The organism is Paenibacillus sp. cl130, assembly GCF_900116035.1.
Taxonomy (GTDB): domain Bacteria; phylum Bacillota; class Bacilli; order Paenibacillales; family Paenibacillaceae; genus Paenibacillus; species Paenibacillus polymyxa_B.
Genome location: NZ_FOYG01000002.1, coordinates 507,486 through 622,828 on the forward strand (window position 1 = coordinate 507,486; position 115,343 = coordinate 622,828).

The following is a 115,343-nucleotide window of genomic DNA, read 5'->3' on the forward strand; positions in this document are numbered from 1 at the left end:
TCGGTGACACAGTCCTTCCCTGCTTTTAGATTTTCCCAATATTCGTTCATGTCCCTGGACCAGGGATACTTTCCAGCCATCCCAATGATCGCTATTGGTTCACGCATTTCCGCAGGAGCAGACCCGGCCAAGCTTCGGACAGGCTTCGCTGCCGCCTTTGTCTCAGCCGGCACGGCCTCTTCCTCGGCGTACAGCGGTGCCGCAAGTATTTCCTCTACAGGCTGCATGTCATGGCTCATCCCGGCCCACTGCATACACTCCTGTGGGTATTCCGCCACAAAATATTCCGTCAAAGCACGCAAGGTTTGGTACTCATAAAACAGCGTCTGGGACAGTTCTCCAAAGAAGCCCGCCAGCTTGGCATTGAGCTGGGTAATCATGATCGAGTCGATTCCATAGGTTTCCAGCGGTTCATTGGTTTCAATGCTGCTGACGCTCAGCCGAGTCACCTCTCCAAACAGCACCTTGAGACAATGCAAGATTTTGTCGTAGAGCAAGCCTGCATCCAGCATAGGTACGCTTGCCTGGTTAGGTACAGCTGCCTGGATGGCACGGACACCGGCCTGTGAGAAGGCTTTCGTCAGGTAGGTCTCGATCTTCTCGGGTTCCCCTTCCATGACCATCACCTGCTCCTTGCCGGAGGCCAAGCTTTGGTACAACGCCCTCATTCCCGACCAGGTCTGCATGGCTGTAATACCCATGTTTTGCGTCATGATCTGTTCCGAATCCGCATCGATCCGCATTCCGCCCTCTTTCCACAGCGGCCAGCGGATAGATAACGTCTGTCCCCGCCGTTGCTTGGCCCCTACCAGTGCGTTCCGGTATTCGGCGTATGCATCCATAAAGGCATTAGCGGTCGCATAATCAGCCTGTCCCGGATTGCCCAGGCTACCCGATATGGAAGAAAAGAGCACAAAGAAGTCCAGGTTCTGGCCACTGCTTGCCTCATCCAGATGGACCAGTCCGCTCACCTTCGGTCCCAGCACTTCTATAAATTCTTCCCTTGTTTTCTTGATGATGAAGTTATCTTGAATCACCCCTGCACAGTGGATGATCCCATGGACACGCCCATATTCCTGCTCGATGCTGTTCAGTAAATCGATAACCGTCTTCCTATCGGTGATATCGCCTTGCCTGTACACCACGCTGGCCCCTGAAGCCTCCAGCTCCTGCAGCCTCGTCTGCTTGTCTTGGTCCAGCGACGACCGCCCCGTCAAAATGAAGGTCGCTGCTCGCGTCTGCCGGGAAATCTCTTCTGCAATCAGTAGCCCCAGACTGCCGGAGCCGCCAGTGATCAGATAGACCCCACCATCTCTCCATAGAAGCTCCTCTTTTTGCCCAGATGTTTCGAGCCTGCTCCAAAAAGCGGTTTTCCGTTGACCTTCCTCATAGCGAATCCAGCCATCCATCGGGCTTCGACTGTTGTCCTCCAGCTTCGCCAGGATACCTTCCGCCTGTTCTCCCTGATCCACTTCGATCAGCTGCCCGATGAATTTCGGGTTTTCCAGACGGGCTGTCTTCAACAGTCCCGAAAGTCCCGAAAAGAGCCGTCCTTCCCCGGCGTTCCGCACCACAATTTGGACCAATACTCTTCCCTTCGGCTTGTCTTTGAGCATACTTTGGATGCTCTCAAAGGCCTGAACAGCATAGGCCTGGAACCGCTCATCGACCCGACCTTTTCCGGATTGAAAGGCAAGCACCTGCGCAGCTCCATTCAAGCTCGCTTCGAGTCGCTCGTGCAAAGCTTCTTCCGGCTCACAAAGCAAGACCATTCGCCAATCATAGTCAGGGGCTTCGGCTTCCAGTGGTACGTCCTGCTCCTTCCAGGCAGGCTCAAATAGCAGTGTACGGCTAATCGCAGGCGCATCCACTGTTTCGGTTCTTACTGCTCCGGCCTCAACCTCAGGAGCCCAACAGCGCTCCTGAGCAAAAGGATACGTAGGTAGACTTATTCTTTTCGGTATGACATTGGAATATAGCAATCGCCAATCTAAATAGAAGCCTTTGGTCCACAACTCTGCCAGCTTGTTCATTTCACGATTTGCAATCCATTTGCTCATTAATTCCTTGAAAACTTCTTCCTGTTCAAATAATTGCACTGAATCTTTTGACTGATTGTTTTCTCCCCTCCAGCAATTCTCGATAGATTCTTGTTCATTCGTGAACGATTGGAGCTTTTGTACCAGCTCGCTCGTATTCTTTACGATAAAAGCTACCCGGTTTTTCATTGCCATTCGTCCTGTCTGAAGCGTAAAGGATACATCCGACAAATTAATGTCTTCAGAAGCTATCAAAAAATCTGAAAGCTCTTGTGCATACACTTTAAGACGATGATGATTCCTTGCAGATAATGGAATCAGATATACAGCTTCTTTGTTCACAGAACTATCTTTAAATCGTTCTGATTCAGCATTGACTACAAATTGTTCGAAAATCGCATGAGCGTTAGTTCCGCCTATTCCAAAGGAGCTTAACGCCGCCCGATGAGGAGCCGACGCCTTCTCCCATTTTTGGAGACTATCAACAACATAAAAGGGTGAATCAGGAAAATTGATATCAGAATTCGGTTTTTCGTAATTAAGTGAAGGAGGAATCTCATTATGGTATAAGCTTAAAGCAACTTTAATGCACCCCGCCAAACCTGCTGCAGTATCCAGATGCCCGATATTGGTTTTGACCGATCCAATACCGCAAAATTGTTTTTTGGTTGTATACTGCCTGTACGTTTCATTTAAGGCGGCAAATTCAACAGGATCGCCCAATTTGGTTCCAGTTCCATGCGTCTCGATATAACTGATGGATTCGGGATGAATTCGGGTTGATTCTATCGTCTTCTGAATAACCTCAGCCTGACCTTTGACACTTGGGGCATAAAACCCTAATTTGTCGGTTCCATCGTTGTTCACACCTACTCCCCGTAAAAGCGCATAAATATGGTCACCGTCTCTAATGGCATCTGGGGCTTTCTTCAGTAGAACAACCCCAACCCCTTCTCCGCCAATCATTCCATCTGCCGACTCGTCAAAGGCTTTAATATGTCCGTCACTGGAAAAATTCAAGCCGGGTTGATGCACATAGCCTAAACTGGTGAAAGGAAAGATCGTGGATGCTCCGACTAAAGCGTATTTGGCTTCACCGGATAACAGGCTTTGCGAAGCCAGACGCAATCCGACTAATGAGGAAGAGCAGTTCGAGTGCACAAACAGACTCGGACCTTTAAATCCCAATTTATGAGAGATCATGGTAGGAATTGTCCCACCCTGTGCTAAAATCCAGGTTACATATTCATCCGCGTTCTTCAGGACATTAGGTGATTGCGACGCCAAATTTGGAATAAATGCTTGATAGAAACTGCTGCTTGCCGACATATACACACTGGTTTCAGGAATTTCTTTGCTAATATAGCCAGCATCCTCAACGGCTTTCCATGAATGCTGCAACAGCAATTTCATTTGAGGATCCATAAACTCTGCATTTTTCTGTGATAAGCTGAAAAACTCAGGGTCGAAATACTCTTTTCCTTCAATCGTGCATCGTCCGGGAACATAGCCTCGATTCCCGACGATTTCTTTTTCCAGCCCTAATCCAACCAATTCTTCCTCGGAAAAGAAGCGGACACTCTCCACCCCTGCCCTCAAATTGCTCCAAAACTCGGCATGGTTTTTGGCCCCTGGAAAATGACATGAAATCCCTATAATTGCGAGACTATCCTCAAAGTAATCTGGGTAGGGTGGCTTGAGGTCATCTTCGCCTGAAACCATTTTCGGTAAGGCTGTATTTTCAGCTGTATCTGTTTGTTCCGGTGTATGTGATTGTTCCGTTTGAGAATCAACATTCTCGCTTCTTGTTTCTGTAATGTAGGCACTGAGTTCCTTAACTGTCGGATACTTGAACAATGCTGTCACCGAAATATCGCATTCCAACAATTCCTTGACCCTTCCGATCATCTCTGCTGCTGAAAAAGAATTCCCGCCTACGTCAAAGAAAGCATCATCTGTACTTAGATCATCAACATTCAGAAGTTTTTTCCACACCGCTAGAACCTGATGTTCAACATCTGATTGTGGTAAATGGATCTTTCTTGTTGTTGCTAACTCGATCCTGCGATTCATTAATTCTTTTCGATCTATTTTCCCATTAGGGGTCAAAGGCAGCTTATCTAGCTCTATAAAAAATGCTGGTATCATATAAAAAGGCAAGAAAGTTTTTAAATAGTTTCGCACTTCCTTCGGATCAAGAGGAGGCTTACCGGACTCGGAATTGTTCAGCAAACAGTAGGCAATAAGCTGCTTATTTCCCTCCTGTTCCTTGGCAATCACGACACAATCATCGATTCCTGGATATGTTCTGACCTGACCTTCAACTTCACTCAGCTCGATCCGAAACCCGCGAATTTTCACTTGATAATCCATCCGTCCCACATACTCAATAGAGCCGTCCGAAAGCCACCTGCATAAATCTCCAGTTCTGTAGAGCTTGGTTTCCGGATTGAATGGGTTGTCTATGAACTTTTCAGCCGTAAGCTCTGGCTGGTTCCAATAGCCTCTGGCCAATCCGCTGCCCGAAATAAAAAGCTCTCCCGGAAGACCGACAGGCACAGGTCTAAGATGTTTGTCCAAAATGTAAATCTGGGTGTTTGCGATAGGCTTACCGATCGAAATAGGCTTATCTGCGTCGATCTTTTGAATTGTAGACCAAATTGTGGTTTCAGTCGGACCGAACATATTCCATGCGTCACAGCTGTTATGAACAAAATAAGATTTCAACGTTTCCGAAAGGGCTTCCCCTCCGCAGAGAACTTTCATGTTCTCTTCGTTCTTCCAGCCGGCTTGAAAGAGCAGAGTCCAAGTCACAGGAGTAGCTTGCATGATTGTCGGTTTTATTCTTTGAATTTCCCGCTTAAGTCTTTCGGCATCCTTTATGTTTTTGGAGCTGCAAATATAGCATTGAGCCCCCTTAATCAAAGGCAGATATAATTCCAGTCCCGCTATATCAAAGCAATACGTTGTCACCGCAAGTAGTTTGTCCTGCTCTGTTAAACCGGGCTGCTCTCCCATGGAAATAAGAAAGTTGGTCAACGCTTTATGTGAAATCATGACCCCCTTGGGTTTCCCTGTACTTCCAGAGGTATATATCACATATGCCAAATGGTGAGGTTGCACTTCCCGTTTGATTGTCTTTCTACCCTTCACATCACTTTTCAGATGATCCCAGTCTTTATCAAGGACAATACAGCTAACGTTGTTCCCTTCCAAGCGTGATACTTTCTCCAACAACCCCGATTGCGTAATAACCAGTGAAACATTGGAATCCTGAAGCATATACTCCAATCGGTCCTCCGGATATTCCGGATCGAGCGGTACGTAGGCTCCACCGGCCATCAGGATTCCTAACAGCCCAATCACCATATCTAAAGAACGTTCCATGCAAATCCCCACAAGAGTATCAGGAGTTACCCCATGTTTCTGCAAATATAAGGCCAGTAAAGTGCTCTTTTCTTTTAGTTCCCCATAGGTAAGCGATTCCTTTTCATATACAACTGCAATAGCTTCAGGTGTTTTTCTTGCCTGTTTTGCGAATAATTCAGGGAAGCACTTATCAGGATAACTTGTTCCGGTAGCATTCCAGTCATTAAGGATGATGTCCTTTTCCTCTGGTAAGAGTAAGGAATGCTCCTCCAAGGGCCAAGCGGGATTCTCCATAAGTGCTTCCGCTAATTCTATATAACGCTCTGCCATCTGTATGATGGTTGAATGATCGAACAAATTGGAGCGATATTTAATATTTAATATCATTTCCTCTTCCTGCTCTTGCAGTTCCAATACCAACTCGTATTCGCCTTCCTGGTGAATTTCTTCAACCAATTCGACGAAAAAGATATCTTTATATGGCTTGCAAAGCTGCTGAAAGCTTGAAGTTGGAAGGAAGTTTTGATAAGAAAAGGCTGCTTGGAAAACAGGTGAGCTCGTCTGCTTCCGCGGCACATTCAATTCTCGGACCAGAGCCGGAAAAGGATACGAGGCATGATCCATTCCATCGACTACTGTCAGCTGCAATTTTTTCATGAAATCCAGGAATGTCTCTGTTTCCGATATCTGACTCCGGATTGGAAGCATATTGACAAAATAGCCGATTAAATTATCAAAACGCTGCTCCGGGCGCACCATAACTGGCATTCCAACAATGATATCTTCCTGTCCCGAATACTGGTTAAGCAATACCGTATACATACCTAACAAGACTGTAGACAAGCTCGTATATTGCGCTTGGGCAAAAGACTTTACCCGTTTGACCCATTTAAGCGGAAGCGGCTTGGAATATGTTTGTGCTTCCATGCTTTGAGCCGGAAAAACAGAGCGGTCATATGGCAGCTCCAGGGTCGGTAAAGCACCTGACAGCTGTTGTGTCCAGTAGGAACGATACTTCTCCCCTTCTGCACTCGCTAACATCGTTTGCTCCCATTTAACAAAATCGCCGTAGCTCGCTGCGGGTGGAAACACTGTCGATGTCTTTCCCTGTACCACGTTTTTATAGGCATCTAAAAAGCTTTGTGTAAACATGCCGAAAGAACTTCCATCAAAAATAATATGGTGGATGAGAACCAGTATGAAATGTTCCTGTTCAGATCTGGACATAACATAAATACGCATCAAAGGATCCTGTTCCAGCACGAATGGTTGCTTCGCTTTATCCCTAATAAATGGAATAATCTCATCTGCTTCCAAGGCTGAAATATCCTCCACTTGCACATGAAGCGACTGCGTGGGCTGCAGCTTTTGATAAGGTATCCCATTTTCCTCTTCAATCACACTTTTTAAAATAGGATACTGTTCTAAAACGATGTGAAAAGCCCGTTTAATGCTCTCAATCTCAATCTTCGTATTAAACCGGAGGCATATTGGTATATTGTAAGCATTCATCTCAGGGGACATTTTATGTAATAGCCACAACCCTTTCTGAACTTCAGAAAGCGGATTCCTTCGGAAACTGAGCGAATTTTTCTCAGTATTGACCTGTACAGTGGATTTATCTTCTTCCACCTTTTGGGCTAAATATGCCGATAATAGTTGAATCGTCGGGTTCTCTAAAATTTCTCTTGCTTTGACCTTGATCGGATAGGACTTCTCAAGGCCGCGTATAAGCTTCATGACAAGAATAGAATCGATGCCATAACCATGAAGATTTGTATTCAAATTCATTTCCTCGTGCTTGAGATTCAGTTCCCAACACAAAAATTGCACTATATACTCCTGAATCTTCGATTGAACCAATGAAACGGCATTTATGGTACTGTCATGGTTTTCTGCGGCGGTTTCTTCCATATTCGAATGTGATAGTGAGAACGCACTCCGATATTGATAAAGTGCTTGAAGCTCTTGTTTGATATAAGCATTGCGGCAGATCTTTCTTTGGATTTTCCCACTTCCCGTTTTGGGTATACTTCCCTTAAGCAGCAAATAGATATCGTAAATTTCAAGTTGATGCGTATTGGATACGGCATTCAGTATGTTTTCGACCAGACGTTTATATTCCTGCTCATGAAGGGGCGCTTCAATTTCCTGTACGACGATTACTTTTTCCTGACCATTGATTTCAGAGGAAAATACAGCGATGGGCAAGGTCAACTCTGGCATATTTTTTTGGATGGTCCATTCAATATCGACGGGATGATGGTTTTTGCCGCGAATAATGATGACTTCCTTCTCTCTACCGATGACATAGATATGATTATCCGCAATAAAGCCAAGGTCCCCGGAACGAAAAAAGCCGCCTTCTTTTGTATCTGAAAGGGCTACCTCAAAAGTGCTATTCGTTTCTTCCTTCCTGTTTAAATATCCCTCTGCCATCCGTGCGGATTTAATCCAAATCTCGCCGACTTCCTCCGGTAAGCATTGTGTATGCCTTTCAGGATGAACAATTCGTATTTGCGTCGGATCTTCAATCTCCCCACAGCTCACTACGGACTTCGATTTATTCTTTTCATCCGTGTATTGGACTCTTCGTTGCTCCAAGCTAGGGATATCCAAGTTAAGGAATCTCATCGACTGACCTGGTTTTATACTGGCGACAGGGCACAGCTCCGATAAGCCAAGGAGGGGACAAAATATATCCTCTTGTAGCCCTAATTCCCGGAATTTATGGATGAAGTTCTCGTAAGTTTCCTTCCGGATGGGCTCACCTGCACATATAATCGCTTGGAGATGGCGAAGTGAATATTGCTTAATTGAAGCTATGTCCAGTGTGGAGCAGCAATAATCGAACGCAAAATTTGGCGCTGCCGTATGGGTAGCCTGATACTTGTCAATCATATGAATCCAATTTTCCGGATTTTTAGCGAAGCTTTCTGGCGGGAGAATAATGCTCGACGCCCCGTTTAAAAGTGGGACTAAAATATTGTTATGCAGTCCAAAAGCATGAAATTGCGGCGTCCAGGAAACGACACGACTATTCCGGTCAATTCTCCATTGCTCGGCCTTGGCCTGATTCATCACACAGCTGTGACTGAGGATTACGCCTTTTGGCAAGGATGTCGAGCCCGATGTATACATCAAAAGAGCAGTATCCTGCGGCGCTGGCATTCTCATCTCTATCTCAACGTCAACGGTGTCTTCTTGAAAGATTTCATCAATATTCAGGATACGGATTGAATTAAACTCCCTCCGTGTTTGGAGAAATGCTTTGAAGTCCGTATTGGTTATGATACATACGGCTTGGGAATCCCTATAGATAGGCATCATCTTCTCAAAGATTTTTTCATCCGGCTCCGAATCTGTAATAGGTGTAGGTATGGCCACGATATTTGCATAAAAACATGCCAGCATGCTGCTGATATATTCCAGACCCTGAGGAAATACAAGAAGTGCCCGTTCCTGCTCAGCCAGTTCTTTCAATAGGATATTGCCCAAAGCCTGTATTTGATGTAGAAGCGTATTTCCGGAAAGAATTTGAGGACTCTGGCCTTCTTTCTCAAACGTAAATAACTCTTTTTCAGGAAATTTCCGGCAAGTTTCAATAAAAGAAGCGATCGGAATATCAAGGTTCCATGTTTGGTCATGTTTTCGCATCATTCTCCACCAACTCCTCAAAACACAAAGTTTATATAACATGAGCTAAAGGCTTATCACCCTGTCCATTTTGAGCTATTATTCACGTTTGAAGCATTGCCAGGAGTTGCCTGCTAAAATATATCAAAGAAAAAACGAGTGATGAGGAAGGCTATATGCCTCTTTCACACTCGTTGCTGGTTCGCATGAACAACCGCAAAGGCGTTCAACGAATCTCTATTTAGTTATTTTCCAAACAAGTTGATAATTCGTTCTTTAACCTCCGCTTGATGAAAGGTCTTCTCATGCATGATAAGCTCTTGTTCTACGATTTTGGGAAGCTGTTCCCGGAGTGGAGCAACCAAATGATCCTTTAGCGTGATTAAAGAAAATCTGGGTTTCTCGGCTAGCTGCCGGGCAAGATCCATTGCATAGCCCATCACTTCTTTGCGGGGCAGGGTCGGAAATGGAACTCCCCGTTTTTCCAGTTCAACACCTCGATAATTGCCCCCATTTAACAATAACTCTTCTCCCAAGCTGAACCCTAGTTTTTTAGGAATAATATACGTGGCACCCATTCCCGGTGTGAATCCGTATCTCATAAAATTAGTCGTGTACACACTTTCCCTGCTTAGGACTACAAAGTCAGAAAATAGCCCCATTACAAAGCCTCCGCCCACCGCATGTCCCTGCATAGCAGCTATCACTGGAACTTTACAGCCCAATGCAAGTGAGTATATATTTTCATCGGTAAACTTCGAGATTCCTTCATGTAAAGCCAACAGTCCCTCTTGCGTCCCACCCGTGGCAAAGTAATTATCGTATCCTGTTAGAATTACGACTTTGCAGGTTGAATCTTCTTGGATCGTCTTGAACGCTTGTCTTAGTCCATGGGTCATTTCAAGCGTAAATGTATTTTTATGAACTCTATCTTGCATTTTCACTTGAATAATACCTCGTTCGATTTCAAGTAATTCAACCACGGATTGTGACATTATGATCTTCTTCCCTCCTACATCCCCATCTTGTGGCGTAGACCATCAGTCCATCCACGGAAATTGCCCCGTTTCAACGTATCGGAAAATGCCCTTAAGATTTTGAGCGTCTGAAAACACCTCTTGATTGGACGCCAACGCTAGTGGTTTACACTGACGCAAATCGTTGAGTTCATCCATAAAGCGCTTGTAGCGTAAAATCCCATGCTTGCTCAATCGTCTGAGGCGTAATAAATGCTTGCGTAGCACCATCTCACTCTGAGCATCGTACGCATCAACCAACCCCCATACATGGGCCTGTTGAACCGAAACGAGCTGCGTCATTAGTGTTAAATAATGCGCTTTTTGGAATCCAATCCTGCGGACTAAAAATGGTAGAACGCAAGCAGGGAAAAGTCCGAATAGCAATTCTGACAAGCTGAACTGTGCCGTCTCGTCGGCTATCACAATATCGCTGGCAGCAATAAATCCGACGCCACCAGCGTTTGCTTTTCCTCGCACATGAGAAATCGTGATATAGGGCCCAGTTGCTAATTTTAACCACAGATCATACATAGGCTCTGGACTCATTGCATGTTCTTGTCCACTTTCCACTTTTTCACGCATTCCCTCAAAATCCGCGCCAAAACAGAACACCTCCGGCAAACCTTCCAAAACTACGATCGTAACTGACTCCTCACACAGTGCAAGTACATGCAAGCACTCCTCGATGAGGGTATTATTAATCGTATTATTTGCCTCCGGTCGGTAAAAGCGAATATAACAAATCGATTCTTGAAACCGAACCTGAATCGTTTGATAACTCATGATTCCCACCTGTATTTACGGTGGAATTCATAGATTTCTTCCAAATACAACCGCTGTCTCCCTTTCCCGGAAGCTATCACCCCCGGAATCAATTGAAAATCCAGCTTGGCGTTGCGGGTTCCAAACCGTACAGCGCCACTGCCTTTTAGCAGGGATTCATATTCATCCATAGTTAACTGATAGCGATCATTCAAATTACGCTCAATTTCAAAACGCCGCAGATGTTCCTGGCTTTGCGGCATAACAACCCCGCTATAAAATTCAGAGCAGCAGCCTGACCCGTAGGAAAAACAGCCGATTCGCTTTGGAGCATCGAATGTACCCTGATCAATCGTACCTGCCAAGGAGAGGTACAAAGTCGCCCCCATAATATTACCGACTCGTTGGCAATACGCCAATCCGGGCTTAACACGTTGTAAATAATCTGCCTCAATCTCATTTGGTTTGGATTTAGTCAACCTTCGCATCATCGTGCGATGCGCTCCTTTTACCATTCCGCCAAAAGGAGTATGAAAGGCAAGATACTGAAAGGTATCTTTATAATCCACTCCTTGCACCCGTTTTTGGTATTCCAAAAACGCTTGCTCGCAACAGTCCAGATAGGACATTAAAGACAAATCTGCATCCCCAGCCTCGCTATCTGGAATCGGCCGGCAAGTATCCATCACCTCATAGCCGTAATATCCATTAGCGCCTGCATCGATTTGAAAAACATGAGGATTTTCACTAATGAGCATTGCCACGGCCCCTGCGCCTCCACTTGGCTCAGCATAAGACCAATCCTCACTCAAGACATCCCCGCCTTCAGCAGCAATAAATCGTGAAATATCACTGGCAATTACAAGCGCTTTTGCTCCTGGCGAGACCTGAGAAAGAATAAAATTCACCGCCATTTGGAGTCCAGCAGTACCGGAATAGCAGGCTTGCTTGAGCTCGAATAATCTGCAATTCCGATTCAACCCCAAATAGTGGTGAATATATGTACTGATTGATTTCCCAAAATCAATACCTGATTCCGTACAGGTGATAAGCATTTCGATTCGGTTTTTTTCCGCTTCTGAAAGAGCGTCCACCAGCGGTTTTGCCGCATTTACTCCAAAGGTAACTGGATCTTCGTAAGGTAGGGCAACCGCCTTTTCTTTCATTAATAAATTTTCGAACCTTGCAGGATCCAATTGCCTGTGTTGGGCTAATTGCATAACATCCAGATAGGCAGAGCCACCAAAAACGTTCATTGCCTCAATTCCCACGACAACCATAATCGTCCCCCTCTCTCAAATACGCGACTCACATTTTTGCATACAAATGGCAGTATTGATTCCACCAAACCCCATGCTCAGATTCATAGTATTGTGAATAATTGCTGGTACGGACTCATTCTTCACCCAATTGCAGTCCAATTGGATAGGCTCCTCCAAATTACGGGTAGGGTGAAGTCTCGACTCCGACATTTGTAAAAGAGTAGCAATAATTTCAACAGTTCCTGCCGCGCTCAAGCCGTGACCGATAATGGATTTAGTTGCATTGATATAGGCATGTGACAATTTACAATCCTGTAATGCCTTTATTTCTATCTCGTCTCCAACGACCGAGCCTGTCCCATGGGGATTAATATAATCAATCTCTTCCGGTAGCAGCTTTGCTTTCTCCAAAGCTCTTCTAATCACTCGGGCTTCGCCTTCGTAGGAGGGATTGGGATTCCGGTTTCGATCCATTCCCATATCCCATCCTGCAAGTTTGGCATAAGGTTTCTCCCGAAGCCTCACGGCAGAATCGGCCCGTTCTATGACTACAACCCCGCAAGATTCCCCATAGATGAACCCGTCCCGCGACTGATCAAATGGTCGACACGCCATTGCAGGTTCATCGGCATATCGGTCGCTTCCCATCGCTCCCAAGGATCGCAATGCCTGGCATTCCATATACGAAATATCCATCAATGCCCCCATTGCAATGCAAACATCAACACGATCTGCTTGAATGGCCTCAATTGCTTGAATGATTGCGACTTGTCCACTCGCGGATGCACCACCGACGGTATAAGCTAACCCCTGAATACCGAACTGTTCGGTACATAGTCCGCACAAATCAGTATCCATAAAGGAAACCCCATAGGTCGGCGGTACAAAGCACATTTTGTCCCGATAGGCCTCATAAGTCTGAAATAGCTCCCGTTGCTGAAAATTGGAGCCTCCAACCACCAGTCCAATACGGCTAGGATCAACGTTATCCAATTGAGCATCATCCCAGGCTTCTTGAAGGGTTACCATGGCCACCTGCCCCGAAAATGATGCTGTACGTAACATTCGTTTGGATAATGCATTCGGATAAGACAAGGGTGGCAGCTCCGCACCTATAATTGAAGCTTCGCCTCTTCTGCCAGGGCGTTGCATGACGCCAAATGCATGCTGCCCTTTGAACAACGCTGAGGCAAAAGCAGCCTTCCCCTGCCCAATCGCCGAAGTCACGCCAATCCCCGTAACGACTAACTCAGGTTTTTCATAATTTTTCATAATTTCGCATAAAGTGCATCTGTCAATTCCCCTATATTTTTCACGCCAGACAATTCGACGCGCGGAATATTAAGAGATAATGTTTCCATCGTCTTGTTTACAATTTCAGCCCGATCTACTGAATCTGCACCCAAATCCACCAATCGATCTCCATACTCGAACGTGTGATCTTGTAATTCGGGAAGCACTTCACGAATACAACGTTTAACGATATCGAATACTTCTTCCTTATGCATGGGTATCCTCCTAAAAAATAAATGATTTAAAACTCAACAAACCTGGTGTTCAGTAAACATGATCTACAAACGGATTTCGATGAAAACTTGCATTGAATTTTTCATAAAGCCGAGAAGTATTCATACTCCATTCCGTCTTCCTCGGTGCTACAATCGTGCAGATATAGTCACCTAACTGGTAAGACTGGGCAGCATATTGTGGAAAATGTGAAAATGTACTTTGGAAGCATCCATCCACAAACCTGGTCTCATTCATTTCAAGTACATGCAGCGATGTTGTAAAACCTGTTCGCAATATTTTCGACAGGGCCTCCTTCACTGTCCAAAAAACCGTCAATAAAGCTGAGTACTCCCCTACTCCCCGCACGACAGAGATTCTTCCTTTTTCTTCCGCCGTCAGTTGGCTTTCAATTGTCTTATTTCGCTTAGAATCAATCCTCTCAATATCAATGCCCATGGGATGTGCTTCGGGAAAAACAACAGCCGCTCCGATATAGTCGCAGTGGGCAATGCTCACCTGATAGCTGTGGACACCATTGATTCGAAGCATGGGCTGGCCGAAGACACCTGACTCCACACTTACGTTGCGCAGGTCTGGCTCGCTTAACAGCACCGAAACTGCTTGTTTGGCACTTAGCCTGCCAAGCACAAAGTTGGATTTCCGCCGATGGAATACCAAACTCTCGAAGTAACTACACTCATCCGAATGAAAGACTTCTCGATCAAGGGGAGCGTCTGCGTTATAATCTGCATGGACAAAACTGACGGCCGCCTTCATCACGGCATCTTCCCGCTTCAACATTAGTTGTTCTGCATACGAGGCTACGCATATCCCCCCTAGTAAACTACTAACTTAGCAGTCCAAATCAAAAAAGGCCTTCAAATCCCTTAAGGGTTCTGAAAGCTTCCTCATGGAGTATGAACTCGTCACGAGTTCTCCACTTTAAACCTTACTTATAATTTCCAAAGCTACTCTCACTAACCTGATATCACCCATAAATTCTAACTGAATGACCGCTTGTCGTTTATGTCTATCTATTTTCTTAACTATACTCCCCCTTCCTTTAAGTGGGCCATCTAGGATACATATATTGTCTCCTTCAATAATTCCAGTTGATGATTCTATACAATAGCTATCATTGCATAGACTTTCTAACATTTGTTTCTCCGAATCTCTCATTGAAGCTTCAAACTTCGAGTATCTCAATAAACGAATGATATCACTAGAAGTGCAAATCATTGAATTTGTACTGGTTACGAACTGCAAGTCAGGTAAATTCGACTCAATAAATACATAGCTTGGGAACAAAGGAGCCCATTCTTTCTTTACTATTCCTGCTACTTTAAAGAGTCTTTCTTGGAGTGGTATAAAGGGTTTGTAGACTTCAGAATCCAACCACTCATTAATAAGCTGCTTGACCTGTTCTTCCCTACCCGTTCGCACAAAAAACACGTACCAGCTCACTTAACTCATCTCCTATAAAAACGTACTGCCAAATCATCTCCTATAATGTCTACTACTACCCATATACATAGCTTCGCCCTTTCACTTATCCTACTTGATAAGCTACAATCTCTCACGATATATCCCTCTTTGATGGTTAACGTGACCCGCCAGCGATTAACCACAGAAAAGTTCCTTTATTTTTCATATAATCATATAATTGGAATAATGTTTTTCCATTATAATCCTCTACTCAAACCCTGTCAATTCACAGTTGATTGGAAACGGCCAAGTTCATGATTGGATTCGCAAACCTTTCTGAAAATGCTAAATTTGAAGTCATTATTATCTTTCGAATACAGCTTCAACGTTTCTGGCGGCTTATAAAAGAACTGATCCGAGTGTTTTACTCTAGTTAACTTGAGCATCTGGGGCACAGACAAATGATAGATCGTTATGTATTATTTTTTATATTCAAGATTTTCTCTCACCATTAGAACTGGGCCACAATACAGACTCATTTGAAATCGAACAGGCCCTTTTGGTTCGGACGCATTCTAAATTTAATAAAAGATTCCTTACTCGTAAATTGAAAATAAATATTTTCATCCATGAGGTGATTGAGTGTAAAACCAGGCGCTTTACCAAATGAATGAGCAGGATAAATTTGAATAAAGTCATCAATTTCTCGCTTTATTTTTTGAACACTATTATATAATTCTATTGGATTTCCTCCATTTGGGTCACAAAAGCCACAACCTTCAATGAATATTGTATCCCCAGTAAATAAGCGATCTGATAAAAGATAGCATACACTTCCCGCGGTATGTCCGGGAGTCAAAAGGCTTTTGATTTCTGTTTCACCGACCTGGATTGAATCCTTGTCTTTAATTGAATGTAAATTTCTACATCTAAAATGATAAAAATCGATTTCGTTTGTTGACATGAATACCTGCGGGTTATATTTTTCCAGGAGTGGATTTACCAAATTAATATGATCCCAATGTGAGTGAGTTAATAGTATCGCTTTGAGATCGCCATTCAAATGTTGAAGATAGGACTCTACCTTTAATAAATCCCATGATGGGTCAACAATAGCTATGTCTCTTGTTTTCTCATCCATTACAAAATATACATAATTGATGAAATTCATAAAACAGACTCTTAACTGTTCCATATGAAAAGTCAGATTCATATCAGCTTCACCGAACCACCTTCCCAATGGTTAATTAAAAACAATAACATTCTGATTTAAGGTTTTGGGCCCCTTCATTTTTTAGAAATACTTACTATTTAATTATAAAGGCCTAATTTCATTGTCCTATGATTATAACAATTGATGCAATAGAAAGGCTCCAACTCTCTGTTACAAGATCGCTTAATTTTTCCAAAACAAAAAACGCCTCTCCGTATGTTAACGGTGAGACGTTTTTTTGTTGATCCTACATACCTGTTACGGAGTATTCCGCAGGTACACAGAACCTCGCGTTATTTACGTTCATTTAACTTTGATGTGTCCGTTATAAATCAAAAATGCCGAGGACCGGGATCGAACCGGTACGGTAGTCACCTACCGCAGGATTTTAAGTCCTGTGCGTCTGCCAATTCCGCCACCCCGGCATAAATTTAGGAACGCTAATCTTCACACTTACTTGTCTTACAAGTATCTGAGAAACACGCATCTGATTAAGAAGTGTTCTCATTATGTAAATGTCGTTCAATTGGGCACCAACATATAATACGATAATTTTATCGAATTGTAAAGTGTTTTTTAAAAAAATAATAAAATTCTCTTTTTGTATAACTTGTGCACATTTGAATTACACTAATAAACGTCTTTCCAAACTACCAGAAGGGGTGTTACGAATGCGTGAAGGTATGATTCCAGCTGTTCTTGGAACGGTAGTATCGGCTTCAGGCGCTGTGTTGCTGAGCAGTAAGTACAAACTTGCAGCTACAGGCATTCTCGGTTTCGGACTGGCTCATGTTGTTCTGGGAGCGATTGATCTGATTGAGCATCGCTAGTTGTTTGGGAAGTACCGGGCGGGATTTACTCCCTCCCGGTTTTATTTTTATCAACGTTTAGTCTGGAGCACAAGCGTTTATGTAAAGTATAGAAGCTGAATATGCCTAATAAAAGGAGCTGTGATGTGCTATGAGAGATAATAACTCTGAAAAGAATCGTACTGACGATCAAATCGAACATAAACAATCCCTGGACAAGCGCGAGCCAGGATTTAATCGCATTCCTGACACCGATGCAGATACACCTGCTGCTACTGATATGATTGATGAAGCCATAGGTCGCGGGATAGACAAGTTACGTAACGATTTCACAAAATAAAGCATGGGTAATAAGACACAGGTTTGTGAGCAGTCCTTAATTCATTTGTTTTGATATGTACAGTGATTTCGTAAAATCACTTAAAGATCAGCATGATCCAGCCAATGATTGATATCCACAGCACGATGCTGATTAAGAGTCCACACATGATACCAAAAGAGAAATTACCTTCACTCTTCGGTACAGCACTACCAAATTTCAATCTAAGCTTCATTTGATTCCAGTTCATAGAACCCCCTCCTTAAGTTCTATTTCGGAATATGAAGCTTATTTTTGTAGACCTATAGTCATGTTTTCAAAAATAAAATAGGGTTTTTCGTCCTATCATCCTGATCGCGGAAATAGGATTACAGCTATACCGACCAAACAAATCAATCCACCAATGAAATCGTACAAGTCGGGTGTCTTTTTATCAATCCACCAGCCCCATGCAATGGAAAGAACAATAAAGACACCTCCGTATGCTGCATATACACGCCCAAAGGAGGAAAAAACCTGAAAGGTAGCAATGATTCCATACACAGCCAAGATTACTCCGCCGCAAAGTCCGACATACCATGTCTTTCCTTCACGCAGCCACTGCCAAATCAAATATCCTCCTCCAATTTCAGCGATGCCAGCCAATATAAAAAGTAAAGCTGCCTTTAACACCATTTCACATCCCTAATTCTTCAAATTCTTTTCGATTTTTTTGGATATCTCATTAGAGCACTCGACCTAAAAGGATAATCAATGCAATCACGCCAACCAGAATCAGCAGGTTGCTGACCTGACGCCATAAGCTAGGCACTCCCTCGGAGAGAAGCTTCCGCTGATTGGCATCAAAGTTCGCTTTGGCTCCTTCAGCATCTGCTGACCTAGAGAATGGTCTGTTTTCTTCATTCATAAGAGCACCTCCTTTTCAATCCACTTTAATCATACCAAACTTTTCCGTCGATTTCGCGTTGCTCTTATGCATATACTTCACATATATTTCTGATTGCATCTTCATATATGTGAAGTGTACATCCATATGTCAATATTTCGCTGAATATAAAGTATGATGTCGAATCAAGGTAGAGTGGGTATTTAGACGTCTTTCATTGCAGGACGGTAGTTATGGTATAATTTAGTCAACTTGTTCAAGATCGTAACCAGCGCTCATTTGTTTACTCAACTTATAATTAAATTGACATCTAAGAATCCACATCCCGGTTACAACCTGCATATTCTGTTTGTAAACCCAGGAGGAGGATACCGATGTCCCCAATCTTTATAGCAAGTTTAATGATGATGGGCATATTTTTATTTCAGGCAGCCATCGTTCTCGGCATCATACATTGGATTTCAAAACGAACCCAACGTCCAGCACAAACCAAAATGTATCTTGCAATGGGTTTGCTCGTTGTAATTTTAGGTTTCCTTGTGTGGGATAACTGGATACACTTACAGGAATTCAATGGATGGGCCACGATTAGTCTGCTGGTGATTATTATTAGCGCCTATATACAGCTTAGAAAGCAAAAAGAAAAATACTAATCCCATTACCATGCATCAAAGGAGGAGCGCCATGAAATCTCACTCAACACGCTTTTGGTTACAGAGGGTGCTACTGCTAATGCTTGTTTTACTCTTCAGCGGCTCTCAGCAATCATTCATTGTTGCCGATGCCGCCCCGCCAATTAATGTTCAGGCCTCTGCCAAAGCCAAGCAATTACTTGCCTACCTATCTAATGTACCGGATGATATGCTAATTTCCGGGCAGCATGATTACTTAGAGGCACCGGATGAACAAAATAACAAGCTACAACAAATCAGCGGACAATACGCAGGACTTCACGGCTATGAGTTTGGAGGATTGGCTAACCAGTCCCGTACAGCCCTACGAGAGCAACGTCAGCATGTTGTGAATAGTGCTATCCAATGGAGTCAGGACGGCGGAATCGTAGCTGTTACCTTCCATCAGGCGCTTCCTGGCAAACCTAAAACGTGGAAAAACGTACAAGCAAAAATTACTCAAGCTGAATTTAATCGTTACATCACGCCGGGTACCCCGCAATATAAACAACTGATCGCTGATCTGGATGAGGTGGCTTTGTCCCTTAAGACCTTACGAGACGCGGATGTACCTGTTTTATGGAGGCCCTATCATGAAATGAACGGCAACTGGTTTTGGTGGGGAAACAAGCAAAATTATGCTAAGTTGTGGAATCTAATGTATGATCGGTTCACTCATGTCCATCATCTGGATAACCTGTTGTGGGTGTGGAGTCCCAATGCTCCAAACGCATATAGCACTCCCTATAATTTGTCCTTCCCAGGTATTAACCGAGTAGATATTCTTGCAGCTGATATCTATAACAATGATTACAAACCCTCCTACTACACCGAATTGCTAAAGCTTGCGCAGGGCAAGCCTATGGGAATCGGAGAAAGTGATATTCTGCCAAGTGCGAAGGTGCTGCAAAATCAGCCAGCCTGGGCCTATGCCATGACATGGGGAAAGGAGCTGTCTGCAACCAATTCACAAGCAGCAATCAGACATTTTATGAACCAAAATAATATCATCACACGAGACCTTCTTCATGAGTCCCTACGCTGAAAGAAAAAAGCTTCCACTTCGCTCTAGGAGCAAAGTGGAAGCTTTTTTATACCAAATCCAAATAAAGCACTCTAACTATTTCTAATAACCTCTTCTAGATCAATATCGGCATACGCCTCTTCACCAAGATGTACGGATACAATGGTGTAGATCCGCTTGGACAGTCTAGACATCAGCCGATCACCCGGTGCTACAGAATATTCTTCCCGATAATCTCCAATTTTGTGAAAACCGCTGGACATATGGATGTACAAGTTGCCCCTACGTGTTTTACCATGCACCAACATCAAATCTCCTCCTGCTGTGTAACCAACCTAATTTCCCTGTTACATGTATATCGGTCAGAACAAGATAGGATATAAGTCCCTGGTACCCTCTTTCGTTTCACATGTTAGTGCACGTAAACGAAACGGGTCTGCCAGTGATGTGACAGACCCGTTTTTGTAAACCCATTTTCGTGATTTAGGAAGAACTATTCTTGATAGGATTCTGCTATTGCATTCGCTGCAATGATTGCATTGTACACGTCAGCAGGACTAACCGGGAACGGCATGTTGACCATTGTATCATTCGATGCACAAGCAGCTTCAGCCACTTGGCGCCATTCAGCCTCAACAAATTCCTCTACACCCAAGTCACGAAGCGTCAATGGAAGGCCTACATCCTTAACCAGTTTAATCACGGTTTCCAGTTCTTCTTTCGGTGCATTTTCCAGCACTAGCTGGGTTAACAAACCGAATGTAACTTTCTCACCATGCTGTGCTTTATGAAGCGAAGGAACAGCCGTCATGCCGTTATGAATGGCGTGTGCTGCTGCCAACCCACCTGATTCTGCACCAACACCGCTCAAATAAATGGTAGCTTCAATCGTATCCTCCACCGCACGAGTATATACTTTCCGATCCACAGCACGTTTGGCCTTCACAGCATTTTCCAGCAACGTATCATAACAAAGACGAGCAAGTCCCAATCCTGTAGTGGAAGGCTTGTTCAGAACCAGGTTATCCCCGTTAGCCTGATAGCAAGCACGAGCTTCAAAATAAGTGGCCAGTGCATCACCGATTCCAGCTGCAAAGAAACGTGCAGGCGCTGCTGCCAGAATGCCTGTATCCGCCAGTACAACGTCTGGATTAGTAGGCAGGAACAGATATTCATCAAAAGAGCCATCTTTTTTGTATATAACCGCAAGCGCGGTACAAGGAGCATCTGTAGAAGCAATCGTTGGGAAAATAACAACAGGCAGCTTTTCATAATAAGCGGTTGCCTTGGCGGTATCCAACGTTTTTCCCCCGCCAATCCCTATGATAATGTTCGAACCATGTTTACGCACCAATTCACGGTTACGATCAATCTCTTCTTTTGTACATTCATATTGGAATTTCTCGAAGACCACCTGGTTACCAGCTGCTTCAATTGAAGCACCTGCCTCCTTTTGAGCCCTTTCAAGTATGAACTCATCACAAATGACAAAGGCTTTATCGCCATAATCCTTAATATAGTCATTTAACGACGAGAGTAGATTTTGTCCAGAAATAAATTTCTTGGGTGAAGTAACGGACCTTACAACGTTTGCCATGTAAATTCCTCCTCAGCTTTGACTCATACTCAAATTAATAATGATTTGGGCATGTGACCCTTTAACTATAAACCTCTTTTCACGTTATTAAAAGGCTTATTATGGAATATTTTATGAACAAATTGTGTATCTATTATACTTGAACAGTCGAGCGCCATTCAGAATACAGGATACCCATCATGATACGATCATAACTGTTACCATCACGAAGAACAGCAGAACGAACTCTACCCTCAAGCTGGAACCCCGCCTTCTCATAAGTTCGGATCGCTTGTGTATTGTACTCAATCACATCCAAGCCGACCCGATTTAAATTGAGCTCATAAAACGCATAACGAAGAATGAGACCTACAGCTTCTGCCCCAAAGCCCTTGCCACGGTAGTCCGTATTACCTATACCTATTGCCAGCTGCCCGCTGCGATTATTCCACTCAATTCCGTGGATAGCAACAAATCCGATCAAGACATCATCTGCCAATGTTCTTAATCGAAAATAGACCTCGTTAGAGCTGGGAGATCCTTCTGACTCCATCTGTTTCAACGTGTAAGGGAGCGCCAAATCCGTATCTACATTTCGCAGATACTTCGCATCCTCACCCCATTTGAACATCACTTCGGCATCTTCTTCCCTGACTGCGGCCAATTTTATTCGTTCTCCATAAAATAAATTTTCGATCTTAATGCCCCTTCAGCTCCTATTATGAATTGTGTGCCATGTTTTCTGTCATAATTGTCATGCTATCCGATGTCCGCAATATAAGCTCTCCCTTATGTACTCAATGTTTAAATTTTACAAAATAATCAAACATAACACAACCAAATCATTACAGTTGTCATTGTGTGATACACAAAAAGACCTTGCAGCTGCAAGGTCTTCATATTCCTAGTATTTAAATAACATAGCAACCAGTTGATATCCAGCTCCAATCGTCCAGAACAGTACATAATCACCGCGCCGGATACGACCCGATTCAATACCTTCATATAGAGCAATGAACGGGCTACTGGTACCTGTGTAACCATATCGATCACCCACATAAATCATTTGGGCATCCTCTAGCTCCAAGTGATCCTGAATCTTCAATACATTTGCTAACGAGAACTGAGACAGACAATAAGCCCGTACATCCCGAGGCGTCAGCCCATTCTTTTTTAAAATGCGTTCAAGCAGATCAAATGTAGGAGGCAAGGCCATATTGGCGTCGAACGGAAGCCACTGAATATATTTTCCGGGGGCGTTCCTTTGGAGTGTCGCCGCTAACCCCTGAGCCGGGTACAAAATTTTATCTATATTGACTGGGTCCGTAAAATACATAGAATCTATAAATCCGGTGTCTTCTTCTGTACGCTCCAAAATAGCCGCACATGCAGCATCTCCATAGTTCGCATAAGTAATCTCATCCTCCGGACCGGAAATGAGTGAATTATAATCCGAACCGATAATAAGCGCTGTCCGCACGTCAGGATTAGATAACATCGACCGACTGACTTGATCGACAGCGACTGTCATCCCTGCACAATTCGCGTTGGAATCCATCACGGCCACATCATGTCTGGCCCCAATCGCCTGGTGAACAAACAATGCATTCATCGGAAACAGTGACTCAGGAACTTGAGTGGAGAACACGATCATATCCACGTCACGGCCTGTCATACCAGCCTGTTCCAGAGCTTTTTGCGCAGCCGCAATTCCCATTGTTAGACCGTTTTCGTTCGGATCATCAATGATATAACGCTGTTTTCTACCCATATGCTCCATGAAGCGTCGAATATCTTTGCCCTGCTCGTCAAAATGGCGAACATAGTATTCGTTATCCAACGAATGGGACGGATGATACACACCCAGTGCTTTTATTTTGATATGGCTCATCAGGCTTCCCCCTTACACATACATCAGCGCATTATTGTACAACAATATCTACGTTGTTTAATCCTGCTTCGCGTGCTACTCGACCAAGCTGCATTTTAATAATGGTTTGTTGAAGGCTGATGCCAAAGATTACTTTGGTAAATCCAGTTTCTTTATAACGTACAAATGAGCCCTTCAATTTTTCCACTTCTCCCGGACCCAAAAGTGCCATCTGGGTACAATCTACCTTGAGTGTAAAGCTGGACGCCTGAATGGATGAGGTTTTGGCTACATAATCTTTTACAAAGCTATCATACTCCTCCTGGCTAAAAACTCCATTCACCGCCATATGTACCGTTTTCATGGCTTGATCTACTTCGATAGTGTAAGGATGTTGACTCATTTTAGAAGGACTCCTTTAATTTCATTTTTTTGTCTATTAAGAGTATCGGAATAATAGGTAGAATTTTTAATATTAAATCAGATAATTCACCACTAAAATATTACAAATTTGTGAATATAAAAAACCGTCACTGCTCCTAGAAGAAGCAACTGACGGCTAGAAATTTGCGTATTCTCATATGAAATTAATTCGTAAACGTATGGCGACCGAGTGAGATGACAGCCGGGCGACTTTTACTCCATTTGGCTGTAGCAATGGCCGGGTTGTAATAAAACAAGGACCCATTGGTCGGATCAGCACCATTAAGTGCCTGTCTGGCTGCACGGTACGCAGTCTTGTTGGGTTTCAGGCGGTATTGACCATCCTGTACAGCGGTGAATTGACCAGGCTGCAAAATAACGTCCGGGATCGAGCTTGGAAACTCACCGGACTGAACACGGTTTAATACGACAGCGCCGACAGCCACTTGACCTTCAAACGATTCCCCGCGAGCCTCAGAATAAATGATACGAGCCAGTTGATCCAGCGCGGTTACGCGCACCTCTCCGAAGGATTCCAGCTTGGCTTGTGTAGCCGCTCCGGCTACTCCATCAGGTGTCAGACCGTTATCCCGTTGAAAACGAGCCACCGCTTTACTGGTCAGAGAACCATAGTACCCAGTAAACCCAGCCTTGAAATAACCGAGCGAATGAAGCTGCTGTTGAAGCTCCAGCACCCGTTCGCTTTGAACCCCTTTCTTCAAAGCTGACGTTTGTGCTTGTGCTTGTCCTGGTGCGACTGACAATACAGTACCTAACATACATGCGCAGGACAGGATTAAAATAGATAACTTTTTCATATTCCAGACAACCTCCTCTTTCATGTTCTGTCCGGTGCAACCATTCCGGCCTGTACAACTCAGGGACGTTTATCCGATGATGTTTCTTATGACATAACTTATGCCTAGCTGCAGAAATGACGCGTGGCTACATACGGAATGGGACAATCATGCTTTCACACGTCCGTTGCAGTATACCATAAGCCGCATTTACGTATCATCCGGCTCTGGTCCTAAGACTACCCAAGCAAATAAAACGCCATCCCTAAAGGGATGACGTGTATTAAGAACAATGGATCATGTTCTGACCACACTTGAATACGTGACTTTTTTCGCTATTTTTCGCTTCAACTTGCCCGGGACCGGAGCCTGATTTCTACTAATTCAAATCACATATCCGCGCACACATACATGGGCGTATGCATAGGGTAGCGTACGATCATCAAATTTCGAATAATAGAAAGGCAGGAAACGACGCGTGGATTCATATATGGATTACACCTCCCCTACTGTACAATTTACCTATGATTTAAGAGACAATGTTTTGTTTCAGAAGGATGCTCAAAACTCGATCAACGAGCTGTCGATCCAGCAGCTGAATACATTGGCGAATGTATCGCTGCTGGATATTCGCCTTAGCACAGCTAATGTTGTGGAGCCTCACTATCACCAAAATGCCACAGAACTGGTATACTGCATCTCTGGAGCAGTAACCGTGTCACTGATTAACCCCTTCACCCTCGAGTTACGACATTTTCCGATCACACCTGGCCAAGTGGCTAACGTTCCTCAGGGATGGTGGCATTATCTGGTCGCCACGATGGACAACACTCATTTGTTGACCATTTTTAATGCTCCGACCCCTGAATTCATACTGGGCTCCGACATTTTGCGGCTAACGCCAAGTAACATTCTGGCTCATACTTACTGCCTGAATGAGAATAAGATTCAGGAAGCACTCGCCCCAATTAAAAAGCCTGTCATCATCGGTCCTCCCAATGACTGCAAGCAGCAGCCCCCCCGAAAACCTGGGATACATGTAAGGCTTGCCGATACTTCACCCCACCCTCAGGTCGCCCCCCAAAGAGGTTACGCCCATACCAATGGATATCCTGGCTTCTCTTTTAATCCCTATCAAGAATAGGCTAACTCTAGTCAGGCCTTAAGTTCGAGGGAATACCTTTTCCCTGTATGTTCGCCGTTACCATAAGACCGTCCCTCTCATAAAATGCCAATGTATAAGAGGGGGTGATGGAATGGACGCTTATTACAACTGTTTGAACTGCATGAATAAAAAAGTGCGTATTCTCACCGTTGACGGAAAACAGTACGAAGGAACCATTATGGATGTGGATCGTAATAATGTGTACTTAAAAACAGAACGGAACGGACGTGTACAAACGTCTGCCTTTTATCCTGGCTACGGGTATGGGAATCAAATCTTAACTTTGAGCTTGTTCACCCTGCTGGCGATTGCGTTAATTTAATCTCTGTTCCATTGTCCGTTCCTGTCTATAGATGCCAATGTACCTCAAATGACAGCTGCCCAGCCCGGCACAGTTTGTGTAGGGCCTGTACGCTGTTATTTGAGGTGTTTTATCATACGTTCCATCCTCTAAAACACTTAACCCCCCATCGGTTATATACCGATGGGGGGTTAAGCTACTCATTTCAATTTAAACCCATAAAGACTTAGTAATGATAACGAGCAAAATGAACAGTACCAGGATAGCTCCTGTCGATGTCCATACTCCTGGGTAGCCCCCTACTGAACCGCCACCACAACCTCTTTCACATTCACTCATGGTCATTGCCTCCTTCAATTCAAGGTACAACATAGCTTATGTATTGAGCTTTCCTATGGACCGGGCTTTTCGGCAATGTTATGAATGTTTTCGCTGATGGGCATTAGCCTACACCTTTCCTAGGCAGGAGCATAGGATAACACAACTAATCTTGAAGGAGTGAAGCAATTGAATTCAAATCAAATGCTCAATTACAACGTTAATCAACCTTTTCCTCACCATCCTACCTCTCACCACGTCGTGGTGCACCCTGTAGATCCATACGTCGTAGAAACATTAAAATCGGTGATCGGCAAGTACGTTGTACTTGAGACAACACGTGGCAGAATTGATGGATGCGTAGTCGATTGTAAGCCCGACCACGTCATTTTAGATGTATACGGAAAAAAATTCTTTGTTAGAATCAGCGAAATCGTATGGATCATGCCCAACTAAACAAATCAGACATTAAAAATCCTCGCAGATCCCGTTCCGGATTCGCGAGGATTGATCATGATATGATTTTGCTAATCGAGCTCTCCTGCCAGTGAAGCCCGGAGTTCATCTATCGTTCCGTTGTATTCATCCAAATCGACTTGGCCTTGAATACCCGGAACACTGCCTGTGCTACTGTACTGCCAAGCCCACCAGTTATTCCAAGCTGGAACCGCGGTCGGCTTTTGCGTAGTGCTGTATCGGGCTACCCACAGTTTATACATAGAAAATGTAGGATCAAACTTGGAAGCAAAAACATTGCCCGTGTATACGATTGGCTGACGCCCGGTAAGCCTCTCCATTTCATCCAAAAAGGCATGAGCCACTTCACTAATTTGTGCAGGAGTAAGACCTTTGGGGTTATTTTCATAGTCCATCACAGGGGGCAGATCTAGCCTGCCTCCTGCTGAATCTATAGCCCTTGCAAAATTAGCTGCTTCCTGACGAGCTCCATCCGCGGTAGTAGCATTCAAAAAGTGGTAAGCGCCAACCAAGATGTTAGCATCTCTGGCACCCTGTACATTTATCAAAAATTGATTATCTTGATATTTTGTGCCCTCTGTAGCTTTAATAAAAGCAAATGTCTTACCTGCCGCTGCCACTTGCTGCCAATCAATATTGCCATTATAGTGTGAGACGTCAATTCCTTGCGCGTGTCCATCAGAAGAAATCGCAGGTACAACAGGTATGGTAGGTATAACGTCCTCGGTAGTTGATGGCTCCTCCGTTTCCTGATCCAACGCTATAACAACCTTACCATCATCCGCATTGAGTACATGAAAGGGTGTGCTGTGATTAAGGTCAACCACAATACGTACCGATGCGGGGGTTGTACTAAACATGGAGTATCTTACTTGGGAAACATCTGGATCTTCAGTGACTGGAAAACTTCCTTGTCCACTACTGTCAAATGATTGCGATGCTAGAAATTCCTCAGAAAACGTTGAACTAGGTATGTCTACAACAATACGGTCTGCATGAGTCAACGTAGTTACTTTGGGGGTTGCTTTTCCATTAACAGCTATAGTCAATTGGTGATTAGCGAAGCTAATTTGGTTTATAGCTGTACGCGCACTCTCTTTAGGATTACTTACAGCTGGAGTAGCAGAATGATCATGAGTGGACTCGCTATTGTCGCTTGAAGTAGGCGGAGTCGTCAGGAACACAGTTTTAAGCTCGTTGTTCCAGGCCACATCAATCCCTGTCTGTTCAGACACAAAGCGAAGCGGAACATAAGTCGTCCCCTCTCTAAGCAAAGGCGCTACAGCCAATCCAATTTGATGATCATTGACAGAGGCTATGGGATTGTTGACCTGAAGACTGAGGTTAAGATTTTGCTTATGTATAGTTATGGTCCCTGTCTTGGACTCCCAATTCACGCTATAACCCAATTCCTCTACAATGAGACGGAGTGGAACCAGTACATTCCCCTTTACTTCTTGAATCTGAACACCTTTGCCAACACTTATATCTTTACCATCCAACTGAAGATGTGAACTCGAAGATGCAGCATGACTTTCTCTTGGAAATGCTAGTAGAAACAGAAACAAAAAAGCAAATAAACAAATTTTCTTCATTATGTACCCTACCATTCTCTAAATTTTCGCTTATGAAATTCTTGCACTCTATGATTCTCAGGACCTCCATTTTGATAGACGCGAATCATATGTAAAAAGTTACGATTGATTCAGTATATATTTCAGTCTTATCATACAAAAGTACTAAAAAACTCTGCCAGCTATACAGCAAGCAGAGCTTTTTCCAGTTTTATTAATCTAGTTTACTAGCAATCTTATCACAAACGAATACTTCATGTTCACACTGTTAAAAATGTTAACCCTATAAGAATGATCGAAGTAACAGACAGTACCAGTAAGGGAAGCATTGCTTTCTCCCGCAAAGCCTTAAAGCTCACATTCAGCCCCATGCCTACCATAGCCATCGTTAACATAAAGGTGGTAACTTGAGAAATTCCGTTCGTCAGACTAGATGGAACTACAATATATTTTCCAAAAACATAGCTGCCCACAATACTTGTAGCCATAAAGCCGATGAGGAACCAGGGGAACTCCACTTTAGCGTCTGTACGAATTTTTCCAGTTCGTTTCATCCAAACCATTAAAACAAAGCTGAGCGGTATGAGTAAGAAAACACGCCCCAGTTTGGCTAATAAGCCCATTGCAAGTGCATCCTGTCCGGCAGGCGCTGCAGCTAAGGCCACATGTGCAATTTCATGTAAACTGATACCCGACCAGATTCCATATTGCATATCCGTCAAAGGAAGCCAGGGCCGAAGCACAGTAAACAAAATGGCAAATACCGTTCCAACCAAGGCAATGAGTCCTACCCCTATGGCTGTATCCTCATCTTTGGATTTTAACAAGGGAGAAACCGCTGCAATCGCTGCTGCACCGCAAACTCCTGTTCCAATACCAAGAAGAAGCGAAAGCGAAGCATCTGCCTTGAAACGTTTTGCCAACCAAACCGTAAAAAAGATGGAAAATACAACAGTGCCCACATCACGCAAAAGTAAACCAAGTCCATGATGAATGACAACATCCATGTTCAACTTCAGCCCAAATAACACAATAGCTCCACGTAGTATTTTCTTTGCTGAAAACTCAACTCCCAAGCGCACAGCTTCAGGGTATCCCCACAACTGTCGGTACAGAATAGCGAGAAACATGGCACAAGCCAATGGACCTACATAATGAAAGTCTGGCAATTCGTTCAGGCCATAGCCTGCCAAAGCAAATAACATCGTGAGGACAATGCCAAATATACGCTGGAATAATCGACCTCTGTTCGAAAATAATTTGGTGTGTTGTGTATGACTGTTCATGGTGAACCCCTCCAATTCTACATGCATCCAGCTTAATATGTTTTTTGTCATAAGAAAAATAAATCATTATAATAATGATAATAAGTAAATAGATATGATGAATTTGGAGGAATGGGCCTTGGACCAATCTTTAATCGTATTTGTTATGGTCGCGGAGAAACAAAATTTCACACGAGCTGCCGAGGTGTTACACATGACCCAACCTGCGGTAAGTCAATATATTCAAACGCTGGAACGTAGCGTAGGAACCCGCCTCCTGGAGCGTAGCAATAAGTATGTACGCTTAACCAAAGCAGGTGAAATTGTGTATCATCATGCTCAGGAGATTATCCGTCTCCATACACGGATGCAGTATTTGGTGGACGAGCTGATGCATACAGCAAAAGGAAACCTGTCGATCGGCGCAAGCTACACGTATGGCGAATATGTGCTGCCGCATGTGATCGCGCAAATGAGGGTCCGGTATCCACTCATTCAGCCCTCCATTACCATCGGCAACACCCAGGAAATTGAAAAACTCATGATCCATAATCAACTGGATGTAGGCATTATCGAAGGAGAATTTCAGCATGACCATTTACACATCGAATCATTTGCTGATGATAGAATGTATATCGTCGTTCCGCAAAATCACCGTTTGGCTGGTAAATCTCAAGTGGATGTAAGTGAGCTGCAAGAGGACATCTGGATTCTGCGGGAAGAAGGTTCTGGAACCCGGGAAGCGGCTGAAAAAATGTTTGCACGGTTTCAGTTCTCCCCTTCTCATATGATGAATTTTGGCAGTACACAGATCATCAAAGAGTCTGTAGAAGCAGGCTTGGGGATTTCTTTGCTGTCCCAATGGGTCATTCAGAAGGAACTTGCTCTGGGAACATTAAAAGTACTGGATATTCGTAATCTTCCGGTTATTCGAAAATTCTCCTTCCTAACTCCTTCTTCGACATTTGAAACGAAAGCAAGCACCGCTTTTTTGGAGATTTTGCGAAGTTATAATGTGAAAAGGTAAAGTGCAGAAACAACGAAAAAAGCACCCATTAAGGTGCTTTCAACATAATCATTATCATGTTTTTTTATGAGGAAAGATGATCCTTACCATGATAGAAGAAATGAGAAAAATCAGCGTAGCTTCCTTGGAATTGTTGCATATCATGAGCAGCAATACCTACAAAATTTCCTGTAAAACCCCCGGATAAAAAGCTGATATCCTGCATTTCAAAAAGCCGCTTCCAAGCAGGTTTGTCTCCGACTCCATAATAAAATTGCCCGTGGGATGCATGGACTTCCACAGCTAAATGTATAGGAAGATCGTCCTGAAGCGTAATTGCTTGAGGAACTAAGGTAAATGTATTGGCTTCACATCGCATCATGCGCAGTACCTTCCCTTGCCCCTCCTCATAGCTAATATAGGCATACAAATAATCTTCTTCATTAAGGTACAGTAGTAGCCCCGCCATTTGTAAATAGCTTGTCGGCTTATACTCCAATGCTGTTTCTACCCGGAAATGATGATCCGTTTGCCGAATGGCAAGCACGTGATGCTGGAACAGACTTTGAATGGATTCTCCAGCCAGAATGCGAAGGTAGCCTGGGCGCTGGCTTAATGAACACCAGCTATCGTCCGCCAGGATACGCAATGTGTTCCACGTTTTATCTAATGTGGGTCCCTCGAAAAAATCCTCAAAAACATAACTCTGCTGCTCTTGCTTAACCGAGAACATCCCTTGAGGTGCGGGTACCTCCAATTGAGGTGTATGGCCCCCAGCAGTTAATCGGAGCCAGCCTTCATCATTCCAGTACACTTGCTGCAAGGCTGTTTCCCGTCCTAAAATGGCATATTTCCCCTCTACTGGACGTGTGCATAAATGAGCCATGTACCATTCGCCGTCTGGTGTTTGTACAAGACTGCCATGTCCTGCGCATTGTAACGGGAAATCAAGTTGATCACGTGACGTAAGCATTGGGTTGTGCGGGTCTACTTCATATGGCCCGGATATCTGCTTCGAGCGTGCTACGGTAACGGCATGCCCCGTACCCGTTCCGCCTTCCGCTGTAACAAGATAATAATATCCGTTTTGCTTGTAGATGTGAGGCGCTTCTGTTTTCTTTAAAGGAGTACAATCAAAGATTTTAACAGGCTCGCCAATGAGCTGTTGTTGCTTGCTGTCATACTCCTGCATGACTATACCGGAAGATTTATTGCTTTCCAACATGCGGTAATCCCACAATGCGTTCAACAGCCATTTACGTCCGTCCTCATCATGAAATAAAGACGGATCAAATCCGCTACTGTTAAGATAAACGGGGTCCGACCACGGTCCTTGGATCGTAGGCGCCGTCATCACAAAATTATGAACATCCTTGAACGGACGTTTGGTGCTTTTCACATCCGTATAGAGCAGATAAAAAAGGTCATCTGCATAGCTAAGCTGCGGTGCCCAAATGCTACAATTTTTAGGATTACCTCTTAAGTCAACCTGATCGGTCAAAATATCTGTGCAATGCTCCCAATTTGCCAAATCTTTGGACTGGTACACCCGCACTCCAGGCAGCCACTCAAACGATGACACCACAATATAGTAAGTATCTTCGACACGTGTAATACACGGATCGGGATTAAAGCCTTTTAATATGGGATTTTGGATCATCATGAGACCTCACTTCTCCTTACTTCCAAAATGTAACTTCAGCAAAAACCTGTTCCTTGCTCCATGCTTCTGTTCCCGCTTCAAAACAATCCGCCCACGGAACACGCTGCTTACGTAACGTAGCAACTTCATCGTGTCCGTTATATTCTTGATAACAGACGGTTTTCTCGTTCGCAACATTGTCCCAATTGTCCCAGCCACGTGGGTCAATATGATCGCCCATTTTACAATCGACAAATACGGTCTTGGCATATTCCCGCCACGGACGCCCCAAAAAAACCGGAGTAATATCAGGCTCTGCAGTTAGGTAGCAATGGTTGAATACATAACCATACGCTTGTCCTTGCGGCGTAGAGGCAGCTGTAACGTAGCTCGTTTGGTTCTTATGATGGCGTAAACTGCGAATTTCGCAATCTTCAAAATACGCGGTAGCCCCACCAAAAATAAAGTCCACCGTACCCTCTATATAACAATGCTGATAGAGCTGCCGATAGTGCCTATGATGCTCCTTCAAATGGATTCCACCAAACTGGAGTCGTTCTTTCGGTGCAGGAGGTAGAGGGCCTGTAAATAAAGTATCCTGGTGCCCTTTAAAGGTACAGTTTCTAAAGACCGTTTCATCACAATGAGCGTATACCGCAACAGCCTGCCCAATGGCTTCTCCCTGTCCTGCCGTGTTGGAAATCGTGAGATTTTCCAAGATCAGATGGCTACCGCCTAAAAATAAAGTAGGTGTCGCAAAGGTCCCTATTTCCTCACCCGCTTCATCCCGCTCCTTGGCATACCGATCCATTCGAATCTCTACCTGCCCGATGCCTATAATATGAAGATATGAACGGTAAATTCGTACTTCTTCCTCATAAGTACCTGATAAAATAGTTAGCGTTTCCATTTCGTTGGAAGCCGACTGCTCCAATACAGCAATCGCCTCCTGAATCGTATGGAAATCACAAAAGGATTCTTTTCCAACTAGCATGGTTACCCCGATCCCTTCATTTGATTTACAGGTGTTCGGCTAAAAATAACTGCCACGCCGTTCGCATTTCCAACGTCTCCATATGTCCACCGCCCGCAATCACAGGCTGCCAATGCTCAGGGTGACCTGCCTCCTGGTAAGCTTCCAGCAGCCCTTTTGCCAAATGCTCGACTCCTTCAATAGGACACATCCGGTCATTTTGACCTGTTATACTCATCCGTGGACGAGGTACGATCCGCTTTTGAATATCCAAGGTGGTAAAATGCTTCAGCAAGCCGGGGACATAGGAGTAGAAGCCATGATGGTCCAATCCCCTTTTGGCGATCAGCGTATGGGCATCTACCTGTCCACAAATATCAACCGTGACCTGTATCCGTTCATCTAACGCAGCCATCCACCATGCCATGAGTCCACCCATCGACATACCGATTGTTCCGATACGAGAAGCATCAATGTCCTCACGCTGGCACATATAATCCACCAAACGACGGTTATCATACAGCATCATGCCCCACAGCACTTGGCCCTGCCAGAGCATTTCCTTTACCAGCTCGCTCTCGGTTTTGCCTCCACGTTCATTAAAGCCCCACATGTCAATGCAGCATACGCAGTACCCCATGTCTGTCAGGGTTGTAGCAAACGAGGGCTGCTGCAAGTAAGAACTGCTATGGATCAGTTCCTTGCGCCCGTTCGTATAATTGCCTCCATGCGAATGGTTAAAAACGACCAATGGGAACGGACCGTTCCCTTGTAAGGGTGTAGCTACATAAGCGGGTACAGACTCGATCCCGTTCAAGTCCAGCAGGAGACACTCCAGTCGATATCCCTCACGCTCTTCTTGATTCAGCAGAGTTGCCGTTACAGAGCGATCTGCCGGAAGGTCTCCCAACAATGCTTTCAACTTATCCACGTTGTACCTCCTTTCATGCCCTCCTAATTCATCATATTTTGTTCAGAAGGTTGTATCGTTACTTGTTCTATCAGCTTTTCGGGCTGAGCTGTATTCTTCGAATGGCAACGATTGATTTCAACGTCTTCCCCATTTTCAATATAAAAGGCAGGACCTTCATGATTCTCAATCGTCACATGTTGAAAACGAATATCCTTCACGTTACCTAGATAAAAACCACGGTTGTTCATATCTTCTATCCCTGTCATCATGGCCGGACGACCGGGAATTGCATTTTTAGCCATAGAAATATCAATATTGGAAAATGTAATTTCAGCAATATATTGTTCTGCAAGTCCGTATAAGAATCCAGCAGCCGCATGAACCTGTCGTGCCGTAATATCGGAAAAATGGATTCGTCTAAAGCACGGGGTTTCATCGGTAATCGGATAGGGATTTTTGTCCCACACATATTTGTCTTTGCCCCGAGGGCCGCAGAAATAATAAAGATTCAGAATAAATGGACAAATTACATCTTCCATCACAATGTTGCTGACGCGAATATCCTCGATGGTTCCGCCACGTCCTCGTCTGGATTTCAGACGTATGCCCCGATCCGTTTGCTTGAACACGCAATTGCTGATCGTAACATTACGAATGTCACCACTCATTTCGCTTCCCAGTACGACTGCGCCATGTCCATGCACCATCGTACAGTTGGTAATCGTAATATTTTCACATGGAATTCGCTCTTGTGTATCTTCAGTTCCTGCTTTGATCGCAATACAATCATCGCCCACATCTATATTGCAGTTGCTAATACGAACATTGGAACAGGATTCAGGATTAATGCCATCCGTATTGGGGGAGTCCGCCGGGTTAAGAATGGACAAATTATCAATCGTAACGTTATAGCAAGCGATGGGGTTTACAGTCCAACTGGGGGAATTTTTTAACATAACATCTTTAATGGTAACCCGCTGACAACGGTCAAAGCTGATTAATTTGGGTCTCGGATACTGTAACTCCTCTGGATGATTGCGGTGCTTTTCCCACCACGGCTGACCATTTCCATCCAGCGTTCCGCTACCTGTAACTGAAATATTCTCAAGGTTCTGCCCATAAATGCATGACGCATGCACTTCCCGCTGAACGCCTTCCCATCTGGATTCTACTACAGGGTAATCAGCCAGTTCAGTACTAAAGGACAGAGTTGCGCCAGGGCTTACATGCAGCTCAATGTTACTTTTCAGAAAGATAGCACCTGTCAGATACGTCCCAGACGGAACAAAAACGGTTCCTCCTCCAGCATTGCTGGCCGCTTCAATCGCAGCCGCAATCGCTCCCGTAGCCAGCGTCGTGCCATCCTGAACTGCTCCATAATCTACAATGTTATACAATTGCATTTCGTTCTCTCCTGTCTTTATATTTTGTGAATGTTAGATCCATTTTGTATTGGAAAAGCATAAGCTGCCCCCGGATTTCAACATCCAAGAAATCATTCAAGGAGTCAGGGGGCAACAGCCATGCTCAACTATTATTTTTTCGTTTTCTTATACGCTTCCTCGTACTCAGCAGTAATCCGTGATCCACCGGAGTTTTTCCAGTTTTCTACGGCTGCTTTAAACCCGGCTTCGTCAAGCTCACCCATAATAAATTTGAAGGAGGCGTCGGTAATGATTTTCTCCAGCTCTGTTCCTTGCTCATTAGCGGTGACTGAATCCAGTGGAACGGTCGGGTCCAGAACAGCAAATTCATTATTTTCTCGGACTAATTCATTAGCCAGTTCCTTCTCTGGATTGGCATCTTTTAAGTTGTAGGTCACTTCACTTGGTCTGGAGCTTGAAAACGGCTGAACATCTGCTTGCCACAAATCTGTATTCGTAATTTTGAAGGCTCCATCTTTTTCGATCTTATAATGAGTGCCTTCTATACCGCCGGTCATATACATATATACATCTTTGTCAATTAAATCATCTACAAATTGCAGCAGTCTCTTCAACTCAGCTTCTGTTTTTACTTCGGATTTCGGAAATGCCAGCAAACCTCCTACCCCGCTTCCCTCAGACCATACGTGGTATTTGCCATCTCCATTCGAAATCTTGTTAACCGGTACCAGCTTCAGCCCCTTTTGTAAGCCTTGGGACAAGGTTCTGAGGTTAGAGATATCGATCATGCCTGTATAAATACCTGCTTTACCTTGTGCAAATTGTTGCTGCTGGTCCGTTTTAGCGGTTACAGCAAAGTCTTTAGAAAGATATCCATTTTTGTATAATTTATTGGAATACTTTAAGGTCTCCAAATATTGAGGAGTATCAAATTCCGGCGTAAATTTTCCGCTTTCATCTACTTTCCAGCCATTAGGTGTGCCAAAGTAGGAACTTAAAGTTTTGAAGCTGCTGTAGCGTAGATCCGATCTGTCAACAAACCCAGTCGTATCATTTTTTCCATTTCCATCCGGATCATCTTCTGTAAACGCTCTCGCAACTTCATACAACTCATCCAGTGTCGTCGGCACCTTCAGTCCCAAGCGATCCAGCCAATCCTGGCGAATGACCAGACCCGCCCGAGCCAGATTCTTCTGGAACGGAACGCCATACAGTACCCCTTCAATGGATGCGGCTTCCCGAACTTCAGGCGGGATTTTCTTCAAATTTTCATAATCATCCAAATACTTTCCTACATCCCAGAATAGCCCTGATTTCAAAGAGCTTCGTACTGAAGAATTTGTCATCATCGTCAGAGTCACCATATCGGCCAATTCGCCGGATGCAAGCGCGGTAGTGATTCTCTCCTCTTTGGAAGCGTCAGGCACCCAATTGAACGTGATTTTAGAATTGGTGTATTCTTCAATTTTGCTTTTGATCGTTTCTGTAGGCGGAGAAGCTGTATGCAATACGTTTAACCAGGTAAATTCCAGTTTGGACTTCGGATCATAGGTTTGGCCGCTTTGATCCTCAGCTCCCTTGTCACCGCAAGCAGCTAAAAAAACACTCATGACCATTAGTACAGCAAGAAGGCCCGATACTCCCTTTTTCGTCGTGATTCCCTTTTTCATCGTGTTTGCTCCTTTTCTGTTTAAATATTTATGCCATATCTTCCTCTTTCACCAGAACCTCTCGCTCTATTTTGCTGAACACCTGATGCGTCATCCACATCACGAGATAACCCATAATACTTGCTCCGGCAAAAGTTAGAATTCCTGGGTACAAGCCTAGAATCAATGCAAAAAGCACGACAATGGCTACAAAAAGAACAAGCGTATATTGTAAATACGAAAATCCAATCACTATCGACATTTTGACCTTCAGTCCGATACCTTTCCAATCATAGTGAGCCAGCAGCGGGAAAATGTAGGCCAAAGAGATGAGATACAAAAAGGCTCCAATAAGCGTCACCACACGAACATACCAGGACGAGACGTTGACTATATCCACGTAGAGCACGTAACCCACAAGGCTGTAAAGCCCGCCAATGATTGCTGCTTCTTTAAAGCTTTCTCTAAAGTAACGTACAAACGTCGAGAAAATGGCGACTTCCTCATTGCCCCGAATCCACTGCCTTAAAATACTAAGCATAGCAACGGTTGCAGGCCCAACGCCTATAAAACCCAAGCCCAGAATCGTCGCAACCGTCCAAAGCAAGTTAAGGTAGACCAGGCGCAGCAGGCGCATGCACCATTTGTTCATGTTTTCTACAAACCGTACCATTTTGCATCCTTCCCGTCGTCATTAGTAAACGCCGTCTTCACCAAATTTCTTGGCCAGTCGATTGGAGCCCATAATCAGGATTAACCCTACTACACCTTTAAAAAGTCCTACCGTCGTACTGAAACTTAATTGTCCATTCTTTAAGCCCGCAGTATAAATGTAGGTGTCAAAGATTTCGGCAACCTCGCGGTTTAATGAGTTCAATAGCAGATACATATGCTCAAAGCCCAAATCCAACGTGCTACCGATCTTCAAAATTAATAATGTAATAATGACTGGGCGGATCGCAGGCAAGGTAACGTGCCATGTCTTTCTCAGGCGTCCAGCTCCGTCCATCTCTGCTGCCTCATACAATTGCGTATCTACCACTGTAATCGCAGATAGATAAATGATGGTAGACCAGCCAAGTTCCTTCCAAATCACTTGCCCGATGTAGACGGTTCGCAGCCATTGAGGAGAAGTTAAGAAGCTGATCTTCTCACCGCCCAGCGCGGCAATCATTTCATTCAGCACCCCACCGTCTACGGTTAGGAATACATAAGAAATCGAAACAATGATAACCCATGACATAAAGTGCGGGATGTAGATAATGGTTTGAATAATGTTTTTAAAAAACATCTTCCTAACCTCGTTCAGCATGAGTGCCAAAATGATGGGCAATGGAAAAAAGATTACAATGTTCAGCGCAAACAAAACCAGTGTATTACGAAGCAGCATAAAAAACGTAGGCTCGGTAAACAAACGAATAAAATGCTTCATTCCTACCCATGGACTGCCCGTGATTCCCTGAAAAGCTTGATAATCCTGAAATGCAATCACCAATCCCCCCATAGGAAAGTACTTAAAAATAATGAAGTACACCAGTCCGGGTAAAACCATTAAATAGAGCAACTTGTGTTTCTGCATTCGTAAAAGGCTTTCTGTCGTTCTTTTGTTCTTTTTCATTTTCATGTTTGGTGCGGGGACACTTGAAACTTTCATTAGTTCGACCTCCTTCAAACGTTCCTGTATACGTTTTCAAGAGTACGCGATTTTCAGCATTCCGCATATAATCATCAAATGATAGCGTTTACAAAATTGAGTATACAGCCTACTTTTCAACCTTTTCACCTTAGCTAATGATTACAACACAACCTAATGATCATCCGCTTTTCTCCATGATTAGAGAACACCTCAAGATTTGATTATATACGGAATTCTTTCCTCTTGATAAGGTTGACATGTAAACGATTACGAGGAGGTCAACCACATTGACGCAACCATTACGAAAACAAAAATTACGAAAAAAAGAATCGCTGGGCAGCCGTATTTTCAACATTGTAAACAGTACACTATTGATTCTCATTGCCCTCACTTGTCTCTTACCTTTTTTGAATATCATCGCCAGCTCTTTTGCCTCAACTGAAGAAGTGATAGCCAAGAAGTTCATTTTATTCCCAGTTACTTTTTCCTTGGATGCCTATCGCTATATTCTGTCGACTCCCACCATTTTTAGAGGTCTCGGGGTTTCGGTTGGAGTAACGGTCGTCGGTACAGTTGTAAGTATGATATTTACTGCTTTTATGGCTTATGGATTATCCCGAAGATATCTACTTGGCCGCAATACGATTAACTTCATTGTAGTGTTCTCTATGTTGTTTAGTGGGGGGATGATTCCGACATTTCTGGTTGTAAAAAGCATGGGGCTTATCAATTCGTATTGGTCCTTGATTCTTCCCGTGGCCATTAATGCGTTTAACCTGATTATCATGCGTAACTTTTTTCAGGCGCTGCCAGATGATTTGGAGGAATCAGCCAAGATGGACGGGTGCAACGATTTTGGTATCTTCTTTAAAATTATGTTGCCGTTAGCCCTGCCTTCTATTGCAACCATCTCTCTATTCTACGCTGTTGCCTACTGGAATACGTATATGCACGCCATTCTCTATATTAATGATTCTGCAAAATGGCCGATTCAAGTCTTGCTACGTCAAATTGTAATCGTTTCCAGTGGTATGCAGGCAGAAGGTACTGCTGTAGATGTCATCCCGCCTGCGCAGACGATTAAGATGGCAGTCATTGTCATTGCGACCGTTCCGATGTTAATCGTGTATCCATTTGTGCAAAAGCACTTTGTCAAAGGAGCTTTATTAGGAGCGGTTAAAGGCTAATTGGCTTGCTTCATCTTTCGGTAAGCTCCCGGTGTAACCTGTTCCTTTTTCCGAAAAGAGCGGATAAAGTTTTGCGAATTATGATATTGCAGTCGCTCAGCGATTTCTTTAATCGTCATATCGGTCTCAACGAGCCATTTCTTGCCCATTTGTAACCGGTAGCCCATTAGATATTCACTAAACGTCGTTCCGTATTCTTTTTTGAAAATGCTGCTTAAATAATTCGGATTGTAATGAAGTCGGTCTCCAATGAGTTCTAATGATAATTCCTGGTCATATTCAGCACGGATAATAGCAGCAATTTTTTCCGAGAGACAGCGGAATTGCTGATTGGTCTTCTCCTTCATGCTTTTTACCATGGGGAAAATAACTTGCTCTATCAGCATACGTTCTATCTCTTCCGGGTTACGGATGTCCAGCAAACGATGATACAAGGCATGATTGTCTTGCGTCAGCAGCACTTCAATCCCTAATAGCTGCTCCAATTGGATGAGGTTATTCACAAACCGTACCAACAGCACTTCAAAGTTCATGGAATGATTGTTTTTTATCATCATTTCCTCCAATAAAGAGTGCACGGTATGGTATACCTGCTCTTCGTCCCCTATTCGGATGGCATCAAACAGTTTTGATTCCAATTCCGTAGGATAATGAAGCAGCACCGGACCTGAAATGACCATGGAAATATCTTCATAAAAAATAATTGATTCTTTGCCTAAATTTAAACGGTGATGCAAAGCTTGCTTGCTCATCTCACAGGCTTCTTTACTTTCTAATAAGTTATCATACGCAGTACTAATGCCGATGCTGATGGATACATTCAAATACTCTTTTACGTTTCGAACCAAAAGGGTCGCATCATCTAGGACTTGCTTTCTCATTTCCTGTTCGCTCTTACCTGTCAGAATTAATATGGTGGCCTGAGTGTTATCGTTCAAAATGATGGGAAGCATTCGCTGCTGCTCTGGAATCGTCTCTTCTACGATTTTATTAATAGCCAGCAGCAAAACATCTTTATCCGAGGGCTCTCGATCTCCCAGATTATCCAGTTGGACTAACAAGGTAATATACATTTGATTCTCGATCGGCGGATAACCCAAGCGTGGCATTTTTCGTGCCAATTCCTCTGCAGAAATACGTTTGCGGAACAGGTTGAGAATCAATTGGGTTTCCAACTGTGGCATTTCGGACTGAATGAGACTTTCCAAGCTTTCCTTCTCGGTTACAATGTTATCGATTGAATTAATAATCCATTCAATTTCATTTTTAGAAGGTTCATTTTTGAAAGCGAAATTAGGATTTTTAGGCAAACTGCGTTTTATTTGCTGAAATGGCTTTGTAAAGTAAATGGCAATGAAGTACGCCACTACCACCATTAAGAGCGTTAATACAAGTCCCATCATGATGATCCCAAATTTGGTCGTTTGAAAGGCATCCGCAATTTCTTTCTTATCTAATACCGTTAAGTAAGTCCAATTGTTGTAAGCAGATTTGGCATAAATGACTTGTCGTGCAGGCTGCTGATCCGTTTTCTCCAAAGTTAACATACCTGTGTTGTTCGGCTTCACTGCAGCTTCTGAAATGTGCTGAAGCTGTTGGGTGGACAATAATTGTTCAGCAGGCTGGGTTTCATACATTAAATCGCCTTGTTTATTCAAAATAAAAACAGCCATATGATCCTCGGTTTGAATCGTATGATTTAACGTTTGCAGCGAAATATCCGACAAAGCAATGGCTTGCTTCTTCTTAGAGAATACAGGCAAGGTATTAACAAAACGAATTCCTTTATCTGTTTTAACCCAGAATAGTCCCTTCTCTTGGTGGTCGATATAGGTACTAATCAGCTTTTCTCGTTCCGTTTTCGTCAAATAGGACAGGCTTCCATTGGAGATTCTCCAATTCTGATTTAGACTGATTAGCGAATATTCCGTTCCCTCTAATCCCATCGTAGCAATATAATTGAGCTGAGTATTCACATTCCGATACGCTATAAAATCTTTTTCTGTAATGGGATTTTTCACAACATCACTAAAGGAACTGGTCGTGCTATACGTATTAAAAGCATATTCAATCGTTTGAATTTTCTGCTCCAGACTATTTCTGATCTGTGCCATGTAGCTTTGCTTGGTATTGGAAACTCTCTCCACAACGGAGCTAATTGTTGTAAAATAGATATAGCTGCCAAAACTGGCCACCAATCCTATTCCCAAAACCAGAATCGTAATAAAAATAGTATAGAACATTCTTCCTTTTTTCATTGCGCTCCCCCTCTGGCTCTTTGCATCACAACAAAATTATAGCGCTTTCATAACAAGGTTTAAATCATTTTTTTCACGTGTGCATTATTTTTTACATCCGTATCATTCCAATTTAAGTCGATTTTGTTTGGTTTGCGGCAGTTAAAAAGAAATTTGGAGGAGTTATTTATGTTACATGTTATTAGTCCTAAAGAACCGATTATAAAAGAAGAATTTCCGTCAGACACTTCCTTTCTCTCCCTCTATCCCGTAGCAGCTCATGAAGCTCGTCCTTTTATATTGGTATTACCTGGCGGTGGATACGAGCATTTGGCCTCACATGAAGGAGAGCCTATAGCTCGGTGGTTGAATGATCTAGGTATTCATGCGGGTGTGCTGGAGTATCAAGTCGGCGATTTCGAGATTATTTCCTTGTTGAAGGATGTAGAACATGCTCTGCAATGGATTCGCCAAACACCGCATGACTGGCTAGTCATCCCTGATCAAGTGGGGCTCATCGGTTTTTCAGCAGGCGGTCACTTGGCCTCCATTGTCTCCACTATAGGGACGGTAAAGCCCGATCTTCTGTTGTTGGGATACCCTGTAATTTCATTTCATGAGCCTTATACACATATCGGAAGCCGTACACATTTTTTAGGGGAACAGCCGACGCTGGAGCAGCTTCAAGCCTTTTCATCCGATCGGCAAGTAACTTCACAGACACCTCCAACTTTGATGTGGACTACAGCCAATGATGGCGCTGTACCGGTAGAAAATAGTCTGTTGTTCGCTTTTTCATTATCCAGAGAACGTATTCCGTTTGAACTGCATGTATTTGAGGAAGGGCGACACGGCTTGGGACTGTCAGAGGACAACCATGAATGCCATCAATGGCTTAATCTGGCGGAAACTTGGCTTCAAAAACATGGATATGCTCAGGCAAGGCAACAGATGACAACTCGACTGTTTATCGCTGGGGACTCCACTGCAGCTCAAAAAGGGGCTACCGAAAAACCGATGACAGGCTGGGCCGAACACTTGCAAAGCTACTTGGCACCGTCTGTTCATGTGGACAATCGTGCCGTCAATGGACGAAGCACCAAATCTTTTTTAGCAGAAGGCCGGTTAGCTGATATTGAAAAAGATATTCAAGCTGGAGATTATCTGTTTATTCAATTTGGACACAACGATGAGAAAAAAGAAGACCCCACTCGCTATACCGATCCTGATGGAGAGTATCGTCAAAACTTAATTCAATACATTCAGTCCGCTCGGGAGCGTGGTGGAATTCCAGTGCTATTGACCTCTGTAAGCCGCCGCCGATTCACCGCAGACGGTGAACCTGATCCGCTGGCTGTAGGAGCCTATCCTGCTGCCATGAGACAAGTAGCCGCGGAAACCAAAACACCCCTGCTCGATATTTTTAAAGCTTCTCAGCAGCTATATCGTTCAATGGGTGAAAAAGAGTCACAGCAGCTATTTATGCATTTGCCTGAAAAAGCGCATCCTAATTACCCCGCTGGTGTAACGGATAATACCCATTTTTCTGACGAAGGAGCAAAGCAGGTCGCCCAGCTTGTAGCGGAAGCAATTCGACAGTGTGCGGAACTGTCTGCATTAAAACAACGTATGGTAGAAAGGAATCTAGACAGCGATGAGAGGCTTGCACACCAACTTGTCAACTGATATCAAGAACTAAATAGATGCAAACACAAAACGGACTTGGAGCTAATCACTCTGACGTCCGTTTTTTATTTCGTGTGATCAAAGACTATACAGCTATGAAGAATAGTTCAAAAGTATGGTAAATAAAAAACTTAAATTGTTATATTTTAATTCTTTTGTATTTTATAGGACTTTAGAATCGTTTTGTTGTATTATTTTGACAACATTTGTCGAATTAAGTGAAATCCATAACTTTACATGGTATATTTTAGGAGCTCAGATCATACATAAGGAGGATTTTTTTATGAAAACTAAGAAAATATTATTATCAACAGCTATGTCTCTGGGACTTATTGGGAGTATTATCGTCCCTAGCGCGTCCGCATCTGTAGGCCCTTCTCCGGTAATTACGCCTGTCGTAGAAGTTAACGGAGTATACTACAGAACGGCTACGTTGCCACGTAATTATTCCTATGCGTTGTCAAATTACCCAGGGGATACTTATAAAGTGGCGAGCGGAAATGTCACCGTCTCCGCTTCCGGGGTGGTAACAACTAGTACTGCAACGACTGCAAGAGTTGAGATTTACGGCGGTAACGGTAAATTGAGAATGGTATACACTGTTAAGGTATCCTAAGATAAAAACGGTAAAAATAGCACTGTCCGTTTATTGGGCGGTGCTATTTTTATGGACGGGCTGATGTCACCCCCTATTCTCATAGCTATTCAATGTCCTGTTCTTTGAACTCTAAAGATCATGTTTAAACCGAATCCAATTAAAACGAGGCCCGTAGCTTTATCAATAACATTTTGTACTCTCGGAGACATTAACCATTTCCTTACATAACTCAACAATAATACGATTGTTGCAAACCAAACAATGGAAACAGCTGCACAAAGTAAAAAATGAAGGCTTGATTGTAGCCAGGCATAATAAATTTCGGTAAAAACGTGAGAAAAAATAGTGAAATTAGTTATTTGTAAATATTTATAGAAAAATAGATCTAGTTCTGATAGACTATTGCTACTATATTTTTATGCTGGAGGATATTGGGTTCATGAAAAATAAAGCTTTTTTCTCTCTTTTGTGTGCTTTTATTATTTTTATAATGGGATTAACAGCATGTGGAGTATCATCAAGTAAAGATCATTCATTATTATCTAAAGAAGAATTTGAACAAATGTACGTCAATGCTGATCAGTTTGAAGACCGCTCTATTGATTTTTATGGACAAATCACTAATGGTCCTAAGGAGGATAGAAATGGGATTTATGTTCAAGTGAATGCTGATCCGAAAAATAATAAAAAAAACACTTTTGTCTACGGCAATAGTTTTTCCAGCTTCTCTAATGCAAAAGAGAATGATTTTATCCACGTAACCGGTACTGTCATTGATAAATATCGCTATAGAACGACCTACGGCACCTACACCTCAGCTCCTGCCATCTCGGCAAATAAAATAGAAAAATCTATGTTTATTGATCCTACATTGAGCACTATAGAAGTAAATAAGTCAATAAAACAAAAGGGCTATATCATAACTCTTCAAAAAGTCGAGTTTGCTGAAGAGGAAACACGGATTTATATGGCAATCGAAAATAAATCTAAAAACACGATAAATTATTATGACTTTTATACTAAATTGGTTCAAGGAAACAAACAATACGAACCAACAACTGATAGTGTAAGTTATACTTATCCTGCGTTACAGTCTGAAATACTACCTGGTATGAAGACAGAAGGAATTCTGACATTCTCAAAAGTTGACTCTTCTACGGACTTAACCTTAATTGCAAAGGGGTCTGCGGAGGATTTTTCCATTGAATATAATCCGTTCAAGTTTAAAATCTCAAAAAAATAGTCTTTTGGGAGCTTCTCCTAGCCTATAGATTGCATCCCCTAGAATAGATATTGATCCCCACTGGGTAGTTTAATATATTCTAAGGGGGCATTCTTCATGGCAATGAAAGATTAAAAAAATTAAATCACATTTAGAAAAAGTGAAGAAAGAGAAGGTTCGCTGCAAATTATAATCGCTCCCTAATAAAGGGGCTATTTCCCTCCATTTTCTCACCCTCTATAAACAACAAAAAAACCCTTGCTACGCAAGGGTTTTTGAGGAAATGGGCCCTGAGGGACTCGAACCCCCGACCAATCGGTTATGAGCCGACCGCTCTAACCAACTGAGCTAAGGGCCCTCAAAAAAATTTGTATATTCACGTTACACATTCATAACAGCAACGTTAATTAATATACAACATTTTCTTGTGTTTCGTCAATAGTCTTTCGAAAATTTTCTTTTATAAAATTATTTTTGTGGACTTACGGAATAAATCGGACACCATAACGACCTTTGCGCGAGCGGTACACCTCCACTGCGCGGGGATCATTGTAGCCATACATCCAGCCGTCGTGCTCCAACCTTTTTGCCAGACATCCTGCCTGAAATTTAGTCGTGTACAGTCTGCCATAGTAAATCCAATACATCCGAGCTCCCTCTTTTCACATGATGGTAGGAGTTAGTGTAACCGGATCGAATTCGATTTACACGGCCCGAGCCATAACAATCTACAATAGTTAGCAACGAGTACGAATCGTTCTAATCATTAGCTCTGTTGTCCCCTATAGCCCATCTTATTTGCCAAAGGAAGCCGGGTCCTGACGCCAAGAACGCAGCAGTTCCATCTCTTCTTCCTGAATAGTTCCTTCACGCAAGGCAACGTTCATCAGGGCTGTATAATTGGACAAGCTTTGCAGCTCCACACCTGCTTCTTCAAAGGCTTGAGTCGCTTTGTCTAGCTGGTAGCTGAAAATAGCTAGTACCGCTAACGGCTGAGCGCCTGCTTGTGCTACGGCCTGTGCTGCTTTAATGGAGCTGCCTCCTGTAGAAATGAGATCCTCGATGACCATAACCTTTTGTCCTGCGCCGATGCGGCCTTCAATTTGGTTCTCTTTCCCATGTCCTTTGGCTTTGTCCCTCACATAGGCCATTGGCAGATTTAGCTTTTGCGCCACCCAGGCCGCATGAGGAATCCCTGCTGTAGCTGTCCCTGCAATGACTTCGGTTTCGGGATATTGCTCACGAATGAGGGCAGCAAATGAGTCTGCGATCAGCTCGCGTACCTCCGGGTAGGACATGGTCAGACGATTGTCACAGTAGATTGGCGATTTAATGCCGGATGTCCATGTAAAAGGCTGTTGCGGGCGCAATGCCACCGCCTGAATACGTAACAGATGGGATGCGATTTGCTCGGGGATACTATTGAATGTGGTCATACTTGTATCATCTCCTCAATAATGTGTTCCGCTGCGGCACGTGGGTCTGCTGCTGCGGTGATAGGACGTCCAACAACAATGTAGCTGCTGCCTTGGGCAATGGCTTGCCCAGGTGTAAGCACACGCGACTGATCGCCTGCAGCACTACCTGCCGGGCGTATGCCAGGAGTTATCGTCTTAAAGTCTGATCCACATACAGCACGAATGGCAGGCACTTCCAAAGGTGAAGCTACCACACCATCCAGTCCCGCCTCACGGGTCAGTTGTGCGTAACGAACTACTGCATCCTGTACCGTACCAGGAATACCTAACTCCTTATTCATGGTCGTCTGATCCGTGCTGGTCAGCTGTGTGACTGCAATAATGAGCGGCATGGAAAGCGAACTGTCTGCGGAAATAGCTGCTTCTGCACCAGCTTTAGCGGCTGACATCATATTAACGCCTCCAGCAGCATGTACGTTGAACATATCCACACCTAGGCGGGTAATGCTCTCTGCCCCTCCCCGCACCGTGTTAGGGATATCATGCATTTTCAAATCCAGAAATACGGAGTATCCTCTGGACTTTAGCTGTTCTACAAAAGCTGGCCCTGCATTATAAAACAGTTGCATACCTACTTTTATATAACAGGGAATCCCCTCTAGCTGCCGAATTAACTGCTCAGCCTGTTGTGCATTGGGATAATCTAATGCAACCATCAGCCGTCCTGCCATCTGCTGAAATGCTCCATTCACCGTTCTACATCCCCTTTTCACGTCAATTCGGGTACATTTGCCCGTGATAAAGGACATCCGTCAGCCGAAGCTGATGAATGTCCTTCCCTGTGCTACTTATTTCCTCACATCTATTCGTAACGCATTAGTTGCTCAGGACCGGCATGGATTCGGATGTGAAATTGATCGTTTCCAGCATTCTTAGCAAAGCGCGTACTGTATCCAGTGAGGTCATGCAGACGATGCCATTCTCAACCGCTTCGCGGCGGATACGGAATCCATCACGCTCTGGCGTTTTGCCTTTGGTCAGCGTATTGAAGACAAAGTTGGCTTCACCCGTACGGATCATATCCAGGATGTTCGGGTTACCTTCGCTCAGCTTGTTGATCGTGTTCACCGGAATATTGGCCTGCTTCATAGCAGCCGCCGTTCCACCTGTTGCAATAATTTTATAGCCCAGTCTGTAAAAGCCCTGCATCAACTCGACAGCTTCTTCTTTGTCCTTATCTGCCACTGTAATGATGATTGCTCCAGTGGATGGAATTTTCATGCCAGCCCCCACAAGTCCTTTGTACAGTGCTTTGGCATACTGAATATCGCGTCCCATGACTTCACCTGTCGATTTCATTTCTGGGCCCAGCGTCGGCTCTACACGGCGCAGTTTGGCAAAGGAGAATACCGGAACCTTAACCGAGACATAATTACTTTCAGGCCAAAGGCCTTCTGAATAACCTGCATCTTTAAGCTTACCGCCCAAAATAGCCTGTGTAGCCAGATTCGCCATCGGGATATTCGTTACTTTACTCAAGAAAGGAACCGTCCGCGAGGAGCGAGGATTAACCTCGATCACGTACACCTGGTCTTGATGAATGACAAACTGGATATTTACCAGACCGATCGTTTTTAATTCTTTGGCGATACTGATTGTAATTTCCACAATTTTTTGTTTCAGCTCGGCAGACAAGTGCTGTGGTGGATACACCGCGATCGAGTCACCTGAGTGAACCCCGGCCCGTTCTACATGCTCCATAATGCCTGGTACCAATACTGTCTCGCCGTCGCAGATGGCGTCGACCTCAACTTCTTTACCCAGCATATAACGGTCGATGAGCACCGGATGCTCTGGATTGATTTTAACCGCTTCTTCCATGTACCGCAGCAATTCCGTATCTGAGTACACGATTTCCATAGCGCGCCCGCCCAGAACGTAGGATGGACGTACCAGGACCGGATAGCCTAGCGCCTGTGCGGTTCCTACTGCTTCATCTACCGATGTGACCGTGTTGCCTTTAGGCTGTGCGATAGCCAGACGAGACAATAGTTGCTCGAACTTTTTCCGGTCTTCCGCTTCATCGATACTTTCCAGACTCGTACCCAAAATATTCACGCCTGCCGCACTCAGCGGAGCTGCGAGATTAATGGCCGTTTGACCACCGAACTGGACGATAACCCCAATCGGTTTTTCCTGCTCGATGACATTCATTACATCTTCGAAGAAGAGCGGTTCAAAGTAGAGGCGATCGGATGTATTAAAGTCCGTAGATACCGTCTCCGGGTTGTTATTGATAATCACTGCTTCGTAGCCTGCTTTTTGAATAGCCCATACCGCATGTACGGTGGAGTAATCAAATTCAATCCCTTGCCCGATCCGAATAGGTCCGGAGCCGAGTACGATAACTTTCTCTTTGTTAGATGGAATAACTTCATTTTCCACCTCGTAAGAGGAGTAGTAGTACGGAGTTGTGGCTTCAAACTCGGCTGCGCACGTATCTACCATTTTGTAGACCGGACGCAGGTTTTGAGCTAGACGGAATTCACGTACCTCACGCTCGGTTGTCATACTGTCGTTTTGGCCCATACTGCGAATCTCGGCGATAGAGCGGTCGGTAAAACCTTTACGTTTGGCCTGATAGAGTGTTTCGTAGGTCAGCTCAGACTCTCCAGCGATGATGGCTTCGAACTTGACGATTCCCTCTACCTTATCGAGGAACCACCAGTCAATTTTCGTCAAATCTTGAATCTCCTGCTGCTGCCAGCCGCGACGGAACGCCTCGGCTACCAAGAACAAACGCTCATCATCTGCTTTAATCAGGCGATCCTTGAGCACGTCATCAGACAGCTGTTCGGCTCCCTTAAGATGCAGACGGTTTACACCGATTTCCAACGACCGTACCGCTTTATGGATGGACTCTTCGAATGTGCGTCCGATGGCCATGACTTCACCCGTTGCTTTCATTTGCGTGCCCAGCTTGCGGTTGGCAGAAATGAATTTGTCAAATGGCCAGCGTGGTATTTTGCTCACGATGTAATCCAGTGTTGGCTCAAAGCAAGCATACGTTTGTCCCGTTACCGGATTCACAATTTCATCCAACGTGTAGCCCAGTGCAATTTTGGCAGCCATTTTAGCAATCGGATATCCAGTTGCCTTGGAAGCCAGTGCCGAGGAGCGGCTTACGCGCGGATTTACTTCAATTACATAGTATTGATAGCTGTGCGGATCAAGCGCAAACTGTACATTGCAGCCGCCTTCGATATTGAGGGCGCGGATAATTTTCAGAGAAGCGGAGCGCAGCATCTGGTATTCGCGATCTGACAGCGTCTGACTCGGAGCTACGACGATACTGTCACCAGTATGCACGCCGACTGGATCAAAGTTCTCCATATTACAAACAACGATGCAGTTATCATTGCCGTCACGCATGACCTCATACTCGACTTCCTTCATACCTGCGATACTTTTTTCCACCAAACATTGTCCGATTGGACTGTATCTCAAGCCAGAGCTGACGGTTTCACGCAGTTCTTCTTCTGTAGAGCAGATACCACCGCCTGTTCCCCCTAGTGTATAAGCCGGGCGAACGATAATTGGATAACCGATTTCGTTAGCAAATTCTAACGATTCCTCTAAGGTTGTTACAATTACACTCTCCGGTACAGGCTGTTCCAACTCGCGCATCAAATCACGGAACAGATCACGATCTTCGGCTTGTTCTATCGAATTCAGTTGAGTTCCCAGCAGCTTGACGTTTTCACGCTCCAGCACTCCGGCGCGAGCCAGTTCCACTGCCATATTCAGACCTGTCTGTCCTCCCAGCGTAGGAAGCAGACCATCTGGACGCTCTTGACGGATAATCTGTGTTACAAAATCAAGTGTGATCGGCTCGATGTATACTTTGTCTGCCATGTTGGTGTCTGTCATGATGGTTGCCGGATTACTGTTGATCAGCACTACCTCGACGCCTTCTTCTTTGAGCGCTTGACAAGCTTGTGTACCAGCGTAATCAAATTCTGCTGCCTGACCAATAACGATCGGACCGGAACCGATCACAAGTATTTTTTTAAGTTCTGTATTTTTCGGCATATTAGCGCTCTCCTCTCACTGCGGCGGCGATAGCAGCCTGACGCGGTTGCTTTGGATGATTTCTTTTGTGCTCACGGATCATGTCCAGAAAACGGTCAAACAGGTACCCATTGTCGTAAGGTCCTGGTGCAGCCTCTGGATGATATTGCACCGAAAACGCGGGATGCTTGGTATGTTTAAGACCTTCAATCGTTTTATCGTTGTTATTAATATGCGTCACTTCAAGCTCAGTTCCTTGGATCGAATCCTCATTTACCGTGTAGCCGTGATTTTGCGATGTGATAAAGCAGCGTCCGCTCTCCAGTTCTTTCACCGGATGGTTACCACCGCGATGTCCGAATTTCAGCTTTTCCGTATCCGCTCCCGAAGCTAAAGCGAACAACTGGTGTCCCAAGCAAATTCCGAAAATCGGATATTCCCCTAACAGTTCAGCTACCGTACGAACGGCATGGGGTACGTCTTTTGGATCTCCAGGGCCGTTAGACAGCTGGATACCGTCCGGGTCCAAGCGGCGAATTTCCTCAGCCGTCGTATCATGTGGAACGACAACCACATCGCAGTCCCGTTTATTCAGTTCGCGCAAAATGCCGCTTTTTGCACCGTAGTCAATCAATACGATCCGCTCTCCGTTGCCAGGACTGCTGTACGGATGAGGTGTGGAAGTCATAGGAACCTGATTACGCAATTCTTCAATGGTGAGGTCAGACATCATTTCTTTCAGTTCTTCCAGCGGCTGGGAACCAGTCGTCAAAATGCCCTTCATCGTGCCGTGATGGCGAATAATCCGGGTAAGCATGCGGGTGTCGATGTCGCTAATGCCAATGATGCCATATTCCTTCAGCAAATCGCCCACGCTGTATTGAGCACGCCAGTTGCTTGGCGCCGGCTCGTAATGTCGAACAGCAAAGCCGTGGACATAAGGCCGTACCGATTCAAAGTCATCCCGAGTAATTCCGTAATTGCCAATCAGCGGGTAAGTCATCGTTACGATTTGTCCGCAGTAAGAGGGATCAGTAAGCACCTCTTGATAGCCTGTAATCCCTGTGTTGAAAACGACCTCGCCTGTTTTATCACCTTCCGCACCAAATGATGTGCCTGTAAACAGCGTGCCATCCTGAAGTAACAATCTTGCCTGCATCCCGTCTCACTCCTCTATATTGTTTCCTGCTATAAGGTTCTATTTTTTTAGTGGTTTCTATTTATTTTGCTTCGTCAGCAGACCATACCAGTTTGCCATCTACCCAAGTTTTCACAGGCCAGCCTTTGAGCTTCCAGCCTGTAAAAGGAGTGTTGCGTCCTTTGCTGGCAAACGTTTGCGGATCAACTGCCTGCTCCTGCTCCAGATCAATCATGGTCAGGTCAGCTGGAGCCCCTTCTTCCAGGCGTCCCGTATCAAGGCGGAAGACACGCGCTGGATCAGCAGTCATACGACGCACTAGAAAGTCCAGCGTCCACTGTCCGGTAGCTACGAATTTTGTGTACAACAGCGGGAAGGCCGTCTCGAATCCAACGATTCCGAATGGCGCCAGCTCCATACCTCTTGCCTTCTCTTCCTCACTGTGCGCTGCATGGTCGGTTACGACGATGTCAATCGTACCGTCTTCCAGTCCCTCGATGCATGCCTGCACATCACGTGGGGAGCGGAGCGGAGGATTCATTTTCCAGTTCGCATCCAGCCCAGGGATGTCCTCATCTGACAATACCAAGTGGTGTGGGCATACCTCAGCCGTTACCTTGATGCCAAAAGATTTCGCGTGGCGGATTAACCGCACTGACTGCTCCGTGCTGACATGGCATACATGATAGTGTGCCCCGGTTGCCTCGGATAGTAAAATGTCTCGTCCGACGTGAATGGCTTCGGATTCGTTCGGAATGCCTTTAAGTCCGTGGCGCTTGGCAAATTCGCCGTCCGTCACTGCCGCTCCTTCAACAAGCGTGTTATCTTCACAGTGTGCAATAACCGGCATATCCAGTGCCTTGGCCCGCGCCATGGCGTCCTTCATCATTTGCGCGCTTTGCACCCCGACACCATCGTCAGTAAAGCCGATTGCACCCGCTGCTTTGAGCGCTTCAAAATCTGTCAGCTCACGCCCCAGTTCGTTTTTCGTAATGGCTGCGTAAGGAAGAACCTTGGCAAGCCCGGCTTCCTGTCCCTTTTTCAATACCAGCTGGACTGTGTCCACATTGTCAGTCACTGGACGTGTGTTTGGCATGCAGGCAATCGTCGTAAATCCGCCTTTCACCGCCGCACGGCTGCCCGTTTCAATCGTTTCTTTATATTCAAAGCCAGGTTCTCTCAGATGCACATGCATGTCGATTAAACCGGGAATGACCAGTTTTCCCTGGGCGTCGATTTTTTCAACTTCGCGCTCCTGCTCAGATGCCCCTTCTTCTATAAGTAGGCTGACTCCAGCATCTGCATTTGCGATAGCCAAAATTTTTCCGTCGGCGATTAGGATGGATTTCAATTCAGCCTCGCCCTGCTCGTTCAATACGCTTGCATTCATTATTAATTGTTTCATCTGAAATATTCCTCCGCTCAGTTTTCTGCAACTTTTTCCTACGATCCAATTGACAGCTTCTACAGCTTCATTGCCCGTTCCATAACCGCCATGCGGATCGGAACTCCGTTTGCCATTTGCGGAAAAATTCGCGATTGTTCGCTTTCCACAACTGCACTATCAATTTCCACATTCCGATTCACTGGAGCTGGATGCATGATAATCGTTCCGGGCTTCAGGTTCGCTGCTCTTTTTTCTGTCAAACCGTACTGCTCTCGATACTCATCCGCTGAGCGCAACATCCCTTCAGCATGCCGTTCCAGCTGTACCCGAAGCATCATGACCACGTCCGCCTGTAGTGCCTCTTGCATCGGAACATAAGGCGCGTACGCCGCAAGATCAGGTGCTTGCATATTATCAGGAGCGCAGAAGCTAACCTTGGCTCCGAATTTTTGCAAGGCCCACAGATTCGAGCGAGCGACACGGCTGTGCAGAATGTCTCCTATGATGGATACTCTCAAGCCTTTAAGCTCACCGAAAGTTTTGCGCATGGTGTACAGGTCCAGCAGAGCCTGCGTTGGATGCTCATTGTTGCCGTCCCCCGCATTAACCAGTGGGACACTGACCTTTTCAGCGAGCTCTTGCAGCACCCCGGCTGGCTTTAACCGGATGACTCCTGCGTCAATGCCCATGGATTCGAGCGTACGTACTGTATCGTAAATGGACTCCCCTTTTTCCACACTGGAAGCCGCAGCGGAAAAGTTCAAAACCTGAGCGCCCAGCCGCTTCTCTGCCATTTCAAAAGAAAAGCGGGTGCGAGTGCTGTTTTCAAAAAACATGTTGGCCGCAAAGCGTGATTGCAGTACTGGAACCAGTTTTTCTGGTTGAGACTCCCAATAATGAGCGCGATCCAGAATGGACTCGATTTCATTTCGGCTAAGTTCCTTTAACCCGAGCAGGCTACGTTCTTTAAGTTGACTGGCTGTTGTGATCATAGCTGTTCCCCCCGGTTCTGAATGATTGTCACTTCGTCCTTACCGTCCGTCTCTTGAAGGGCTACTACGATTTCCTCAGATTTGGAGGTCGGGATGTTCTTGCCGATGTAATCCGGACGAATCGGAAGCTCACGGTGTCCGCGATCCGCTAGCACTGCCAGCTGAATCATTTGCGGTCGTCCGCAGTGCATCAATGCATCCATCGCCGCGCGGATGGTGCGGCCTGTATACAGCACATCGTCAAAGAGAATGACTTTCTTATCATGAACCGATACGTCAGCAGGATTCATCAAAAGCTCTTTTCCATTTCCTTTAGCTTCGGCTACGCTGCTCCGGTCATCCCGGTAGGCTGTAACATCCAGCTCTCCCCATGGAATTGGTGCGCCTTCAATCTCAGCAATTTTTTCAGCCAGACGTTGCGCCAAATGAACTCCGCGTGTTCGAATACCTACTAGCACACAATCGTCAATACCTTTGTTTTTCTCCAAAATTTCATGTGCAATCCGTGTCAATGCCCGACGAATCGCAATTTCATCCATCAGTACATGTGTTTCATGACTCATGCTTCCAGCCTCCTCAGGTGATGTTCCCTTCAGACCTGGTCCCGTGTTCGGATACAAAAAAGACTCCTTGCCCAAGTTTGGCAAGGAGTCTCGTGTGAACAGTCTTCTACTGTTCTCCGATCTCTCGGACACACTGAAGACATACCGCCGCAGCGGATGCACTGATCAGTGATCCATTCACGTTACCTTGCCAGCCTCACGGGACTGATTTAAAGGTGCTATTCAGGATTTCCTTTGTCCTGCTTCTCATAGTGTGAGATGGTTAGCCATCTCTTGGACAAAGTTCATCGCAACTACAAGAAGTATGACAGATTGAAAATCGTGTGTCAACACCCGTTCAACCGGAACCACCGGAAGCACTCTAATAATTATACAACTTCATTGTATAATTATCCATAGTTGTTTTTACCCATACCTTATCCCACAATAAAAAAACCGCCATTTAGGCGGTTTAACTTAATAATTTATTCAGGTTTGTGAATAGGAATGCAAATTGTCATTGTTTTAGCGACTACGCAAGGATGCTAACACATCCTCCATATCAGGAGGGATCGGTCTGTTGAATTCCATGTACTCTCCAGTGGATGGATGCTTAAAACCCAGTACCGCCGCATGCAGCGCCTGACCATCCATACGAACCCCTTTACTACGTCCATACATAGGGTCGCCAACCAATGGGTGTCCAATAAATTTCATGTGAACACGAATTTGGTGTGTGCGTCCTGTTTCCAATTGAAGTTCAAGCAGGGTATAATCCCCCAAACGTTCAATGACGAGAAAATGGGTGACTGCATGCTTGCTGTTACGTTCCGTCACTGTGAACAATTTGCGATCACCCGAATCGCGGCCAATCGGAGCATCTACCGTTCCCTGATCGTGGCTCAAATGACCGTGAACTAAGGCTATATATTTTCGAGTCACACTATGATCCTTAAGCTGTGCTGCAAGTGATGCGTGAGCCTGATCATTTTTAGCCGCCATTAGCAGTCCTGATGTATCCTTATCAATACGGTGAACAATACCAGGACGTAATTCCCCGTTGATGCCGGAAAGATCGTGGCAGTGGTACATCAGTGCGTTAACCAATGTTCCCGAAGAGTGTCCCGGTGCAGGATGCACGACCAGACCACGTTGCTTGTTAATAACAATAACGTCCGAATCCTCGTAAACGACATCCAACGGAATATTTTCCGGTACAATATCTACACTTTCTGGCTCCGGTACCGATAATACAATACGATCTCCTTCAGCCAGCTTGTAGTTCGCCTTGATCGCCGTACCGTTCACCAACACCCGACCATTTCCGATCCACAGCTGTATCTGAGAACGAGACACTTCCTTCATTTCTTCGGCGATATATTTGTCTATACGTGTTTTGGCATCCACGGAATCCGCTGTCCATTCCAGAGATTCACTCTCCAGTTCGTCTTCATAAGACAGACCTGCGGCTTCGCCGTTTTCATTCACTTCGCTCATGCTATGACTTCCCTTCAATGCTATCATTGCCATTTCCTTTTTCCCGACGCGATTCCAGCAATGTATCCAAAATAATCAGTGCTACACCGATGACAATCGCCGAATCTGCCACATTAAAAATCGGGAACGTATAGCTTCCAAAATTGAATTGCGCAAAATCAACCACTTCACCTGAAATAGCCCGATCCAAAAAGTTACCGACTGCTCCCCCCAGCACCAAACTTAGCGCAACAGGAAGTAGCTTTTGTCCAGCCTTGACTGTTTTTCGCAGGTACCAGACGATACCGATCACCACTACAATTGTAATCACGATAAAAAGCCAACGTTGGCCTTCCAAAATCCCAAAAGCGGCTCCACGATTACGATGGGAGGTGATTAAAAAGAAATTGCCGATGACTGGTATTTGCTCGTACAATTCCATCCGCGTAGCCACCAAATATTTGACTCCCTGATCAATCAAAAAAATAATTAGCGCAATACCAAAATAAATCACAGTCCTTCGTCACTCCGATCCGCTTATATCCGTTGTTGAACCCATTTATTGTAGCATAAGCGTTCTCAGATCGTCCACGAAACCCGCAAGCTATCAAGTACAGATCATCTATAAAATGAACTCCACTGCATTTGATTAGAATTTCCTATGTAAAAGAGGCCTTCCCGGTGCAAACTACAAGGAGCATACTCGACACAACGCATGCGCATGTAAACCTAGAACAAGGAGAGGATTCCATGTCCCCATTGACGGAGCAACAATTGCAGGGCTTGCGTAACGAACTGCTGGAACGCAAAAAAGAAATTGAGCATCGTTTGCAGGACAACGGCCATTACGGACTCGGCGATTCCCAACGCGATCAAACCGGCGAGCTTTCTCCTATTGATAACCACCCAGGAGATCTGGCTACCGAAACCTACGAGCGAGCCAAGGATATTTCCTTACTGGAGCACGACGAATTCCAATTAGAACGCATCGAATCAGCTCTGATGGCCATGGAAAAGGGGACGTATGGCATTTGTGCCGCCAGCGGTAAACCCATTCCCTATGAGCGCCTACTGGCTGTTCCCTATACCATTTACTGTAAAGAGTACAGTCCCGAAACAGAAGTGTCTAACCGCCGCCCAGTGGAGGAAGAATTTCTCGCTCCCTCGTTCGGCAGAACAAGTCTGGATGAGCGTGATGATCAAAACGGCTTCGACGGTGAAGATGCATGGCAGATCGTCGAAAATTGGGGTACCTCTAACACACCAGCCATGGCCGAAAGTAGAGAAATCCACAGTTATGATGATATGGAAATTGAAGCAGGCGACGATAATATGGGCTTCGTAGAACCATACGAAAGCTTTGTTGCTACTGACATTTATGGACAAAATGTTTCCGTTATTCGTAGTTCCATTTATCAGCGTTATATCGAAGATGGCGAGGGCGAAGGTCTACTGGAGCCGGATACGCACGAAGACGAATCGTGAACTTCAAAGTGGAGATCGCTGCCTAATAGGTAGTAAGCTCCAATTGTCGTTGTACAATTCGTACAATATCAGCGATATAATCACCGATAATCGGCAAATTCAACGCTCCGAGCACTTGCAGCACATAAATAATGGTAGCGGCAAAAAAAGTAAAACCTAGCGCGATGCCGATTCCCCTGGAAACGCCTGATATTAGATTTAGCCAAAGTAATCGCCAAGGCTTGTTCAGCAGCAAAGCATAATCTGCAATACGTGTCCGTTCCATCTGCTCTGACACAGCACGTATCAGCTTTTCAACACGACTTAATTGCTCTGCCTGATTACCTGTTTTGCTTTTATCTGCGGCTACGGCTGCTCCTTCTCCGTTCATCTCTCGGAGACTTCTCCCCTGTCTACGCCTTGATCGTGCCGTCATATGCACAATCCCCCTTTTCCCATGGCTGCCCTGAACGCAGCAAACGAGCCGAAGCACGTAACGGAGAAAAACCGTTTCCGATGCTTAGGCTCGTTTTTATATGCTGCCTGTTATTGTATTATGGGACAGGGGGCTTGTAATTATTCTCCAATATGAACGCCGATGGTTTTACCGTTCACATCCACATGTTCTGCCGGTTCGGCTTGACCAAATGTCACAGTAGTAACCAATACGTTCTCACGCAACACAGAATCGAAGCTTTCGATGGCCTGACGCAGCTCGTTATCTACATCCAACGTCAACGCCACATACTTTTCAATCGGCAGATCCAGTTTTTTACGATAATCCTGTACCGCACGAACCACTTCACGTACCCAACCCTCTTGCTCCAGCTCTGGCGTAATGTCTGTGTTCAACGCTACCGTTAAGCCATAGCCGGAAGCAGAAGCGAAGCCTTCTTTCGCTTTTTTCTCCACCAGCAGTTCTTCGGCCGTAACTTGCAGCTCTTCACCTTCTGGAGAAGCGACGTTTAACACTCCTTTTTCTACAACAGAACGGGTATCCTCAGCAGACATTCCTTTGAAAAAGTTTTGTAGGAAACCGACATTTTTGCCGTATTTCTTGCCTGCTACTTTCAAATTCAGTTTCAGTGTAAAATCTACAAAGCCGCTATCGTCCGTCTCCACATGAATATGCTTCACGTTAATCTCATCTTTGATGATTTCCTCATAGCCACTCAGTTCAAAGTCCTGATCCATGGACAGAATCAACTCGGACAACGGTTGACGCGTTTTCAAACCCGTTTCGTTGCGGACGTTACGCGCCAATTCAACGACACGGCGTGCCGTTTCCATATCTCGTTCCAGTTCCAAATCGATCAAGGACTCATTGGCAGTCGGATAATCATCCAGATGAACACTTTCCCCGTTGCTTAGGTTGAGGTAAATATCCTCTGCAAGCAGTGGTGTAAACGGCGCAAGCAGTTTGGCAGTCGTTAACAACACTTCGGTCAGTGTACGGTATGCATCCAGCTTATCTTCTGTAAGACCATTGCCCCAGAATCGGTCGCGTGAACGACGGATATACCAGTTGCTCAGCTCATCAACAAACGATTCAATTGCTTTAGATGAGTTCAGGAAGTCATTTACAGCCAGCGCTTTGTCCACTACCAAAATGAGGCTGTTCAGACGGGACAAAATCCAACGATCCAACTTATGAGCCGATGGTTTGAACGGATGCTGTGCCGGATCAAATCCGTCGATATCCGCATACAAGGTCAGAAAAGCGTGTGTATTTACAAGCGTATCCACCAGCTTCGATTTAGCCTCACCTACAATGCCTTTGGAAAAACGTTTGCTATTCCATGGTGCACTATCAGACAGCAATGCCCAGCGGAAAGCATCTGTACCGTACTCGTCAATCACTTCCCACGGATCAATAACATTACCCTTGGATTTGGACATTTTCTGCCCCTGCTCATCCAGTACATGGCCTGTCGCCATGACAGCTTTATAAGGAGCTTTGCCAGTCAGCATAGTCGAAACCGCAAGCAAGCTATAGAACCAGCCACGAGTCTGGTCAATCCCTTCACAGATCATATCTGCCGGAAATTGCTGCTCGAACGTTTCATTATTTTCAAAAGGATAATGATGCTGCGCAAACGGCATGGAGCCACTATCGAACCATACGTCGATTACTTCCGGTGTACGAGTCATTTCGTATTTACCGCATTGACTACGAACCTTAATATCATCTACATATGGTTTGTGCAGCTCGATGTCCGCTGGTACATCGCCAATCGCACGTTCCCTCAATTCAGCAATACTATGTGGAGCGAACTGTTCTCCAGTTTCTTCACAAACCCAGATGTTTAGCGGTGTACCCCAATAGCGATCACGACTGATGTTCCAATCCACCAGTTCCTCCAAAAACTTGCCAAAACGTCCTTCACGTATATGCCCCGGGTACCATTCGACTTCGCTGTTGTTGGCAATCAATTGATCCTTGATCGCAGTTGTTTTGATAAACCAGCTGTCCATAGCATAGTACAATAATGGAGTATCGCAGCGCCAGCAGAACGGATAGCTATGCTCGTATTTTTCCTTGCTGTACAGCAAACCTTTTTCGGACAGCATTTTAACAATATCCACATCACAGTCTTTCACAAAACGGCCTGCAAAATCAGTGATTTCCTCTACATAGTTACCTTGAAGATCCACTACGTTGATGAATTCAACACCATTTTCACGGCATACCCGGTAATCATCCTCACCATGCGCCGGAGCCATATGAACGATACCTGTACCGCTGGAGTCTGTTACGAACTTCGCACCCAGAATCTGATTACCCTTCTCAACCTGAAAATACGTAAATGGCGGGATATACGTTTGGCCAACCAGTTCTGAACCGGATAGCGTGCCAATCACTTCATGATCGCCTTTAATTACGTCCTCAACCAGATTTTTAGCAACGATGTATACACCGTCTTCCTGCTTCACACGTGCATATTCCAGTTCAGGGTTGACGGCGAGCGCCACGTGACTCGGCAAGGTCCAAGGCGTTGTCGTCCAAGCCAGTACATATTCACCACTGCTATGCAGCTTGAATTTGGCCGTAGCACTCAGATCCTTCACATCTTTGTAGCCCTGCGCTACTTCATGAGAACTTAGCGTCGTCTGACAATCAGGGCAATACGGACTCACACGATGACCACGATACAGCAGATCTTTTTCATGAATCGTCGCCAAAATGTTCCATACGCTCTCGATATAGTTATTATCCAATGTAATGTACGGGTTATCGAGGTCTGTCCAATATCCGATCGCTTCGGTTAAATCACGCCATTGTTGCTCATACTCAAACACGCTCGCCTTACATTTTTTAATAAACTTTTCAACGCCGTATTCTTCAATTTCAGGTTTGTGGGAAATTCCCAGCTGCTTTTGTACACCCAATTCTACCGGCAAGCCATGCGTGTCCCAGCCTGCCTTACGTACGACGCGGTATCCCTTCATTGTCTGATAGCGACCGACGAAATCCTTAATTACACGGCCCAGCACGTGACCGATATGCGGTTTACCGTTAGCTGTTGGCGGGCCCTCATAAAACACAAAATTGGGCTTTCCTTCACGATTTGTGATGGATTTACGGAATGTGTCCTCTTGTTTCCATTTGCTCAGGATGCGCAGGTCACGAGACCGTGCTTTTTCTCTAACATCCACTCTGTTCATACCGTCATACTCCCTCTCTGCTCATCATGATTTCTCTAGCATTTCCTAAAAAAAGCAACAAAAAAAGCCCCATCCCTGTAAAGGGACGAGACTGTGCTCGCGTTACCACCCTGATTCCGTAAAAACAGACCATTAAAAATACAGTCTCATCACGGCTCTCTGAGCCCCACTCAACTACAGCAGGGCGCCATTATAACGCATGGCAAACGGTGATTGCTTACACACGCCATAAATCTTAAGCGCTTCAGCTCACTTCTCCGGGAGGATCTTCGGTCATGTTCTGAACGTTGGCTTGCACCGGAAGGCCAACTCTCTGAGGGACAAATCATGACGTACTCGTTCCCATCAACGAATTAAACATGTTAAATTCATCGAATATTAAATCAGCAACATCGTTGCCTTGAATAACAACCATCAGCCGACGGACGGATAATCATTGAATTCAGTATAGTATTTACAGTTATAGCCTGTTTAAAGACAAAAGTCAACCCTAACAAAGCCTAATAAAAGCTTGTCAGAAATGAAATTAGTAAATTTCTTTCATCTCACGCTCGCGCTCCAGTACTTCGCGTTCCCGGTTTTCAAGGGCTTCCCAGCCGTCTTGGCTTAACAAGTCAAGCTGTGCTTCCACCAGTGTACGAAACCGTGCTCGGTAAATCGATGCCTGCTTCTTCAGTTCTTCAACCTCCAACGCGATCTTGCGGGATTTGGACAATGCTTCGTTCACAATACGGTCCGCATTTTTTTCCGCTTCCTTCACGATCAGTTGGGATTCTTTCTTGGCGTTGTTACGAACTTCATCAGCCGCTTCCTGCGCCACGATAATTGTCTTACTCAGGGTATCCTCAATCGTCGCGAAATGATCAAGCTTCTCCTGTACGTTCAACAACTCGGTGCTCAGTTCTTTATTTTCACGAATAACGCCCTCGTAATCTTTGATCACCTGATCCAAAAATTCATTAACCTGATCCTCATCATAACCGCGAAGCCGGCGGGCAAATTCCTTGTTATGTATATCCAATGGCGTTAATGGCATGCCGTCCACCTCCTATAAGATTGACAAAAAAAACATTTTCCGCGTCACGACGCTCACTATCATCTATCGGTCATCATACCCCGTTTTGTGAATACTGTACAGAGCAAAATCGTTCCAGTTCTTCGCTATAGCTTAATTCTTTCGACAGAAAGCTCGTGATTCCTGCCTACAGCTATACAAACTTACCAATTTTGACACGGAATCTTCCCTTTTTTGTCATCCCGTCTGTTTCAAGCACTTTGAAACGCCCAAAACCCTGCATGGAAATAACGTCCCCAGCTTTAAGTGGAGTGGATGGATTCTCCTCCACCTTCCAATTTACCCGGCACCGTCCCGCCCGAATCGGTGTTAATATTTTACTGCGGCTTAGCTTGTATACATCGCTGGCAATACCGTCCAGTCGTAAAGAAGCGACAGTCAGATCTAGCGCCTCTAATGCAACTTCCTTCGTTCGCAGACTCGCTACAGGCAACAGTTCTGTCCATACATGGACACGATGTACCTGCTGCAAATGCATCGTCATAAAATCGACAATCTCTGAAGCTACCAATACATGGCACCCATCATCAAGTACATGAATGTCCCCGATTTTCCCACGTTTGATTCCAAGTCCCAGTAGGGCACCTAGATAATCACCGTGCTCAAGGGTACCTATTTTATGATCGTCAGATGTGATGGAAAGGACCTGAATCCCCATCTCCTCACCGTCCAAATACGAATAATCGGGCGCAATAAGCGCCCGCTTTCGTTCCGAAGCCATATATCCGCCATCTACCCTAATCGTGACCTTGTCTTCCTTCGAAGCAAGTGTCTCCAATATGTACTGTTGGCGCGGGTCCAAAAAATCAGTCAGCTTCTGCTCATGATAAGCTCCCGCATGACTGATCCATTCGGAAGCGCGATCCACATAATCCCGTTCATCCGGGTGAAAATGCTCATAAATCTCAGTTCGCATAACTCCTCCTAGACGAAATTACCAATTAAAGAAATCAAACCGTATGACGCAAAACGCAGAGCAATCAGCGCAACGATGGGTGAAATATCAATCATCCCGAAGATTGGCGGTATAAACCTGCGAAAAGGAGACAAATACGGTTCCACAAACTTGGCAAGTAAATCGCCAATTACACTCTCTCTGGCATTAGGAAGCCATGACAGCAGAACATATGCAATGATCATGTACGAATAAATCTGAAATAGCCAGTAAATTACCTCGATCAAGAAAAGTTCACCTCATTCTGTTAAGTTCTTGTTCAGTGTCAGCCAGTATTTCCGTAATAGAGCCTTGAATCTCAACCGTATCTGGTGTACACAGAAAAATATTGTTCCCGACCTTGGAGATACCACCACCCAGTGCATACACAGTACCACTCAAAAAATCAATAATTCGCAACGCCTGATCCTTGCGAATTCGTTGCAAATTAACTACGACGGTGCGATGGGAACGGATATGGTCGGCAATTTCCTGTGCTTCATCATAAGAACGCGGCTCATACAGGACAACTTTCACATTTTTCTGTGAATGGATGCTGACAACATTAGTGCTCTTCTGGTTCTTACGTTTATCAAAGCTTGGGGTTTCAATTTCTTGATCTTCCGGCGTATTCATAACCTCTCGCTCTATAACTTCCTCTTCTTCCTGAAGCCCCAGAAAGTTCATGAACTTATTCATTACGCCCAATGGAAATCCTCCTCTCGTCCGACCAGTACGGAACCAAGCCGCAGCCAGGTCGCTCCCTCTTCAACCGCCACTTCAAAATCATTGGACATCCCCATAGACAAGTGAACGATGGGTTCTCTGGTCAAGGCTTGTCCATTTAACCTATCCCGTAATTCACGTAATCCCCGAAACACAGGCCGAGTTTTTTCCGGGTCTTGCTCATGAGGAGCCATCGTCATCAAGCCAATTACGTCCACATGCTCCAACTCGCGAATTTGTTCCAAAAAGGGGACAACCGCCTCAGAGGACAAGCCATATTTGGATATTTCCCCAGAAATATTGACTTGCACAAAAGCTTTAACTCGCAGTCCCAGAGCGGCTGCCTTCTTGTCCAATTCCTGAGCGAGCGATAAGCGGTCAAGCGAATGTATAAATTTAAATTTTCCAATCACATCTTTAACCTTATTCGTTTGGAGATGACCAATAAAATGCCACGTTCCCCGGTCACCCAACTTGCTCCATTTATCCGCAGCATCCTGCCAGCGATTTTCGCCCACATGCTCTAAGTCGCTATCCAGTACCGATGTCATTGTCGCCGCCGAAACATATTTGGTGACAGCGATCACATTAACTTCATCACGCGAACGTCCGCTTCGGGCACATGCCGCTTCTACACGGGCATTCACTTCTTTAATTCGTTCCTCCAAAGACACGGGAGGACTCACCTCTCTTCCAGACCAATCCAACTCGCCATTCTTCCTGTGACGCCGCCTTCTTTGCGATATGAAAAAAACAAATCGCTACGGCTACTCGTGCATAAGGTAGTACATTCGATATGGCTCGGCAATATTCCTGCTTTCATCATAATGTGTCGATTGCATTGTTTCAAGTCAAGTAGTGTTTTTCCGGTGGTTAAGGGAAAGTAAACAGAACCTTCCCATTTATCATTACCCGGGCAATCATACTCCAAAACCCGAATTTGGCTCATCACGTGCTCATCCACCTCATAGGATTCAGAACCAATGGAAGGACCAATAGCTGCTAGTATATCAGACGGCTGAGATCCATATTCGTTTTGCATGGTCTGTACCATTTTCAATGCGATTTCCGCAACGGTTCCCTTCCAGCCTGCATGCGCCAACCCAATCACACGGCGGACTGGATCACAAAAATATAATGGTACACAGTCTGCATAAAAGGACGTCAGCAAAATGCCAGGTACATTCGTCAAAAGTCCATCTGTGTCCTGAAAAGCGGATGCACGATCCATAAAGCCCCGCCCGCGATCAGCAGCCTTGACCACGGCAACATGATGACCATGAACCTGTTCACCGCACGTCCACGCTTCAGCAGCAAAGCCAAGCTGCTCAGCAATGAGCCGACGGTTACGAATAACTTGCTCGGGGTCATCCCCTACATGGAACGCACAGTTCAGACTAGCGTAGGGCACCTCACTGACACCGCCATGACGACCTGTAAAACCCGCTGTTAATCCCTGAACCTGCCGCTCCCAAGATTGAATATATAACAACTCCGGTACGGGACGTCCGCCATCTTTCATAAGCGCAGCCCCCGTAGCCTCGGTGTTCACTACAAATGGTTCCATTCATTCTCACCTCTACTGCCCAGTGTACCAAAAAGCCGCCGCCGTGTCTTCACAACACACTAAAATACGTAGATCTGCAAGTTCAGAAGCCCCGTCGGTCACTCCGCTCTTGACGTTCGATATACAACTTTTCCTCCCCTTCACCCGACGGCTCATGCAATCCTTCCAGTCGTACAAGCACAACATCCGAACCAATTTTCACAATGTTGCGCCACGGAATGACCAACTCGCTTCCGCCTCCAAACCAGCCCATAAAACGACTGCTGCCTGGAACCACAATGGCTTCGATTTTCCCCTGCCGCACGTCAATCTCCAAATCACTGATTTGTCCCAGACGTCGTCCATCTACAATGTTAATGACATCCTTGGTTTGAAACTCGGAAATTTTCATTGCTCTTACTGACGTTTCTGGTGCACTCACACGCATCACATCCTTTATTTCACTATATGAGCGGAAGAGCCCAAAAAATGTCCTGTAAACGCAAAAACGATCCGGTAGGATCGTTTTTATCGCTGAATCATTCAAGCATTCATTTCATTAGGACTTTACATGTTTTTGCATTTGCTGTATAGCCGACTTCTCTAATCTTGAAACCTGGGCTTGAGAGATACCGATTTCGTCGGCAACCTCCATTTGCGTCTTTCCTTCATAAAAACGCATAGACAATATCATCTTTTCACGCTGGCCCAGGCGATGCATCGCTTCCCGCAGAGCGATTTCCTCAATCCATGAGACGTCTTTATTTCTGTCATCACTGATCTGATCCATCACATAGATTGGGTCGCCCCCGTCGTGATATATCGGCTCGAACAGCGAAACCGGATCCTGAATCGCATCCAACGCGAACACAACGTCTTCTTTGGGCACATTCAGTGCCTCTGAAATTTCAAAAATCGTTGGTTCTCGCGAGTTCAGATTCGTCAGACTGTCCCGCACCTGAAGCGCCTTATATGCAATATCCCGTAACGAACGAGATACACGGATCGGATTGTTATCCCGCAAATAACGGCGGATCTCTCCGATAATCATCGGCACCGCATAAGTGGAGAACTTTACGTTTTGCGAAAGGTCAAAATTATCAATCGCCTTCATTAGGCCGATACATCCTACCTGGAACAAATCGTCCACAAACTCTCCCCGATTGTTAAATCGTTGAATCACACTCAGGACGAGTCGGAGATTGCCGTTGACCAATTTTTCTCTGGCTGATCGTTCATTATTTTGCTGAAGTGATGTGAACAACTCGCGCATTTCTGCATTGGTTAATACCGGCAGTTTGGCGGTATCCACACCGCAAATTTCCACTTTATTTCGGGTCATCGTGTCTTACCTCCCAAGGAGCAACATTAATGTACATTATCTCCTGAGGGCATTTTTTTATTCGCCGTTTCCATCGCTTCCGGATATACCCATGCATTATACCATTTTATTAAATTCTTTTCGTAAGCGCTTTATAATTCGCTTTTCCAGACGCGAAATATACGATTGCGAGATACCCAACAGGTCAGCAACATCCTTCTGTGTCTTCTCTTCTCCGTCTTGTAAGCCGAAGCGCAGCTCCATAATCAAACGCTCTCGATCCGTCAACTTATCCAGTGCCTTATGCAATAATTTTCGGTCCACCTGCTCCTCAATATTACGGTAAATGGTATCATTTTCCGTCCCCATCACATCGGAAAGCAATAATTCATTACCGTCCCAATCAATATTCAGAGGCTCATCAAAAGAAACTTCCGTTCTCGTTTTACTATTGCGACGCAAATACATCAAAATCTCATTCTCAATGCATCGAGACGCATATGTCGCAAGTTTGATTTTCTTCTCTGGATCAAAAGTGTTAACCGCTTTGATTAGTCCAATAGCACCAATGGATACGAGATCCTCAATGTTGATTCCCGTATTCTCAAATTTACGGGCAATATATACGACTAACCGCAAATTTCTTTCGATTAGCATCGACCGTACTGCTGCATCTCCAGAAGAAAGTTTCCCCAGCAAATATTCTTCTTCGTCTCTCGTCAGCGGTGGGGGGAGCGCCTCGCTGCCGCCAATATAATAAATTTCTTCACTTTTCAGCCCAAATAAAAATAAAATACGATAATATTGCAATTGCAACGCTAGCCTAATTTTCATCTTCAATTTCATCTGTTCCCACATATCATTCTCCCCCTTTTGAAAATAGTGCAATTCCAGCTGTGCTCCGCCCATTTCACCATTGGATATTTCTCGTCGCCTTCAAACATCATTTTGTGTTTATGCTCGTCATCCTGATTCCGTAAAATGCTCACTAAAATGTGCATCTCGTTTCTGGTTGGTATCAGCACTGCCCTCTTCTTGTGCCGTTACATCCGGGTGGATGATGGCACGATACTTACCCTCTGCTGACAATGTTCCCCCATCCAAGCCAATCAACACTCGATGATGTACAAAATGAGCCCCATTCATCACCACCTCTACCCGGTCTGGTTTGAGGGCGAGCATAAAGGAATGACTGCGGTTAATTCCACGATAGGGGACGAGACGAACACGATCCTGCCAGCTAAACGATTCGTCCCCCAGTTCCATCACCAGTTGGTCAGCATTACCCTCAGAACATTTTCGAAGCCAGGAGGCGGGCAAATACGATTCCCACAAGGCCGCCTCCATGACCATCACCGGGGTTCGGGTCAAAGGATCATAGAGCTGGTTACCTGTATCCAACAAGCCTGTACACTCAATATGATCCTGCCCAATCCACACCTGCACTTGTCCCAGAAACCCACTCATCCTTTCTGTGCGCTGCTTTGAGGACTGCACAATACGAAAGAAAAGCATCACTCCGCCAAATGCGCATAAAATAAACCAGAATGCGATTTTCAGTTCAAAAGACATTCCTCCCGAAGCGGTGTACCAGATACCATTAAACAATTCCCCCGTATTTTGGAGAAAATAATGCATCCCCAAAATGCCACCTGCAGCTACAAAATTGATCATGTAAAAAGCACCCATTGTACGAAGATACTTTTGCATGCTGCCAAATCCAAAAGCCACCAGCAGCATTATGACCGATAATGCCAGTTTGATCAGGAACGTAAATAAAAAGGACAGTTCCGGCACAAACATCATGACCACGTACATTGCGCCGATTCCAGCTGAAGCCATCAACCTCCACCACACCGGACGAATTTTTCTCATCCAGGCGGTGACCATCAGCAGCACAGCATCAATGAACAAATTGGCCAAAAAAATCAAGTCGATATAAACAACCAAGACTTCACCCGCCCAGCGTTTGCAGGATAGGCTTAAGTATAGTAGTCATGCTGTTCAAAGTCTGTCTAACGGTGGGGACGGTGACCGACTAATTTTGTCGGAAAGAGGAGAAGTGCCTGAACTGCAGGATGCGGAAAACAGAAAGAAGCCCGCATCTCCAGGGAGAATGCGGGCAGTCTGAATTGAAACTAGTTATCGTTATTATTATTGCGCGAACGGTTACGTAAGAATGTAGGAATGTCTAATTGGTCACTGCTTTGAGTGTTACCAAATGGACGCAAGTTAGGAGAGCCTTTTTCCGCCGATTCGGAAGTAGCCGGGTTGGCTGCCGGTTTACGTCCCGGTGCCGGTTGACTTGGCTTGCCTTCAAAGCCAGTGGCAATGACGGTAACCTTGATCTCTTCTTTCAACTCTTCGTCAATGATAGCACCGAAAATCATGTTTACTTCCGGATCGGAAGCCGATGTTACAATTTCAGCCGCCTCATTAACCTCATATAGAGACAGGTTGTTGCCACCAGTGATGTTCATAATCACACCACGAGCACCTTCAATGGATGTCTCCAACAACGGGCTCATGATAGCCTTGCGTGCTGCTTCAGCCGCACGATTTTCACCAGTTGCTTCGCCAATCCCCATCAAAGCGGAGCCACGCTCCGTCATGATCGTCTTAACGTCAGCAAAGTCGAGGTTGATTAGACCCGGTACAGCGATCAAATCTGAAATACCTTGTACCGCCTGACGCAGAACATTGTCTGCTTCACGGAATGCTTCCAACATTGGGGTTTTCTTATCCACAATTTCAAGCAAACGGTCATTCGGGATTACTATCAAAGTGTCTACTTTTTCTTTTAATCCCTCAATACCAAGTTCAGCTTGATTGGAACGCTTACGCCCTTCAAACGTGAATGGTCGGGTTACCACGCCCACAGTCAGCGCGCCGCATTCCTTGGCAATTTCAGCAATGACAGGAGCCGCTCCGGTTCCAGTACCGCCACCCATTCCCGCCGTTACGAATACCATATCCGCACCTTTGAGCGTATTCATAATGAGCTCACGCGACTCTTCAGCCGCTTTTTTACCCACATCCGGGTTAGCGCCGGCACCCAGACCGCGGGTCAGCTTATCCCCAATTTGAAGCTTATGCTCAGACTTCGCTAAATGAAGTGCCTGGGCATCTGTATTGACTGTGATGAACTCCACACCCTGAACACCATTTTCGATCATTCGGTTAACCGCATTGCTGCCGCCGCCTCCGACGCCGATCACTTTAATTTGAGCCAAGCTCTCCATTTCAAAATCAAATTCCAACATACTATTCCATCTCCCCCTCAATGTGCATGGATGGCCCGTCCATGATTGGCATAATTAGCAATGAACGTTATATAAATTCACTGAACATATTTTTTAAGCGTTCAATCAACCCCTGCTTTTGCTCGCCTTCCGCAGCGGGACTACTGCTTTTGGTTCGGTTAGTCGGCTTCTTGGTACTTCCGCCACTGTTGCTAACGCTAGTCGATCTTCCGCGATAGTAACGAATAGCATTATGCAAGATTCCAACTCCGCTCGTGTAACCCGGATCCCTTACACCGATAAAATCAGGTACGGCGATCCTTACGGAAGCGGCCAGTTCGCTTTGTGCCACCTGAAGTACACCAGGCATGGAGACGGTGCCTCCGGTAAGTATATAACCTCCCGGAAGCTCTGTGTAACCCAAGCGCTTAACTTCCGCCTGAATGAGTTGAAAAATTTCCTGCACCCTCGGCTCAATAATAGCAGCCAAATCCTGCTGGTTGAACTCCTTATCCACGTTACTGCCGATACGCGTCACTTTAAAGACGACATCGGCTGCCGCATCATCATACCATGCGCAGCCGTACTTAAGCTTTACTTTTTCGGCTTGATCGGTAAGGGTTCTCAGTCCGTAGGCAATATCATTGGTTACAAATTCTCCACCAATCGGAAGTGTAGATGTGGCAACAATCGTTCCTTCCTGGAAAATGGCAACATTCGTAGAACCTGCACCAATATCCACCAGCACCGAACCCATCACCTTTTCATCCTTCGAAAGAGACAATTGTCCGGCTCCAAGAGGCAGCAAGACCAGATCTTTAATCCTCAAGCCGGCTTTCTCAACGCAGCGCAACAGATTATGTATCGGGGTCTTGCCTCCAGTAACAATCGTAGCCTCTACTTCGAGACGAACTCCAATCATACCGCGAGGGTCCTGAATGCCTTCAAGGCCATCCACGACATACTGCTTGGCTACCACGTCAATAATTTCTCTCTCCGGTGGTACAGCAATAACCTCAGCTGCCTTCAGTACACGCTCAATGTCCTCCTCACCGATTTCACGGTCCTCGTTGGACACGGCTACTACGCCATGACTATTTTGCAGGCCAATATGATTGCCTGAAATCCCCACATACACTTCTGTTATTTGAATACCAACCATGCGTTCTGCGTGATCCACGGCGTTACGGATTGATTGCACGGTTTGATCAATGTCTACAATTGCACCTTTGCGAATCCCTTCCGAGTCGGCAGATCCAACTCCAATAATATTAAAGGTTCCATTATTCATTTCCCCAATAATAGCCCGAACTTTGGATGTACCGATGTCCAAACTAACAATGATGTCATTGTTGCTCAAGTCTGTGGCACCTCCTGACTCCAAAATGAATTTCGTTCTTTAAACACACTCTGTACATATTCAACAAACTCCATGCTTTCCCTCTTTTTTCTACAAATTTTTTAGAAGCCAATTTATGGTTGCAGTCACATAAAAATTTGAAGAAAAAAGAAGGAGGCAAGTCTATTACCCATAAAATCAATTCTAGCATTTTTTCACATCACTGAGTAGTATCTTTTTCTTGGCCCTCTTCACTCGTATCCGGTTTGAACGGAACGTAGGAATCCGCCTCCAACATGGTGATCAAACCTGGATCTTCTGTTTCTAGCACCTGGTTCAAATAGCTGATTTTAGAATTCAGTAGAGAAACGGTTGTAATAACCTCAAACTGGGAACGTGTGTACATTTTGATGCGGTCCGGAAAGGAAGGAATCGGCGCGGGAATAATTTCTGAAATATCGGCTGTCCATTCCCCCGGAATGCGTGATAAAGCATCACACAGCTTCGCTTTGTACGGATCATCAGATTTCCATTTGGTCAAAATAGGCTTCTCAACGGCTATTCCGCTACTCCCCACGCCCACGCTTGTCCCGTTCGCTAGAATAGCACGAAGGCTCCCGTCACTCTGCAACTCGTAAGCGACCGTAGCAAACTCTTTAATGTGAATAGCAATAATCCCCGGAAACTGCTTGTCCACTGTGACTTGCTGTATCGATTGAATTTCCCGCAGTTTCTCAGAGATGTCGGATGAACTGACTCCGAAATACTGATCTCCAACAGCCAGACCGCTTCGATTAAGAAGCTGATCTCGGGTCGAAAATACATTACCATCAAAACGAATTTCAGAAACCCGACTCAACGAAGAACGGAAAAAGAGAACAGCAAGCAGTACGATAAACAACAAAATGAGAAGAATAGCAATCTTCCGGCTTGTATTTTTTTTCGTTCTGTTCTTTTTAAGAACAGGTATTTGAGCATTTGGCATAGCTTCTCTCCACAAAAGCCTTTTGTCCCCCCGTTAACGGAGGGACATTACAGGCATTAATTTACGAAATCCAGCTGCTCCGGCACCGGAGACTGACGGCTCATTCGGGCACCCAGTCCCTGGAAAAGACGTTCGATTCGGTCATACCCTCTGTCAATATGATGAACCTGCTCGACAATGGTACGTCCTTGAGCCGCTAGACCCGCTATGACCAGCGCAGCCCCTGCCCGCAGATCGGTAGCCTCTACCGTAGCCCCGTACAGACGAGAAACTCCTCTTATAAAAGCAGCATTTGCATCAACCGTAATATCAGCACCCATTACATTTAGTTCATCTACATGTTTGAATCGGCTTTCGAAGACGGTCTCTTTCATGACACTGAATCCGTCCGCCAAGGAAAGCAGAACCATGACCTGAGATTGCAAATCCGTCGGAAAAGACGGGTAAGGGGAGGTAACGATCCTTTCCACTGCTTTGGGACGACTCATACAACTTACGGTCATTATATCATTCAAGATGCCGATTTGAACACCAGCCCGCCTGAGGACATGAATCAGAGCAGACAAGTGGGATGGATTGCAGTGGGTCAGCGACACACTTCCTCGTGTAGCTGCAGCTGCGATCATAACCGTTCCAGCTACTATGCGGTCAGGAATGACCTCATACGTACACGGATTGAGGCGACTGACCCCCGTAATTGTAATCGTGTCGGTTCCAGCACCGATAATGCGGGCTCCCATGGCATTCAAGAAGTTTTGTAGATCCTGAATTTCCGGTTCCCTCGCTGCATTGGTGATCGTTGTTCGTCCTTCAGCCAACGCAGCGGCCATCATAATATTTTCCGTTGCACCTACACTCGGGAAATCCATGTGGATGTCCGAGCCGATTAGCTTGTGGGCTCGAAATGTAATTTGCTCGTCTTTTTCCTCTATCTCTGCGCCAAGAGCTTTTAAGCCCTCTAGGTGAAGATCAATTTTGCGCTCGCCTATGGCGCAGCCTCCGGGCTGGTAAATGGAAACTTCTCCATATCTGGCGAGCAGCGGTCCCATCAGAAAGATAGATGAGCGCATTTGCTTCATCAAATCTTCTGGAATTTGGAACGTTCGGACGGACGACGTATCCACGTATACCGTTTCCTCTTCATGTCGGCATGTACAGCCGAGTCTTTCAAGGATGTGCAGCATGACCTTAATGTCTAAAAGATGGGGCACATTCCGAATTTCTACCTTACCTTGTGCTAGTAAGCTCGCTGCAAGAATAGGTAGTGCCGCATTTTTTGCCCCATGGATACGTATGGTGCCTGACAGGGGACGGCCTCCCTCAATCACCAATTTGTCCAATGTATCACCTCCGAGTTTACCGCTCACCCACTACGAAAACCTCCGGAACTAGCTTGATGCCGGTTTGAGATGATATTGTACTTTGAATATGCTTCATTAGGGTAAGCACGTCCTCTGCTGTCGCTTGACCGGTATTTACAATGAAATTGGCATGCTGTACAGATACCTCTGCGCCTCCCGCCTTCAAGCCCTTGAGACCTGCGCTCTCAATAAGACGAGCAGCATAGTCTCCTGGTGGATTACGGAATACGCTTCCTGCACAAGCTAACTGTAACGGCTGGGTCAGCCGGCGGCGGTCTTTAAAAGCCGCAAGTGCTGCTGAAATTTCCTCGCGGTCGCCCCGCTTCATCCGAAACACTGCCTCTGTCACCATTCCACGTTGCTCATGCAACACGGAGTGACGATAGCTGAAATGCATATTCTCGGCATCGTACACAACCAATTCCCCTGTATCCAGCACAATCTCAGCGGACTGGAATATTTGTGACACATCAGACCCATGGGCACCGGCGTTCATGTAGACAGCCCCACCGACTGATCCTGGGATACCACCAGCAAATTCAAGGCCGGACAGGCCCTGCTTGCTGGCCATAACGCACAGTTTGACCAGTGAAACGCCTCCTCCAGCAACGATCTGTTCATCTTCAAAATGAACATAATCAAATCCTGGCCCCAGCTTGATCACAAGTCCCCGTATCCCTTTGTCAGAGACGAGCATGTTGGAGCCCCGACCCAACTGCATCCAGGGAATTCCGTGCTCGCTAGCCAGCTTCAATACTCTTGCCAGCTGCTCTTTGGTATCCGGGATGACAATTGCATCCGCAGGGCCTCCAATCCTCCATGTCGTATATTTGGACAGCGGCTCATGCTCCAGCACTTTTCCGATATCATGCTCCGCTAATAATGGCATCCATTGCTGCATTGTACTGAAACCTCCTTGTTGCTTGCCCCGCATGGTTATAAGGCTCTCACCTGACAACCGGCAGCCTGAGTGATGGTCACAATCTATAGGGTATCCTATGTAAATACCATCCGGTGTGTGACAACCGCCCAATTCTGCGCTGCAGACTACCTTTTATGGGCAAGACGTTCCATTTCTTTTACTAAAATATCTGCTGAGTCAGGCTTGCCAAGCGCAGACGCCGACTCTGCCATACGACTCCGCCATGCCTCATCCTTCATAATTCCCGCTATAGATTGAAACAGGGCCGGGCCACTCAGTTCCTTTTCTACAATCATGACGGATGCGCCTGCCTTTTCAAGTGTACGAGCATTAGCCTCCTGATGGTTATTCGTCACATTAGGTGATGGGATCAGAATGGACGGAATGCCCAACGATGTGATCTCTGCCAAGAAGGACGCACCTGCGCGATTAACAATTAATGAGGTACAAGCCAGCACCTCTGGCATATTGTGAATATAGGGAAGCACGTGTAGATGATTGGGCAATGAGCCGATCTGATTCCGTATGCTATCCAGCGTTTGCTCATAATAAGATTCACCGGTTACATATACAAAATGGACGTCTTTCAGTTGCGAAAGTTGCGGAGCCATTGCAATCATGGCGTCATTAATGGCCTTCGCTCCCCTGCTGCCACCGACCACAAGGACGACCGAGCTGTTCATCGGTACCCCAATAGTAGCAAATCCCCGATCCCGGTTAGCCAAACGAACTGTTGTAGCACGCGGGTTCCCGGTGTACAGTACATTTTTAGCTTTGGGGAAAGCTCCTTCTGAGCCTTCAAAGCTAACAGCCACTGTATCCACATAGCGACTCAGAAATGTATTAGTCAGCCCTGGAATTGCATTTTGCTCATGAATAATGCTGGGAATTCCCAACTTGGAAGCTGCATAAACGACGGGGCCGCATACATATCCCCCGGTGCCAATAACGACATCTGGCTTAAATTTCTTTAATAATGCTTTGGATCTGCGAACCCCTTTGAAAAAGCGCATGATCGTTTTTATATTTTCCACAGACAAGCTGCGACGAAATCCTGTGATATCAATAGCCTCAAATGGAATTTTTTCCTGAGGAACCAACTTGCTTTCGAGTCCTCGTTGACCGCCAATGTATAAAAATTCAGCGTCCGAATCAATCTCTTCGCACTGTCTGGCTACGGCCAGCGCCGGATAAATATGCCCTCCGGTGCCGCCGCCGCTCAACACGACGCGCATAAACGTTCACCTCGCATAACGTGATAAATTTAGTAAAATGCCCAGAGCAGTTAGCATTAAGGTCAGAGAAGAACCTCCATAGCTGATTAAGGGCAGTGTTATTCCTGTCACCGGCATTAAACCGATAACGACCCCAATATTAATGACGACCTGTACGGCGACCATTGCGACAATACCCACCGCAAGCAAACTACCATAGGTATCCGGAATGGTTATAGCGACACGCATTCCTCTCCACACGAGAACCAAAAAGAGCCCCAACACCGCCATTCCACCGATAAAGCCAAGCTCCTCCGCCAAAATGGAAAAAATAAAATCAGTCTGCGGCTCAGGAACGTAGCTATATTTTTGTCGACTCATGCCAAGCCCCAAGCCCGCTAGGCCGCCAGGACCAATCGCATATAGCGATTGAATAATTTGATAACCTGCGCCAAGCGGATCGGACCAAGGGTCCAGAAAAGCGGTGATGCGCTGGAGCCGATAAGGTGCAGCTGCAATCAGTGCAGCAAACCCTGCTGCTCCCGACAAAGCCAGCAGACCGAGATGCTTCATACGCGCGCCTGCCGTAAATACGATGAGCATGGACGCTCCCATCATTACCGTGCCAGTGCCCAAATCGGGCTGGAGCATAATAAGCCCAAAAGCCAGTCCCATGAGTCCAAGCGGGGGCAACAGGCCGCGCGTAAAAGAGCTAATATCATAGTCAGGACGACTGAGCCAACGAGCGAGAAAAAGAATCATACCCAGCTTCATAAACTCGGAAGGCTGAATGCCGAAAGAGCTAATACCGAGCCAGCTTCGTGCCCCGCCTCTTACTACACCAATGCCGGGAATTAATACGGCAACCAGCAACGCTAGACAGATCAACAACACAACCTTGGCATATTTCTGCCAGATCCGGTAGTCCATTCTGGCAGTAAAGTACATCGCTACAAGACCGAGCCCTGCAAACAGCAATTGCCGCTTTACAAAATAGTAGGAGTCCCCGTACTCGTGAAAAGCGAGGACGGCGCCCGCACTGTATACCATAACCATGCCGATGGCTAATAAGCTTACAATACAAACGAAAAGCCATAGATCCGGCGCTGGACGAGATTGCTTCATCAGGAGGCCACCCCTTGCATAAAAGTAGGGGCTTATCCAACCCCCCTACTTACAATTTATGCGCCGCCTCTTTAAAAATACGTCCACGCTCTTCATAGGATCGGAACATATCCCAGCTTGCACAGGCGGGTGAGAGTAATACTACATCTCCCGTCTCAGCAAATTCAGCAGCCTTGTTCACAGCCTCCACGAGCGTAGCGGCGGCATCCTCCCCATTATCGACGACCTTGACATGCTCTATTCCGGCCTGCTGGGCCCGCTCAGCCAACTTATGCCGTGTCTCACCCAAGAGCACAACGGCTTTCACACCTTCCTGCAAGGAAGGTACGAGCTCTGTATAATCAGAACCGCGATCCAATCCTCCGGCAATGAGTACAATGGGTTGCTTAAAGGAAGATAAGGCCATCATTGTTGCTTTCGAATTGGTTGCTTTGGAATTATTGTAATAAGCTACACCAGCGTGTTCTAAAACATATTCAAGCCGATGTTCGACGCCGCGAAAAGTACTTAATGGTTCCGCCAAATTCGCTGGTTCTGCGCCTGCAGCAATGGCGATTGCGCAAGCAGCAAGAGCATTTTCTACGTTAAAACGACCCGGAAGTCCAATCTCAGCTACGCCTATAATGGGATGCAGCACACCATTTCCATCGCGGTATACGATGCTACGTTCAATATCGTCCGTCACATCCGGTATGTATGGCGGGTCAGCAAACAACCCTTCCTGCAAACGTTCTGTCATAGAGAACGGAAGCAGCTTCGCTTTTATATAGGGTACGAGCTCCCGGCAGACGGGGTCATCCCAGTTCACCACCGCAGTATCCGCCGCCGTTTGATTGGCAAATAGACGCGCCTTGGATGCAACGTAGTCCTCCATGCCTCCGTGGTAGTCCAAATGGGTCTCAGCTACATTGAGCAGGCAGGCCACAGCGGGCTTGAAATCCTTTGTTCCTTTTAACTGAAAGCTGCTCAGCTCCACAACCATCCACTCGTCCGACTTGGCGTCCACAGCCGCCTCACATAAGGGCGTACCGATATTACCAGCCACGATTGGATTCATGCCGGATGCCTCCAACAGCTTGCCTACCCAAGTGGTCGTGGTCGTCTTTCCGTTGGAGCCAGTAATTCCGATGATCGGAGCTTTACATAGATGGTAGGCGACCTCAACCTCGGTCACGACCTCAATGCCGAGCTCGACAGCTTTCTGTACGGGAGGAGCCGTATAAGGAATCCCTGGATTTTTGACAACCAGCTTCACTCCAGGATGAATTAGCCCCTCTGGGTGACCCCCGCATAAAACGGAAATTCCCAAAGCCTCTAATTCAGAAGCTTCGGGACATTGTTCCCTATCTTTTTTATCATTGACTGTCAGCTTGGCTCCGGCCTGGTGCAGCACCTTGGCAACTTGCACGCCGCTTTTGGCCAGCCCGATAATGACGACTTCCTGATCTCTGTATGCGTCTGGATGGTTCATTTGTCTACAACCCCTTGTTGAGATAAAGTCCGAGTCCTGCCAACAACAGTCCTACAGCCCAGAATGTAATAACTACGCGCCATTCGGACCAGCCGGACAGCTCGAAATGATGATGAATCGGGCTCATTTTGAAAATACGCTTGCCACGTGTTTTAAAAGAAGCTACTTGCAAGACCACGGACAGCATTTCAATTACGAATACACCACCGATAATGAGGAACAAAATTTCGCTTTTCGTAACGATGGCAATGGCACCTATGGCGCCGCCGATTCCCAGCGAGCCTGTGTCACCCATAAACACCTTGGCAGGATGAGCATTATACACGAGAAATCCGAGTACAGCGCCAATCATAGCCGCTGAGCATACTGCTGCCGGAAGCGAGGTCGCCTGAATCGCGACAATGGCATAAGCAGCAAAGGCAATGGCACTTGTACCGGACAGCAGCCCGTCCAGCCCATCCGTGAAATTGACAGCATTGCTAATCGCCAGCATCATGATAATGATGAACGGATAATAAAACCAGCCGCCCCAATCAAAAGACCATGACGTTCCAGGGATGCCGATCGCAGTACTATGATCATTACTAAGCAGAAGCCAGCACATGATCGCGCCAAACAATAATTGCCCAAACAGCTTTTGACGCGCCGTCAGACCTAACGAGCGTTTGAATACAATCTTGATATAGTCGTCCAAAAAGCCGATCAGCCCAAAACCGAGCGTAGCAACCAGCAGAACGTAAAAGTCCGTATTTTTGATAGCTGAAAACTTAAGAAAGGTCAGCGTAAAAGCCACCAGAATCACGATACCGCCCATTGTAGGCGTACCTATTTTTTTAAGATGGCTTTGTGGCCCGTCATCCCGGACCTGCTGGCCGAATTTCATTCGCCGCAGCAGCGGAATGAGCAGTGGAGCGGCAATGACCGCCAATATAAACGATACGACGATCGTCAGCAGTAATAATTGAATATCCATGGGAGTCTCCCTCTCGTCAACATCAGTTCTGTAGCGGACCGTTTTTCAGCGCATCCACAATTTCTTCTAGTCGCATCCCTCTGGATGCCTTAACCAGCACAATATCATTGGCGTGTAGATGATCCAGCAAATACTGGATCAGCTCTTGCTTATCTGTATAAGCGTGAACGTTAGCAGTTGGCATCAACTCTTGCGCACCCTGCGCAATCGAAGTGCCTAACGCACCGTAGGTAAACAGTACTTCTACGTCGTGCTTTGCCGCGAAAATTCCAATTTCCTCATGGAATTGCTTTTCCTCAGGTCCCAACTCCAGCATGTCACCAAGCACGGCGATTTTACGTCCGTCCGTTTTATACGCAGACAGCGTCTGAATTGCAGCCTTCATTGAAGCCGGACTGGCATTATAAGCGTCGTTTAGCACGGTAAGTCCATTAGGACAGTTCACGACCTCAATGCGCATGCCCGTCAGCTTTAAAGACGACAACCCTTTACGTATATGGTCTACATCGACATTGAAATGACGCGCTACCGCCAGTGCTGCCAAACCATTTACAACATTGTGCTGTCCAAGCAAGGGAAGCCGGAAAGCCTCTTTGCCAGATTGGGCTGTTATAAATAAGCTGCCTTCTCCATCGGAAGTGATTTCAGTTGGATAGTCATCGTTGCCTGCAACTAGCCCGAACGTAAACAATTTTAAACCTTCAGGCTTGACCGTTTCAGACTCCGCCAACACTTGTGAAAGCAGTGGTTCATCCCCGTTGTAGATCAGCAAACCACCAGCCTTAAGGCCACTTGTGATCTCCAACTTTGCACGAGTGATTTCCGCACGAGAACCAAGCTGCAGCAAGTGCGATTCGCCTATGTTCGTTATGATAGCTACATCTGGTTGGGCAATATTAGCCAGCAGACGAATCTCTCCACGTCCACTCATGCCCATCTCCAGAATGAGAATATCTGTATCCTGCGGCATGGACAGTACCGTTAAAGGCAAACCGATATGATTGTTATAATTCCCTTCGGTTTTGTGTACTTTAAAAGTCGTGCCCAGCAGAGCGTTTACGATGTCTTTCGTTGTCGTCTTGCCGTTGCTTCCCGTGATCCCAACGACAGAAACGCCGGTTTCGCGTAAGTATGCAGCTGCTAGATGCTGAAGGGCTTCTAGCGTATCCTCTACCTCAATAGCGTTCTCAGCCGGAGGTGCTCCATGATCCTTTTGCCATAAAAATGCAGCTGCACCTGCCTCGCTTACGATCTGCTGCACATAATTATGCCCATCAAACCGTTCGCCCACGAGTGGAACAAACAACCCTTGGCTCTGCGGCCTGCGAGAATCTGTAAAAACGCCTTCGACCATCTGTTCGGTGTCCGCTTCTCCGTGAAGTATTCCTCCACACATAGATGCAATCTGACCGATTGTTCTTTTCATCACTTGGATAAACCCCTTATCGCTTCTTTGGCTACGATGCGGTCATCGAATTCATGCACCGTTTTTCCGATCAACTGGTAAGTCTCATGACCTTTTCCCGCAATCAATACTACATCGTCAGGGCTTGCCATTTCAACAGCTTTATGAATTGCAGTTCTGCGATCCACGATCAATTCGTATCGTTCTGCGGGTACACCTTCGTCGATCAACCCTTGTTCGATGTCTTTCAAAATCACTTTCGGGTCCTCTGTTCGCGGATTGTCGGAAGTAATAAACGAGTGATCGCTGTAACGCGCAGCAATTTTCCCCATCAATGGGCGTTTCGTACGATCTCGGTCGCCGCCGCATCCAAATACACACCATACTTTACCGACCGCAAATTCCTTTACGGTGCGAAGGACATTTTCCAATCCGTCCGGTGTATGGGCATAATCTACAATAACAGCAAAGGGCTGACCCGCATCTACAGGCTCTACCCGCCCATCTACGCCTGCGATAGACTCTAGACTGCGCTTGATATCCACCAGCGAGATTCCTTCCAGCAAAGCAGCGGTAATGGCCGCCAGTGCGTTGTACACATTGAACTTGCCTACCATTCGAAGCTCAATATCGGTATCTCCTTTAAAAGTAGACACATGAAAGGAGGTTCCCTTGGAACCTATAGTGATACGAGATGCCTGCACATCAGACTCCTTTTCCACGCCGTATGTAATCACTTGGGCCGCAGTTTGAGCCTGCAAATAGGAAGAAGCCGGATCGTCTGCATTCAGAACAGCATATTTGCTATCGGATGCATCCCGCGAGAAAGCATTTCCCAACCTAGAGAATAAAAGTCCTTTTGCAGCACGGTACTCCTCCATTGTGTTGTGGTAGTCCAGGTGGTCCTGCGTCAGGTTTGTAAATATAGCGGTGCGAAAATCAGTTCCTTTGACGCGGCCCTGCTCCAACGCATGTGAGGATACTTCCATGACACAGCATTGAACCCCCTGCTCTGCCATATTTCCGAGATAACGTTGCAGTTCCACCGCTTCGGGCGTAGTGCCAGACATTGGGTAAGACTGACCACCGTAACGCATTTGAATCGTACCAATCAGTCCGGTGTTCACCCCCGCATCCTTCATGATCTTTTCAATCAGATAAGTTATCGTTGTTTTACCGTTGGTTCCGGTTATGCCGATCATGCGCATGCGTCGGCTCGGTGAATCAAACATATAATCTGCCAAAACCGCCATGGCATGTCGTGCATCCTTAACTACAAGCTGCGGAACAGGTACATCCAGTTCACGTTCAACGACCAAAGCTGCCGCCCCGGACGCAATTGCCTGCTCAGCATAGTCATGTCCGTCCACTGTAAAACCTGGCAAACACAGAAATAAATCCCCCGGTTGCACTCGACGTGAATCCGCCCCGATTCCTCGGCAATCCACTGTACCGTCACCCACCACACGGGAGACGGCCAGCAGTGAAGCCAATTGTTGAAGCTGCATCTTTCATTCCTCCATTGCTCTCTCGTTATTCATAGTATGGTATAAAATGAACCTATCAATCCCCCATGTAAATACGGATCGTTGATCCCCGCTCCAATCTGGAGCCCGGCTTCGGCGCCTGACTCACGACCGTCTTGCCTGACCCAGATTTCACGAGCATAAAGTTCATATTCATATCTTCGTACAAATCAGCTGCAGTAGCACCTACCAGATCAGGTACCGTTTCGATCGGATTTTCTCCATACTTGTACTCTTTGGCAATTTGATTGGTGCGAGGCGGTATTTTCAAGGCAATCAGCGCGTCCTTTAAAATATTTTGCACGATTGGCGCAGCAACCACCCCGCCGAATTGAATTCCCTTCGGGTTATCGACAGCGGTATAGACGACGATTTGCGGATCATCCGCCGGCGCAAAACCAATAAAGGATACAATATGCTCCGAGGAAGAATAACGTCCGTTAATGACCTTTTGTGCTGTCCCCGTTTTACCTCCCACCCGATAGCCTTCAATGAAAGCAGGACGACCTGTACCTTTAGCAACGACGCTCTCCAGCGCTTCTCTTACCTGTCGGGAGGTCTCCTCTGAAATGACCCTACGTACTAGTTCTGGTTCTACTTTTTCCAGCACTTTTCCGGTTCCCGGCTGAACCCAACCTTTTGTAATGTGAGGCTTATAAAGATTACCGCCATTGATTGCCGCCGATACAGCGGTAACCTGCTGGATCGGAGTGACAGACACCCCTTGACCAAAAGCGGTTGTCGCCAGTTCTACAGGACCGACCTGAGGTAGCTTGAACAAAATGCCGTTGCCCTCACCAATCATGTCGATTCCCGTTTTGCTGCCGAAGCCGAAATTCCGAATGTACTTGAAAAGTGCTTCTTTACCTAACCGCTGCCCCAATGTTACAAAACCGGGGTTGCAAGAATTCTCCACCACTTGAAGGAACGTTTGGCTTCCATGTCCGCCTTTCTTCCAGCAACGCAGGCGTGCTCCACCGACTTCAATATATCCCGGATCAAAAAAACGGTCATTTTTGAGATTGACCTTCTTTTCTTCCAAGGCAGCCGCCAGTGTAATAATTTTGAAAGTAGACCCAGGTTCATATGTCATCCAGATAGGCAGATTTCGATTATAGATTTCAGGCGCATATTGCTTGTATAGTGCTGGCTCATAGCTTGGTCGTCCAGCCATGCCTAATATTTCACCCGTCTTGGGGTTCATAGCAATAGACAACGCGGACTTCGCCTGAAATTTGACCATGGCTTGGTCAAGCTCCCGTTCCATAATGGACTGCACAGACTTATCAATGGTTAATTGTAAATTCAGTCCATCCTTCGGTTCAATGTATTTTTCAGAAGAACCAGGCATCAGACGACCACCTGCATCTGATAAATACGCAATGCTTCCGTCGATTCCCCGAAGCTTACTGTTTTGCTGCTTCTCTACGCCTGTCAGCCCTTGATTATCAATTCCTGTAAACCCAAGAATATGAGCCGCTAGATCACCATAAGGATAATAACGTTTGTTGTCTTCAGCAACAACGATACCCGGCAGCTTCAAATCACGAATTTGCTGCGCTTTCTCCATCGTAATTTTCCGTCCGCCGGGCTGAAGTTTTTGGCTTGCTGTTCGTTTGGTAATCAGCTTGAGCACTTTATCCTCACTCATATCCAGCAAGGGCGCCAGCCTGCGTGCCGTTTCTTCCGGCTTCTTAATTTGCACTGGTATCGCCATGACTGTCGGCGAACTGACATTGTAGGTCAGCGCCGTACCCTGCCGATCCAAAATTTCGCCGCGCTTGGCGGCAAATGGAATATTGCGGCGCCACGAATCCTCAGCCTTGGCCGAGAGCTCGCCTCCTTTACCCAATTGAACATAGGCGAGCCGGATCGACAAGGCCGCAAACAGTACAAATAATCCCATTAGCCCCCATACCAGCCTCCGCCGCATGGTCACGTTAGATTTTTTCAAACGCGCTCCCTCCGTTCCTCAAATACTCATGACATGTCTTACCTCATGAATATTCAAAAGAACGGACATTAGAACAAGCTATCAGTTATCCTCGCCTTTAATCGCAGCAGCACTTTTCTCATCTGCAACAGCAGATATTCCTCCCTTAGGAGCTCCCGCGTCTGTTCCAGCATCAGCGGTAGTACTGGATTCGGTTTTAGTATCGACCTCCGTTTTTGTTGCGCTGCCGGTCTGGTTAGCTGCAACTCCATTGGTCGAGTCCTGTGTTTCCTCCGGTTTCACTCCGGTCACCGTTTCTTTGGCCGGCTGAAGCGTCACGCTGACGATCCGCTTTCCATTTACCATCTGCGCCTTTTGAGAGACAACATAACCTTCGCCGCTTACCTGCACACCAACCTTCATAAGGGTCAGAACTTGAAGTGTGTCACGCAACGAAACACCTGTAAAATCAGGAATAGTCATGTTGGCACTATCCTCAGTCAGCAAGTAAATGCGTTGTCCGGGTTTCATTTTGACGCCTGCTTCAGGATATTGGCGAACAATTTTGGAGCCTTTGCCTACCGTTTCATAGGCAATTCCCTGTTTGAGCAATGCATTTTGCGCATCTTTCTTCACCTGACTAGTTAATGTTGGTACCGTTGGCAAATTCACTGTTTTTACAACAGCGCCACCTGATTTATTCGTTTTAGTTCCTGTTTTTGGAACCCCCATATATTGCAACGATTGAGATACGATTTTTTTAAATACAGGCGCTGCTGCTGTACCGCCGCCTACTGATTTGTTAGGTTCATCCATAACAACCAAAACAGCTATTTTCGGATCATTTACTGGTGCAAAACCTATAAAGGACACGACATCCTTCGAATGGTCATATACTTTTCCGACGACCTTCGTCGCTGTACCTGTTTTACCAGCTACACGATATCCGTCAATATAAGCAAGGCGTCCCGTACCAATTTCTTGGTCAGATACGACCTGCTCCAGATAGCTGCTTGTCTGGACTGCCGATTCCCGAGTAATCACTTGGCGGACTTCCTTCGGTTGAATCGTCTGAACTTCGCCTGTATCTGGGTTCATGATTTCTTTCACCAGATGAGGTTGCATCAGCTTCCCCCCGTTAGCAATTGCCGAAATTGCAGCTACCTGCTGGATTGGCGTTACCTGAACACGTCCGTGTCCATACGAAGCCGTTGCCACCTCGGATTTGTACTGGGTATGGAAAGTAATAGCTCCGGTAGACTCACTCGGAAGATCAATGCCTGTTTTCACGCCGAATCCAAAGTTATTAATATATTTCTTCAGCCTTTCGCCACCCAACTTATCCAATCCCAGATGGACGAAACCGACGTTACTTGAACGCTTGACCCCCTGAAGATAGGTTAACGTTCCCCAGTTACGGCTTACGTCACGAATATCCCAGCCTCCGACCCGAATCATACCAGATTGGTAGGATTCATTTGGATTGAACACCTTTTCTTGAACCGCAGCTGCCAAGGTGACAATCTTAAACGTGGAGCCAGGCTCGTAGATAGATTGAGTAGCATTATTACGGAAATATTCCAAGGGTGTACTCCCATATGTATTGGGATTAAAATTCGGGTAAGTCGCCATACCGAGAACATCCATCGTTTGGGGATCAGCAGCTACTACAGTCATCGTTTTCGGGTTGTATTTTGCAATAGCTTCCTGCATGGCATCCTCTATATAATACTGAATCGTATCGTCAATCGTCAGCTTTAAATTTTTACCATTTTGTGCCGGCTCATAGACACTTTCCGATCCTTGAAGAGGAACTCCCTTCCGATCCCGCTGATACAGAAGCTTTCCAGCCGTCCCCGAGAGCTCTTTATTATAATAAGCTTCCAACCCCATACCTGCTGTGCCATCTTTTCTTTGATAGCCAAGAACATGGGAAGCCAGCTTATTTTCCGGATAATAGCGTTTGGATTCTTGAACGGTGTCCACAGCTCCAATTACTTCATACTTATCCTTCAAATACTCTTTGAACGTATCCACTTGTGCCTTGACCTCAGGATCTACCTTCCAGCCCCCATTACGAATCTCGCGATTTTTTAAGTAGTTCCCCTTTTTATCCTTTGCAGAAAGATGTCCTCTCAGCTCATCCTCAGGCGTTTTGAGTAACTGGTGCAGCTTAGCTACAACCTCATTCTCCAAATCATACTCCTGAATGATACTAGGATTGACAACTACCGTATAAGCCGGTGCATCCGTAGCCAATACGTTTCCTTTACGGTCCGTAATGGTTCCACGCTTGGGCTGAATCACCTGATCTCTTTCTACTTGATTAACTACCAGGTTATGCCAGTACTCCCCACTCACAACTTGAATCCAAAATACCTTAAGTAGCAGAACAAGAAAAAAGAGGGTAATACATCCCCCTATTAGCAGTGTGCGAAGCTTTATTCTTTTGACCATAGCTCAAACCTCTCTGCAAAAAAATGTACGTCAGAGCATAGCTTGATGCTATGCCCTTAACTATTTGGCAGCCTGCTTTTCCACACGAATGGGCTCTCTTGTTGGTTCGATATATCCCTGTTCCTTTGCAGTCGGCACGATCTGATTTTCCAGACGCTCCTTTTGAATCTTCAGTTGGGCGATATTGGTCTGTAATTTGGAAATGTCCTTGCTTGCCGTATTAATCGAATAATTGATTTGATAAATGTGAGCGTACCTGCTAATCAACATACCAGCAATGACAATGCACGCTACAAGTGTCAATAGATACAGCAGCTTTTCTCGAATCGGCAGCTCTCTGCGGCGTGTAACGACTTTGGTGGTCTCACGATACCGTTGTTGCTGAACCTGTTCCTGACGGGCTCTTTCTTTTACAGCCAAATTACCGCGTGTATAAGCCATGTCGCCTCTCCTTCTCCATTAAATTTACAATTTCTCGGCAACTCTCAGCTTAGCTGACCGGGACCGTGGATTAAGCTCCAGTTCCTGCTCTGACGCCATAATCGGCTTACGATTCACCAGCTTCAGATCGCCTTCCATTTTGTCCTCCAAAATAGGCAAATCAGACGGATAGATGCTTTTCGCCAAATACTCCTTGAAAATATGCTTGCATATCCGATCCTCCAGAGAATGGAATGTAATGACCGAAATTCTGCCTCCTGGAGCCAGACATCTTATTGCCTGATGCAAAGTATCTTCCAGTGCACCCAACTCATCATTCACAGCAATCCGCAAAGCCTGGAAACTGCGTTTAGCCGGATGTCCCCCGGTTCTGCGTGCCGCAGCCGGAATTCCTTCTTTGATAATATCGACAAGTTCCCCTGTTGTGTGAATAGGCTTGTTCAATCGACGTTCAATCATGATCTTTGCGATCCGCCGTGAGAACTTCTCTTCTCCGTAATGAAACAAAATACGCGCAATCTCTGCTTCTGACCATTCATTGACAATTTCGTAAGCCGTAAGCGAGCTACTCTGATCCATCCGCATATCAAGCGGCGCATCATGATTGTAGCTAAATCCCCGTTCCCCCTCATCGAACTGGGGCGAGGATACACCCAGATCGAACAAAATACCCTGGACTTGCGGGACGCCGTCTTTTTCGGGCAATCCCAGCTCGGTCAGCTTGTCCTGCAAGTGGCGGAAGTTGGATTTCACTAATGAAATCTTTCCTTCATAGGCTGACAGCTTCTCTCGCGCATTGTTCAATGCCCAGTCGTCCTGATCAAAGGCAATGAGCCTTCCCTCAGGGCCAAGCTGTGATGCAATGACGGAACTGTGTCCTGCCCCTCCCAACGTGCAGTCCACATAAATCCCGTCCTGCCTGATGTTTAGTGCCTGTGTTGCTTCTTCTTTGAGTACGGTAATGTGGTGAAACAAACGGCTGACCTCCTAAATTACAATTCAAAGTTGAAATCAACCAATTTCTCAGCAATGTCGTTAAATGCTTCTTCTGATTGGTTGAAATATTGCTCCCAAGTATGCTTGCTCCAAATCTCTACACGGGTGGACACTCCCAATACGACGCACTCTTTAGTAAGCTTGGCGTATTCGCACAAATTCCCCGGTAAATTTACCCTGCCCTGTTTGTCCAATTCGCATTCAGTCGCCCCCGAGAAAAAAAAACGGGTAAACGCCCGCGCATCGGCCTTCATCAGAGGCAGTGCTTTAAGTTTTTTCTCCATGACAGCCCACTCATCCATGGGATACACGAAGAGGCATTGGTCCAGCCCGCGGGTAACCACGAACGAGGCACCGAGAAGTTCACGAAACTTGGCCGGTACAGTAAGCCGACCCTTCTCATCAATGCTATGTTGGAACTCCCCCATAAACATTGGTTTCGTCACCCCTTACCCCATTCTCCCACTTTGGCCCACTTTCCACCACCTAAGCATAATAGATTCGCTTTAAAAAATCAAAGACCTCTTTTTCATTACCAAAAAGTGATAGAAGCCGGATCCATACCCTTATGTCTGTTATTGTAGCCCTGCGTCACAAGATGCAAAAAAGCCCCTTACCCCATGAAGCCGGCCCCCGACAATATGCATCAGGTTTCGAAACAACACGGAATAAAGGGCTTACTCTCTGTCCATTATGCCAACCTAAACAAACACTTGCATTAAAAACGCAACACTTTTGCAGCGAAAATCGTGATTAAATAATCCGATTACGCGTTCCAGCTGTCCAAATAGATCTTTTGGTCTTCAGTTAACGTGTCAATTTGGATTCCCAGACTATCAAGTTTGAATCGAGCTACCTGTTCATCAATTTCATAAGGTACATTAATAACAGCTTTGCCTAGCTCATTGTAACGATCATTCACATATTTCAAGCCAAGCGCCTGAAGCGCAAATGTCGTATCCATAATTTCCGCAGGATGACCATCAGCAGCAGCCAGATTCACGAGGCGTCCTTCTGCCAGCAAATACATTTTACGTCCATCTTTAAAGCGATATTCCTCGATATTGCGACGCACCGTACGAATGGATTCGGAACGTTTAGCAAGCTCAGGCTTACTAACCTCCACATCAAAATGCCCTGCGTTACACAGCACAGCTCCATCCTTCATCACATCAAAGTGTTCTCCTGTAATTACAGCCTTGTTTCCAGTTACTGTAATAAAGAAGTCGCCCAGTTTGGCAGCTTCTACCATCGGCAACACATGGAACCCATCCATATGGGCTTCTACTGCCTTGATTGGATCAACTTCGGTTACAACAACGTTGGCTCCCAGCCCTTTCGCACGCATTGCAACCCCTTTGCCACACCAGCCATAACCTACCACAACCACTGTACTTCCGGCTACAACCAGATTAGTCGTACGAATAATGCCGTCGAAAGCTGACTGTCCTGTACCATAGCGGTTATCAAACAAATATTTGCAGTAAGCATCATTAACAGCCACCATCGGAAAGTGAAGTTGCCCTTCTTTTTCCAAAGCCTTCAAACGAATAATGCCAGTAGTTGTCTCCTCTGCTCCCCCACGGATCGTAGAAATCAGATCAGGCCGTTCGGATTGCAACAGAGTAACCAAGTCACCACCATCATCTATAATGAGATCCGGCTTTGTTTCCAGTGCCTTGATTTGCAAATTTTTGAATTCTTCCGGGTCCGGATTGTATTTAGCTAATACTGTAACGCCATCTTCAACTAATGCGGCGCAAACATCATCTTGTGTGGACAACGGATTACTACCCGTAATAGTTACCTGCGCTCCACCTGCTTGTACCACTTTAGCCAGATAAGCCGTTTTGGCCTCCAGATGTAGACAGATGGTTACCTTCAGACCAGCAAAAGGCTGCTCTTGCTCGAATTGTTGACGTATACGGTTCAATACTGGCATATGGGCTTCTACCCAATCAATTTTCAAATGACCTTCAGGGGCCAATTTAAGATCGTGAACTATGCTATTTTGCAGAGAATGGGAAGTCATACTTTGTTTCCTCCTTCATATTGGTTAAATTTGAACCATGATAAATCCTATATAAAATAATAAATCATACATAAATAGCGCGATGCGTACCCGTCAGATCCAATGGTACACTCATAATCATATCAATCAGGCTGAGACCATGACGGTTCAGAAAATGATAGATCGTATACGCCCGCTCCTGCGGCTGTCCAAATGGAAAAAGCGACCACTCAATACGATCCCACTGGCGAAGTGCTGTTTCATTTTGCCGAAGCAACGCTTCCTGAACTTTTGCCTCCAGATAGGCGATCTGTGCCAGAATCTTATCGCGGTTGGTTTCTCCGAGCGGTAGCAAACCTTTTTCAATCAAACCTGTCTGCTGCACAAGCGGTTCGTACATGCGGACAAAAGCTTCCTTAGCCCCGGAAAACTGATCCTGCATTCCAAGCTGATCTTGAGTGGCGATCCATTGCTTTTTCCGTTCCTCAAGTCCGTCTCTAACTTGACCAAAACTCAATTCATACTTAAGCATATGCTTCTCCACGCCTGGCTCTACCAACGTAAAAGACATTCGTGGCAGCAGTATCGGCATTTGCATCTCCAACACCCCGAAAGCATCCCGTGTAATCGCCCAGTAAGCAATCTCTCCTAGACCCAGCACAGATGCCAGCACCGGAAACAGTGAATCCTGCATTAGAGGACGAGTTAGCACATTGTTACTAAAACGTTCGGGATGTCTATCTATCTCTTCAAGCAGTTCATCCACAGTAAACACCACCAGACCGTGTCGATCCGTGAATAGTCCAGCTTTTTTGAAAAGCAGCAAGCGTTCATCTTCATGGATATAAAAGAGATTCGCGCCACCTTCATGCACATCCGCTTGTAAATGATATCCATAATCTACGATCCGCGCAGCAGTCGTCCGGTAAGCCTGCTCCAACTCATCATTGTGCTGAACCAGTTGCTTAAAAACGGATGCTTCCAGCTTGCGTAGCGAAGGATCTGCTGAATCCAAGAGTACTAATCCATAGGTGCCGAACAAAAGGCCCAGCAACTTGGCAAAGGCTTCACTCAGTCCATATGAATCCGTTAGCCCGTTCTCAATCATGCGCATTATTTCAGCCTTATGTTCTGAATCTGGCAAGCTTTGCTCTATATCCGCTATCGCTTGCTTCCACTCAACAGCCTCAACTTTAATGGCACTAACCGAAGAACGGCGTTCAGGTTGCTTATTCAGCTTGATTTTGACGGCTTGTGGGTCATTTGCCATTACGTATGTATGATTGACCTCGTCCCAGTCATGATCTTCGCCAGCAATCCAGAAGACGGGAATAACCGGACGTCCAAGCCGTTCCTCAGCTTCTCTCGCCGCCTTAATTAGGCTAGCAGCTTTGTAAATGACCAGCATCGGACCTGTGAACAATCCGCTTTGCTGCCCGCCAGCTACTACTAAGGCATCTGGACTTTCCAGACGGTCCAATGAAGCACGAACCGCCTCATACGAATTGTATTTCTCATTGTATATACGAAGACATGCTACGATATCCTTACGGTTTAATCGCAGATGCCCCGTCTTATCCAGCCACTTCGCCCGTTGGGCATAAGCATCGGCGTGCAGCACATTATATTCATACAAGTCGCTTGCGCGTCCTGTACCCTGTATATAATCTTCTGCCAAAGCCGACCCTCCGCGAAGCGTTTCCGGAATTATCATCATGGGTCTGCCTCCTGTCTCCACCAAAACCTTACTGCTTGATTGTACCGAAAGCCCATGTCCACGTCAAAGCTTCCTACAAAAAAAACCGCCGAATAACTCGGCGGTTGGTGCATAAAACAAGATCAGGCGTAAGGCTCAGCTACAAAATGTCCTTTAGACACTTCGATGAGCGTGGCATTTTCCAGGTTATAAGCCCCTGTCTTGCTGCCAGATGCATCATGAATCGGGCCTGCTTGGTCGCCTGGCATAATAATCCGTTTTTTGTTGGCTTCTACTTCTGGATCAGGAAGTGGGATCGCCGACAAAAGCATTTTCGTATAAGGATGGATCGGATTTGCATACAATTCAGCACTTTCTGCAAGCTCGACCATTCTACCCATATACATTACAGCTACCCGATCACTGATGTGCTTGACCATCGACAGATCATGCGCAATGAACAGGTATGTCAGACCCAAACGTTCTTGAAGCTCTTTTAACAGGTTGACAACCTGAGCCTGAATAGATACGTCAAGAGCTGAAATCGGCTCATCACAAATGATGAATTTAGGATTAACCGCTAGTGCGCGTGCAATGCCGATCCGTTGACGTTGACCACCAGAAAACTCATGCGGATAGCGTGTTGCATGGTCAGGGTTCAAACCAACCAGATCAAGTAACTCTTCAATCCGTTTCTTACGTTCTGCACGGCTACCCGCCATATTGTGAATATCCAGTGCCTCACCAATAATATCAGAAACGGTAAAACGCGGGTTCAATGATGCATACGGATCTTGAAAGATCATCTGCATATCACGGCGCATTGCTTTCATTTTACTTGGTGATAATTTGTAAATATCCGTACCGTTAAAACGCACGCTACCTGCTGTAGGTTCATACAAGCGCAAAATCGTACGACCCGCTGTAGACTTACCACAGCCGGATTCGCCAACCATACCCAGCGTTTCACCCTCGCGAATATAGAAATTCAGGTTGTCCACCGCTTTGAGCACACGGTTTTTGCCAACATTAAAATACTTTTTAAGACCTTCAACCTCAATTAAATTGTTGCTACTCACCATGATCTCACCTCCTATTTCTTCAACTTCGGATCAAGCGCATCACGCAAGCCGTCGCCAAAAAGGTTGAACGCAAGCATAATCAAACTGATCAAACCTGCTGGGAAAAGCATCCGCCACGGGTAATACATCCACCCGGTCAGAGCCGATTCAATCATTGAACCCAGCGACGCCTGAGGAGCCTGTACCCCTAATCCAAGGAAGCTCAGGAATGCCTCAGAGAAAATAGCACTTGGAACTGTCAAAGTCAGTGTGACAATGATTGGTCCTACCGCATTAGGCAACAAGTGACGGAACAGCAAACGACCTGCACCAGCACCCATTGAACGGGAAGCAAGTACGAATTCTCGGTTTTTAAGTTGTAACATCTCACCACGTACAATCCACGACATGTTAATCCACCCCGTTACACAGAGCGCAATAATAATTGTAGTGATACTTGGCTCCAGTACAACCAGCAACAGGATCGTAACAAGCAAGTAAGGAATGGAGTACAAGATTTCAGAAAATTTATTCATGATTTCATCAACGCGGCCACCAAAGTAACCCATAATTCCACCATAAATAACTCCAATCATCAAATCAATCATTGCAGCAGCCAAACCAATAATCAAGGAAATCCGAGCGCCCATCCAAGTACGTACAAACATATCACGTCCCAGATCATCTGTTCCGAACCAATGTTCCGCCGAAGGAGGAAGATTGGTGCTCAACAAATCATTGGTGCGGTCATCGTATGGGGACAGCATCGGCCCAACAATTGAAGCAAGCACAATGAGAACCAACACACTCAAGCTCGTCATTGCCAGTTTATTTTTACGAAGTCGTTCCCAAGCATCTCGCCAAGCGGACAAGCTTTCGCGCTGAATAACTTCAGACTGCTTTTCATCCGCCCCGACCTTCTGGAAATCTTCCGGTTTTACCTGAAGCTTATCCAAGTTCACAGCATTATCTTTAACAGACATAAAGTTATCCCTCCTTCCCGCCAGTAAGCTTAATCCGCGGATCAATAAATCCATATGCAATATCTGTAATAAAACGCGCCACCATCAGCAAAATACCGTAAAAAATAGTAACTCCCATAATCATGGTATAATCGCGGGTTGTAATACTATCTACGAATACCTTACCAATACCGCCAATCCCGAAGATACGTTCAATAACAACTGAACCCGTAATAATATTGGCCGTCATGGGTCCCACATAGGTAACAACCGGCAAAATAGCATTACGTACAACGTGTTTGAACATAATTGTAATGGATTTCAAGCCTTTAGCTTTGGCAGTCTTAATGTAATCCGCATGAAGCACTTCCAGCATGCTGGAACGCGTTAGTCGAGCGATAAACGCAATTGGGGAAGCAGATAAAGCTGCAACAGGCAGAACGTAGTCCATCGGACCGTCAAAGCCCATAACATTAAACCAACCTAACTGTTGAGCGAAGAAAAATTGAATCAACGATGCTAGAACGAAGCTGGGAACCGCAATCCCCATTATAGCTAATACCATTGCAACGTTATCTATTAGCCTACGATGATACAAAGCTGCCAGCATACCTAGCAAGAGACCGACAATTATCGACACGATTATGGCAACAAAACCTAGTTTGAGGGAAACCGTAAAAGTTTGTCCGATAATGTCAGTTACACTTTGATTCAGCTTTTTCATAGAAATACCAAAATCACCTGAAGCAATATCACCTAAGTATTTAAAATATTGGACATATACAGGCTTATCCAGCCCATATTGTTCCATTAACCGGGCTTGAATCTCAGGAGAAGTCGCTTTTTCACTCATGAAGGGGTTACCCGGAATTGCTTTCATGAGAAAAAACGTCGCAGAGATCAGAATGAACAAAGATAGCAGCATATAGAAAAATTTACTGATCAAATAACGCGTCATTGCCCGTTTACACCCCCCATAAATTTTTTTCGACACCATTCGATTTTATCGAAATAGAATTGGACTGTCCAATCTACTTATTTGCATGGTTACATGATGATGGAAAAGACCATGACACACAAAAAAAACGGGATATATATGGTTCTATCCACATATATATCCCGAAGTAACTATCAAACTTCAGAATCGAGCTTCAGTTACTGTGTAATATACGCTCTTGTGAAATCAACTGCTCCACTAAAGTCAAGCCCAATGTCTTTTACATTCGGTTTCGTTAAAGAAACATTTGAGTAGTAGTAGATCGGAAGCATTACCATATCGTCTTGAACCAGAATTTTCTCCGCTTTCGCAAAATCTTCCATGCGTTTTGCTGGATCAGTTTCTTTCTTAGCTGCTTCAATCAAAGCATCATATGCTGGGTTAGCATAACCTGCATTGTTGTTGCCATTGCCTGTTGTCCACATATCCAGGAATGTCATTGGATCATTATAGTCAGCAGACCATCCACCACGAGCGATTTGGAAATTCAGCTTGTTACGTGTTTGGATAAATACGCCCCACTCTTGGTTTTGAGTTTTGATGTCAACACCAAGGTTTTTCTTCCACATATCAGCAACTGCCAAAGCAATCTTTTGGTGACTCTCGCTGGAGTTATACAGCAATGTTACCGGAGGAAGTGTAGTTACGCCTTCTTCCTTCATACCTTCTTGAAGCAATTTTTTCGCTTCAGTGAAGTCTTCTTTGAAGTAATCATCTTTATTCTCAGTACGGAATTCTTGAGATACTCCTTTGATACCTGGAGGTACAAAGCCGTATGCAGGAATTTGACCGCCCAATGTTACTCTTTCAACGATTGGTTGGCGTTCAATAGCCATCGCAAACGCTTTACGGATTTTAACATTGTTAAATGGTTTTTCAGTTACATTAAACAGATAGTAGTACGTACTTGCAATCCCTTTTGCCTTAAATTCGTTAGGCAGTTCTTTTTTCACAGCCGGAATTTGGTCGGTAGGAATTTCACCGTTTGGCATACCTGCGTAATCGAGTTGTCCACTTCTATAAGAAGCCAGCTCTGTTGCACCGCTATTTACAAGGGACATCGTAATTTTATTCAGCTTGATATCATCTTTACCCCAATAGTTTTCACTTTTGGTTACTTCGATCTTTTGACCGCTGTCCCAAGTCGTTAATGTGTAAGGTCCGTTAGTGATCATGCTATCTTTCTTAACAGCCCACTTATCATTACCTTTAACGGAAGGATTTACAGGGTAAAAAGTGTAGAAAGAAGTCAATCCCAAGAAGTAAGGAGTTGGGTGCTCCAGCTCTACTTGCAATGTATGGTCGTCAACAGCTTTAACACCTACATCTTTAAAGTCTGTAACTTTAGTGCCTTTAAAAGATTTCGAAGTGCTCAGGTTGTAACCCTCAGCATTTTTGATATAGTACAATTGGTAAGCATATGGAGGTGCAGGAGCCGTGGAAGGATCCAATACACGTTGCCAAGCAAATACGAAATCGCTTGCTTTGACTGGGTCGCCATTACTCCATTTTGCAGTATCACGAAGCTTGAACGTATAGGTTTTGCCGTCATCGGAAATTTTCCAAGATTCAGCTACGCCAGGGATTTCTTTGCCGTCAGGACCCATACGTACGAGACCTTCATACAAAGTTTTCAGAACCGTGTTAGTTTGACTATCCTGAGCTTGTGCCGGATCGAAGGTTGGCGGCTCGGAAGCAAGGTTAATGCGCAAAATTTGCTTGTCGGCCGGAGCCGGCGTAGTCGAGGTGTTTTCTTGTGCGCCCTTACCATTATCGTTCTTGCTGGAGCCACAACCTGCGAGCAGTGCACCAACTGCAAGAATGAGTGTCAAAAGGACTAAAAAGCTTTTCCTTTTCATCTAGCGTTTTCCCCCTAGTTCTAAAGTGGTATATGTTTATAGATTATACAACCAGCGGTCAAAAAAATCTACATTACATTTCTTCAAATTGAGCTTTTTTTTCAAAAAAACATGATTAATTCATATTTTTTCACCTTTTCATGTCACCTTATATCACATGATGTTGAATATATTCTTAAATATACCAACAACAGTCAACAAAATATACGCCAATGTCATCGCTATAAAAGTTAATCTCCAGACCGCTCTACATAATCTTTTACCATCAACCTTCCCTTTTATTCGATTTTGAGCCCCTCCAATTAAACCCAAGGCCAGTAATAGGAGCAGTAGAATCAAATAAAAACCGAATCGAGATGTAAAAATGACGTTAAAGAGTGCTGCGACGGAAAATATCAGAAAAAACGTGGTAATATCCATAGAAGTAAGTAACGATTTCTTTTTTTCCATTTTAAGAATGTAGCGACAAACCGCAAACACGATCAAAAACGGAAAAAAGGGAAGAATACTGAAAGTGATAATAGTACCTTGTATAAGACTCAACTGATCACCCCTCTTTTAGCCGCATGCCTTCAATTAATTGCCACAATACCTCATGAGTTGGTGCAGTAACTCCAGCCCGATCTGCCATCTGCACCAGTTGTCCGTTAATTGAAGCAACTTCCGTCATGGACTGTGCAAGTACATCAGCTAGCATGGACGAGTGATTTTCTGCCGTTGCCCGGCATACATTCATAATTTGCTCCCACCATGCGTTTTCCCAGTGGATACCATGAGCTTCATACACTTGAATGCCTTCATCGTACAGCCTGCGCATCATATGTATTCGAATAGGGTCCGAAAGCAGCTCGCCATTACGAACTCGCCATACCGCTGTCAGCGGATTGATCACAGCATTGATCAACAACTTGCGATACATACCGTTCTCGATTTCTTTCGACAAGCAAACGTCAAATCCTGCTGCAAGCAGCCGATTTAGCACACATTGATTAAAATTATTGTTCTTCGCCTCCTCCCCTTCCTCCGAACTACCAATTTCAGTAACACCCGATCCTGCATGTACAATAGATGCTACTCCCTGCCTCTTGGCTCCTTCAGTCGTCACAGCAGGGTATACCACAGCTTCAGGCCAAGCCTGTCTAATGCGTTCTATATGGCCGATTCCATTCTGCAAGCAAACAATTCCTGTATCTCTATCCATTTGAGCTGCAGGCTGGATCTGTTCTAATACTTCCTCAATCGCCCCCTGTTTGGTCATAAGCATTATCCATCGTGCTGGAGCCTGTGAATTTAACCGTTGCCAATCTGCCAATGGCGCTACCTTCAATTTATCCCCGGAAACATGTACTGCCGTCTGTCCCTCCTTATCAAACACAGTAATCCCTTCACGAGCAATGACGCGTGCCTGCTCAAGTGTACGCGTCCACAGCCTTACTTTTGTACCCGAAGCAGACAACCTCCCGGCAAACAACAATCCCAGCGAACCCGCTCCAATAATATCAATCACCTTTGTATCGTCTCGCTTCCATCTTTTTTTCTACTATATCATATGCACTCTAAAGAAATACAAAAAACGCCAACTACGGCAAAGCGCTAGTTGACGTTTTATTTCAATATTGCAGAAGTAATCTTGTTACTCAATGCGCTCCAGATTCCCATTGGCGTCCATTTTGAATCTGGATTTAAGCTCTTCCTCATCTTCAGTGATTAAAGCCAAGCGCCGAGCTCGGTCCATAATCTGAATCAGAGCTTTATAATCATCATTCACAACACGATAGTCGGTTTGTACATCATTCACTTCTTTGGACAGCCGGTCATTAATGGAGCGAAGCTGATTCAATTCTTCTTCCTTTTCCCGTAAATCTTTCTCCAGCATCTTAATCTGCCGATTCGTTTCCTGGACGGATCCCTTCCATTGGCGCAAGAAGCGAATTACTGCATCAATAGATAATGTATCCTCACTCGCACCATCCGTTCTGTATCCACCTTCGACTGTATCAAGCGAGGCAAAAGCCGCAACCTGTGATACACCCACCGGGTTCTGCTTACGGATATAACTGCGCTTCTGGCGCTGTGCTTTGGCAATACTAATCGCTTCATCGTAACGTTTGCGCACGCAGCTATTCCAACGAAAGCCACATGCTGCAGAGGTTCTTCCTATTTTTTGTCCAACCTCCTCAAACGCAGCGAGCTGCGTTCCACCTTCACGGATATGCCGCAATGTCACCTCCGCCAATATCAAGTCATCTTCCACACTCCATGCATCTTGTCTTATTGCAGTCATGCCTCTAGCCCTCCTAACAACATCCTGAAATAACCGTCTTCATGAACCGATCTTGCCGGTATTTGAATAGGGTATAAAAGCTGTTTATTCATTCCTATGCCTCTCGTAGAGTTCATAGAATCTATTTGATACTAAATTGTATTTCCATTTCTGCAAGAACTCATACGTGAACGTAAACAGTTTCGGGTTTCAAGCATGCTCAGACTGCTGTACAATAAAATGAATGGTTAAAGAAACAGAAAGGATCATATACATTACCATTAGTTTTTTTCGGGAATACATAAAAGGGGAAACCAAATGAACAAACGAATAAAAATCACAATCAGCACCCTGCTGACCACCATTATGATGCTAACTTTCATATATGTACGTCCTACCCTGGCCGCTCCCTCCCATGAAGAAAGTCAGATTTTACAAGATAGCCTGTCGATTGTAGAGATAGACCATGAAATTGAGCGAATCAGTCAGGAGCAGCATACCCTTTTGCAGCGTCAGCAGGAACTGCGAAGTAATCTCACCGTTCAGCAAGAGCAAATGACCATACAACGGAAGCGTGCAGGTTCTGTGCTGCGATCTTATTATATGGGGGAAAGGGACAAACTGTTGAGTGTGGTGCTAGGGGCGAAAAGTATAAGGCAACTTCTCTCTCTGTACGATTACTACTTATTATTGATTAGTCACGATCAGGATGTGCTTCAAGAATACGAATCCAATTATCAATCTATGCGAAAAACAGAACAACAAGTCACCCAAGCCTCAATGGAACTGGAGACTGTCAAAACAAACTTACTGGCACAACGTAAACGCATTGCCCTGCTTCAGTCGCGTGTAAATGACGGCGTTAACGCCAGTAATGACCCGGATACCCTACGTAAGCTAATTGGCGAAATGACAGCTTATTGGGAGAATGTAGGTGTCTACGAGGTAAATAAGCACTTTAAAGCATTAGCTCAAGCTATGCAGAATTTACCACAATTCATTCAACAACAACAAGGTGCCATGGTTACAAATGGAAAAGTCATTACGATAAGCATTCGTGAAGAGGACTTTAACCGTTTTTTAAAGTCAGAAAATGAATTGTTTAATCACTTCAACTTTACATTTGCGCAGGATCGAATTGTGGTAGAAGGTCAGCAGGGAACGATGAAATTAAGGGTAGAAGGTCACTACACGCTAGAGAATGAGCCGAAAAATGCAATTTTATTTCATGTGGATCGATTGGTATTTAATGGTCTGGAGCTACCTGATACGACCCGCAACAAGCTGGAAAAGGATTTTGATCTGGGTTTCTACCCACAGCAGCTTATTTCATATGTCAAAGCCACAGAAGTACGCACTTTAGCAGGAATGCTTGAAGTTAAGCTCGAATTAAACTTTAAGTAAAATTTTGCTCACCTTTCATTGTTCTGAATTTTTACGTGTATAAAACAAGAGACCCCGGGAGATTCCCGAGGTCTCTATTATTGTAATAACGGTAGGGATTTTATAGTAGATCGGCTGCCAACTGCGCGAGCTTGGAGCGTTCTCCTTTTTCCAACATAATATGCCCGCTAATCCCTTCTTGCTTAAACCGCTCCACCACATAGGTTAGACCGTTACTGGCTGCATCCAGATAAGGGTGATCAATCTGCTCCGGATCTCCCATCAAAATGATCTTGCTCCCCTCACCCACCCGGGACACAATCGTTTTGATCTCATGTCGGGATAAGTTTTGAGCCTCATCGACTATAATAAATTGCCCAGGTATCGAACGCCCGCGAATATAAGTAAGTGCCTCCACCTGAATACTGCCCAAGCCCATCAAAATTTTGTCGATATCACCTGATTTTTTGGCATCAAACAGATACTCTAGATTATCGTAGATGGGTTGCATCCACGGGCGAAGCTTTTCATCCTTTTCTCCCGGTAAATAACCAATATCCTTACCCATAGGAACAACAGGCCGAGCAATCAGCAGTTTTTTGAAGCGATGTTCATCCTCTACCTTAAGCAAACCTGCCGCCAGCGCCAGCAGCGTTTTGCCCGTACCCGCTTTTCCTGTAATGGTCACGAGGGGGATATCGTCATTAAGCAAAAGCTCCAATGCCATCCGCTGTTGAGCATTACGCGCGCTGATTCCCCACACCGATTCGTTACTTAAGTACAGCGGCTCTAATCGCTCTGCCTCCTGATTCACTTTCAGCAAAGCTGATTTTCCAGTTCCCATTTCATCTTTCAGAATAACAAATTCATGCGGATACAGCGTATAAGGTAGTTCCAGTGGCTTGATTGGTAAAAAACGGTTAGAGTAAAATTCATCTATGATGGACGGGTGCACCTGTATTGCCGAGTATCCGGGATATAGCTCACTTAGATCGCCTGTTCTATCGGATAGGTAGTCTTCGGTCAGCAGTCCCAGTACATCTGCCTTGATCCTGACCAGCACATCTTTACTGACCAAAACGACCGAACGTGGTTCAGGCTGCTCCTGCTCTTCCAGATGATAATTCAAGGCGACCGCCAAAATCCGGTTATCGTTCGAAACCTCCCCGAACATCTCCTGAACTTTCAAAAAACTTCGGTGGTTTAACTCAACCTTAAGCCTCCCACCTTGGGGAAGTGGAACGCCACTGTGCAGATGACCTACTTCTCTTAACCCGTCCAACAATCGCGATACATTGCGGGCATTCCGTCCAATCTCATCCGCGTTGCGTTTTTTGGAGTCGATTTCTTCCAGAACAACAGCTGGAATGACAACTTCATGTTCTTTGAAGGTAAAAATGGCTTTCGGATCATGCAGCAGCACATTCGTATCCAGCACAAAAATTTTCTTCATTAAATCCCCTCCAAAGCGGCGTGGACAATCTCGTGTTTCATACCTATACCTATTCACCGGGTACCCAATACTTGCTGATTCCCTGAAAAAAGAACCCCAAAGCAGATAAAGCAACGAAAAGTTGTAGTGAAGATAGCTCTGAGCCTGTACATTTTTAAAATTAGACACAAAAGGCCCAGTGATTGCTCACTGGACCTAGACTTGGTTCACTATAACTTTAGACATACCTCAACCCCCTTATGTTATATAAGAGCTTTACTCGCTGCGAGTATAACATAAGAGAGGAGAAAGATACATACTCAGGAATTGGAAGAAGCTGCAGTAGTGTCGCTTGCTTTTTTAGCTAATTCCTCTTGTAGCGCTTGTTTGGCCAAATCGAGCTGTTGCTCATCAATGTACACATACGGGCTACGCCACGTTCCTGCCACCGGATTGTATTTCACATTTTGCTTGGAAATATTCCAATAGGTTTGTACGATATTTTTCATTTGCTGTGACTCGATATCTGTCATCATATTCTTATCAACCGATTTAATAATTGCGCTAAACTTGGTCAAAGCGTTAAAGGATTGCATTTGGTCAATTAGGGAATGAAGCACCTGATTTTGTCGACGATTGCGATCAAAATCGTCAGATTCAGCTGTTCTTGGACGACAATTCGATTTGCGGTAGCGAACAAAATCAAGAGCCTGATCACCGTTCAAATGCTTGGCTCCAGCTGTCAGGTTAATATCGGTACCATCTGCACGGTCACGATAACACATGTTTTTATCAACCGTCACATCTACGCCACCCAAATTATCTACTACATCTCTAAAGCCCTGGAAGTTAATAACCGTCACATAATCGATATCAATGTTTAAATATTTGCCGATCATCTTCTTCATTTGTTCTTCAGCAACTTCACCAGATTCTTTCTCTCTAGCCTTAAACACTGGATAATACTCATTCAACTTGCGTGGTTTATATCCATCCATTTCTAGACGCGTATCGCGCGGTAAAGACACGATGGTAGACGATTTGGTATTGGGGTTTAATGTAGCTACCATAATAACGTCTGACAAATAAGTCGGATGATCAGGGCGGTAATCGGTTCCCAGCAATAAGATAGTCAAAGGCTTAGCTTCAGCCAATTGTGTTTTGGGTACTTCCTTGTTGATCCCCGTATCCAAAACTTCCTCTACCTGATTGTAAATATAGTAGGTATAACCACCTACTGCCAAAATACCTATAATGAGCAAAAACAAGACAAACTTCATAAACGATCTGAAAAAGCTTTTTTTCTTTTTCGTTTTTTTCGGTTTGGCGGATTTTTTCCCGCTTTGTGTCCGGGGAGGCAATCCGTTCGAAAGATTACTCATGCTTCAACACCTTTTCCTGCGTTTTGAGAAATATCGCTTTCTCCAAGTTTACAATCCTAAAACACATACAGCGGCGCATCCCGTTCCCGGGCGTCGCCGCTGTGGCCAAAGACCAATCCAATCAATTACGTATTTGCTTGTGCTGTTTTACGTTGTTTCTCCGCACGCTCGCGTTCACCTTTGTTCAAGATCTTTTTACGCAAACGGATGGCATTAGGCGTAATTTCGCAATACTCATCATCATTCAGATATTCGAGCGCCTGCTCCAGAGAGAAGATAACAGGTGTTTTCAGTTTAACTGTATCGTCTTTTGTTGCTGAACGGACGTTTGTCAATTGTTTTTCTTTACAAATGTTAACGACGATGTCGTTATCACGTGTGTGCTCCCCAACGATCATGCCCTCATAGATTTCAGTACCTGGCTCCAGGAACAAAATACCGCGATCTTCTACGCCCAGCATACCATAAAATGTAGAGCTGCCGTTTTCCGTTGACACGAGAACACCCTGATGACGTCCACCTACTTGACCGCCAACAAATGGTCCATAGCTGTCAAACGCATGGTTCATTACGCCGTAACCACGAGTCAAAGTCAGGAAGTTTGTAGTGTAACCGATCAGACCACGTGCAGGGATCAGGAATTCCAAGCGAACCTGTCCGGTGCCGTTATTAATCATGTTAACCATTTCGGCTTTACGGGAGCCCAAACTTTCCATAACCGCGCCCATGCTTTCTTCCGGAATATCAATGAGGAGACGTTCGATTGGCTCCATTTTCTTACCGTCAATTTCCTTGACGATAACTTCCGGTTTGGACACTTGCAGTTCGTAACCTTCACGACGCATGTTTTCAATCAGGATACCCAGATGCAACTCACCACGTCCGGATACAATAAAGGCGTCCGGGCTATCTGTTTCATCAACACGTAAGCTGACATCCGTTTCGAGTTCTTTCAGAAGACGCTCACGCAATTTACGGGATGTTACCCACTTACCATCGCGACCTGCGAATGGGCTGTTGTTAACCAGGAAGGTCATTTGCAGCGTTGGCTCATCAATCTTCAGTACAGGCAATGCTTCAGGATGATTTGGATCGGCAATGGTTTCACCGATGTTGATATCTTTAATTCCCGCAATCGCCACAATGTCACCAGCGCCCGCTTGGTCAGTTTCAATACGTTTCAGACCTTGGAAGCCGAACAGCTTCTCAATACGCGCTGATTTACTGCTACCATCACGCTGCATAACTGTGACTGCTTGCCCCTGCTTGATGATACCGCGGTTTACACGACCTACTGCAATTCGGCCAAGGTATTCGTTATAGTCCATCAGTGTTACGAGGAATTGAAGAGGCTCATCTACTTTCTCAGTTGGAGCCGGAATGTGCTCTACAACTGTTTCGTACAATGCTTGCATGTTATCGTCTTGCTTTTCAGCATCCATGCTGGATGTTCCGTTCAGCGCCGAAGCGTACACAACAGGGAATTCCAATTGCTCATCATTCGCACCCAGCTCAATGAACAAATCCAATACTTCGTCAATGACTTCTGCCGGACGAGCTGCCGGACGGTCAATTTTGTTCACTACAACGATAGGCGTCAGATTTTGTTCCAGCGCTTTACGCAGTACGAATTTCGTTTGCGGCATGCAACCTTCGTAAGCATCAACGACGAGCAAAACACCGTCAACCATTTTCATAATCCGTTCCACTTCGCCACCAAAGTCGGCGTGTCCCGGTGTATCTACAATGTTAATCAGGTAATCTTTGTAAGTGATTGCTGTATTTTTAGCCAAAATCGTAATACCGCGTTCACGCTCCAGATCGTTGGAGTCCATGGCGCGCTCCTGAACAGCCTCGTGTTCTCTAAATGTTCCGGACTGTTGAAGCAGCTTGTCGACAAGCGTCGTTTTTCCGTGGTCGACGTGGGCAATAATCGCAATATTGCGAATGTTTTCTCTTGCATGCATGGTTTGTATCCATATCCTTTCCGTATATCAAAATAGTGTCTCTATCCTGAAGCAGTGCTGATTCAAGGCTAACAATCGTTCTTTAGGCCCACTCCCTGCCAGCCTTCTATATGTTTCAGGCTTTGTACAGACAGCTTCTCTCTCCGATTCGCGTGAAAACCTTAAAATAAGCGTCAGAAATCTCCGACGCTCTTATCATATCCATTATATTATAGTTGAAATATGTCATAAAGCAAGACATTATTGCCTGTTCCGTAATTTACCGCCATAAAATCTCACAGCTTGTCGTTTTACCTTTTGCGTTTGCCACGGTTGTTTAGGACCAACCAGATTCCAGCTCCGATCAGTAAAACTGCAATAACATATATGATGCCCGTTCTTAGCAGGGTAATGACCAATAAAAACACCGATATCAACCCCAATATCACGCCCCCTGTATAAACATTACGAGAAAGCGAAATATCATTAATGGCGTACTGCCATAATCCAATCGCCACACCTAGAAGTAGCAAAGGCCATAAATAGGCCATTAAATTCCAGCCCCAAATATTGCAGAGCAAAAATAAGAAGCCATAAACCGACAAAATCCCTGCCGGCAGCAACATAAAGGGTGAAACTTTACGCTTCATGTACATTGCATGCAGTACGATTCCAGGTATTAAAAACAGCAAAGGCCAAAAGTTTCGTCCCAAGAAGGAGAACGTCCCCAGTTTCCCCAACAAAATAATCAGTCCTACGGCAACAATGCCCACTCCGATCATACGCTCTTTTCCGGAATTCATCGTGGTCTCCTTTGTTTGCTGAATTTGTTTTTAGGTCTTTTAATGTGATTGTTTTTAAGTATATTTTAGCCGATGTTTTCCAAAAAAACTACGTTCAAATATGGCGAGCTCGTAACTGACGATATATTCCTACAATGACAACTGCTGCGGCCAAAAGTCCCGGTAACCATGCATGTATTAGCTCCCCCGCACCTGCTAACCACACACCCAATCGGGGATCACGGAGTAGCATTTCTCCTGCCGTAAAAGCCAGGATTGCAGATCCAAGCAAAACAAGTACAGGGAACCGATGAAGCCAGATCGCAATCACGTTGCTGCCCCAGACGACAATCGGAATGCTAATTGCAATACCAATGACGATAATGGCGATATCCCCATCTGCTAGGGCTGCAATAGCTAATACGTTATCTAGACTCATCACAAAGTCCGCTACCAGAATCACCTGTATAGCCTTCCATATGGTTGTTTCTGCTCTGACTCCCACATGATCCTCATTCTCATAAAGCAGCTTAAACGCAATCCATAACAGAAGTAGACCGCCTGCCGCCTGAATAAAGGGTATGCCCAGCAAAATGACAGCTACAAAAGTCAAAACACAGCGCAGGAGGACTGCACCGACTGCCCCCCACCATATTGCTTGACTCCGCTGCTTTGCAGGCAAGTTTTTGCTCGCCATGGCTATAACAACTGCATTATCACCGCTTAATACCAAATTAATCATTAATATTTTCAACAGCAAAATGATATGCTCCATGTGTACAAACACCCCCATCCTACTTGTATGCGAAATAGGACGAGGCTATGCTTATAAGCCTTGTCAAATAAGTCATCATTTATTAAAAATTGATGTCAAATTTGTTGAGTAAAGACCTTGAAATCAATAACAAACAGCAATATAATGAATCGTATTTCCGAAAAACGGGTATTAAAATAAACAACATACAATGATTTTAGGATGTTTAATCAGGGAGATGAGAACGATTGATATGTCCGGACTTCAGTTCTTTTGGCTACTGCTTAATGTGATATTTATTGATCTTCTGCTCGCAGGAGATAATGCGATTGTAATTGGACTTGCCGCCAGAAAGCTGCCTCCTGCCACGCAAAAAAAAGCGATACTGTACGGTACCGGTGGTGCCCTGCTCATTCGCATAGCAGCCACCATTGTGGTACTCTGGTTGCTTCAAGTACCGTGGTTGTTACTCATCGGGGGTGTCATGTTAGTCTGGATCGCGTATAAGTTACTCGTAGACCAGGAGGACCATACCGAAGTCAAAGCGGGAACAACGTTATGGGGTGCTATCCGCACGATTGTTGTAGCCGATGCGGCTATGGGTCTGGACAACGTGATTGCGGTTGCTGGCGCGGCCCAGCAGCATTTGCTACTTGTAGTGCTTGGCCTGTTAATTAGCGTACCGATCGTTGTATGGGGTAGCACTCTTTTTATCAAACTGATCAATAAATTTCCCTGGATTATCTATTTGGGATCGGCTGTTCTTGGTTATACAGCCTCTAATATGATTACTGAAGAACGTAAGCTGGAACCCTATTTTACCGAGCACCCTGCGCTGCGTATCTTGTTTATTGCCGCAGTTATGGCTGGTATTTTGCTCACAGGATATCTTCAAAATCGCAGAGCAGTATCCAGTCGAGAAAAAGCCGTCTAAAATGATTCAAAAACTGTTTTAACTAAAATAAAAAGGCAGACCCAAATTAGCTGGTGGGTCTGCTTTTTTATTTTAAAACCAATCTTCCTGTATAACTTCCTCTTTACGCCCCTCTATAGCTCCACCTGTCTCCAGGACAAGTGTCTCCGTTTCAGCCACAGCCTGTTCAATCAAGGCATTTAAATCCCGAATAGAGGCTTCAATCTTTTGAACAACCCACAAATTCGGATTGGTGGTTGGGGATTTGGGAACAAACAATGTGCAGCAATCCTCATATGGAAGGATGGATAGATCGTAGGTGCCAATTTGCTTTGCGATTTCCGTGATCTCCTGCTTATCCATCATTACGAGAGGTCGCAGCAATGGTAATTCTGTCGAACGGCCAATCACATTCATGCTGGATAACGTTTGACTAGCGACTTGCCCCAGACTGTCGCCCGTCACGAGTGCCAGTGCTCCTTCACGCTCAGCCAGCATCGTTGCAATTCGTAACATAGACCGTCTCATTAGCGTAATAATCAGATTATCCTGTCCAGTGTGCGTAAAGGCCGTCTGCACCTCTGTAAACGGCACAAGGTGGATTTTAATCCGACCCGCATAGCCTGCTAAGACCCTTGCCAATTCAATGACCTTTTCTTTCGCACGTTCACTTGTAAACGGATAGCTATAAAAATGCACACATTCAATTTCCAATCCTCTACGCATGGAAGACCACCCTGCTACCGGGCTATCAATTCCACCAGACAGCAGCAGCATAGCTTTACCATTCGTTCCTAACGGAAAGCCCCCTACAGCCATAATAACATCGCTGAATATATAGGCCGCCTGCTCTCTAACCTCCACACGTAACTCAATATCTGGTCGATGTACATCGACCCTCAACGCTTGAAACTCTCGCAAAATAGGAGAACCAATTAAATGGTTCATCTCTTGTGAAGAATGAGCAAATTCCTTCCACACTCTGCGGGCATTTACCTTGAAAGTCGTTCCCTCGGCCACATTCAGCTCACGCATCAAAGCTACAGCGGTCTCAATTATAGCACCAAGCTCGACAGGAGCCATTTTGACAGGACTTATTGTCGTGATGCCAAACACTTTTTGTAACACTTGAATGATCTGTTCATAAGGCTCTCCTCCGAGAACCACATAAATCCGTCCAAATTCCTTCCGCAAAGAAGCACCGGGAAACGGTTTGAGTAGCAGCTTCACGTGATTCAGTACTGCCTTTTCAAAACGAGTCCGATTCTTCCCTTTTAATGTAAATTCACCGAAGCGAAGTAACAACATATCATAGTGCATTTTAACGTTTCCACCTTTCAAGGGATTCCAGCTTGGCTACAGCCTGTCGCAGTGCAAGTATAAGCTCATCGATATCCTGTTCCGAATGCTCATCACCGAAGCTGATACGAATGCCGCCAGACGCTTCCGCCTCATTGCATCCCATCGCCAGCAGCACCCGACTGGGTTCAGCCAATTTCGAAGAGCAAGCCGATTTGGTGGATACTACCACACCCAATTGCTCCAACGTATGCAGCATTACCTCGGCCTTCATGCCCGGATACGAAAAGTGGACAATATGCGGCGCTTCTTCCCCGCTGTTCAGCCGCAGTTGACGGATTGTCTTCACTTCTGCGACCACCCGTTCTCTCCACTCGGTCATACGGCGTGCTGTCTCTGCTTGCCGTTCGCCCGCCAACCTTACCGCCTTAGACATACCGACTAGCAGCGGTACATTTTCCGTACCTGCACGAAAACCCTGCTCCTGAGAGCCGCCACTATGCAGTGGGAAAAGCTCCACACCTTCCCGAACGAATAGTAGTCCAGCACCTTTGGGTCCACGCAGCTTATGCGCAGAGAGGCTGTACAGATCAGCCTGCCAGCCCCGGATATCAACCGGTAGCTTTCCAAACCCCTGTACACCGTCAATATGAAATAGCACACGGGGGAACTGTTTCTTGAGCGCAGCTCCGATATCATGCAACGGTTGCACCCTTCCCGTCTCATTATTGACATGCATGATACTGACTAAAATCGTATCTTTACGGACAGCGGCACAAACCTGTTCGGCGCTCACATGCCCCTCCGCATCGACAGGTAAAAATGTAACCTCGAAGCCCAGATTTGTCAGTTGTCTGCAAGCTTCGTACACAGACGGGTGCTCTGTCGATACAGTAACAATATGCTTGCCTCTGGTCTGATACTGCAAAGCTGCTCCCTTAATAGCAAGATTGTTGCTTTCCGTTGCTCCGGATGTGAAGACAATCTCTGATGGATACACTCCCAAAGCCGCAGCACATACTTCGCGCGAACGCTTAAGCAACTTATCCGCATCCTCTCCATACCGATGCATCGAAGATGGATTCCCATAGTGGCGTCTCATGACCTCGGCAACTGTTGTAATCACCTCTTCAAAAGGTGGAGTTGTCGCCGCATAATCAAAATATTTCATTGCACTCCCCTTTCTTTCCTATAACTACTGCAACAAAAAAAGACCAAAACAGGGAAAGGCTGCTACATTATAGCGACACGCTTTCCCCATATTGATCCTGTCTGCGGACCTAATCTAATTGAAATTACGCATTTTTTTTCGTTATAAGCTATAGGGCTTAGATCGTATATTTTTCACGTGCATTTTGAATTTTGGTAATATATCTTTGCGTTTCCAGCGGAAGCTTGTCCAGTACAGCCATTAACTGTTCATCACTATTTACACCAAGCCGCTGCACCCGTCCGGGACCTGCATTATATGCAGCCAGCGCCATATTTTCTTGTCCGTTAAACCGTTTAATCTGGTAAGACAAATAACGAACACCTGCATCAATATTTTGAACAGGATCATATGGGTCACTGACTCCCAGACCTTGAGCCGTAGCATCCATAAGCTGCATAAGCCCTTTGGCTCCGGCCGAAGAAGTGACCGACGGATTGAATGAAGATTCCGTATCAATAACTGCTTTAATCAAAGCTACTGGAATGCCGTATTTCTGACTAGCCTCGTTAATCAAATCATCATATGCTGTAGGTGTTGTGGGTCCGTCTGTTGCTGTACTGGAAGGAGCGGGATACAGTGACGAAGCCGTTCCCCTGGAAGGTCCCAATTGAAGCCATAGTAAACCGTTTTCGTCTCTGGTAACATCACTTGAATTTTCTCGAGTCACAGCACCATCTGTTTCCAACTGACCTACTTGTTCCAGTAATCCGGAAAAAGCGTCCGTTGTACCCGTCTGGGTTGTAGCACTCATATTATTTAACAGCTGCATGTCTAACATGGACTTGGACACGCGCGGATCAATTTGCATGTGGTGTTCCCAACTTTCTATAGTTGTTGTATCCCAAATAGCTTGTCATTACTGCTATGATACAACTTTTTACTATGTACTTCCATACCTTTTAATGAAAAAAAGCTCCGTTTCTGTCGAAAAGACAGCGGAGCTTTTTAGATCAGCTTTAATGAATTATATCGCTAAGATGATTTTTCTCGGATATACAAAAGAAAACTGAGCTTTTTCCTCCAGTAGGGTCAACGAACGAACGGGATAAAAGCAAAATAACTCAATGTCGCCAGCGCCCCAAGACCAATCGACCAAATGCCGGTCGTTTTGCTGCCATTCACATAAGCAAAAAAACCTAAAACTGCAGCAATAGGCCCCAGCACAATTGACCACATAAACAATGAGGCAATTCCTGCAGCCAGACCAATATAGCCAGAAATACGACCACTATTGTTTATAATCTGCTCTTCACCCTTGACCCCATGTCGAGTCACAACTGAGCCGGGAGCAACCTCTGCTGCATATTCTTCACGATCATTACGGCGCTTGGCAGATCGTTCATGAATATGACGGGGGTAATCTACACGTTTGCGGCTAACATGCTCTTCATTCTGATGCTTGTCGTTTTCATGATCTTCCATAATAAACTGCACCTCCAAATGCGAAATGAATCGCGTAATAAAATTCACACGGACTTCGGCTTAAAAGTGTGGCAACAGGTTGCGGCTGACGTGGCAGCCTTATCACGTTCTTCTGAACTGAAGCTTTCTCCCGCATATTCTTCTTTAAATTTCTTTCCAGCATGACCATCAACTTCAATCATGATCAAATCTGCCTTGCACAAGTTGTTTTCTCCCCAATAATGGCAATTGGCTACGCTACACTTAACGATTGGCTTGGCCTCTTGGCTCATGATCATCACCTCGGATTCATTGTCCCCCCGCTACCCTGCACCTATGCGTTCATGGTATATGGCAGTTGGTGACATACGAAAAAAGCCGCTTCCTTCACCTCCTCCAAAATGGCAGGAAGCAAGTAGAAAACGGCTTGCTTGTCTTGTTTTAGTTTTTGATTAGAAATGATCTTCCCCGTTGAATGCTTTAGGCATGAGTACGTCGAGTCTGCATCCGGCGCTGAGTCAAATAGTCACTTTCATAATAAGTCAGATCATCACGCAATTCTTCAAAATTTTTCGTAATGTCCATGATCACTTCGCGAGCGGCTGGCACTGGCGTTTTACGGAAGCGGATAGCATCTTGTCCCGTATACGCATAGCGTCCATCCTCTGCGTAAGATTCATTTTTGGGATAAAAAAAGCTGTTCACGCAGTCATGGTAAACGTTATACAATGCCTTTTCCGCAAAATCGACGTCAAAATTGGCACGGCGTAAAGCCACACCCAGCTTTTCATAAGATACTTCGGAAAAAACAAGGACATGACGGAGATCCGACAAAAAGCCTTTGTAAAAAAGTACGGACTCCTCTTTGCCATCTGCAACCAGTTGCGGCAGAGCATGCTCATTGAGGAATGTTTCCACCCGTTTCACGGCAGTTTTCAGTCTCTCCTGCGCCGACTCACATAATTTTTGTACGTTGACTGCTGACATCAAGGCAGCTCCCCCTTATTTGTTGCTTGTTCATCAATTTGGTTACCCGAAAATAGTCCCTTCTAACCGAAAGAGCTGTAATTTTCAGTATTTATCCTACCACAAATGAGCATTGAAAGGTATAAAAACATGCCAACCTCCTCACGCTAAACCATAAATTTATGAATACTCAAGGAGGACGGTCCCATGTCTCGGCGAAAATGGTTAAAACCCCTGCTAGGAGCAGCTGCCGGGGTGCTTCTCATCACACTGATGCTGCCTTCCCGTGATCATCGCCCTACACCGCAACCCGAATATACGGCCAAGATGGTGCCACAGCAAGAGAAGCAGCTCAAAAAAGGAATGTTGGCTTTGGACCTGTCCGCTACGGATACCCTCACACGCATGGATGCAAGGCAGGATATTCAATACGTGATGCGGGAGCTTGATGGTAAAACTGCTGATCAGAAAAGACAGTTTACTCGCACACTGCAGCAATCGCACAGTCATCTTCATACGTTACTGTGGATTCACACACGCGACGGGAACACGAGCACCTATACGGGCAGCAAAGCACAAACTCGTCTGCTCAGTCATCCTCAAATCAAAAGCAGCTTGGCTGCGGCTCGCCGTTCCGTCATGCAAAATAAATCCTACGAATCTGCTGCATTTCAGGCTGAAGGCGGTAAATATTTTGTCATGGCAGAACCATCGGCTGACGGAACATGCGGCGTTGCTGCCCTGATCAGTCAGCAAGTATTGCGTGACGTGGAGAAGCATCAGCGGAAGAATTTGCGTTTGATTCCCTATCCAAAAGAAGGCAGCTACAAAATCGAATCCGTACATCCCGACACATTGCACGATATTACTGTCAAGACGGGCCATGACAACGAAAATGCAAGCCATTATTTCGAAAACGAAATTGTCGTTCGCTTCCGTCACAATCCTGATTCACGACAACTGCAGGAAATTGCAGCAGATTTACACTGTGAGCCAGGTCGCAAGCTTGGTTATACCTATGTATTTCATTCGGATAAGATGAACTTCAAGGAACTAAAGCAATATTTTTCAAGAAAGTGGAACCCGCTTTATACTGAGCCTCACTATATGTATCTAACCAATGAGAAAACACCCATCAAAGCGGACAGCTCTATCCCCAATGATTTGCTCTTTTCCCGCTATCAATGGAATCTGCCGGCTACTGAAACCAACCGGGGTTGGAAATTAAGCAAAGGCAGCAAGGACGTAATTGTCGCTGTCGTAGATACGGGAGTAGATTTGGATCACCCCGACCTAAAAGGTCAAATCCTTTCAGGTCATAACGTGGTAAATCCGTCTGAAAAGCCTTATGATGACGTCGGTCACGGAACGCACGTCGCTGGCATCATTTCTGCCCTCGTGAATAATGGTGAGGGGGTCGCTGGCATGACATGGTACAACAAAGTCATGCCGATTAAGGTACTTGACCAATCCGGATCCGGTACGACTTACTCGGTTGCAGAAGGTATTATATGGGCAGCTGATCATGGGGCTAAGGTCATCAATTTGAGTCTGGGCAATTACGCACAAGCTGAATTTTTGCATGATGCGATCAAATACGCCTATGATAAAGATGTCGTATTAGTTGCAGCTACAGGTAATGACAATACGGAACGACCTGGCTATCCAGCAGCGTATCCTGAAGTATTTGCCGTTTCCGCTACAGATTCTTCTATGCACCGTGCATCCTTTTCTAACTATGGAGATTATGTAGACGTCATGGCTCCAGGTGCAAGTATTGCCAGTACGTACCCAGGGAACCAATATGCTGCACTGTCGGGTACTTCAATGGCCAGTCCCCATGTATCAGCGCTTGCTGCACTGATTCGATCCATTAACCCCGATCTGACCAACAAAGAGGTTATGGATTTAATGAGAAGCAGCGTAATTGACTTGGGCACACCCGGGCATGACAAATATTTCGGATATGGTCAAATTGACGTGTATAAAGCGTTGAAAGCAGCACAACGTCCATATGTTCCTTTGCAATTCTAT

104 protein-coding genes, 2 tRNA genes and 1 other annotated feature (1 of these 107 only partly in view) are annotated in these 115,343 nt (G+C 45.4%); of the genes, 16 read left to right on the plus strand and 90 right to left on the minus strand.

Annotation, left to right across the window (positions count from 1 at the left end; translation table 11 throughout):
• The 10 genes from BM358_RS08530 to BM358_RS08575 form a co-directional block, all read right to left on the minus strand.
• Positions 1-9,068: non-ribosomal peptide synthetase (locus BM358_RS08530; RefSeq protein WP_091002011.1), on the minus strand; the 9,068-nt coding region annotated here is incomplete at its 3' end.
• Positions 9,069-9,289: 221 nt separating this feature from the next.
• Entirely contained in the window at positions 9,290-10,039 is a 750-nt protein-coding gene (locus BM358_RS08535) for a polyketide synthase (RefSeq protein WP_028540510.1), read from the minus strand.
• Between the two features lie 45 nt (positions 10,040-10,084).
• Complete coding sequence (locus BM358_RS08540; protein ID WP_023989390.1) at positions 10,085-10,846, minus strand: enoyl-CoA hydratase/isomerase; 762 nt, start codon at positions 10,844-10,846, stop codon at positions 10,085-10,087.
• Positions 10,843-12,105: a hydroxymethylglutaryl-CoA synthase family protein gene (locus BM358_RS08545; protein WP_023989391.1), complete on the minus strand. Its 1,263-nt coding sequence runs from the start codon at positions 12,103-12,105 to the stop codon at positions 10,843-10,845. The genes BM358_RS08540 and BM358_RS08545 overlap by 4 nt, the downstream gene beginning before the upstream one ends.
• A 15-nt stretch (positions 12,106-12,120) precedes the next feature.
• Positions 12,121-13,359: a beta-ketoacyl synthase N-terminal-like domain-containing protein gene (locus BM358_RS08550; protein ID WP_028540509.1), complete on the minus strand. Its 1,239-nt coding sequence runs from the start codon at positions 13,357-13,359 to the stop codon at positions 12,121-12,123.
• On the minus strand, positions 13,356-13,595 hold the full coding sequence (locus BM358_RS08555) for an acyl carrier protein (RefSeq protein ID WP_013310983.1): 240 nt from the start codon (positions 13,593-13,595) through the stop codon (positions 13,356-13,358). The genes BM358_RS08550 and BM358_RS08555 overlap by 4 nt, the downstream gene beginning before the upstream one ends.
• Before the next feature lie 49 nt (positions 13,596-13,644).
• Positions 13,645-14,397 (minus strand): 4'-phosphopantetheinyl transferase family protein, encoded by a 753-nt coding sequence (locus BM358_RS08560; RefSeq protein WP_028540508.1) that lies wholly within the window; start codon positions 14,395-14,397, stop codon positions 13,645-13,647.
• 141 nt (positions 14,398-14,538) lie between these two features.
• On the minus strand, positions 14,539-15,060 hold the full coding sequence (gene loaP, locus BM358_RS08565; RefSeq protein WP_023989394.1) for an antiterminator LoaP: 522 nt from the start codon (positions 15,058-15,060) through the stop codon (positions 14,539-14,541).
• Between the two features lie 496 nt (positions 15,061-15,556).
• Positions 15,557-16,234 (minus strand): MBL fold metallo-hydrolase, encoded by a 678-nt coding sequence (locus BM358_RS08570; RefSeq protein WP_028540507.1) that lies wholly within the window; start codon positions 16,232-16,234, stop codon positions 15,557-15,559.
• A gap of 339 nt (positions 16,235-16,573) precedes the next feature.
• Positions 16,574-16,659 (minus strand) — tRNA-Leu (locus BM358_RS08575).
• 246 nt (positions 16,660-16,905) lie between these two features.
• On the opposite strand from BM358_RS08575, the gene BM358_RS08580 reads away from it, so the two are divergent.
• Together BM358_RS08580 and BM358_RS08585 are read left to right on the plus strand one after the other, a co-directional pair.
• A complete protein-coding gene (locus tag BM358_RS08580; RefSeq protein WP_013311032.1) occupies positions 16,906-17,064 on the plus strand; it encodes a hypothetical protein in 159 nt (52 codons plus the stop codon).
• A gap of 130 nt (positions 17,065-17,194) precedes the next feature.
• A complete protein-coding gene (locus BM358_RS08585) occupies positions 17,195-17,383 on the plus strand; it encodes a hypothetical protein (protein ID WP_023989396.1) in 189 nt (62 codons plus the stop codon).
• 76 nt (positions 17,384-17,459) lie between these two features.
• Here the strand turns inward: BM358_RS08585 and BM358_RS26410 are convergent, their stop codons facing one another.
• The 3 genes from BM358_RS26410 to BM358_RS08595 all read right to left on the minus strand — a co-directional run bounded on the left by BM358_RS26410 (position 17,460) and on the right by BM358_RS08595 (position 18,269).
• Entirely contained in the window at positions 17,460-17,612 is a 153-nt protein-coding gene (locus BM358_RS26410) for a hypothetical protein (RefSeq protein WP_023989397.1), read from the minus strand.
• Between the two features lie 95 nt (positions 17,613-17,707).
• Entirely contained in the window at positions 17,708-18,034 is a 327-nt protein-coding gene (locus BM358_RS08590; RefSeq protein ID WP_023989398.1) for a YnfA family protein, read from the minus strand.
• A 52-nt stretch (positions 18,035-18,086) separates the two neighbouring features.
• Positions 18,087-18,269, minus strand: a complete 183-nt coding sequence (locus BM358_RS08595) for a hypothetical protein (protein ID WP_023989399.1) — start codon at positions 18,267-18,269, stop codon at positions 18,087-18,089.
• Positions 18,270-18,622: 353 nt separating this feature from the next.
• Here BM358_RS08595 and BM358_RS08600 point away from each other — a divergent pair, with 353 nt between their 5' ends.
• Positions 18,623-18,901: a hypothetical protein gene (locus BM358_RS08600; protein WP_028540506.1), complete on the plus strand. Its 279-nt coding sequence runs from the start codon at positions 18,623-18,625 to the stop codon at positions 18,899-18,901.
• A gap of 31 nt (positions 18,902-18,932) precedes the next feature.
• Positions 18,933-19,964: a glycosyl hydrolase gene (locus tag BM358_RS08605; protein ID WP_023989401.1), complete on the plus strand. Its 1,032-nt coding sequence runs from the start codon at positions 18,933-18,935 to the stop codon at positions 19,962-19,964.
• Positions 19,965-20,035: 71 nt separating this feature from the next.
• Here the strand turns inward: BM358_RS08605 and BM358_RS08610 are convergent, their stop codons facing one another.
• The 6 genes from BM358_RS08610 to BM358_RS08635 form a co-directional block, all read right to left on the minus strand.
• Complete coding sequence (locus BM358_RS08610) at positions 20,036-20,251, minus strand: hypothetical protein (protein ID WP_013311038.1); 216 nt, start codon at positions 20,249-20,251, stop codon at positions 20,036-20,038.
• Between the two features lie 185 nt (positions 20,252-20,436).
• The gene (locus BM358_RS08615) at positions 20,437-21,540 is read right to left on the minus strand and encodes a glycerol dehydrogenase (RefSeq protein ID WP_023989402.1); all 1,104 of its coding nucleotides are present in this window, start codon (positions 21,538-21,540) and stop codon (positions 20,437-20,439) included.
• 133 nt (positions 21,541-21,673) lie between these two features.
• The gene (locus BM358_RS08620) at positions 21,674-22,222 is read right to left on the minus strand and encodes a GNAT family N-acetyltransferase (protein ID WP_023989403.1); all 549 of its coding nucleotides are present in this window, start codon (positions 22,220-22,222) and stop codon (positions 21,674-21,676) included.
• 201 nt (positions 22,223-22,423) lie between these two features.
• A complete protein-coding gene (locus BM358_RS08625) occupies positions 22,424-23,410 on the minus strand; it encodes a ketoacyl-ACP synthase III (protein WP_023989404.1) in 987 nt (328 codons plus the stop codon).
• A gap of 31 nt (positions 23,411-23,441) precedes the next feature.
• Entirely contained in the window at positions 23,442-23,792 is a 351-nt protein-coding gene (locus BM358_RS08630) for a hypothetical protein (RefSeq protein WP_013311042.1), read from the minus strand.
• 184 nt (positions 23,793-23,976) lie between these two features.
• Positions 23,977-24,630, minus strand: a complete 654-nt coding sequence (locus BM358_RS08635) for a cell wall hydrolase (protein WP_023989405.1) — start codon at positions 24,628-24,630, stop codon at positions 23,977-23,979.
• Between the two features lie 457 nt (positions 24,631-25,087).
• Between BM358_RS08635 and BM358_RS08640 the strand changes: the two genes are divergently transcribed.
• Together BM358_RS08640 and BM358_RS08645 are read left to right on the plus strand one after the other, a co-directional pair.
• Entirely contained in the window at positions 25,088-25,753 is a 666-nt protein-coding gene (locus tag BM358_RS08640) for a cupin domain-containing protein (RefSeq protein ID WP_023989406.1), read from the plus strand.
• A gap of 112 nt (positions 25,754-25,865) precedes the next feature.
• Positions 25,866-26,096 (plus strand): LSm family protein, encoded by a 231-nt coding sequence (locus BM358_RS08645; RefSeq protein ID WP_028540505.1) that lies wholly within the window; start codon positions 25,866-25,868, stop codon positions 26,094-26,096.
• Between the two features lie 189 nt (positions 26,097-26,285).
• On the opposite strand, the gene BM358_RS26745 is transcribed toward BM358_RS08645, so the two are convergent.
• Positions 26,286-26,414 carry a hypothetical protein gene (locus BM358_RS26745; RefSeq protein WP_013371969.1) on the minus strand — a complete coding sequence of 43 codons (129 nt, stop codon included), beginning with the start codon at positions 26,412-26,414 and terminating at the stop codon, positions 26,286-26,288.
• Between the two features lie 168 nt (positions 26,415-26,582).
• On the opposite strand from BM358_RS26745, the gene BM358_RS08650 reads away from it, so the two are divergent.
• Entirely contained in the window at positions 26,583-26,849 is a 267-nt protein-coding gene (locus BM358_RS08650; protein WP_025719729.1) for a DUF2642 domain-containing protein, read from the plus strand.
• Between the two features lie 71 nt (positions 26,850-26,920).
• Here the strand turns inward: BM358_RS08650 and BM358_RS08655 are convergent, their stop codons facing one another.
• Both BM358_RS08655 and BM358_RS08660 read right to left on the minus strand, forming a co-directional pair.
• A complete protein-coding gene (locus tag BM358_RS08655) occupies positions 26,921-28,465 on the minus strand; it encodes a GH25 family lysozyme (protein WP_028540504.1) in 1,545 nt (514 codons plus the stop codon).
• A 239-nt stretch (positions 28,466-28,704) separates the two neighbouring features.
• On the minus strand, positions 28,705-29,730 hold the full coding sequence (locus BM358_RS08660) for a YeiH family protein (protein ID WP_028540503.1): 1,026 nt from the start codon (positions 29,728-29,730) through the stop codon (positions 28,705-28,707).
• Positions 29,731-29,848: 118 nt separating this feature from the next.
• On the opposite strand from BM358_RS08660, the gene BM358_RS08665 reads away from it, so the two are divergent.
• Positions 29,849-30,736: a LysR family transcriptional regulator gene (locus BM358_RS08665; protein ID WP_023989411.1), complete on the plus strand. Its 888-nt coding sequence runs from the start codon at positions 29,849-29,851 to the stop codon at positions 30,734-30,736.
• Between the two features lie 64 nt (positions 30,737-30,800).
• Here the strand turns inward: BM358_RS08665 and BM358_RS08670 are convergent, their stop codons facing one another.
• The 7 genes from BM358_RS08670 to BM358_RS08700 form a co-directional block, all read right to left on the minus strand.
• Complete coding sequence (locus BM358_RS08670; RefSeq protein WP_028540502.1) at positions 30,801-32,378, minus strand: glycoside hydrolase family 43 protein; 1,578 nt, start codon at positions 32,376-32,378, stop codon at positions 30,801-30,803.
• A 16-nt stretch (positions 32,379-32,394) separates the two neighbouring features.
• Positions 32,395-33,351: a pectinesterase family protein gene (locus tag BM358_RS08675; protein ID WP_023989413.1), complete on the minus strand. Its 957-nt coding sequence runs from the start codon at positions 33,349-33,351 to the stop codon at positions 32,395-32,397.
• A 25-nt stretch (positions 33,352-33,376) separates the two neighbouring features.
• A complete protein-coding gene (locus tag BM358_RS08680) occupies positions 33,377-34,261 on the minus strand; it encodes a dienelactone hydrolase family protein (RefSeq protein WP_028540501.1) in 885 nt (294 codons plus the stop codon).
• A gap of 23 nt (positions 34,262-34,284) precedes the next feature.
• Entirely contained in the window at positions 34,285-35,646 is a 1,362-nt protein-coding gene (locus BM358_RS08685) for a glycoside hydrolase family 28 protein (RefSeq protein ID WP_028540500.1), read from the minus strand.
• A gap of 131 nt (positions 35,647-35,777) precedes the next feature.
• The gene (locus BM358_RS08690; protein WP_028540499.1) at positions 35,778-37,298 is read right to left on the minus strand and encodes an extracellular solute-binding protein; all 1,521 of its coding nucleotides are present in this window, start codon (positions 37,296-37,298) and stop codon (positions 35,778-35,780) included.
• Between the two features lie 28 nt (positions 37,299-37,326).
• On the minus strand, positions 37,327-37,950 hold the full coding sequence (locus BM358_RS08695) for a YesL family protein (RefSeq protein ID WP_023989417.1): 624 nt from the start codon (positions 37,948-37,950) through the stop codon (positions 37,327-37,329).
• A gap of 21 nt (positions 37,951-37,971) precedes the next feature.
• A complete protein-coding gene (locus BM358_RS08700) occupies positions 37,972-38,931 on the minus strand; it encodes an ABC transporter permease (protein ID WP_023989418.1) in 960 nt (319 codons plus the stop codon).
• 269 nt (positions 38,932-39,200) lie between these two features.
• Here BM358_RS08700 and BM358_RS08705 point away from each other — a divergent pair, with 269 nt between their 5' ends.
• Positions 39,201-40,100 (plus strand): carbohydrate ABC transporter permease, encoded by a 900-nt coding sequence (locus tag BM358_RS08705; RefSeq protein WP_028540498.1) that lies wholly within the window; start codon positions 39,201-39,203, stop codon positions 40,098-40,100.
• Here the strand turns inward: BM358_RS08705 and BM358_RS08710 are convergent.
• A complete protein-coding gene (locus tag BM358_RS08710) occupies positions 40,097-42,358 on the minus strand; it encodes a helix-turn-helix domain-containing protein (protein WP_028540497.1) in 2,262 nt (753 codons plus the stop codon). The two genes, BM358_RS08705 and BM358_RS08710, sit on opposite strands and share 4 nt — an antisense overlap.
• Positions 42,359-42,526: 168 nt before the next feature.
• On the opposite strand from BM358_RS08710, the gene BM358_RS08715 reads away from it, so the two are divergent.
• Both BM358_RS08715 and BM358_RS08720 read left to right on the plus strand, forming a co-directional pair.
• The gene (locus BM358_RS08715) at positions 42,527-44,023 is read left to right on the plus strand and encodes a GDSL-type esterase/lipase family protein (protein ID WP_028540496.1); all 1,497 of its coding nucleotides are present in this window, start codon (positions 42,527-42,529) and stop codon (positions 44,021-44,023) included.
• Between the two features lie 283 nt (positions 44,024-44,306).
• Entirely contained in the window at positions 44,307-44,639 is a 333-nt protein-coding gene (locus tag BM358_RS08720; protein ID WP_028540495.1) for a hypothetical protein, read from the plus strand.
• Positions 44,640-44,728: 89 nt separating this feature from the next.
• Here the strand turns inward: BM358_RS08720 and BM358_RS08725 are convergent, their stop codons facing one another.
• Positions 44,729-44,980, minus strand: coding sequence for a LysE family transporter (locus BM358_RS08725; RefSeq protein WP_305953836.1), 252 nt, complete (start codon positions 44,978-44,980; stop codon positions 44,729-44,731).
• Between the two features lie 80 nt (positions 44,981-45,060).
• Between BM358_RS08725 and BM358_RS08730 the strand changes: the two genes are divergently transcribed.
• The gene (locus BM358_RS08730) at positions 45,061-45,864 is read left to right on the plus strand and encodes a DUF4352 domain-containing protein (protein ID WP_028540494.1); all 804 of its coding nucleotides are present in this window, start codon (positions 45,061-45,063) and stop codon (positions 45,862-45,864) included.
• Between the two features lie 263 nt (positions 45,865-46,127).
• Here the strand turns inward: BM358_RS08730 and BM358_RS08735 are convergent.
• From BM358_RS08735 to lspA, 11 genes are all read right to left on the minus strand, one after another.
• Positions 46,128-46,201: transfer RNA gene (locus BM358_RS08735), tRNA-Ile, on the minus strand.
• Between the two features lie 124 nt (positions 46,202-46,325).
• Positions 46,326-46,490, minus strand: a complete 165-nt coding sequence (locus tag BM358_RS26415; RefSeq protein ID WP_014282411.1) for a hypothetical protein — start codon at positions 46,488-46,490, stop codon at positions 46,326-46,328.
• 147 nt (positions 46,491-46,637) lie between these two features.
• Positions 46,638-47,279, minus strand: coding sequence for an orotate phosphoribosyltransferase (gene pyrE / locus BM358_RS08740; protein ID WP_028540493.1), 642 nt, complete (start codon positions 47,277-47,279; stop codon positions 46,638-46,640).
• Positions 47,276-48,070: an orotidine-5'-phosphate decarboxylase gene (gene pyrF, locus BM358_RS08745; protein ID WP_081047489.1), complete on the minus strand. Its 795-nt coding sequence runs from the start codon at positions 48,068-48,070 to the stop codon at positions 47,276-47,278. Before pyrF ends, pyrE begins: the two co-directional genes overlap by 4 nt.
• 67 nt (positions 48,071-48,137) lie before the next feature.
• On the minus strand, positions 48,138-51,353 hold the full coding sequence (gene carB, locus BM358_RS08750) for a carbamoyl-phosphate synthase large subunit (protein ID WP_023989424.1): 3,216 nt from the start codon (positions 51,351-51,353) through the stop codon (positions 48,138-48,140).
• 1 nt (position 51,354) lies between these two features.
• Positions 51,355-52,491, minus strand: a complete 1,137-nt coding sequence (gene carA / locus BM358_RS08755; protein WP_028540491.1) for a glutamine-hydrolyzing carbamoyl-phosphate synthase small subunit — start codon at positions 52,489-52,491, stop codon at positions 51,355-51,357.
• A gap of 61 nt (positions 52,492-52,552) precedes the next feature.
• Positions 52,553-53,875: a dihydroorotase gene (locus tag BM358_RS08760; RefSeq protein WP_028540490.1), complete on the minus strand. Its 1,323-nt coding sequence runs from the start codon at positions 53,873-53,875 to the stop codon at positions 52,553-52,555.
• A gap of 59 nt (positions 53,876-53,934) precedes the next feature.
• The gene (locus BM358_RS08765; protein ID WP_023989427.1) at positions 53,935-54,849 is read right to left on the minus strand and encodes an aspartate carbamoyltransferase catalytic subunit; all 915 of its coding nucleotides are present in this window, start codon (positions 54,847-54,849) and stop codon (positions 53,935-53,937) included.
• Positions 54,846-55,412 (minus strand): bifunctional pyr operon transcriptional regulator/uracil phosphoribosyltransferase PyrR, encoded by a 567-nt coding sequence (gene pyrR / locus BM358_RS08770; protein ID WP_023989428.1) that lies wholly within the window; start codon positions 55,410-55,412, stop codon positions 54,846-54,848. Before pyrR ends, BM358_RS08765 begins: the two co-directional genes overlap by 4 nt.
• Positions 55,413-55,916: 504 nt before the next feature.
• Positions 55,917-56,888: an RluA family pseudouridine synthase gene (locus BM358_RS08775; RefSeq protein WP_023989429.1), complete on the minus strand. Its 972-nt coding sequence runs from the start codon at positions 56,886-56,888 to the stop codon at positions 55,917-55,919.
• A gap of 1 nt (position 56,889) precedes the next feature.
• Positions 56,890-57,381, minus strand: coding sequence for a signal peptidase II (lspA, locus tag BM358_RS08780; protein ID WP_023989430.1), 492 nt, complete (start codon positions 57,379-57,381; stop codon positions 56,890-56,892).
• A 236-nt stretch (positions 57,382-57,617) separates the two neighbouring features.
• Here lspA and BM358_RS08785 point away from each other — a divergent pair, with 236 nt between their 5' ends.
• The gene (locus tag BM358_RS08785; protein WP_023989431.1) at positions 57,618-58,352 is read left to right on the plus strand and encodes a TraR/DksA C4-type zinc finger protein; all 735 of its coding nucleotides are present in this window, start codon (positions 57,618-57,620) and stop codon (positions 58,350-58,352) included.
• 22 nt (positions 58,353-58,374) lie between these two features.
• Here the strand turns inward: BM358_RS08785 and BM358_RS08790 are convergent, their stop codons facing one another.
• The 37 genes from BM358_RS08790 to BM358_RS08970 all read right to left on the minus strand — a co-directional run bounded on the left by BM358_RS08790 (position 58,375) and on the right by BM358_RS08970 (position 99,859).
• Positions 58,375-58,767: a DUF5665 domain-containing protein gene (locus tag BM358_RS08790; protein ID WP_226887732.1), complete on the minus strand. Its 393-nt coding sequence runs from the start codon at positions 58,765-58,767 to the stop codon at positions 58,375-58,377.
• Between the two features lie 140 nt (positions 58,768-58,907).
• Positions 58,908-61,997 (minus strand): isoleucine--tRNA ligase, encoded by a 3,090-nt coding sequence (ileS, locus tag BM358_RS08795; RefSeq protein ID WP_028540489.1) that lies wholly within the window; start codon positions 61,995-61,997, stop codon positions 58,908-58,910.
• A 78-nt stretch (positions 61,998-62,075) separates the two neighbouring features.
• Positions 62,076-62,355: a binding site (T-box leader), on the minus strand.
• A gap of 168 nt (positions 62,356-62,523) precedes the next feature.
• Positions 62,524-63,033 (minus strand): DivIVA domain-containing protein, encoded by a 510-nt coding sequence (locus BM358_RS08800; RefSeq protein WP_023989434.1) that lies wholly within the window; start codon positions 63,031-63,033, stop codon positions 62,524-62,526.
• A 172-nt stretch (positions 63,034-63,205) separates the two neighbouring features.
• The gene (locus BM358_RS08805; protein ID WP_028540488.1) at positions 63,206-63,988 is read right to left on the minus strand and encodes a YlmH family RNA-binding protein; all 783 of its coding nucleotides are present in this window, start codon (positions 63,986-63,988) and stop codon (positions 63,206-63,208) included.
• Positions 63,989-63,996: 8 nt separating this feature from the next.
• Positions 63,997-64,254, minus strand: a complete 258-nt coding sequence (locus BM358_RS08810) for a YggT family protein (RefSeq protein ID WP_023989436.1) — start codon at positions 64,252-64,254, stop codon at positions 63,997-63,999.
• A gap of 7 nt (positions 64,255-64,261) precedes the next feature.
• Complete coding sequence (locus tag BM358_RS08815; RefSeq protein WP_023989437.1) at positions 64,262-64,714, minus strand: cell division protein SepF; 453 nt, start codon at positions 64,712-64,714, stop codon at positions 64,262-64,264.
• Positions 64,705-65,406: a YggS family pyridoxal phosphate-dependent enzyme gene (locus BM358_RS08820; protein ID WP_028540487.1), complete on the minus strand. Its 702-nt coding sequence runs from the start codon at positions 65,404-65,406 to the stop codon at positions 64,705-64,707. The genes BM358_RS08815 and BM358_RS08820 overlap by 10 nt, the downstream gene beginning before the upstream one ends.
• An 8-nt stretch (positions 65,407-65,414) precedes the next feature.
• Positions 65,415-66,299 carry a peptidoglycan editing factor PgeF gene (pgeF, locus tag BM358_RS08825; protein WP_028540486.1) on the minus strand — a complete coding sequence of 295 codons (885 nt, stop codon included), beginning with the start codon at positions 66,297-66,299 and terminating at the stop codon, positions 65,415-65,417.
• Positions 66,300-66,381: 82 nt separating this feature from the next.
• A complete protein-coding gene (locus tag BM358_RS08830) occupies positions 66,382-66,720 on the minus strand; it encodes a YlmC/YmxH family sporulation protein (RefSeq protein WP_028540485.1) in 339 nt (112 codons plus the stop codon).
• Between the two features lie 117 nt (positions 66,721-66,837).
• The gene (gene sigG, locus BM358_RS08835; protein WP_007431182.1) at positions 66,838-67,620 is read right to left on the minus strand and encodes an RNA polymerase sporulation sigma factor SigG; all 783 of its coding nucleotides are present in this window, start codon (positions 67,618-67,620) and stop codon (positions 66,838-66,840) included.
• A gap of 96 nt (positions 67,621-67,716) precedes the next feature.
• Entirely contained in the window at positions 67,717-68,457 is a 741-nt protein-coding gene (gene sigE, locus BM358_RS08840; RefSeq protein ID WP_175405300.1) for an RNA polymerase sporulation sigma factor SigE, read from the minus strand.
• A 105-nt stretch (positions 68,458-68,562) separates the two neighbouring features.
• Positions 68,563-69,549: a sigma-E processing peptidase SpoIIGA gene (gene spoIIGA, locus BM358_RS08845; RefSeq protein ID WP_023989442.1), complete on the minus strand. Its 987-nt coding sequence runs from the start codon at positions 69,547-69,549 to the stop codon at positions 68,563-68,565.
• A 188-nt stretch (positions 69,550-69,737) separates the two neighbouring features.
• Positions 69,738-70,862, minus strand: coding sequence for a cell division protein FtsZ (gene ftsZ / locus BM358_RS08850; protein ID WP_013311084.1), 1,125 nt, complete (start codon positions 70,860-70,862; stop codon positions 69,738-69,740).
• Positions 70,863-70,929: 67 nt separating this feature from the next.
• A complete protein-coding gene (ftsA, locus tag BM358_RS08855) occupies positions 70,930-72,201 on the minus strand; it encodes a cell division protein FtsA (protein WP_013311085.1) in 1,272 nt (423 codons plus the stop codon).
• 199 nt (positions 72,202-72,400) lie between these two features.
• Positions 72,401-73,165, minus strand: a complete 765-nt coding sequence (locus BM358_RS08860) for a cell division protein FtsQ/DivIB (protein WP_028540484.1) — start codon at positions 73,163-73,165, stop codon at positions 72,401-72,403.
• Positions 73,166-73,221: 56 nt separating this feature from the next.
• Complete coding sequence (gene murA / locus BM358_RS08865) at positions 73,222-74,532, minus strand: UDP-N-acetylglucosamine 1-carboxyvinyltransferase (RefSeq protein WP_177235814.1); 1,311 nt, start codon at positions 74,530-74,532, stop codon at positions 73,222-73,224.
• Positions 74,522-75,427 (minus strand): UDP-N-acetylmuramate dehydrogenase, encoded by a 906-nt coding sequence (murB, locus tag BM358_RS08870; protein WP_028540483.1) that lies wholly within the window; start codon positions 75,425-75,427, stop codon positions 74,522-74,524. The genes murA and murB overlap by 11 nt, the downstream gene beginning before the upstream one ends.
• A 146-nt stretch (positions 75,428-75,573) precedes the next feature.
• On the minus strand, positions 75,574-76,683 hold the full coding sequence (murG, locus tag BM358_RS08875) for an undecaprenyldiphospho-muramoylpentapeptide beta-N-acetylglucosaminyltransferase (RefSeq protein ID WP_028540482.1): 1,110 nt from the start codon (positions 76,681-76,683) through the stop codon (positions 75,574-75,576).
• Positions 76,684-76,689: 6 nt separating this feature from the next.
• A complete protein-coding gene (gene spoVE / locus BM358_RS08880; RefSeq protein ID WP_028540481.1) occupies positions 76,690-77,787 on the minus strand; it encodes a stage V sporulation protein E in 1,098 nt (365 codons plus the stop codon).
• Between the two features lie 49 nt (positions 77,788-77,836).
• A complete protein-coding gene (gene murD / locus BM358_RS08885; protein ID WP_028540480.1) occupies positions 77,837-79,258 on the minus strand; it encodes a UDP-N-acetylmuramoyl-L-alanine--D-glutamate ligase in 1,422 nt (473 codons plus the stop codon).
• A gap of 4 nt (positions 79,259-79,262) precedes the next feature.
• Positions 79,263-80,231: a phospho-N-acetylmuramoyl-pentapeptide-transferase gene (mraY, locus tag BM358_RS08890; protein WP_013311092.1), complete on the minus strand. Its 969-nt coding sequence runs from the start codon at positions 80,229-80,231 to the stop codon at positions 79,263-79,265.
• Between the two features lie 22 nt (positions 80,232-80,253).
• On the minus strand, positions 80,254-81,657 hold the full coding sequence (gene murF / locus BM358_RS08895; protein WP_028540479.1) for a UDP-N-acetylmuramoyl-tripeptide--D-alanyl-D-alanine ligase: 1,404 nt from the start codon (positions 81,655-81,657) through the stop codon (positions 80,254-80,256).
• The gene (locus BM358_RS08900) at positions 81,657-83,144 is read right to left on the minus strand and encodes a UDP-N-acetylmuramoyl-L-alanyl-D-glutamate--2,6-diaminopimelate ligase (protein ID WP_028540478.1); all 1,488 of its coding nucleotides are present in this window, start codon (positions 83,142-83,144) and stop codon (positions 81,657-81,659) included. The genes murF and BM358_RS08900 overlap by 1 nt, the downstream gene beginning before the upstream one ends.
• Positions 83,145-83,199: 55 nt before the next feature.
• Positions 83,200-85,116 carry a stage V sporulation protein D gene (locus tag BM358_RS08905; protein ID WP_028540477.1) on the minus strand — a complete coding sequence of 639 codons (1,917 nt, stop codon included), beginning with the start codon at positions 85,114-85,116 and terminating at the stop codon, positions 83,200-83,202.
• A gap of 81 nt (positions 85,117-85,197) precedes the next feature.
• Entirely contained in the window at positions 85,198-87,552 is a 2,355-nt protein-coding gene (locus tag BM358_RS08910) for a penicillin-binding transpeptidase domain-containing protein (RefSeq protein WP_028540476.1), read from the minus strand.
• 60 nt (positions 87,553-87,612) lie between these two features.
• The gene (locus tag BM358_RS08915) at positions 87,613-87,993 is read right to left on the minus strand and encodes a hypothetical protein (RefSeq protein WP_028540475.1); all 381 of its coding nucleotides are present in this window, start codon (positions 87,991-87,993) and stop codon (positions 87,613-87,615) included.
• A 24-nt stretch (positions 87,994-88,017) separates the two neighbouring features.
• The gene (rsmH, locus tag BM358_RS08920; RefSeq protein ID WP_025721606.1) at positions 88,018-88,968 is read right to left on the minus strand and encodes a 16S rRNA (cytosine(1402)-N(4))-methyltransferase RsmH; all 951 of its coding nucleotides are present in this window, start codon (positions 88,966-88,968) and stop codon (positions 88,018-88,020) included.
• Between the two features lie 17 nt (positions 88,969-88,985).
• On the minus strand, positions 88,986-89,423 hold the full coding sequence (gene mraZ / locus BM358_RS08925; protein WP_013311099.1) for a division/cell wall cluster transcriptional repressor MraZ: 438 nt from the start codon (positions 89,421-89,423) through the stop codon (positions 88,986-88,988).
• A 332-nt stretch (positions 89,424-89,755) separates the two neighbouring features.
• A complete protein-coding gene (locus BM358_RS08930) occupies positions 89,756-91,021 on the minus strand; it encodes an adenosylhomocysteinase (protein WP_013311100.1) in 1,266 nt (421 codons plus the stop codon).
• A gap of 64 nt (positions 91,022-91,085) precedes the next feature.
• A complete protein-coding gene (gene bshC / locus BM358_RS08935) occupies positions 91,086-92,717 on the minus strand; it encodes a bacillithiol biosynthesis cysteine-adding enzyme BshC (protein ID WP_028540474.1) in 1,632 nt (543 codons plus the stop codon).
• A 122-nt stretch (positions 92,718-92,839) separates the two neighbouring features.
• Positions 92,840-93,778 carry an ABC transporter ATP-binding protein gene (locus tag BM358_RS08940; protein ID WP_013311102.1) on the minus strand — a complete coding sequence of 313 codons (939 nt, stop codon included), beginning with the start codon at positions 93,776-93,778 and terminating at the stop codon, positions 92,840-92,842.
• A gap of 11 nt (positions 93,779-93,789) precedes the next feature.
• Positions 93,790-94,740, minus strand: coding sequence for an ABC transporter permease (locus BM358_RS08945; protein ID WP_013311103.1), 951 nt, complete (start codon positions 94,738-94,740; stop codon positions 93,790-93,792).
• 4 nt (positions 94,741-94,744) lie between these two features.
• Positions 94,745-95,677 (minus strand): ABC transporter permease, encoded by a 933-nt coding sequence (locus BM358_RS08950; protein ID WP_023989458.1) that lies wholly within the window; start codon positions 95,675-95,677, stop codon positions 94,745-94,747.
• Positions 95,678-95,874: 197 nt separating this feature from the next.
• On the minus strand, positions 95,875-97,575 hold the full coding sequence (locus BM358_RS08955; RefSeq protein ID WP_023989459.1) for a peptide ABC transporter substrate-binding protein: 1,701 nt from the start codon (positions 97,573-97,575) through the stop codon (positions 95,875-95,877).
• 153 nt (positions 97,576-97,728) lie between these two features.
• On the minus strand, positions 97,729-98,118 hold the full coding sequence (locus BM358_RS08960; protein ID WP_013311106.1) for a DUF3397 domain-containing protein: 390 nt from the start codon (positions 98,116-98,118) through the stop codon (positions 97,729-97,731).
• Between the two features lie 4 nt (positions 98,119-98,122).
• Positions 98,123-99,082: a ketopantoate reductase family protein gene (locus BM358_RS08965; RefSeq protein WP_023989460.1), complete on the minus strand. Its 960-nt coding sequence runs from the start codon at positions 99,080-99,082 to the stop codon at positions 98,123-98,125.
• Between the two features lie 126 nt (positions 99,083-99,208).
• Entirely contained in the window at positions 99,209-99,859 is a 651-nt protein-coding gene (locus tag BM358_RS08970) for an RsfA family transcriptional regulator (protein WP_013311108.1), read from the minus strand.
• Between the two features lie 297 nt (positions 99,860-100,156).
• On the opposite strand from BM358_RS08970, the gene BM358_RS08975 reads away from it, so the two are divergent.
• Positions 100,157-101,242 carry a coiled-coil domain-containing protein gene (locus BM358_RS08975; protein WP_028540473.1) on the plus strand — a complete coding sequence of 362 codons (1,086 nt, stop codon included), beginning with the start codon at positions 100,157-100,159 and terminating at the stop codon, positions 101,240-101,242.
• Positions 101,243-101,342: 100 nt separating this feature from the next.
• Here BM358_RS08975 and BM358_RS08980 read toward each other — a convergent pair whose 3' ends face one another.
• The 5 genes from BM358_RS08980 to BM358_RS09000 all read right to left on the minus strand — a co-directional run bounded on the left by BM358_RS08980 (position 101,343) and on the right by BM358_RS09000 (position 107,538).
• The gene (locus BM358_RS08980) at positions 101,343-102,674 is read right to left on the minus strand and encodes a PhoH family protein (protein WP_023989462.1); all 1,332 of its coding nucleotides are present in this window, start codon (positions 102,672-102,674) and stop codon (positions 101,343-101,345) included.
• Positions 102,675-102,973: 299 nt separating this feature from the next.
• Entirely contained in the window at positions 102,974-104,035 is a 1,062-nt protein-coding gene (locus tag BM358_RS08985) for an LCP family protein (RefSeq protein WP_023989463.1), read from the minus strand.
• 125 nt (positions 104,036-104,160) lie between these two features.
• A complete protein-coding gene (gene typA / locus BM358_RS08990; RefSeq protein WP_013311112.1) occupies positions 104,161-106,002 on the minus strand; it encodes a translational GTPase TypA in 1,842 nt (613 codons plus the stop codon).
• Positions 106,003-106,292: 290 nt separating this feature from the next.
• Entirely contained in the window at positions 106,293-106,784 is a 492-nt protein-coding gene (locus BM358_RS08995) for a LiaF transmembrane domain-containing protein (RefSeq protein WP_028540472.1), read from the minus strand.
• 94 nt (positions 106,785-106,878) lie between these two features.
• Positions 106,879-107,538 (minus strand): TerC family protein, encoded by a 660-nt coding sequence (locus BM358_RS09000; RefSeq protein WP_028540471.1) that lies wholly within the window; start codon positions 107,536-107,538, stop codon positions 106,879-106,881.
• A 217-nt stretch (positions 107,539-107,755) separates the two neighbouring features.
• Here BM358_RS09000 and BM358_RS09005 point away from each other — a divergent pair, with 217 nt between their 5' ends.
• A complete protein-coding gene (locus tag BM358_RS09005; protein WP_025722107.1) occupies positions 107,756-108,451 on the plus strand; it encodes a TerC family protein in 696 nt (231 codons plus the stop codon).
• Positions 108,452-108,523: 72 nt separating this feature from the next.
• Here BM358_RS09005 and thiI read toward each other — a convergent pair whose 3' ends face one another.
• The 6 genes from thiI to BM358_RS09035 form a co-directional block, all read right to left on the minus strand.
• Positions 108,524-109,750 carry a tRNA uracil 4-sulfurtransferase ThiI gene (gene thiI / locus BM358_RS09010; RefSeq protein WP_028540470.1) on the minus strand — a complete coding sequence of 409 codons (1,227 nt, stop codon included), beginning with the start codon at positions 109,748-109,750 and terminating at the stop codon, positions 108,524-108,526.
• A gap of 1 nt (position 109,751) precedes the next feature.
• Positions 109,752-110,900: a cysteine desulfurase family protein gene (locus tag BM358_RS09015; protein WP_028540469.1), complete on the minus strand. Its 1,149-nt coding sequence runs from the start codon at positions 110,898-110,900 to the stop codon at positions 109,752-109,754.
• A 157-nt stretch (positions 110,901-111,057) separates the two neighbouring features.
• A complete protein-coding gene (locus BM358_RS09020; protein ID WP_023989469.1) occupies positions 111,058-111,750 on the minus strand; it encodes a lytic transglycosylase domain-containing protein in 693 nt (230 codons plus the stop codon).
• Between the two features lie 221 nt (positions 111,751-111,971).
• Positions 111,972-112,364, minus strand: a complete 393-nt coding sequence (locus BM358_RS09025; protein WP_028540468.1) for a hypothetical protein — start codon at positions 112,362-112,364, stop codon at positions 111,972-111,974.
• Between the two features lie 44 nt (positions 112,365-112,408).
• Complete coding sequence (locus tag BM358_RS09030; RefSeq protein ID WP_013311120.1) at positions 112,409-112,636, minus strand: DUF1540 domain-containing protein; 228 nt, start codon at positions 112,634-112,636, stop codon at positions 112,409-112,411.
• Positions 112,637-112,823: 187 nt separating this feature from the next.
• On the minus strand, positions 112,824-113,330 hold the full coding sequence (locus BM358_RS09035; protein ID WP_028540467.1) for a YpuI family protein: 507 nt from the start codon (positions 113,328-113,330) through the stop codon (positions 112,824-112,826).
• A gap of 186 nt (positions 113,331-113,516) precedes the next feature.
• Between BM358_RS09035 and BM358_RS09040 the strand changes: the two genes are divergently transcribed.
• On the plus strand, positions 113,517-115,343 hold the 5' portion of the coding sequence (locus tag BM358_RS09040) for a S8 family peptidase (protein WP_028540466.1). 54 nt of this gene lie beyond the right edge of the window; only the first 1,827 of its 1,881 coding nucleotides appear in the window; the start codon lies at positions 113,517-113,519; its stop codon lies off the right edge, out of view.

What these genes read in the sequence shown, in the direction of transcription:
- BM358_RS08535 (WP_028540510.1), bottom strand. Translation starts at nt 10,039, where the DNA reads ATGTCACAATCCGTGGTTGAATTACTTGAAATCGAACGAGGTATTATT.
- BM358_RS08540 (WP_023989390.1), bottom strand. Translation starts at nt 10,846, where the DNA reads ATGAGTTATCAAACGATTCAGGTTCGGTTTCAAGAATCGATTTGTTAT.
- BM358_RS08545 (WP_023989391.1), bottom strand. Translation starts at nt 12,105, where the DNA reads ATGGTTGTCGTGGGAATTGAGGCAATGAACGTTTTTGGTGGCTCTGCC.
- BM358_RS08550 (WP_028540509.1), bottom strand. Translation starts at nt 13,359, where the DNA reads ATGAAAAATTATGAAAAACCTGAGTTAGTCGTTACGGGGATTGGCGTG.
- BM358_RS08555 (WP_013310983.1), bottom strand. Translation starts at nt 13,595, where the DNA reads ATGCATAAGGAAGAAGTATTCGATATCGTTAAACGTTGTATTCGTGAA.
- BM358_RS08560 (WP_028540508.1), bottom strand. Translation starts at nt 14,397, where the DNA reads ATGTTGAAGCGGGAAGATGCCGTGATGAAGGCGGCCGTCAGTTTTGTC.
- BM358_RS08570 (WP_028540507.1), bottom strand. Translation starts at nt 16,234, where the DNA reads ATGAATCTGACTTTTCATATGGAACAGTTAAGAGTCTGTTTTATGAAT.
- BM358_RS08580 (WP_013311032.1), top strand. Translation starts at nt 16,906, where the DNA reads ATGCGTGAAGGTATGATTCCAGCTGTTCTTGGAACGGTAGTATCGGCT.
- BM358_RS08585 (WP_023989396.1), top strand. Translation starts at nt 17,195, where the DNA reads ATGAGAGATAATAACTCTGAAAAGAATCGTACTGACGATCAAATCGAA.
- BM358_RS26410 (WP_023989397.1), bottom strand. Translation starts at nt 17,612, where the DNA reads ATGAACTGGAATCAAATGAAGCTTAGATTGAAATTTGGTAGTGCTGTA.
- BM358_RS08595 (WP_023989399.1), bottom strand. Translation starts at nt 18,269, where the DNA reads ATGAATGAAGAAAACAGACCATTCTCTAGGTCAGCAGATGCTGAAGGA.
- BM358_RS08600 (WP_028540506.1), top strand. Translation starts at nt 18,623, where the DNA reads ATGTCCCCAATCTTTATAGCAAGTTTAATGATGATGGGCATATTTTTA.
- BM358_RS08605 (WP_023989401.1), top strand. Translation starts at nt 18,933, where the DNA reads ATGAAATCTCACTCAACACGCTTTTGGTTACAGAGGGTGCTACTGCTA.
- BM358_RS08610 (WP_013311038.1), bottom strand. Translation starts at nt 20,251, where the DNA reads ATGTTGGTGCATGGTAAAACACGTAGGGGCAACTTGTACATCCATATG.
- BM358_RS08615 (WP_023989402.1), bottom strand. Translation starts at nt 21,540, where the DNA reads ATGGCAAACGTTGTAAGGTCCGTTACTTCACCCAAGAAATTTATTTCT.
- BM358_RS08625 (WP_023989404.1), bottom strand. Translation starts at nt 23,410, where the DNA reads ATGAGCCATATCAAAATAAAAGCACTGGGTGTGTATCATCCGTCCCAT.
- BM358_RS08630 (WP_013311042.1), bottom strand. Translation starts at nt 23,792, where the DNA reads ATGAGTCAACATCCTTACACTATCGAAGTAGATCAAGCCATGAAAACG.
- BM358_RS08635 (WP_023989405.1), bottom strand. Translation starts at nt 24,630, where the DNA reads ATGAAAAAGTTATCTATTTTAATCCTGTCCTGCGCATGTATGTTAGGT.
- BM358_RS08645 (WP_028540505.1), top strand. Translation starts at nt 25,866, where the DNA reads ATGGACGCTTATTACAACTGTTTGAACTGCATGAATAAAAAAGTGCGT.
- BM358_RS26745 (WP_013371969.1), bottom strand. Translation starts at nt 26,414, where the DNA reads ATGAGTGAATGTGAAAGAGGTTGTGGTGGCGGTTCAGTAGGGGGCTAC.
- BM358_RS08655 (WP_028540504.1), bottom strand. Translation starts at nt 28,465, where the DNA reads ATGAAGAAAATTTGTTTATTTGCTTTTTTGTTTCTGTTTCTACTAGCA.
- BM358_RS08660 (WP_028540503.1), bottom strand. Translation starts at nt 29,730, where the DNA reads ATGAACAGTCATACACAACACACCAAATTATTTTCGAACAGAGGTCGA.
- BM358_RS08670 (WP_028540502.1), bottom strand. Translation starts at nt 32,378, where the DNA reads ATGATGATCCAAAATCCCATATTAAAAGGCTTTAATCCCGATCCGTGT.
- BM358_RS08675 (WP_023989413.1), bottom strand. Translation starts at nt 33,351, where the DNA reads ATGCTAGTTGGAAAAGAATCCTTTTGTGATTTCCATACGATTCAGGAG.
- BM358_RS08685 (WP_028540500.1), bottom strand. Translation starts at nt 35,646, where the DNA reads ATGCAATTGTATAACATTGTAGATTATGGAGCAGTTCAGGATGGCACG.
- BM358_RS08690 (WP_028540499.1), bottom strand. Translation starts at nt 37,298, where the DNA reads ATGAAAAAGGGAATCACGACGAAAAAGGGAGTATCGGGCCTTCTTGCT.
- BM358_RS08695 (WP_023989417.1), bottom strand. Translation starts at nt 37,950, where the DNA reads ATGGTACGGTTTGTAGAAAACATGAACAAATGGTGCATGCGCCTGCTG.
- BM358_RS08700 (WP_023989418.1), bottom strand. Translation starts at nt 38,931, where the DNA reads ATGAAAGTTTCAAGTGTCCCCGCACCAAACATGAAAATGAAAAAGAAC.
- BM358_RS08710 (WP_028540497.1), bottom strand. Translation starts at nt 42,358, where the DNA reads ATGAAAAAAGGAAGAATGTTCTATACTATTTTTATTACGATTCTGGTT.
- BM358_RS08715 (WP_028540496.1), top strand. Translation starts at nt 42,527, where the DNA reads ATGTTACATGTTATTAGTCCTAAAGAACCGATTATAAAAGAAGAATTT.
- BM358_RS08720 (WP_028540495.1), top strand. Translation starts at nt 44,307, where the DNA reads ATGAAAACTAAGAAAATATTATTATCAACAGCTATGTCTCTGGGACTT.
- BM358_RS08730 (WP_028540494.1), top strand. Translation starts at nt 45,061, where the DNA reads ATGAAAAATAAAGCTTTTTTCTCTCTTTTGTGTGCTTTTATTATTTTT.
- BM358_RS26415 (WP_014282411.1), bottom strand. Translation starts at nt 46,490, where the DNA reads ATGTATTGGATTTACTATGGCAGACTGTACACGACTAAATTTCAGGCA.
- pyrE (WP_028540493.1), bottom strand. Translation starts at nt 47,279, where the DNA reads ATGACCACATTCAATAGTATCCCCGAGCAAATCGCATCCCATCTGTTA.
- pyrF (WP_081047489.1), bottom strand. Translation starts at nt 48,070, where the DNA reads ATGTCCTTTATCACGGGCAAATGTACCCGAATTGACGTGAAAAGGGGA.
- carB (WP_023989424.1), bottom strand. Translation starts at nt 51,353, where the DNA reads ATGCCGAAAAATACAGAACTTAAAAAAATACTTGTGATCGGTTCCGGT.
- carA (WP_028540491.1), bottom strand. Translation starts at nt 52,491, where the DNA reads ATGCAGGCAAGATTGTTACTTCAGGATGGCACGCTGTTTACAGGCACA.
- BM358_RS08760 (WP_028540490.1), bottom strand. Translation starts at nt 53,875, where the DNA reads ATGAAACAATTAATAATGAATGCAAGCGTATTGAACGAGCAGGGCGAG.
- BM358_RS08765 (WP_023989427.1), bottom strand. Translation starts at nt 54,849, where the DNA reads ATGATCACAACAGCCAGTCAACTTAAAGAACGTAGCCTGCTCGGGTTA.
- pyrR (WP_023989428.1), bottom strand. Translation starts at nt 55,412, where the DNA reads ATGAGTCATGAAACACATGTACTGATGGATGAAATTGCGATTCGTCGG.
- BM358_RS08775 (WP_023989429.1), bottom strand. Translation starts at nt 56,888, where the DNA reads ATGAGCGAAGTGAATGAAAACGGCGAAGCCGCAGGTCTGTCTTATGAA.
- BM358_RS08785 (WP_023989431.1), top strand. Translation starts at nt 57,618, where the DNA reads ATGTCCCCATTGACGGAGCAACAATTGCAGGGCTTGCGTAACGAACTG.
- BM358_RS08790 (WP_226887732.1), bottom strand. Translation starts at nt 58,767, where the DNA reads ATGACGGCACGATCAAGGCGTAGACAGGGGAGAAGTCTCCGAGAGATG.
- ileS (WP_028540489.1), bottom strand. Translation starts at nt 61,997, where the DNA reads ATGAACAGAGTGGATGTTAGAGAAAAAGCACGGTCTCGTGACCTGCGC.
- BM358_RS08800 (WP_023989434.1), bottom strand. Translation starts at nt 63,033, where the DNA reads ATGCCATTAACGCCATTGGATATACATAACAAGGAATTTGCCCGCCGG.
- BM358_RS08805 (WP_028540488.1), bottom strand. Translation starts at nt 63,988, where the DNA reads ATGCGAACTGAGATTTATGAGCATTTTCACCCGGATGAACGGGATTAT.
- pgeF (WP_028540486.1), bottom strand. Translation starts at nt 66,299, where the DNA reads ATGGAACCATTTGTAGTGAACACCGAGGCTACGGGGGCTGCGCTTATG.
- sigG (WP_007431182.1), bottom strand. Translation starts at nt 67,620, where the DNA reads ATGACCCGAAATAAAGTGGAAATTTGCGGTGTGGATACCGCCAAACTG.
- sigE (WP_175405300.1), bottom strand. Translation starts at nt 68,457, where the DNA reads ATGTGGGAACAGATGAAATTGAAGATGAAAATTAGGCTAGCGTTGCAA.
- ftsZ (WP_013311084.1), bottom strand. Translation starts at nt 70,862, where the DNA reads ATGTTGGAATTTGATTTTGAAATGGAGAGCTTGGCTCAAATTAAAGTG.
- BM358_RS08860 (WP_028540484.1), bottom strand. Translation starts at nt 73,165, where the DNA reads ATGCCAAATGCTCAAATACCTGTTCTTAAAAAGAACAGAACGAAAAAA.
- murB (WP_028540483.1), bottom strand. Translation starts at nt 75,427, where the DNA reads ATGCAGCAATGGATGCCATTATTAGCGGAGCATGATATCGGAAAAGTG.
- murG (WP_028540482.1), bottom strand. Translation starts at nt 76,683, where the DNA reads ATGCGCGTCGTGTTGAGCGGCGGCGGCACCGGAGGGCATATTTATCCG.
- spoVE (WP_028540481.1), bottom strand. Translation starts at nt 77,787, where the DNA reads ATGAAGCAATCTCGTCCAGCGCCGGATCTATGGCTTTTCGTTTGTATT.
- murD (WP_028540480.1), bottom strand. Translation starts at nt 79,258, where the DNA reads ATGAACCATCCAGACGCATACAGAGATCAGGAAGTCGTCATTATCGGG.
- mraY (WP_013311092.1), bottom strand. Translation starts at nt 80,231, where the DNA reads ATGGATATTCAATTATTACTGCTGACGATCGTCGTATCGTTTATATTG.
- murF (WP_028540479.1), bottom strand. Translation starts at nt 81,657, where the DNA reads ATGAAAAGAACAATCGGTCAGATTGCATCTATGTGTGGAGGAATACTT.
- BM358_RS08900 (WP_028540478.1), bottom strand. Translation starts at nt 83,144, where the DNA reads ATGCAGCTTCAACAATTGGCTTCACTGCTGGCCGTCTCCCGTGTGGTG.
- BM358_RS08910 (WP_028540476.1), bottom strand. Translation starts at nt 87,552, where the DNA reads ATGGTCAAAAGAATAAAGCTTCGCACACTGCTAATAGGGGGATGTATT.
- BM358_RS08915 (WP_028540475.1), bottom strand. Translation starts at nt 87,993, where the DNA reads ATGGCTTATACACGCGGTAATTTGGCTGTAAAAGAAAGAGCCCGTCAG.
- mraZ (WP_013311099.1), bottom strand. Translation starts at nt 89,423, where the DNA reads ATGTTTATGGGGGAGTTCCAACATAGCATTGATGAGAAGGGTCGGCTT.
- BM358_RS08930 (WP_013311100.1), bottom strand. Translation starts at nt 91,021, where the DNA reads ATGACTTCCCATTCTCTGCAAAATAGCATAGTTCACGATCTTAAATTG.
- bshC (WP_028540474.1), bottom strand. Translation starts at nt 92,717, where the DNA reads ATGATGATAATTCCGGAAACGCTTCGCGGAGGGTCGGCTTTGGCAGAA.
- BM358_RS08940 (WP_013311102.1), bottom strand. Translation starts at nt 93,778, where the DNA reads ATGGTGAGTAGCAACAATTTAATTGAGGTTGAAGGTCTTAAAAAGTAT.
- BM358_RS08945 (WP_013311103.1), bottom strand. Translation starts at nt 94,740, where the DNA reads ATGTCTGTTAAAGATAATGCTGTGAACTTGGATAAGCTTCAGGTAAAA.
- BM358_RS08950 (WP_023989458.1), bottom strand. Translation starts at nt 95,677, where the DNA reads ATGACGCGTTATTTGATCAGTAAATTTTTCTATATGCTGCTATCTTTG.
- BM358_RS08955 (WP_023989459.1), bottom strand. Translation starts at nt 97,575, where the DNA reads ATGAAAAGGAAAAGCTTTTTAGTCCTTTTGACACTCATTCTTGCAGTT.
- BM358_RS08970 (WP_013311108.1), bottom strand. Translation starts at nt 99,859, where the DNA reads ATGACTGCAATAAGACAAGATGCATGGAGTGTGGAAGATGACTTGATA.
- BM358_RS08975 (WP_028540473.1), top strand. Translation starts at nt 100,157, where the DNA reads ATGAACAAACGAATAAAAATCACAATCAGCACCCTGCTGACCACCATT.
- BM358_RS08980 (WP_023989462.1), bottom strand. Translation starts at nt 102,674, where the DNA reads ATGAAGAAAATTTTTGTGCTGGATACGAATGTGCTGCTGCATGATCCG.
- BM358_RS08985 (WP_023989463.1), bottom strand. Translation starts at nt 104,035, where the DNA reads ATGAGTAATCTTTCGAACGGATTGCCTCCCCGGACACAAAGCGGGAAA.
- typA (WP_013311112.1), bottom strand. Translation starts at nt 106,002, where the DNA reads ATGCATGCAAGAGAAAACATTCGCAATATTGCGATTATTGCCCACGTC.
- BM358_RS08995 (WP_028540472.1), bottom strand. Translation starts at nt 106,784, where the DNA reads ATGAATTCCGGAAAAGAGCGTATGATCGGAGTGGGCATTGTTGCCGTA.
- BM358_RS09000 (WP_028540471.1), bottom strand. Translation starts at nt 107,538, where the DNA reads ATGGAGCATATCATTTTGCTGTTGAAAATATTAATGATTAATTTGGTA.
- BM358_RS09005 (WP_025722107.1), top strand. Translation starts at nt 107,756, where the DNA reads ATGAGAACGATTGATATGTCCGGACTTCAGTTCTTTTGGCTACTGCTT.
- thiI (WP_028540470.1), bottom strand. Translation starts at nt 109,750, where the DNA reads ATGCACTATGATATGTTGTTACTTCGCTTCGGTGAATTTACATTAAAA.
- BM358_RS09015 (WP_028540469.1), bottom strand. Translation starts at nt 110,900, where the DNA reads ATGAAATATTTTGATTATGCGGCGACAACTCCACCTTTTGAAGAGGTG.
- BM358_RS09020 (WP_023989469.1), bottom strand. Translation starts at nt 111,750, where the DNA reads ATGCAAATTGATCCGCGCGTGTCCAAGTCCATGTTAGACATGCAGCTG.
- BM358_RS09025 (WP_028540468.1), bottom strand. Translation starts at nt 112,364, where the DNA reads ATGGAAGATCATGAAAACGACAAGCATCAGAATGAAGAGCATGTTAGC.
- BM358_RS09030 (WP_013311120.1), bottom strand. Translation starts at nt 112,636, where the DNA reads ATGAGCCAAGAGGCCAAGCCAATCGTTAAGTGTAGCGTAGCCAATTGC.
- BM358_RS09035 (WP_028540467.1), bottom strand. Translation starts at nt 113,330, where the DNA reads ATGTCAGCAGTCAACGTACAAAAATTATGTGAGTCGGCGCAGGAGAGA.